Raw genomic sequence first — 92,358 nt, 5'->3', positions numbered from 1 at the left:
GTGAGCTGGAGGATGCCGGCAGCCACCGTCGCACCCCCCAGGGCCACGCCAACGAGGACCAGCACCAGGGCGATCACGGCGAGGCGAGCGACCGCCGCACCGGCGACGGAAGGCCCGCCCCACAGCGAGGCGACCTCCCCCTCGTCGAACGGCAGGCTCGAGCCGACGAGCAGCGTCCCCACGACGACGGCGTTGAGCACGGCAGGCCCCGCGGAGTCGCGCATCTCAGACGAACCCGAGAAGGGTCTTCAACGCCTCGTTCGACCAGGAGTCCGTCTGCTGGAACAGCTGGTGCGCCGCGATCAGGTCGTCGCGGCCGTCCGTCAGGTCGTTGCCGATCTGGCGCAGCCTCGTGATCACCAGCTCCTGCCCCTCGCGCAGGGTGTCGAAGGGGTTCGTCAGGGTGCTCGACCGGGCGAACAGCCCGCTGTGGAGCGCGATGTCGGGGATCGGTGCCTTGGCGTGCCGGGACAGGTCGAGCAGCGCGCTCTTGGTCTCCTCGATCTCCTGGTCGCTGATCGAGACCATCCCGACCGCGTCGCCCTCGACCGCCGGGGACAACGCGGAGCGGGTGTCATCCTCCAGCGAGGTCGTGATGTCGGCGCACACCCGCACCAGCTCGCCCATGCCCTCGTTGAAGTCGTCGGTGAACTCCTCGAGACCACCGTGCCCACCGACCCAGCTGTTGTGGACGTCGACCGGCCGCTCACCGGAGAACGAGTACGACGTGCCGCTCGACGAGCCGTAGGCCTCCTTCGCGCCGCCGATGGCGCCCTTGACGACATCGACGACACCGCCCCCGGGCAGCACGCTGGTGACGAGTCCGAGCGTGTCCCACGCCGCCGAACCCGAGCCACTGCCCCCCGGCTTGGCGCCACGGAGAGTGTCGCGCAGGGCCTTGACCAGGTCGAGGATGCTGGCCTTCGCACGGTTGATGGCATTGGCGTCCGCGGCCCCGACGCCGGCGACGTCGATCAACCGGTGGCGGAGGTTGTGGCTGAGGATCTCCCGCGTGGCGCCGTACTTGTCATAGAAGGCGTTGAACGTGCGGCCGTAGTTGGAGCCGGTGTCGTCCCGCTCGACGTCCTTGAGCCAGGTGTCGAGATCGGGCACCACGTCGAGATCGGGGTCCTCCCAGTTGATCTGCCAGGCGCTCTCGAGCATCGTCTCGCACGCGAGGACGAGGTCACCCTCCTCCGGCAGCGAGCGCCACGGCGCCAGCCAGTCGCGGAGGATCTTGCCGTAGTTCTCGTACTCCTGCTCCGCCTCGTCGATCGTCCAGTCGCTGACCTGCGCGCCATAGAGCGGATCGGGCGCATTGCCCGTCGTCGGCGAACGCCACTTGACGTGCGTCCCGGCGATGACGTCGCGCATGCACCAGCCGCCGTCGATGTCGCCGTAGCGGTCGATGTTGACGAGGATGCCGCTGAGCCAGTCGGCTCCCCAGTCCTCCATGCGCCAATGCACCCAGGCGTCGACATAGGCCTGGACGGCTTCTTCGGTGTAGGTCTCCAGCTGTGCGAGGTAGTCAGTCATCTGTGGTCCCGAGATCGATGATGGATGGCTCTTGACCTATTGCCGGACTCGGCCGTCCGGAAACCCGCGCAGTGACGGTGTCCGCTCACCCGCCGGCGGTCATGATGGCGTCATGGCACTTCCCCGGCACCGGACCCGTGCTGCCGTCATCGCCCTGGTGGGCACCGGCGCTCTCGCTGCCTGCGGTCCGGACGCCGGACTCCGGTCGGCCGAGCCGAGTCCACGCCCCGAGCCGACCGTCACCAGCACGCCGTCGGCCCACCCGCTTCCCGGTCCGTACGGCGTCGCCCGCAACGACCTGCGCGAGGACTCGGTCTATCCCGCCATCGGCGAGCCGGTCGTCGACGCGCTGCACTACGACCTCGACCTCACGTGGGTCCCCGACCGCGACCTGCTGATCGGGAGGGAGACCATCCTCTTCCGGGCCGCCGCGACGTCGACGACGATCCCCCTCGACCTCAGCAGCGAGCTCGAGGTCGCACGGGTCCGGCTGGACGGACGGCCGGTCGACTTCGAGCACACCGGGACGACTCTCGTCATCGAGCAGCCGGTGACCGCCGACGACGAACACCAGCTCACCCTGGCCTACGAGGGCACTCCGGCCCCGACGCCGGCGCCCAGCGAGCGCAGCGACTTCGAGCAGGGACTCGGCTGGAGCATCACCGACGAGCACGAGACCTGGACCCTGCAGGAGCCCTACGGCGCCTTCACCTGGTACGCCGTCAACGACCACCCCTCCGACAAGGCGCTCTATGACTTCGCCCTGACCGTCGACGAGCCGTGGTCGGGCGTCGCCAACGGCCAACTGGTCGACACCGTCCGCCGCGCAGGCAGCACGACCAGCCACTGGCACCTCGCGGAGCCCGCGGCGTCGTACCTCGTCACCGTGGCGTTCGGCGACTTCCAGCACACCGATCTGACCTCGGCGAGCGGCGTGCCGCTCCAGGTGTGGACCGATGTCGATGGCGAGGCACTGCCCGGCGAGACGGCCTATCTGCCGGAGGCGGTGGACTGGGTGGAAGGCATCCTCGGCCCCTATCCGTTCGACAGCCTCGGGATCCTCGTCGTCGACAACACCAGCGGCATGGAGACCCAGACCATGATCACGCTGGGCGACACGGCCTACAGCCTGTCGGCGGCCACGATCGTCCACGAGGTCGTGCACCAGTGGTACGGCGACACGGTCACCCCCGACGACTGGTCCGACGTGTGGATGAACGAGGGCATGGCGATGTATCTCCAGGGCGTCTGGGAGGCCGAGCAGGAGGGCACGAGCGTCGAGGAGAAGATGGACGGCTGGGCGGAGTTCGAGCCCGACCTGCGCGCCGATGCGGGTCCGCCCGGTGCCTACGACCCGGAGAAGTTCGGCTCCAGCAACGTCTACTACGGCCCGGCGCTGATGTGGCAGTCGTTGCGTGAGCGGATCGGCGACGACGCCTTCTTCGAGGTGCTGCGCGAGTGGCCTGCCGCGCGGGCCAACGGCACGGCCGACCGCACGGACCTCCGCGACTGGATCGAGGACACGACGGGCGAGGAACTGTCGGCGTTCTTCGACGACTGGCTGCTCTCCGAGGAGTCGCCAGCGGACGACTGATGCCTACTCGGCGGCGGAGGACTGCTCGTAGAGGCAGGTGAAGGTGATCGTGAACAGGTCGGCGAGCACCGTGGCGTCGGGGTTGCCCCCACCGCTCTCGTTGAACTCCAGGTCGTCGTCGAGCAGGCCGGCATCCTGCAGCCCGTCGATGCCGTGCTTCTCGACCAGGCCGCGGGCGGTGCAGTCCGCGCCCGCTGCGTCGAGCTCGCCGTCGGCCTCGAGCGCTGCCGCGATGTTGGCGATCGCGGTCTCCTCCTCCTCGGAGCCGGTGAACCCCCGGGGACTGGTCTGCCCACTCGGGGAGGCCGAGCCGGACTCCTGACCGGAGCCGCTGCTCGACGGCACCGGGTCGCTTCCGGCCTCCGGATCGTCGTCGCCGCGGCCGATCAGCACGACGGCCAGGACCGTCAGGACGACGAGAGCGACCACCACCGACAGGACAGCGGCGACGACGCCGGCGCGCCACCGGCCGGGCGATCCGGACATCGCGAGGACGGAGCGGAGGTCGTCGCGCACCGCGGCCGCCGTCGGATAGCGCTGGCCGGGGTTCTTCGCCAAGGCCGTCGCCAGCACCCGGTTGAGCTCGCGATCGGCGGCCGTGCGAGCCGGCAACTGCGGGATCGGGCCGTGCACGTGGGCATCGACCACCTGGAAGTCCGAGGTCCCGGAGTACGGCGCCTGGCCGGTCAGGGTCGCCCAGAGCAGGCAGCCGAGCGAGTAGACGTCGCTCGCCGGCCCTGCGGGCGCGCCCTGGTGCAGCTCGGGCGCCATGTAGGTCGGCGTACCGGCGACGACGGGACCCGAGGCGCTGATGATCGTGTGCGGGCCGCCGACCTGCCGCGCGATACCGAAGTCGGCGAGATAGGCCACGGTGTCGGTGCCACGTTGGCGCAGCAGCACGTTGGCTGGCTTGATGTCGCGGTGGACCAGACCCACGCGATGCGCCTCGGACAGGCCGTCGGCCACCTGGGCGATCAGCTCGACCGCCATGGCGGTCGGCGGCGGGCCGTGCCGCCGCAGCATCGTCCCCAGGTCGCCGTCGGGGATCAGCTGGCTGGCGATGTAGAGCCGGCCGTCGGCCTGCCCGTGGGAGAAGACCTGCACCACGTGCGGCGAGTCGAGGGAGGCCTGCGCCTGGGCCTCGCGGACGAACCGCGACCGGAACTCGGGGTCGCCGGCGAGCGGGATCGCGATGACCTTGAGCGCCACGTTGCGGTGCAGCGTCGTGTCGACGGCCTCATAGACGGTGCCCATGCCGCCGCGCCCGAGCTCACGCACGATCCGGTAGGGACCGATCTGGTCGCCCGGGGCCGGGGCGCCGAGATGTGGGGGCTGGGACACGGGACCGTTTCTACCCCGATCCGCTCCCCCGACGCGAACCGTCCTCCACCGATGTCGCCGGCACGTCAGAAGAGCAGGGCCGTGCCCGGGTCCTGGAGGATGCCGGCGACGTCGGCGAGGAACCGCGAGCCCGTCGCACCGTCGATGTGCCGGTGGTCGAAGGACAGCGACAACGTCATCACCTGCCGTGGCACCACCTGGTCGCCCACCACCCACGGCTGGGGCTTGATGGCGCCCAGGCACAGGATCGCGGACTCGCCGGGGTTGATGATCGGTGTGCCGCCGTCGACGCCGAACACGCCGACGTTGGTGATCGTGAAGGTGCCACCGGCGAGGTCCGCCGGCGGAGTGCGCCCCTCACGCGCGAGCGCCGTGAGCGACTCGAGGGCCGCGGCGAGCTCGACGAGGGAGAGCCCGTCGGCGTCCTTGACGTTGGGCACGACCAGACCGCGCGGGGTGGCGGCAGCGAAGCCGAGGTGGACGTAGTCCTTGACCACGACCTGCTGGGCCGCCTCGTCCCAGCTGGAGTTGATCAGTGGGGTGCGGCGCATCGCGAGCACGCAGGCGCGCGCAGCCACCAGCAGGGGGCTGACCTTGATGTCGGCGAACTCCCGCCGACCGCGCAGGCGCTCGACGAGCTCGACGGTCGCGGTCGCGTCGAAGGTCAGCCACTCGGTGACGTGCGGCGCCGTGAACGCCGAGGCGACCATCGCGGCTGCCATCTGCTTGCGGACGCCCTTGACCGGCTCGCGGGTCTCCCTGGTTGCCCCGACACCGGTGGTTTCGAGGCTCGTCGCTGGGGCTCCTCGCACCTCGACCGCCGGAGGGCCTGCCGGAGCGACCGACGTGGAGCCGGCGGCGGCGAGGACGTCCTCCTTGCTGACGGTGCCCCGCGGACCGGTCGGGACGACGCTGGCGAGGTTGATGCCGAGGTCACGCGCGAGCCGGCGTACGAGAGGCTTGGCGAGGGCACGGGCGACATGGGCGGGGGGTGCGGTGGTTTCGAGGCCACTCGCTGGCGCTCGCGGCACCTCAACCACCGACGTTTCCTTGCGGGGGCGGCGCTTCAACGCCCGCTGCTTCGGGCCGTAGCCGACGAGCGTCGCCTGGCCGACGGGCGGGACGTTGGTGTCGATGATCTCCGGGCCCGGCCGCTGATCGGACCCCGCGCCCTCCGTCCCACCTCGCCCAGCCTCTTCTCCCACTTCGCGGTCGCCGATGCGGATGATCGGGGTGCCGACCTCGACGGTCTCGCCCTCGGCGACGAGGAGCGCGAGCACCTCGCCGGCGTACGGCGAGGGCAGCTCGACGATCGACTTGGCGGTCTCGATCTCCACCACCACGTCGTTGATGGCGACGGTGTCGCCGACCTTGACCCGCCACACCACGATCTCTGCCTCGGTGAGGCCTTCGCCGACGTCGGGCAGCTTGAACTCGGAGGCCACTGCTTGCGGCATCACACTCGTCATCGTTCCTCCTCAGAACCCGAAGGTCCGGTCGACGGCGTCGAGCACCCGGTCCAGGTCGGGCAACCAGGCCTCCTCGATGCGGGCCGGCGGATAGGGCGTGTCATAGCCGCCCACCCGCAGGACCGGGGCCTCCAGGGCGTGGAAGCACTCCTCGGTGACCCGGGCGGCGATCTCCGCGCCGAGGCCGAGGGTCAGGTGCGCCTCGTGGACGACCACGAGACGGCCGGTGCGCCGGACCGACTCGATGACCGGGACCAGGTCGAGCGGCGAGAGGGTGCGCAGGTCGATGACCTCCAGCGACCGGCCCTCCTCGGCGGCGACGGGGGCGGCGTCGAGGCACGTCGAGACCGTCGGTCCGTAGGCGACCAGGGTGGCGTCGGAGCCGGGGCGGACGACCCGCGACTGCCACAGCGGCGCCGGGTCGGCGTCGGTGTCCACGTCGGCCTTCGTCGAGTGGTAGAGCCGCTTCGGCTCGAGGAAGACCACCGGGTCGTCGGAGCGGATCGCCTGCTGGATCATCGCGTAGGCGTCGGCCGGGTTCGAGCACGCCACGACCTTCAGCCCCGGCGTGTGGACGAACTGCGCCTCGGGCGACTCCGAGTGGTGCTCGACGGCCCCGATGCCGCCGCCGAACGGGATCCGGATCACCATCGGGATCCGGATCCGGCCCTGGCTGCGGAAGTGGAGCTTGGCGACCTGGCACACGATCTGGTCGTAGGCGGGGTAGACGAAGCCGTCGAATTGGATCTCCACGACCGGGCGGTAGCCGCGCATCGCCAGGCCCACCGCGGTGCCGACGATGCCGGACTCGGCCAGCGGCGTGTCGATGACCCGGTCGTCGCCGAAGTCCTTCTTGAGCCCGTCGGTGATCCGGAAGACGCCGCCGAGGGTGCCGACGTCCTCCCCCATCACGACGACCTTCTCGTCGTCCTCCATCGACCGGCGCAGTCCGGCGTTGAGAGCCTTGGCCAGCGACATCGTGGTGATGCTCATGCCGTCACCTCCTCGAAGGACGCAACGTGGGCGTCGTACGACGCCTGCTGGGCCGCGAGCTCGGCCGTCTGCTCGGCGTGGACGGCGTCGAACACGTCGTGGAGCGAGGGGTCCGGGAGCGCATGGCACTCGCGGCGCATGCGCTCACCCAGCTCGTCGGCGTCGGCCGCGACCTGCTCGACGAAGCCGTCGTCGGCGAGGCCGTTGCGGCGCAGGTAGGCCTCGACCCGCGCGATCGGGTCCTTGAGCTTCCAGCGCTCGACGTCGTCGGTCAGCCGGTAGCGCGTGGGGTCGTCGGTCGTGGTGTGGGCGCCCATCCGGTAGGTGTAGGCCTCGATCAGGGTCGGGCCCTGACCGTCGCGCGCGCGCTGGAGGGCGGCCCGGGTGACGGCGTAGGTCGCCAGCACGTCGTTGCCGTCGACCCGGACACCGGGGAAGCCGAAGCCCTGGGCACGGCGATAGAGCGGGATCCGCGACTGCCGCTCGAACGGCTCGGAGATGGCCCACTGGTTGTTCTGGCAGAAGAACACCACCGGGGCGTTGTAGGAGGCCGCGAACACGAAGGCCTCGTTGACGTCGCCCTGTGAGGAGGCGCCGTCGCCGAAGTGGGCGACGACGGCCGTGTCGCGATCGGGATCTCCGGTGCCGACGGCGCCGTCGCGCTGGACGCCCATGGCATAGCCGGTCGCGTGGAGGGTCTGGGCCCCGATCACGATCGTGTAGAGCCCGAAGTTGTGCTCGGCGGGGTCCCAGCTGCCCTGGTCGACACCGCGGAAGAGGGCGAGGAGGCGGACCGGGTCGACGCCGCGGCACCACGCGACGCCGTGCTCGCGATAGGTCGGGAAGACGAAGTCCTGGGGACGCAGGGCGCGCCCGGCGCCGATCTGGGCGGCCTCCTGGCCGAGCAGCTGCGCCCAGAGGCCGAGCTCACCGTGGCGCTGCAGCGCGGTCGCCTCGATGTCGAGCCGGCGGACCAGCACCATGTCGCGATAGAACGCGCGCACCTGGTCGGCGCTGAAGTCGAGGTCGAAGGTGGGGTGGTGGACCCGCTCCCCCTCCGGCGTCAGGAGCTGGACGAGCTCAGGGTCGGTGTCCTGCGCGGGCGCAGGTCCGAAGACGGGGTCGGTCATGGCCACTCCTCACACCCTCGCCGGCGGGGTCTCCGCGGCTCGGCTGAATCGGTCGTCGGTCCGGATCTCCCCCCAGGGATGGCGGAGGGATGTGACCCGGACCACAGTCAGGTTCACGATACCCGCCGCCGGGGCGTGAGGAGCAAATGGCGCTCGTCACGCCCCGGTGCTGGAGCTGCGTCCAGCGGGTGCTTCGGTCGTTCAGTTGGTCGATCAGTTGGTCGATCAGTTGTAGGAGAACTCGTTGACGAGCCAGTAGCCCGACGTGCCGTCGAGGTTCCACGTGCAGGTGTAGGTCTCGCCGGAGTCGGCGATGTAGAGCTCACCGGTCAGCACGGCGGTGGTGCCGATGATCGTCGGGTCGTCGAAGGTGTATTCCGCGCTCGACATGTCGGGGGCGTCCGGCAGCGTCTCGCAGCCCGACCCGTACTCGTTCTGGTACCAGGTCGTGGTCGAGTAGCTCTCCATCAGGCTGCAGTTGCCCTCGATGTAGGCGTCGGTGAACTCCTCGGCCGTGGTCGTCGGCTCACCGAAGACCTCGCTGCCGGGGTCGGTCACGTCGGAGGTCTCGAAGGAGGGATCGTCCGACGGCTCGTCCGAGGCATCGCTCGAGCCACCCTCGGACGGGTCGTCGCTGCTGCTCGTCTCCGAGGAGTCGTCGCTCGCCCTGTTGTCGTCGTCTCCGTCGTCGTCACGGAGGATGAAGAACAGCGAGATGCCCGCGATCAGCACCAGGACGGCGACCGCGGCGATGATCCCGATGACGAGGCCCTTCTTGCTGCCACCACCACCAGCCGGGGGTGCGGGGAAGCCGGGCCCACCCGGCCCGCCGGGGCCGCCGGGGTAGCCGCCCCCGGGATAGCCGCCGCCGTAGCCGCCCTGGGCGGGCGGGGGCGCCACCGGGTAGCCGCCGGAGGGCTGCTGGGGTTGGGGCGGATAGCCGCCTCCACCGTACGGCGCCGGGGGCGGTCCCGCCCCCGGCGCGACCTGCGTCGCAGGCTGCTCGCCCGGCTGGCCCGGGCCCGGAAAGTTGCTCACAGGCGCAGCCTAGAGACCGGATCCGCTGGAGGTGTCACGTTCACGCAAACACGCCGTGACACCCCAGCGCCGATCCTTGCTCAGAAGTCGTAGTAGTCGCCGTAGTTGCCGCAGTCGTAGTCGGAGTCCTTGTCGTACCCCTCGATCGCGACCTTCCAGTCACCGTCCTCCTTGCACAGGAGCAGGTCACCGTCCTCCTCGCTGGTGAGGTCGTCCTTGTCGGCGCCGCAGTCCTCGGCCTTGTCCTCGTCGCCGGTGTACTCGAACGTCGCCTCGTACTCGACGATCGCCTCGTCGCCGTCCTCCTCGACGTCACCGATCTCCACGTCGTACTTGATGTCGTCGTAGTACTGCTCGAACGTGACCTCGCAGTCGTCGTCGTCCGAGACCTCGTCGTCCTTGGAGTCCTCGAACTCGTCCTCGGCCTCCTCGGCGTACTCGTCACAGTCCTTGACGTCGTAGCTCTCGAGCAGCTGCTCCTGGTAGTCCTCGGCACGGAGCTCGCACTCGGCCTTGGGGTCCTCGCCGGGCTTCTGCGCCTTGAGGTAGTCCTCGGCAACGCTTCCGGGGCCCCCGCCGAGCACCTTGAACAGCACGAAGAGGAGCAGGATCACCAGCAGCAGGGCGCCCGCGGCGCCGCCGATGATGGCGAAGAGCTTGCCCTTGCCCCCACCTGAGCCACCGGTCCCGCCGGCGCCGGGCTGCGCCCACGACGGCTGTCCCGGCTGTCCCGGCTGGCCGTAGCCCGGCTGGCCGTAGCCCGCGCCCGCCGGCTGGCCGTAGGGAGCGCCGGCCGGCTGGCCGGCAGCCGGGGCGCCGTAGCCGCCCTGGGCCGGCTGGCCGGCGGCCGGGTCGAAGTTCGCCGCACGGTTGGGCGCGAAGACGGTGGCGTCCCCGGCCGAGGGACCGGGGTCGGCGGGCGCCGACGGGGTCGACGGGGCCGCACCTCCGGCGTCACCAGGTCCGGGCTGGACGTGGTCGGTCCACTGCGTGCCGTCCCACCAGCGCTGGCCGCCCTGGCCGTCGGGATACCAACCGGGAGGGGTCGAGGGCTGGTTCGGGTCAGACATGCGTGCTCCTTGGATCGGTTCTCGAGCGGCGGAGGGCCACTCCCGGCTGGTGAGCCTAGATGAGTGCGGCGCTGCGGATCAGTAGATCCCGTCGGAGTAGTCGTCGCCGTCGTCGTTGCCGTCGGCCGACTCCCCGTCGCAGTTCTCGCTGTAGTCCTCGTCGTAGTACGGGTCCTTGACGAACCACTCGTCGTCGGCGCGGCACAGCAGCATCGTGCCGTCGGACTCATAGGTCGTGTCGCCGTCGAACGCCTCCTCGAGGAAGGTGTCGTTGTCGCCGGAGTACTCGTAGGTCTCCTGCCAGTCGACGGTGGCGGAGTCGCCGTCCTCGACCGCGTCCTCCACCGTCACGGAGTAGTCGATGTCGTCGAGGATGTCGTCGTAGGACTCGTCGTACTCCTCGATGTAGTCGTCGTTGCGCTCGTCGACGTCCTCCTGGATGTTGTCCTGGTATTCGTCGCAGTCGTCGGCGTCCGCGTCCTCGAGCTCCTCGGAGCGCTCACTCTCCTCGGCGAGCTCGCAGATGGTGCCGTAGTCGCCCTCGAAGTTGGCGTTGAGGTAGGCCTCGGCGACCTCGACGGGGCTGCGCGGGCCGTCGGCGGCGTCCTTGTCCTTGGAGCCGCCGTCGCCGTCACCGCCCAGCAGCAACGCCAGGGCGACACCGCCCCCGACGAGCAGGACCACGACCGCCACGACGATGCCGATGATCAGGCCGGTGCGCTTCTTCTTCGGCGGCGTGCCGTAGCCGCCCCCGAAGCCGCCACCCGGACCACCCGGACCACCCGGACCAGCGAAGCCACCGCCTCCGCCGTAGGGCTGCGGGGCCGGTTGCTGGGGCGGCTGGGCGGGCTGGGTGTGGGACGTCCACTGGCTGCCGTCCCACCAGCGCTGGCCGCCCTGGCCGTCGGGATACCAGCCGGGCGGCGTCGATCCGGGGTTGTCATGGGACATGGTCACTCCTGGAAGTGCTCGGGCGGCCAACCGGCCGGGTGCGCGTGGTGCGCAGGGTGATCGTGCGGGTGGTGCTGGTGGCGGTCTCGCCGGGGCCACAGCGAGAGTCCGATGAGCACCATGCCCACGGGCAGGGCCCACAGAAACCCTCGGACGTACGACGGCAGCGAGGCCCCGAGCGCGTCGAGCATCACGCGTGCCAGCTCCTGCTGCCCCGTCGCGAGGCCGTCGACGACCCGGTCCTGCACCGGATCGGCCAGCACGAGCACGAGGCCGGCAGCCGCCGCGACGCCGACGAAGCCGAACCCCAGGGTCCGCAGTCGGCCGCGCCAGCCCGTGGCGACGAGAAGGGCGAGCGCGACCAACACCGCCCAGACGACGGGCGTCCAGCTCGCCACCGCGTGCGCGGTGCGATAGGTGGGGCCGGCGTCCGCGACCTTCGCACGCGCGACCACCGGCACCTCGAGCTGGATCTCGGGCACCAGGGTCGCCGGGAGGTTGAAGTCCTCGACGACCAGCAGCAGGACCTGGGCGACGAGGGGGCTGGCGTCGACGGTCAACGATCCGTCGACGGAGGCGTCCTCGTCCTCGAGCAGACCGATCACATCGCGGTGGAGGTCCTCGTTGGCCTGCCGCCAGAAGTCCGGGAAGCCGGGGCTCTCGACGACCTCGCGGGCCGCCGTCCGGGTCAGCTCGGCGAGCGCGTCGGGGATCAGCGCGGCCGGGACGTACTGCTCGAGCGCCGCCATCGCCGAGGACGCCGAGGCGTCCGCGAGCACTCGCCGGACATCGGGGTCGTCAGCGAGCGGCGCGACCGTGTCGACGTACTCCTGCCGGTCGTCGACACGGGTGGTGAGCCAGCTCGACCCGAGCGCCACCGGCGCGAGCAGGGTGGCGAGCACGACGAGGACGAACGCCGTCAGGTTCCGCACCGGATCAGCCCTCCCGGACCCTCAGTAGATCCCGTCCTCGTAACCACCGTCGGGCGAGTCGCCGTCGCAGTTCTCGCTGTAGTCCTCGTCGTAGTAGGCGTCGTGGACCTTCCAGTCCCCGTCCTCCTTGCAGAGAAGGACCGACGACTCCTCGTCCCAGGTCTCGTCGCCCTCGAGTGCCTCGTCGAGGAAGTCGTCGTTGTCGCCGGTGTATTCGTAGGACGTCTCGTACTCGACGATGGCCTCGTCGTCGCCGTTCTCGTCGACATCCTTGATCTCGAGCTCGCGGTCGATGTCGCCCATGAGGTCGTCGTACGTCAGGTCGTACTCGTCCTCGTACTCCTCGCTGTAGTCCTCGTCCTGCTGCGCGCGGTAGTCGGCGTACTCGTCGCAGTCGTCGAACTCGTCGCCGTCCTCGTCGCCGCTCTCGAAGACGTCGTCCTGCGCGTCCTCGGTCATGAGCTCGCAGACCTTGGCGTAGTCGCTCTCCCACTCGGCGTCGAGGTAGCTCTTGGCGACCGACTCGGGGTTGTTGCCGCCGAGCACCTTGAGCAGCACGACGAGCAGGATGACCACGAGCAGGACGGCCGCGATCGAGCCACCGATGATGGCGATCAGCTTGCCGTTGCCGCCCGACCCACCCTGGCCGCCCGCTGGCTGACCGTAGCCGGGCTGGCCGTAGCCCTGCTGCCCGTAGCCGGGCTGGCCGTAGCCGGGCTGGCCGTAGCCCTGCTGCCCGTAGCCCTGCTGGCCGTAGCCGCCCTGTCCGCCCTGTCCGCCCTGTCCGCCCTGGGCGAAGACGGTGGAGTCACCAGCGGCAGGAGCGCCGCCCGCGGCCGGCTGCGTGTGCTCGGTCCACTGCGTGCCGTCCCACCAGCGCTGGCCACCCTGGCCGTCGGGGTACCAACCGGGAGGAGTGGTGGGCTGGTTGGGGTCGGACATGGAGTTCTCCTCGAGCAGGACGCGCCGAAATGAGCGCGTGGATGGGCCGCATCATGCCACGCCCGACGCTCGCACCCGGACGCCTGGTGACGGCCACCACCTCGACGGGCTCGGCGTCGATCCGGCCCGGATCAGTGGCGCGAGGCCAGTCCCGCCACGAAGTCCAGCTTGTCGAGGACCGGGTCGGGGATGACGAACGGGTAGAGGTCGTCCTTGCCCATCGACCGGTTGATCTGGTTGAGCGCCACCGACAGCGGCACCCACACCGCACGCACCAGGTCGTGGAAGAGACTGAAGGCCTGCACGTCGACGGTGACCAGACCGTGGGCCGCCGCCGTCTCGCACGTGTCGCTGATGTGCAGGTAGTGGGCGAACGTCTCGGCGAAGTCCTCGAAGGGATGCATCGTCGCGTACGTCGTGATGTGGGACGACGCCCAGTCCGGAGGCGGCCCCTCGGAGTAGTGGCGGTCGATCGCGGCCTGGTAGTCGGCCTGCTCGTCACCGAAGAGCTCACGACAGCGGGCCAGCACCTCGGGACGGTCCGGGGTGACCAGCTGCGCCTGCAGGTAGTGGCCGACCTCGTGCCGGAGATGGCCCAGCAGAGTCCGGTAGGGCTCGCCCAGCTCCTGACGGATCCGCTCCCGGCGGGCGTCGTCGGACTCGGCAAGGTCGATCGTGATCACCCCGTCCGCGTGCCCGATCACCACGTCCTCGCCGGCCGCGCCGCTGCTCGACAGCATGTCGAAGACCAGCCCCGAGACGTCGAAGCCGAAGTGGTCGAGCTCGACCACCAGGTGCCTCTTGGCCGCCTCCGCGGCCGGGAACTGCGAGGTCCCCTCGAGATCGTCGTCCGCCGGTCGGGTGCGGGTCAGGTCGCAGGCCTCGCACTGGCCGCCGTCGATCGGCGCCAGCCAGGTGCACCCCGAGAGGTTGAGGTTGCGGCACACGTGCCAGACCAGCCCCGCCGCATCGACGTAGGAGCCCTGGTCGTCGACGGGCACGATGTCGCGCTCACCGCGCGAGAAGCCGAGGGCCGTGCCGCACGCGACGCACACGGAGTTCTCGAAGAACAGCGGATTGCCGCAGGCACGGCAGGAGAAGGAACGCACGGCCCGAGACCAGGTCGCGTCGCCGTCAGAGGGTGACCAGGAGGACGAGCACGGCGAACGCGACGAGCGCGAACGTCGTGATCAAGCCCATCACCAGGCCGATGGTCCGCGGCTGGGTCGCCGGCGGAGGCGGCAGCCCGGGCCCGCCGAAGCCCTGCGGCGCGCCGTAGCCCTGCGGGGCACCGTAGGGCGCGGGAGCGCCGGCGGGGGCGGGCGCTCCGCCGCCGAGATAGGCCGGCGGCGGGGCCTGTCCGGGCTGGCCGTAGCCCGGTTGCGGCTGGCCGGGATAGCCCTGCTGGGGCGGGACACCGTACGGCGGCTGGCTCATGCAAACCACCCTAGGAGGGAACGGGAGCGACGTCGACCGAAACGGCGAGGGTCGAGGTGGTGGCCTCGGTGAAGATGACGCCCTTGAGCGGCGGTACGTCGCCGTAGTCGCGGCCCCAGGCGAGCGTCACGTAGCGCTCGTTCTGCCACTGGTCGTTGGTCGGGTCGAGCGCCAGCCAGTCGTCGCCACCCAGCCACACCTGGACCCACGCGTGCGACGCGTCCGCGCCGACGACCCGCTCCTTGCCCGGCGGCGGCTCGGTGGCGAGGTAGCCGCTGACGTAGCGCGCCGCGAGCCCGTGGCTGCGCAGCGCCGCGAGGGTGAGGTGCGCGAAGTCCTGGCAGACGCCGGCCCGCTTGGCCAGGATCTCGGCGACGGTCGACGTGACGGTGGTGGCCGTGGCGTCGTAGTCGAACTCCGCGTGGATGCGGTGCATCAGGTCGGTGACGGCCTCGCCGATCGGGCGACCGGGCACGAGCGAGGCGGCGGCGTAGTCCCGCACGCCGACGTGGAGCGGCACCCCGGCGCTCGGCAGCGCGAAGTCGGCCGCCTGCCAGGCGCCCGGGAGGTCGCGCCGGACGAGCGGGCGGAGCTCCTCCCAGGGCCGCGCGAGGGCCGCTTCGTCAACGACCGGCACCGACACCGTCACGTCCCCGCCGCCGACGACGAGGAGCTCGGTGTGTGGGGAGGTCACCTGGAAGTAGAGGACGCTGTTGCCGTAGTAGTCCGTGTCGCTGTTGACGTCGCTGGGCGCGGGCGTGACGGTGACGTCGTAGGACCCGACCTGCTGCCAGGGCAGGCTGCGCGGGAGCAGGTGGCCGACCCCGAGGCTGTCGGTGACGTCGTCGTCGTAGGTGTAGGTCGTGCGGTGCTCGACCCGGTAGCGCGTGCTGGCCGTCTCCGTCACACCGTCACCTCCTCGCGCACGGGGAGCGCGCCGAAGCTGCGCGGGCGCGGGCCGGTGGCGAAGTGCAGCTCGCCGACGGCGACGGCGAGCCGCTCCAGCTGGACCTGGACGCTGTCGAGGAAGGCCGCCAGGTGCGGGCGCCGGACGCCGCCGATCGCCACGAGCGCCGACACGTCGATCCCGGACAGCTCGGCCACCAGATCGTCCAGCAGGCGCTCGGGGCGGGTCGACCCGGTCGACGCCGGCAGTGCCGCGAGGTGGTCGCGGAGCTGGTCGAGGCTGAAGGCCAGCGAGCGCGGGTTCTCCGGGTCGCGGAGCAGCAGGTCCAGGACGCCGGCCGGACGGACGTAGTCGCGGTAGCGCCGGCGATGGGTCACCGAGCTCTCGGCTGCCGTCAGCACGGCGGACAGCACCTCCCGATCGACGTCGATCCCGCGCCGCTCGACGGTGAGGCGCAGCAGGTGGGTGATCTGCAGGCCCCGCTCGAGATGGCGGCCCACGACGCCGATGTGCCACCCCGCATCCCGGATCATGCTGGCGGTGACGCCCTGCAGCGCGAGCACACCCGTGAGCATCCGGCCGGCGGACTCGGCGATCTGGTGGCTGTGGCGGGAGCCCTCCAGCACGGCGGTCGCGCGCTCGACGCTGCCCATGGCGCGCCAGGCGTCCAGCGACATCTGGTCCCGCACGCCGGTGAGCGCGTCACGCAGCGAGGCGAGGGCGTGGGCGGCCGAGCCGACCCGGTCCTCGTCGAGGAGGATCGAGCGCAGGTCCTCGTCATCGTCGTCGTGCTGCCGGCCGGTGAGCCGGTGCACCGCGTCCATCATCACCTCGAGGCTGACGCCTCCCGTCGTGCGCGGTCGGGTGCGGTAGTCGGCGACGAGCACGTGGACCACGAGCACCAGTCGCAGCAGGTCCTCGGCGCGCTCGGCGTAGCGGCCCATCCAGAACATGTCGTCGAGGACGCGCGGCACGGTCGCCGGCAGCGACCGGACAGCGGTCATCGGCATCACGTCGGCCAGCCCCTGGTCGGCCTCGGCGGTCTCCTCCTTGAGGACCCACACGTCCTTGCTGGCCACCGAGCGGCCGCCGTCGCGGACGCTGGCCAGCCCGCCCATCAGCGGCCGATAGGCCGAGCCGTAGCGCAGGGTGAAGGTGCGCACCGCGATCGCGGACGCCCGTGCGGACGCGCCACCCCACGACGGCGCCTGCGACAGCGCCAGCGGCGCCTGCCCCACGAACAGCCACGGGCGCGCGAGCACCGTCAGCCGGATCCGCTCCGGGGAGGCCCCGGCGAGGGTCAGGTCGGAGCCGTCGATGGTGCGCACGGTCAGCTCGTCGAGATGGGAGAGGACGTGGTCGAGCCCGTCGGGGTCGCCGCACCACCACGTCGACTGCGAGGGCAGCCGCAGCGCCTCACCGAGCAGGTGCTCGCTGGCGGCGGGCAGGTAGGGCAGCAGTCCCGGGTTCTCCAGGACACCCGCACCGAGACCGTTGACGACCCTGACCCGCCCCCGCCGCACGGCCTCCGCGATCCCGGCGACGCCGAGCTGGGAGTCGCCGCGCAGCTCGAGCGGATCGCTCCAGTCGGCATCGAGGCGGCGCAGGATGACGTCGACCCGCTCGAGACGCCGCGGCGTGCGCATCAGCACCCAGCCGTCACGCACGGTCAGGTCGCTGCCCTGGACGAGCGGGAAGCCGAGGTTCGTGGCGATCGCGGCCTGGTCGTAGTAGGTCTCGGAGTGCGATCCCGGGCTCAGCACCACGACCCGTGGGTCGGGCAGGTCGCCGGTCGCCGACTGCAGGAGCGCGGACCGCAGCGCCCAGAGGTACGGCGCCATCCGGTGCAGGTCGGCCTCGCGATGGAGCTCGGGCATCACGCGACTGAGAACCCGCCGGTTCTCCAGCGCATAGCCCAGTCCGGACGGCGCCTGCGTGCGGTCACCGAGGACGTGCCACGCCCCGTCGGCGTCCCGGCCCAGATCGGTCGCGGACAGCACCAGCGGCCGGGGATCGGTGACGGACGGGCGCGCCACGATCCGGGTGAAGCCACGATGTGCCAGCACTACGGGCGCGGGGATGATGCCCTCGGCCAGCAGGGTCTGGTCGCCGTACAGATCGGCGAGGACGGCGTTGAGCAGCTCCGCCCGCTGCGCCAGGCCGACCTCGAGCTGCTTCCACGACGCTGCGTCGACGAGCACCGGCACCGGATCGAGCCGCCAGCGGGTCGGCCGCTCCCCCGGGCGGGAGATCGTGACGCCGTCGTCCTCGAGGAAGCGGTCGATCTCCGCCGCGACCCGGCGCATGTCGTCGGCGTCGATGTTGGCGACGACCTCCGCCAGCCGCTTCCACGGCGCACGCAGTGACCCGTCCGGCCCGATCACCTCGTCGAAGCGCGGCGGTCCGTCGGGCGTCAGCTGCGACAGGGTCGGCTGGTTGAGGCCCGCGGCGTAGTCGCGGAGCAGGGTCACGGAAGAGCGCTCCGCGGAGGACGAGCGACCCGACGCAGGTCCAGGGTGTGCGGGTATTCGTCGGACGCGACCTGGCGTGCCTGTCGGCGCAGCGCGGCGGTGTCGAAACGGCCCGCCGTGTGACGACCGGTCTCGAAGCGGGCGGCGCGGCGGGCCTCGGCCTCGTTGGCGTTGACCGGCGGGTGGTCGTAGTTGCGGCCGCCCGGGTGCACCACGTGATAGGTCGCGCCACCGAGGCTGGTCCCGGCGTCGAGGTCGACGACGTCGAAGGTCAGCGGCGAGTCGACCGGGATCGACGGATGGAGCGCCGACCACGGCTGCCAGGCCTTGTAGCGGACCCCGCCGTAGAACGCGTCGCCCGGCAGGCCCGCGGCGACGACCCGGCCACCGGGGACACCGGTCGCCTGCGCGTCGATGCGGGTCAGGGGCACGGGGACACCCTGACACGTGAGGAGGTGACGGCCCGGGTCGATCCCACGGACGGTCACCTGGATGCGCTCGACCGACGAGTCGACGTAGCGCGCGGTGCCGCCGCCGGTCGCCTCCTCCCCGAGGACGTGCCACGGCTCGACGCCCTGACGCAGCTCGAGGTGGATCGGCGCGCCCGCGGCGGCGGTGAGGTCGGCGAACCCGATGCGGGGGAAGCGGAACTCGGTGAACGGCGCGAGCCAGGCCGGGTCGAAGTCGATCCCGGCATCGGCGAGGTCGGTGACGACCTGGTTGATGTCGGCGACCGCACCGTGGGGCAGGAGGAAGTCCTCGTGCAGCCGGGTGCCCCAGCGCACGAGCGGCGCCGTCGTCGGGTCGATCGGACGGTCCCAGAACATCGCGACGAGGCTGCGGACCAACAGCGCCTGCACCAGCGCCATCTGCGGGTGGGGCGGCATCTCGAAGCCACGCAGCTCGAGCAGGCCGAGGCGGCCGCGCGTCGAGTCGGGGCTGTAGAGCTTGTCGATACAGAACTCCGCCCGGTGGGTGTTGCCGGTGAGATCGGTGAGGAGGTGCCGCAGCGCCCGGTCGACCAGCCACGGCCGGGGCTCGTGGCCGTCGGTCTCCGCGTCGGCGACCAACCGGAGCACCTCGGCGCAGGCGATCTCCATCTCATAGACCGCCTCGGGCCGCCCCTCGTCGAAGCGCGGCGCCTGGCTGGTCGGCCCGATGAAGCGTCCGGAGAAGAGGTAGGACAGCGAGGGATGCCGCTGCCAGTAGGTGATCAGGCTGACGAGCAGGTCCGGACGGCGCAGCAGCGGGCTGTCGACCGGCTGGTGCCCCCCGAGGGTGAGGTGGTTGCCGCCGCCGGTGCCGGTGTGCAGGCCGTCGAGGTCGAACTTCTCGGTCGTGAGCTGGGCGAGCCGGGCCTGCGAGTAGAGCGTCTGCGTCAGGTCCCGCTGCTCGGCCCAGGTGCGGGTCGGCTGCACGTTGACCTCGATGACCCCGGGGTCGGGCGTCACGGAGAGCTGGACCAGGCGGGGGTCCGGCGGCGGCTGGTAGCCCTCGAGCACGACCGGCACGCCGACAGCGGAGGCCGCGGTCTCCACGAGGTGGACGAGGTCCGCGTAGTCCTCGAGCCGGGTGGTCGGCGGCAGGAACACGTGGACGTGCCCGTCGCGGCTCTCGAAGGCGAGCGCGGTCCGGTCGGCTCCCTCGGGCGCGGTCAGCGCCACCGAGGGCAGGCCCGGCTCGAGGGGTGCGCCCGCCTCGAGGTACGACGGCTGCGCCGGCGACTCGGGATCGACCCAGTCGACCGAGGACAGCGGCAGCCGCAGGCCGACCGCGCTCGTGCCGGGCGTCAGCACCAGCCGGCCGCGCCGGAACTGCCACACCGGACTGGTCCAGCCCGTCTCGCCGGTCGTCAGTGGCAGCACCCATCCGGTGGGCTCGACGACGTCGGCGTCGAGCCTGGCGACGAGGTCCTCGGTCGCGTCGTCCTCGCGGGCGGTCGGACGGTCGCCGTAGGGCTGCGCGACGTGGTCGGCGAGCGCGGCGAACGGGTCCTCGAAGGCGGGGCGCAGCTGCTGGGCGGAGAGCCGCAGCAGCCGGACGACCTCGAGGCCGAGGCGCTCGGCGTCGCGTCGGGTGGCCGTGCCCGGCGACCACGGGTCGGCGAACAGCGCGGGATCGGTCCACAGCGGCTCGCCGTCGGCTCGCCGCTGCAGCGCGATCGACCAGCGCGGCAGCGGCTCGCCGGGATACCACTTGCCCTGACCGCGGTGCACGACGCCGCCGTGCGCGTGGAGCTCCTGGAGACGAGCGGCGAGATCGCCCGCCAGCTGCCGCTTGACCGGCCCGTCGGCGTCGGTGCTCCACTCCGGCGTCGAGGCGTCGGCCATCGCGACGAAGGTCGGCTCGCCGCCCATCGTCAGCCGCACGTCGCCGGCGTCCAGGCGCCGGTCGACCGCGGCGCCGAGGGCATCGATCCGCGCCCACTGCTCGGGCGTGTAGGGCGCGGTGACCCGCGGGTCCTCGTGCACCCGCGTGACGGTGTTGCTGTAGGAGAACGTGACCTCGACCGGGTCCGTGGCGCCCTCGATCGGCGCCGCGGAGCTCGGGTGCGGGGTCGCCGACAGCGGGATGTGCCCTTCCCCCGCGAAGAGGGCGCTGGTCGGGTCCATGCCGACCCAGCCGGCACCGGGCAGGAACACCTCGGTCCAGGCATGGAGGTCGGTGAAGTCCTCCTTCGGTCCCGGCGGGCCGTCCAGCCCCTCGGTCGCGTAGGCGTCGGGAGCGAGCTGCACGAGGTAGCCGGAGACGAACCGGGCGGCCAGACCGTACTGCCGCAGCAGGCTGACCAGCAGCCAGGCCGAGTCGCGGCACGAGCCGATGCCGATCTCCAGCGTCTGGTCCGGCGACTGCACGCCGGGCTCCATCCGCACCGAGTAGGCGACGTCGCGGTGGACGGCGGCGTTGAGGTCGGCCAGGAACTGGACCGTCGGCACCCCGTCGTCCGGCAGCTCCGGGAGGGCGTCCTTCCATGCGGTCGCCCGGGCCGAGTCCGGCACGTCACGCAGGTACGGCGCCAGGTCGGCCGCCACGTCGGGCGCGTAGTCGAACGGGTACCGCTCGGCCTGCTCCTCGATGAAGAAGTCGAACGGGTTGATCACCATCATGTCGGCGACGAGACCGACGGTGATGTCGAGCGTGCTCACCTTCTCCGGGAAGACCAGGCGGGCCAGCCAGTTGCCGAACGGGTCCTGCTGCCAGTTCACGAAGTGTCCGGCCGGCTCCACCTTCAGCGAGTAGGCCTCGATCGGTGTGCGGCAGTGGGGCGCGGGCCGCAACCGCACGACGTGCGGCCCGACCGCGACCGGGTGCGCGAAGTCGTACGTCGTGCGGTGCTCGAGTGCGACCTTGATCGACATGGTCGCCAGCCTAGGCAGCAGGGACAGCCTTCGTGTTTCGGCGAGGTGACGGCGGTGCTCGGTTGCCTACATCTCACCGTCGACGGCGTCGACCAACCAGCGCCCGTCGACCTGGATGAGCGTGAAGGTGGTCGGGACCGTGGTGCCCATGAAACCGAGATCGACCGGCACGGTGGCCTCGTCCCGCGCCGCGTTGTAGACCGGCTCCCCCGCTTCGATGGTGAAGTCGGAGGGGTCGAAGCCCTCGGTCGGGGCGTCGGTGGGGTCGCACTCGCCCTCACGCGCCTTGAACTCCTCGGTCACCAGGTCGTTGGCGGTGGCACAGTCGCTGTTGAGGGTCGACTGGTAGAGGGCCTCGGCGACCGACGCAGGGTCGTTGGGCACGCTGGCAGCGGTGCTGCCACCGCTCGGCGCGCCCGTGGAGCCACCGGTCGGGTCGTCCGTGGTGGAGGAGGACGGAGGCGGCGGGAGGTCCAGGCTCGGGGTCCAGTCGGCCACCAGCCACTCACCGTCGACGGCCTCGAGGGTGAAGTCGTAGCTCTGGGTGACGGCGGACTCGGTGAAGTCGACCGGCACGGTCGCGGTGTCGCCGTCGACCTCCGCGTCCCCGACCTCGGTCTCGACGTCGCCGGACGAGAGGAACTCGAACTCCTCGGAGGAGCAGGGATCCCCCGCCTGCGCGTCCGTGGTCAGGTAGGCCTGCGCAGCGTCGCAGTCGCCCGCCTCGGCCTCGTCGAGGAGCGCCTCGACGACGTCGGCGGGATCGCCCGCAGCGCCACCACTGCCGCTGGCGCTGGGCTCGGCGCTCGAGCTGCCCTTGTCGCGGCCGTCCTTGTCGTTCTTGTCGTCGTCACCGGTCAGGAGCAGCACCAGGCCGACCGCGAGGCCCACCAGCAGCACCACACCCACGACGGCCAGCGTGATCCACAGGCCCTTGCGCGAGCCACCGGAGCCCGACGGCCCGCCCGGGGGCGGGAAGCCGGGAGGGGCGCCCGGCGGCGGGAAGCCAGGAGGGCCGCCCGGGGGCGGGAAGGCCGGCGGCGGGCCCGACGGAGGGCCGGACGGAGGGCCGGACGGGGGAACGGCGCCGTAGCTGGGCGGGTCGAAGTTGCTCATGGCCTCATCTGCTCCAGTTGGTCCTCAGCCCACTCGTCCCAGCCGGCCGAGTCGGTCGGGAACTGCGCGGGGAAATTGTCGGTCGGAAAGCCGGTCGGCAGGCCCGCCTCCTCCGTCACCGTCGGGAAGTCCGAGGAGTCGATGGTGGGCAGGTCCGCCAGCTCGTCGCTGGCGTCGCCGCTGGCGCCGGTGGACGGGGTCGGCGCGTCGTTGATCGATGCCTGGTCCGACGGGGACGAGGTCTCACCGTTGTCCGGGCCCGCCGTCCGGTCACTGGCCCGCTGCGCGAGCAGGATCGCGCCCGCGACCACGGCGGCCACGAGGACGAGGACGCCGAGCACGGCAAGGATCGAGCGCGGCTGGCTCTGGGGGGTGTCGGACACCGATGGCTCCTCAGCGCGGACGGGGGACGTGGCTCAACCTATCCCGCCGCACCGCGCCCCAATCCTGGGCGGTCGCCGTCGTCGGGCCGCGAGGTGGCGGCGGCCCACCCGTCAACCGATGGGACGGCCCGCCGTCGCCGCGACCGCGCGGCACAATGAGCACATGTCGGCAACGCTAGCGCCGGGCAACCACCCGCGGTTCGCCTCCGTCGCCGTCGAGCACGCGTCGACCGCGAGCAGGGTGGCCGCCGAGCTGCGGCGCGCAGTCTTCGAGGGCGAGCTGGAGAGCGGCACCCCGCTGCGCGAGATCGCGCTGGCCGAGTCGCTCGGCGTCTCGCGCCCGACCGTCCGCGAGGCGCTGACCGTGCTGGTGGCGGAGGGCCTGGCCACCCGTGAGCCCCACCGCGGCGTGAGCGTCGCGACCCCGCGGGCCGACTCGGTCCGCGACGTGTGCCGCGCGCGCTGGGTCCTCGAGGGGGCCGGCGTTCGGGCCTGGACCACCGCTGACGACGTACGACGACAGCGGGTGCGCGACACCCTCGACGCCTACACCGGTGCGGTCCGCGGTGGCACCGCGTCCTACGAGGAGCTGAACGAGCGCCACCTCGCCTTCCACGTCTCCCTCGTCGAGCTCACCGGCAGCGTCCGCCTGACCCAGATGGCCGAGGCACTGATGGACGAGCTCAAGCTCGCCCTCGCCCAGGTCGACCGGCTCAACCGCAACGCGCACGACGAGGCCGAGTCGCACGAGGGCCTGGTCGCCCTGCTGGAGGCCGGACGTCTCGACGGCCCCGGTGGCGCTCACGACTTCCTGCGCGGGCACATCGCCGACGCCGAGATCGAGATCATCGAGGCCCTGCAGCTCGAGTGACACACTGACGCCATGCTGGCCTTCGTCTCCCGTTGGGGCATCACCGCCGCCGCCCTCGCCGTCGCCGCCTGGATCATGGACGGCATCTGGTTCGAGGGCGCCCGCCACGGGCGTGCGGAGATCGAGGACAAGATCGTGCCGCTGCTGATCGTCGCGCTGATCTCCTGCGCGATCACGGCGTTCGTCAAGCCGGTGCTCACGATCCTGTCGATCCCGTTCATCCTCCTCACCCTCGGGCTCTTCCTGATCGTGCTCAACGCGCTGCTGCTCCAGCTGACGGCCTGGCTGGCCGACCTCGTCGACCTCGGCTTCCACGTCACCGGCTTCTGGCCTGCGGTCGGCGGGGCGATCATCATCAGCGTCACGACGTGGTTCCTCGACGCGTTCGTCGGCGTCGAGGAGGACTGAGGATGACGGAGGCGCCACCTCCGCTGGAGGCCGGGCGCTACCGCGTGGCGCTGATCTGTCTCGGCAACATCTGCCGCTCCCCCACCGCCGACGTCGTCCTCACCGACCGTCTCGCGGCTGCCGGTCTGGGTGAGGTCGTGGAGGTCGTCAGTGCCGGCACCGGCGACTGGCACGTCGGCGAGGCGATGGACCGGCGCTCCGCCGCACTGCTGACGCGAGAGGGCTACGACCCCACCCGCCACCGGGCCCAGCAGGTGCGCACCGACTGGTTGGCGAACGTCGACCTGCTCCTGGAGATGGACCGCCAGAACCTCGCCGACCTCCAGGCGCTCGGTCCCGCGACGCCCGAGCGCCTCCGGCTCTTCCGCGACTTCGACCCTGAGGGGACGGGCGAGGACGTGCCCGACCCCTGGCACGGCGGCGAGTCCGGCTTCGTCGACGTCCTGACGATGGTCGAGCGCACCGCCGACCAGCTCGTCGAGCGACTCCGGTCCGTCGTCGGAACCTGACAAGGATCCGCTGCGGACTTTGGTGTCACCGGGATGGAACTCAGTCTCATTTGCGCCTAGATTGACCGCGGGCCGCCCCCATCGGGCCCATCCGAGCCGGACGAGACGAGGGAGCAGGACATGACGGACATCCAGCGGGTCGGCGTGATCGGCGGCGGACTGATGGGCTCGGGCATCGCCGAGGTCAGCGCGCGGGCAGGCAAGGACGTCATCGTGGTCGAGTCGTCCGCGGCCGCCGTCGACGCGGCCCGCAACCGCCTGGAGGCCTCGCTCAAGCGAGCCGAGAGCCGCGGCAAGATCGAGTCCGCGGACGCCGTACTCGAGCGCATCCAGGTGGTCGTCGACCTCGATGTCCTCGCCGACCGACAGCTGGTCATCGAGGCCATCATCGAGGACGAGGCCGCGAAGACCGAGCTCTTCCGCCGCCTCGACGCCATCGTGACCGACCCCGACGCGATCCTCGCGTCCAACACCTCCTCGATCCCGATCATGAAGCTCGCGGTCGCCACCCAGCGGCCTACCCACGTGCTCGGCGTGCACTTCTTCAACCCGGTGCCCGTGCTCAAGCTGGTCGAGCTGGTCCCGTCCCTGATGACCGCCGAGTCCACCACCGAGCGCGCGCGGACGTTCGTGCAGGACGACCTCGGCAAGAACGCGATCGACTGCCAGGACCGCGCCGGCTTCGTCGTCAACGCGCTGCTGATCCCCTTCATCCTCTCGGCGATCCGGATGCTCGAGTCGGGCTTCGCCACGGCCGAGGACATCGACCAGGGCTTCGTGCTCGGAGCCGCCCACCCGCAGGGCCCGCTCGCACTGGCCGACCTGATCGGCCTCGACACCACCCGCGCGATCGCCGAGTCGCTCTACGAGGAGTTCAAGGAGCCGCTCTACACCGCGCCGCCGCTGCTCAACCGCATGGTCGAGGCCGGCCTGCTCGGCCGCAAGACCGGGCGCGGCTTCTACACCTACTGATCACCGCCCCGCCCGTTCGTCGAGGGCTTGCGCAGCAAGCGTCTCGAGACGCCGGTACGTGATGCAGGGTCCGTCCGGTCGGGTGGGTGGCGGGTCGGCGCCTGCGGCGCCTCCCGGGTCAACCCCCGGCGGCGCAGAGCGGGGACCCCGCCCTCGGCCACTGTCCCGGGCCCCTGATCCAGCTTCCCGCCGAGGGCACCCCGATGCGCCGGCGGGGGTTGTCCCGTCCGGCACCGCAGGCGCCGACCCACTCCAGTCCCGCCCGTCAGGCACAGCGGTCTCGAGACGGCCGTGGCCGGCCTCCTCGACCAACGGGAGCACGCCGGCCTTCTCGACCCACGGGCGGACGGCTACTCGGCGAAGTCGCCCGAGGCCTTCCGCAGGCGACGGAGCAGCTGGTAGGCGTCCTCCTGCTGGCGGTCGGTGAGGCCGGTGACGGCGAAGTCGATCTGCTCGACGGCGTCGGTGGCCGCGGTGACGGCGGCGAGGCCGGCCGGGGTGAGCTGGGCGAGCGTACGGCGACGGTCGGCCCCGTCGGGCACGCGTTCGACGTACCCCTGCGCCTCGAGCCGGTCGATCGCGCTCGTGACCGACGTCGGGTGCACCATCAGGCGCTCGCCGATCTTGCTGAGCGGCAGCGAGGCGCGTTGGCTGAACTTGAGCAGCACGAGCACCTCATAGCGGGAGAACGTCAACCCGAAGGGCTTGAGGGCCGCGTCGAGCGAGCCGAGCATCAGCTGCTGCACGCGCATCACCGAGGTCGCGAGCCGCATGGCGGTGGCGGGACCGAAGTGCTCCTCCCACGACTGGCCCGCGCGGTCGATCGGGTCGAACGGGAGCCGGGGCGCGGACATGCGCCGAACCCTACACCGGGAGCTCGGCCGGAATTCGTAGGACGTCCTAGCGTTTTTTAGTAGGACGTCCTACTATCGGATCACCGATCAATCGCGAGGAGACCCGCACCCGATGGCCACGACCGACCTGCACGTCCCGACCCACCCCGTCCGGCTGGTGACCGCCTCCAGCCTGTTCGACGGGCACGACGCGTCGATCAACATCATGCGGCGGATCTTCCAGGGCCAGGGCTGCGAGGTCATCCACCTGGGCCACAACCGCTCGGTGGCGGAGGTCGTCGAGGCCGCGATCGAGGAGGACGTGCAGGGCATCGCGGTGTCGTCCTACCAGGGCGGCCACGTGGAGTACTTCGAATACCTCACCCAGCTGCTGGCCGAGCGCGGAGCCGGGCACATCCGCGTGGTCGGCGGCGGCGGCGGCGTCATCGTGCACGACGAGATCGACCGGCTGCGCACCTCGGGCGTCACCATCTTCTCCCCCGAGGACGGGCAGCGGCTCGGCCTCCCGGGCATGGTCAACACCGTCGTCGCCGACTGCGACACCGACCTCTGGGAGGTCGGCGCGGTGACGGCGGAGCAGGTGGTCAGCGGTGAGCGCACGGCCCTCGCCCGGGCGATCACCGGCGCTGAGCTCGGGCGGCTCGACGAGGCGTTCCTCGGCCGGATCCGCACGGCTGCGGCCGGTCGCCACGTGCCCGTCCTCGGCATCACCGGCACGGGCGGCTCCGGCAAGTCCAGCCTGACCGACGAGCTCGTACGACGCCTGCGGGTCGACCAGCAGGACAAGGTCCGCGTCGCCGTGATCGCCGTCGACCCCACCCGCCGCAAGGGCGGCGGCGCGCTGCTCGGCGACCGGATCCGGATGAACAGCCTCGACCTGACCGGCCTCGACCGCGACCGTGTCTACTTCCGCAGCCTCGCGACCCGCGGCGCGCACGAGGTCCCCGAGCACCTGACCGACGTGCTCGACGTCGTGAAGGCTGCCGGCTTCGACCTGGTGATCGTCGAGACCCCGGGCATCGGCCAGGGCGACGCGGCGATCGTGCCGTTCGTCGACACCTCGCTCTATGTCATGACACCGGAGTTCGGCGCCGCCTCGCAGCTCGAGAAGATCGACATGCTCGACTTCGCCGACGTCGTCGCGATCAACAAGTTCGAGCGGCGTGGCGCGGCCGACGCCCTGCGCGACGTGGGCCGCCAGATGGTCCGCAACCGTGAGGCGTTCGGGCAACAGCCCTCCGACATGCCCGTCTACGGCACGTCGGCGGCCACGTTCGACGACGACGGCGTCACCGCGCTCTACCAGCACCTGCGCGACCTCCTCGTCGACAAGGGTCTCGACGCCGCCGACGGGCAGCTCGCGCCGGTCGCGGGCAAGCACTCGACGCGCATCCAGCAGGTGCTGCCGGCCGACCGGGTGCGCTACCTGGCGGAGATCACCGAGACCGTCCGCGGCTACCACGCCGAGACGGAGGCGCTCGTCGAGAAGGTCCGCCGCGCCCAGCGCTTCACCGCCGTGGCCGCCGAGCTGGCCGAGCTCGAGGACCTGCAGGCGGCCGCTGCCCGAGCCAACGACGACCTGCCGCTGGAGGTGCGCGACCAGCTCGACGCGTGGCCCGGTGTCGTGGCGTCGTACGACGAGGACACAGCGAGCAATGGGCGCGAGTCCCTCGCCGGCAACCGCGTGCCGCGCGTCGCGGTCCCGCGCTTCGACGACCAGGGCGAGCTGGTGCGCTTCTGGCGCCGGGAGAACCTGCCGGGCCACTTCCCCTTCACCGCCGGGGTCTTCCCGTTCAAGCGCGCCGACGAGGACCCGGCGCGGATGTTCGCGGGCGAGGGCGACCCGTTCCGCACCAACAAGCGCTTCAAGCTGCTCTCCGAGGGCCAGCCCGCCACCCGCCTGTCCACGGCGTTCGACTCGGTCACGCTCTATGGCCGCGACCCCGACGAGCGGCCCGACATCTACGGCAAGGTCGGCACCTCCGGCGTCTCCGTCGCGACGCTCGAGGACATGAAGGCGCTCTATGACGGCTTCGACCTGCTCGACCCGACGACGTCGGTGTCGATGACGATCAACGGGCCCGCCCCGACCGTGCTGGCGTTCTTCCTCAACACCGTGATGGACCAGGCGCTCGAGCGCGGCATCGATCCCTACGAGGCGATCAAGTCGGTGCGCGGCACCGTCCAGGCCGACATCCTCAAGGAGGACCAGGGCCAGAACACCTGCCTGTTCTCCACGGAGTTCTCGCTGCGCTGCATGGCGGACATCCAGGAGTGGTTCATCCAGCAGCAGGTGCGCAACTTCTACTCGGTCTCCATCTCCGGCTATCACATCGCCGAGGCCGGGGCGAACCCCATCAGCCAGCTGGCCTTCACGCTCGCCAACGGTTTCACGTACGTCGAGTCGTACCTCGCGCGCGGCATGGACATCGACGACTTCGCGCCCAACCTGTCGTTCTTCTTCTCCAACGGCATGGACCCGGAATACTCCGTCATCGGTCGCGTCGCACGTCGGATCTGGGCGGTGGCGATGAAGGAGCGCTACGGCGCCAACGAGCGGTCGCAGAAGCTGAAGTACCACGTGCAGACGTCGGGTCGCTCGTTGCACGCGCAGGAGATGGACTTCAACGACATCCGCACCACGCTGCAGGCACTCATCGCGATCTATGACAACGCCAACTCGCTGCACACCAACGCCTACGACGAGGCGGTCACCACGCCGTCGACCGAGTCGGTCCGCCGCGCCCTGGCGATCCAGCTGATCATCAACCGCGAGTGGGGCCTGGCGATGAACGAGAACCCGCTCCAGGGCTCCTACGTCATCGACGAGCTGACCGATCTCGTCGAGGCCGCGGTGCTGACCGAGTTCGACCGGATCTCCGAGCGCGGCGGCGTGCTCGGCGCGATGGAGACCGGCTACCAGCGCGGCCGGATCCAGGACGAGTCGATGCTCTATGAGCACAAGAAGCACGACGGCAGCCTCCCGATCATCGGCGTCAACACCTTCCGCGCCCCGGAGGCCGGCGACGGCACCCCCGACCACATCGAGCTCGCCCGCGCGACGACCACCGAGAAGGAGTCGCAGCTCGCCCGGGTCCGCGACTTCCAGGCCCGCCACGCCACCGACGGCGCCGCGGCCATCGCCCGGCTCAAGGAGGCCGCGACGAGCGGCGAGAACGTGTTCGCCGTACTCATGGACGCGGCGCGGGTCTGCACCCTGGGCCAGGTCACCGAGGCCTTCTTCGAGGTGGGCGGCCAGTACCGGAGAAATGTCTGAGGTCGATGTCGAAAGCGCCCGCGGTCGTACGACGTAGGTTCGGAACCACTCACCTACGAAGACGAGAAGGACTGATCGAGATGCCGCGTTTCATGGGATTCGTTCGGATGGAAGAGGGACAGGGCAACCCGCCGCAGGCGCTGTTCGACGCGATGGACACCTACATCGGCGAGCAGGCGCAGCAGGGCCACTTCCTCGACGGCGGCGGACTCTTCGGGCTCGAGGACGCCGTGAACTTCGTCGTCCGCAAGGGCGAGGTCACGCGCGTGGACGGCCCCTACGCCGAGGCGAAGGAGGCCGTCGGTGGCTGGGCCCTCCTGCAGTACGACACCCTGGAGGAGGCCATCGCGGGCCAGCAGGACTTCGCCGACCTGCACGCGAAGCACTGGCCCGAGTGCTCGATGGTGGCCACCCTGCGCCAGGTGCCCGACGAGGAGCCTGCCTCCGCCTGACCACGAAGTCTGGTGGTTTCTCACCCGAAGTACGGCGCTTTCTCGCGCGACGTACGGCGGTTTCTCGCCGTCGGGTGAGAAACCTCCACGCCTCGGGTGAGAAACCCGCGCACCTCGGGTGAGAAACCCACGCACCTCGGGTGAGAAACCAGCGCACCTCGTGCCTAGGCTGGCGCCCATGCCGGAGGTGCCGACCACGACCACCACCACCGACACCGTGACCGCCGTCTGGCGCGAGGAGTCGGCGCGGCTGGTCGGGGCACTGACCCGGATGACGCGCGACGTCGACATGGCCGAGGATCTCGCGCAGGACGCCCTGGTGGCCGCGCTGGAGGCGTGGCCGGCCAGCGGCGTACCCGACAATCCCGCGGCGTGGTTGATGACGACCGCCAAGCGGCGGGCCGTCGACACGTTCCGGCGGGCCGACACGCTGCGCCGCAAGACCGCCGAGCTGGAGCATGCAGCCGGGGAGGTGAGTGCGATGCCGGACCTGGACGACCAGATCGACCACATCGAGGACGACGTCCTGCGGCTCGTCCTCCTCTGCTGCCATCCGGCGCTCACGCCCGAGTCGCGCGCGGCGCTCACCCTGCGGCTGGTCGGCGGCCTGACCACCGTCGAGATCGCCCGCGGGTTCCTGGTCCCCGACGCGACGATGGGCCAGCGCATCTCGCGTGCCAAGAAGACGCTCGCCCGTGCTGGCGCGGACTTCGAGCTGCCGACCGGGCAGGAGCGGATCGACCGGCTCGACGACGTGATGGCGGTCGTCTACCTGATCTTCAACGAGGGGTACGCCGCCACGGCCGGCGAGGACTGGACGCGTCCCGACCTGGCCCACGAGGCGATCCGGCTGGCCCGGCTGGTGGCCGAGGTGGCGCCCGAGGAGCCCGAGGTCCACGGCCTGCAGGCGCTGCTGGAGCTGCAGGCCTCCCGCTTCCCCGCGCGCAGCGATCGTGACGGCAGGGCCGTGCTGCTCGACGACCAGGACCGCAGTCTCTGGGACGAGCTGCTGATCCGGCGTGGGCTCGCGGCCCTGGCACGCGCCGAGGCATTGGCCGGACGGGGTGTCCCCATCGGTCGCTACGTCCTGCAGGCCGCGATCGCCGCCGTCCATGCCCGGGCGCAGACGGCCGAGGCGACGGACTGGCCGCGCATCGCCCGGCTCTATGACGTGCTGGCCGACGCGGCGCCCGGTCCGGTCGTCGAGGTCAACCGCGCCGTCGCCCACGGCCGGGCCCACGGACCGGCAGCCGGGCTGGCGGTGCTGGATGCCGTACCTGCCGACGCACTGGGCGACTCCCCGCTCGTCCCGAGCGTCCGGGGCGACCTGCTCACCCGCGCGGGCGAGCACGCCGCGGCGGCGCTGTCGTTCGACGAGGCCGCGTCACGCACCCGCAACGCCGACGAGCGTCTGCTCCTCGAGCGCCGCGCCGCGGAGTGCCGGCGCCACGGGTGAGAGCACCCAATTGACGAGGCCGGCGACCATCACGACGCTCGCCGCTCCCAGGGGTACGACGAGCGCCGCTCCCGTCCCGAGCCGATCGGCGAGCTGCCCGGTCACCGCCGAGGCGGTGGCCTGGCCAACGATGACCGCCGAGCCGAGCATCGTCATCACGGTGGCGGAGCGACCGACCGGGCTGCGCAGCGCGCCCAGGCTGTATTGCGTGACCATCGTCGGGCCGACACCGATGCCGATCACCAGCAGCAGGACGCAGAGCCCCGTCACGGACTCGACGAACGGCAGGACCGCCGTACCGGCGACGAGGACGCCGGCGAACGTCAGCCAGCGGGCGCGCAGCGAGAAGGCAGCCGGGAAGAGGGCGACGCCCAGCGCGAAGACGGCCGAGCCGATGCCCATGACGCCGTAGACCAGGCCCGCTCCCTCGGCGTTGCCGCGGTCGTCCATGAAGGCGGTGAGCGAGGTCAGCATCGAACCGAAGAACAGGCCGACACCGAGGATGCCGGCGATCACGACCAGCAGGGCGGGCCGCGCGAGCTCGGCCGCCCGCGCGATCTCGACCTCGCCCCCACGGGCCGCGCGCGTGACCTGGGCCGTGGGGTGCAGCGCGAAGGCGGTGACGAAGACGAGGGTGACGACCGCGGCCCCGGCGACCGGCGCCCACGGGTCGAGGGCGGTGCCGAGGATGCCGACGAGGAACGGTCCGATGATGAAGACCATCTCGTCGGCGGCCGACTCGTAGGCCATCGTGGTGTCGAACGTGCGCTCGCGCCGCGCGGGAGCCAGCCGGGAGGCGATGAGCTGCACCAAGCGGCTGCGCGACATCGGGGCGATCTGCGGAGCGGAGGCACCGACGACGAAGGCGACGGCGAGCACGGCTGCGCCGGGCAGCGGGCTGTAGACGACCCACGCCATCGCGCCGAGGGCCGTCGTCGAGGCGATGCCGGCGACCAGCAGGACCGGCCGCTGACCGAACCTGTCGGCAGCGGCGCCCAGGAGCGGGCCGAAGCAGGCGGCGCCCAGGCCCACCATCGCGGAGCTGAGGCCACCGAAGGCGAGGGAGTCGCGACCGGCGACGACGAGCGTGAGCACGCCGACGACCATCATCGCGTAGGGGAGCCGCGCCACGAGGGCGATCGGGAAGTACGTCGGGCCGGTCGCGCGAAGCAGCGACGGGGAGTGAGCGCTCATGTCCTCGAGGTCCGTTGCGGTCAGGTGCCGCCTTGGACCGCCGGTCGAGCCGGCGCGAGGTAGATACACGAGTGGATCTGTTGACCCCATGGTACGCCCGGGTGTCGAGCGCGAGGGAATCCGGGACGCCGGTGGTGCACTAGGGTCCGAGCATGAGCACGCAGCCGACGTACGACCAGCTCGTCACCCTGCCCGCCTACGCCGTGCAGCCGGTCCCCAGCGCCTTCGAGGACAGCAACGGCTTCCTCAACGTGCGTCACTACCTCGGCATCGGCAGCGAGGGGCTCGACGAGTCGCTCCACCAGATCGGCATCCCGTTCAACTGGCCGATGCTCAGCGGCCATGCGTGCCTGTCGGCCGAGCACCACGTGACCTACCTGCACGAGCTGAGGACCGGCGACGAGATGTCGGTGCGGGTGCGGATCCTCGGACGCTCCGAGCGGGCCGCGCACGCGATCGTCTACGTCCTCGACGACACCAACCAGCGGGTCGCCTGCGTGTTCGAGGAGATCTTCCTGTGCGTGCGGATCGCCGACCGCAAGACCGCGCCGTGGCCGTCCGACATCGCCTCCGGGCTCGACCGGCTGGTCGCCGAGCACGCCGCGATCGGCTGGGAGCCCGCGGTGTCCGGGAGCCTCGCGCTGCGCTGAGCGATGCCGCTCGATGACACTCGATGACCTCGGCGACGCCGTCGCCCTGGCTGCCCCGCCGCGCCGGATCGTCTCGCTCGTTCCGTCGATCACCGAGGCGTTGGCCACCGACGTCCCGGAGCGGCTGGTGGGCGCGACCGACTGGTGCACCCACCCGACTGACCTCGCCGTGACCCGGGTGCGCGGCACGAAGAACCCCGACCTGGCGGCCATCCGCGCGCTCTTCCCCGATCTGGTGGTGGCCAACAAGGAGGAGAACCGGGCGCTCGACGTACGACGGCTGCGGGAGTCGGGCATCCCCGTCTGGGTGACCGACATCGAGACCGTCGGCGACGCCCTCGACTCCCTGCAACGGCTCTATGCCGACGCCCTCGCGGCCGCCGTGCCGACCTGGCTGGCGGAGGCGAGGACCCGGTGGGACGCGCCGGCCCCGGCTCCCCGCGGTCGCGTCGCGGTGCCGATCTGGCGGGACCCCTGGATGGCAGTCGGAGCGCGGACCTATGCCGGCGACCTGCTCGGCCGACTGGGCTGGACCAATGCGTTCGCCGGCGGCGACGACCGCTATCCCCACGTCGAGCTGGCCGACCTCGACCGTGCCGACATCGACCTGGTGCTGCTGCCCGACGAGCCCTACGTCTTCACGACCGACGACGGCCCGGAGGCCTTCGCGCGGGTCCCGACGCAGCTGGTGTCGGGCCGGTTGCTCACCTGGTACGGGCCGGCGATGGTCGAGGCCCACGACGTGCTGGCCGCCCTCGGCGCCTGACCGTTCGCGCTGGTGGGGACCTGAGCGGTTCCGGCCGTGAGCACGCTCACAGGCGCAGACACCCTCCCGTAACCGCGACGCCGAGTTGCGGAAACCTCACGGGATCACAGTGAACGCATGAACAAGACGACCACTGCTGAGACCCAGACCGCGGGACGTCACCTCGAGTCCGTTGCGACCGACCCGGTCGCGGACCAGATGGCCCGCCGTGCCGCCCTGCGCAGCCGCCACGCCCAGGGACTGACCAGACTCATGGAGCAGCGCACCGACCTGCGCGGCGTCCACGACCTCGCCGACTTCGTCGACGACGCCATCCGCTGGACGGCCTAACGCCTCCGGCGTGCCGTCCCGAACATCCCGCGGGCGATCTCGGCGGCGGCGGTGCGCATGAACTGCTTGAACGCCGAGGACTTCACGACGTCCTTGACGATCTCGCCGGCGCCACCGCCGTCGTCCTTCTTCCGCTTCAAGCTGCCCTGCGGGATCGACCGCGGACCGTCGCCGGCCTTCGCGTCGCCGGCGGCCGCGGACTCGGCCGCCTCCGCCTTCGCGCCCTCCTCGAGCTTCTTGGCGAGGATCTCGTGCGCGGACTCGCGGTCGACGACCGCGCCGTAGGTCGCCATCCGCGGGCTCGCCTTGACCGTCGCCTCCATCGACTCCTTCGTGCTGGGCGCCATCAGCGACTCCGGCGCACGCAGACGGGTCCACGCAACCGGCGTGGGCGCGCCCTTCTCGCCCATCACGGTCACGATCGCCTCACCGATCCCGAGCGTGGTGAGCACCTCGCCGAGGTCGTCGTACGCGCTGTGCGGATAGGTGTTGACGGTCGCCTTGAGCGCCTTGGCGTCGTTGGGCGTGTGGGCCCGCAGCTGGTGCTGGACCCGGGAGCCGAGCTGGGCCAGCACCTCGTCCGGTACGTCGGTGGGTGACTGCGTCACGAAGAAGACGCCGACGCCCTTGGACCGGATCAGCCGCACCGTCTGGGCGATCTGCTCCAGGAACGGCTTGGATGCGTCCCTGAAGAGCAGGTGCGCCTCGTCGAAGAAGAACACCAGATTGGGCTGGTCGATGTCGCCGACCTCGGGGAGGTCGTGGAAGAGGTCGGCCAGCAGCCACATCAGGAAGGTCGAGAAGACGGCTGGGCGGTCCTGCAGGTCCGGCAGCTCGACGAGGCTGATCAGCCCGCGGCCGTCCGGCACCTGCTGGAGCAGGTCGGCGGAGTCGAACTCGGGCTCGCCGAAGAACGCCTCGGCGCCCTGGTCGGCGAAGGCGATGAGCTCACGCAGGATGACGCCGGCGGTCGCGGACGACAGGCCGCCGAGGGCCTTCAGCTCGGGCTTCCCCTCGTCGCTGGTCAGGTGCTGCACGACAGCGCGCAGGTCGGCCAGGTCGAGCAGCGGCAGCCCCTGCTTGTCGGCGTAGTGGAACACCAGGCCGAGGCTGGACTCCTGGGTGTCGTTGAGTCCGAGGACGCGGCTGAGCAGGATCGGGCCGAAAGCGGCGATGGTGACCCGGATCGGGATGCCGATCCCCTGACCGCCCAGGGCGTAGTACTCGACCGGGAAGGCGGTCGCCTCCCACTTCTGGCCGACGGACTCCGTGCGGGCGAGCAGCTTCTCGCCTGCCTCGCCGGCAGTGGCGAGTCCGGACAGGTCGCCCTTGATGTCGGCGGCGAACACCGGCACGCCGGCGGCGCTGAGCTGCTCGGCGAGCAGCTGCAGGGTCTTGGTCTTGCCGGTGCCGGTGGCGCCGGCGACGAGCCCGTGCCGGTTGAGCATCGCCAACGGGATCCGGATGGCGCTGCCGGTGAGGGCGTCGGGGCCGGTCATCAGGCCGCCGAGCTCGAGCGCGGGGCCCTCGAAGGCATAGCCGGGAGCGACCGCGGCCTCGATCGGGTCGGCTGCCGGTGCGGCGTTCTCGGGCGCGGGCGTCGGCTCCTGGGTCATGGCACCACACCCTAGGGCGTGGCGCGGCAGCGCCCGTAGACTCCGAACTCGTGATCTTCAAGCGCGGGGGGGTCGGGCGTCCCTATCCCGACCACGGGCTCACCTCCCGGGGGGGGGCGGCCGTGCCGCCACGCCAGGTGCGGCTCGACGACCTCGTCACCACGAAGGACACCCTGCAGCTGTCGTCGCTCCTCGACGAGGACTCGACCTTCTACGGCGACCTCTTCGCCCACGTCGTGCTGTGGCGCGACGAGTACTACCTCGAGGACGGGCTGCACCGGGCCCTCCGGGCCGCGCTCCAGCAGCGAGGGGTGCTGCACGCCCGGGTGATCAGGATGGAAGGCTAGTGGTCATGGACCTCGACCTGAAGGCAGGCAATCGCTCGGCGATGACGCTGGTGATCCTGGCCGTGGTCTTCCTGGCCAGCATCACGTGGGCGTGGTCGAGTGTCACGGAGCCGTTCCCCGAGCGGGCCGAGGCCGCGCCCTGCACCGACACGCTGATCCGCGCCGGCGAGGAGGTGACGCCCCCGCAGGTGATGGTCACCGTGCTCAACGCCGGCGGCGGCAACGGGCTCGCGGGCGACACGATGGACCGCCTCGTCGGCGCCGGCTTCGGCGAGGGCGACATCGGCAACGCGCCGGCCGACACCGGGACCGTGGCGGCGCAGGTGTGGTCGAGCGACCCCGGCGATCCCGCGGCGATCCTGCTGGCGTCGTACCTCGGCGAGGACGTGGAGATCGTCGACCAGCCGTCCGGCTACCCGGGCGTCACGATCGTCGTCGGCCAGCAGTTCGGGCGCGTCACCAAGGGCCGCGCGGCGGTCACGGCACAGAGCGACAGCTATGTCTGCACGCCGCCGCTCAGCACCAGCCCCGACGACGTGGAGTGATCTGGAGCGGTCAGGACCGCTGCGGCGGCTCGTCACCGAGCCACTGGGCCAGCCGGCCTCCGGAGCTGACCTGCCGCAGCCGCTGCTCCGTGGCCTCACGCAGCTTGCGCGGCGTCACGACGATGAGGTCGTCGCCGTGCCTCAGGACCGTACGGCGCTCCGGCACCAGCGTCCGCCCGTCGCGGACGACCATCGACACGCTCGCCCCCACCGGCAGGCGCAGCTCGCCGACCTCGACGCCGTGCAGCCGCGAGGAGGAGCTGATGGTGATCTGGAGCAGGTCGGCCGCTACCCGGTCCAGCGGCGCTGCCTCGACCTCGATGCTGCGCGGCTCGGAACGGCGCGCGACCCGCAGCGCCTTCGCCATCCACGGCAGGGTCGGACCGGTCACGCACGTGTAGACGACGACCAGGACGAAGACGATGTCGAAGAGCTTCTCGGCTCCGTCGACCTCGTCGGCCAGCGGGATCGTGGCGAAGACGATCGGCACCGCCCCGCGAAGTCCGGCCCAGGACAGGAAGGCGAGCTCACGCCACGGTCGCCACCCGACGACGGCGCTCACGACGATCGACAGCGGCCGGGCCACGAAGGTGAGGATCAGACCGGCGAGGACGGCGGTGACGATCGTGTGCCAGGTGATCCGGTCGGGCGAGAGGAGCAGTCCGAGCATCACGAAGAGCCCGATCTGCGCGATCCAGGCGAGCCCCTCGATGAAGGATCGGGTCGCGACCCGGTGCGGGAGGTCGGTGTTGCCGAGCACCAGCGCGGCGACGTAGACCGCGGCGAAGCCGCTGGCGTGCAGGGCCGGTCCGGCGCCGTAGGCGAGGAGCGCCAGACAGGTGACCGCGATCGGGTAGAGCCCGGACGACGGCAGGGCCGCGCGGCGCATCAGCCAGGCGCCGCCGAAGCCGACCGCCAGGCCCAGGGCGACGCCGGCCGCGAGCTCGTAGACGACGATCCCGGCGATGACGGCGGGGTGGTGGTCGGCGACGGCGCCGCTGGAGACGAGGGTCACGAGGACGACGGTCGGGGCGTCGTTGAGGCCCGACTCGGACTCGAGGACGCCGGTGATCCGCTTCGGCAGTGGCACGGCGCGCAGCACCGAGAAGACGGCAGCGGCGTCGGTCGCCGAGGTGATCGCGCCCAGCAGCACGGCCAGCTCCCAGGAGAGCCCGAGGAGGTAGTGCGCACCGCAGGCGACGACACCGACGGAGACGACCATGCCGATGGTGGCCAGCGAGGCACCCAGGCGCATCGACGGCTTCACCTCGCGCCAGTTCGTCGTCAGCCCTCCCTCGGCGAGGATGATCGCGAGCGCGCCGAAGCCGATGGCGTGGGCGACCTGCGCGTCGTCGAAGCGGATCCCGCCGACGGACTCGCCGAGCAGCACTCCGATCAGCAGGTAGATCAGGAGGCTCGGCATCCCGACGCCCGACGACAGCCGCACCGCGAGCACCGCCATCAGGAGGACCGCGGAGCCCACCAGGACGAAGGTGTCGAGCTGGTGGACGTCGAAGGACAAAGGTCACTCGGCTTTCGTCGGGTGGCGGGTACGTAGTCTATCGGTAGAACATGTTCTAAATTGTCCCTCGTGACGACCACCAGCAGCAACATCCCGGCCGGCCTCGCCATTCCCGCCGTCCTCCCGACCACCGCCCTCGACGCCGACGGCGAGTCCTTCGACGTCGTCGTCGTCGGCTTCGGCATCGCCGGCGGGTGCGCCGCCCTGGAGGCCGCCCGCGCGGGCGCCCGGGTGCTCCTGTTGGAGAAGGCCGCCGTGCATGGCGGCACGTCCTCGATGTCGGGCGGGCACTTCTACCTCGGCGGCGGTACGGCGGTCCAGCAGGCCACCGGCCACGACGACTCCGTCGAGGCGATGATCGGCTACCTGATGGCGTCCACGAAGGACCCCGACAAGGAGAAGATCACCGCCTACTGCGAGAGCTCCGTCGAGCACTTCGACTGGCTGGAGGACCTCGGCTTCGAGTTCGAGCGCAGCTACTTCCCCGGCAAGGCGGTCATCCAGCCCGGCACCGAGGGCCTGATGTTCACGGGCAACGAGAAGGTGTGGCCGTTCCGCCAGGACGTCGCGCCGGCGCCGCGCGGCCACAAGGTCCCCGTCCCCGGCGACACCGAGGGCACCCGGATCGTGATGGACCTGCTGCGCACCAAGATCGAGGAGGCCGGGGTCGAGGTCCGCTACGAGACCGGTGCGACCAACCTCGTCACCAGCGACGGCACCGCCACGGGCGACGTCGTCGGGATCGCGTGGAAGTCGTTCGAGAAGACCGGAACCGTCCGGGCCGGCGCGGTGATCATCGCCGCGGGCGGCTTCGTCATGAACGCCGACATGGTGGCCCGCTACACCCCCGCACTGGGCTCCAAGCTCTTCACCCTCGGGTCGACGTACGACGACGGACTGGGCATCCGCCTCGGGGAGTCGGTCGGCGCGGCATTGGAGAACATGGACGAGCCGTTCATCACCGCGCCTTTCTACCCGCCGTCCTCGCGGGTCAAGGGGATCATCGTCAACAAGGACGGCAAGCGCTTCGTCCCGGAGGACAGCTACCCCGCGCGGACGTCGTACCACGTGCTGCAGCAGCCCGACCAGGTCGCCTACCTGATCGTCGACAGCGCCCACCTCGGCGAGGACCACATGCCGCTGGTGCCACTCAAGGACGGCTTCGAGACGCTCGAGGAGATGGAGGCCGGCCTCGGCATGCCCGAGGGCGTGCTGGTCGAGACGGTCAACCGCTACAACGAGCACGCCGCCCGGGGCGAGGACCCCGACCTCCACAAGCACCCCGACTGGCTGGCCCCGCAGGTCGAGGGGCCGTGGGCCGTGCTCGACCTGTCCCTCGGTGTGGCGCTCTATGCCGGCTTCACCATCGGCGGCATGGCCACCACCGTCGACGGGCAGGTGCGCCGTGAGGACGGCACGGTCGTGGCCGGCCTCTATGCCGCCGGAGCCTGCGCCTCCAACATCGCCCAGGACGGCAACGGCTACTGCTCGGGCACCCAGCTCGGTGAGGGCTCGTTCTTCGGCCGGCGTGCGGGCAAGGCCGCCGCCGCGCTGCGCGCGGGCTGACGTCCCGTCACCCCGTTGGTCGAGGAGGCCGGCCACGGCCGTCTCGAGACCGCTGTGCCTGCTGGGCGGACTGTGGCTTTCTGGGTGGGCCGGTGCCTGCGGCGCCTCCCGGGCCGACCCCCGGCCGCGCAGAGCGGGGACCCCGCCCTCGGCCACCGTCGTGCGGGGTTGACTGTTGCTTCCAGCCGAGGGCACCCCGATGCGCCGGCGGGGGTCGTCCCGTCCGGTCGCCACCGGCACCGGTCCACCTGGTCGTCGAGGAGCCCGTCCCGCTCCGTTGGTCGAGGAGGCCGGCCACGGCCGTCTCGAGACCTCCGCAGCCTCTACGCCGGACCGGGCCAGGACCGGCACCACGGCCAGACGTCTCGAGACGCTTGCTGCGCAAGCTCCTCGACGGACGGTGTCACAGACTCCCGTCGAGGCGGTCCAGCGCGGTCTCGATCTCGCCGCTGGTGCCGGCGAAGCTGAACCGCAGGAAGTGGTCGCCCTCGCGGGTGTCGAAGTCGATGCCCGTGGCGACCGCGACACCGGTGCGGGCGAGCAGCGATCGTGCGTAGGCCATCGAGTCGTCCGTGAGGTGGGCGACGTCGGCGTAGACGTAGAACGCACCGTCGGCCGGCGCGAGCCGGTCGATCCCGAGCCGACGCAGTCCGTCGAGCAGCAGCCCCCGGTTGTGGGCGTAGCGGGCGACGTGGGCGTCGAGCTCGGCGTAGGAGGCGTCGTCGAACGCCGCGACGGCCGCGTGCTGGGCGAGGACCGGCGGACAGATGCTGAAGTTGCCGGTCAGCACGTCGACGGGCCGGCGCAGCCGGGACGGGGCGAGCATCCATCCGAGCCGCCAGCCGGTCATCGAGAAGTACTTCGAGAACGAGCCGAAGACCACCGCCTCCCGGGAGGTCTCCCACGCGCACGCGGCGCGGGAGACGTCGTACTGGATGCCGTGGTAGATCTCGTCCGAGACCAGCTGGACACCGTGCTCCTCGCACCACCGCGCGATCGCAGCCAGCTCCTCGGGCAGCAGCATGGTGCCGGTGGGGTTGGCCGGGCTCGCGACGATCAGCCCGTCGATCGGCGAGGCGGCGTGCAGGTCGTCGAGCTGCTCAACCGTCGGCTGGAAGCGGGTGTCAGGTCCCGTGGCGATCTCCACGACCTCGCAGCCGAGCGCGGAGAGGACGTTGCGGTAGCAGGGATAGCCCGGCCGGGCGATCGCCACGCGAGCGCCGGCATCGAACGCGGCGAGGAAGGCCAGCAGGAAGCCGCCGCTGGAGCCGGTCGTCAGCACGACCTCGTCGGGATCGACGCCGATGCCGTAGCTGCGCCGGTAGTGCCCGGCGACCGCCGTCCGCAGCTCCTCGATGCCCGTCGCCGTCGTGTAGCCCAGCGGCGCTCCACTGGTGAGCAGTCGGACCGCCTCGGCGCTGACCGGTGCCGGCGCGCCCGTGCTCGGCTGGCCGGCGACCAGGTTGACGAGGTCGCCGTGGGTCCGCTGCCGCTCCGCCGCCCCGGCCAGCAGGTCCATCACGTGGAACGGCGGGACATCGGCACGCTGGGCGGCCACGAGACGGTCGATCACGTGTCTCAGTTGCCCTGGATGTCCGCCGGGCAGCCGGCGGGCGGCGTGCTGTTGTAGGCACACGCGTCCCAGCTCGGCAGCGGCGGCAGCTCCTCGGGCAGTGGCGGGCGCAGCCGCTCGTCGTCGAGGGCGGCGATCAGCGTGTCGAGATCGAGCACGGACGCGCCCGCCATGAAGTCGTCGGCGTCCTGTCCGGCGGTCTGGTTGTCGACGTTCTCGCTGATCGTGATCTCGGGGATGCCCGCCGCCGCGTCGCCGGGGACGACGATGTCGCGGTAGTAGGTGGCAACGCCCTCCCGCTCGCCCTCATCGCGGATCACGAGGGCGTCGAGACCACCCTCGGAGGTCACCTCGTCGCAGTAGGTGAACGTGGCGCAGTCCCACTCGTAGGTCGAGTCGCGGGCGAGGTAGCGCACGAAGACATAGAAGCGCTGGTCGCCCTCGACGCGGCGCGCATACCACTCGGTCGCGCCGTCGAGCTCGGACTGGCTCAGCCGACGGGTCTCGCCGTTGACCAGGTTGCTGGTCTCGGTGCTCCAGCTGGACGCATAGCTGTTGTCAGGGGTCGACGAGCTGGGGAAGAGCTCGGCCGCCAGCTCCTCGATGCCGGCCAGGCTCTGCAGCGGGTCGCGGGGCGTCTCGGTCTCCGACGGCGACGCGCTGGAGCTCTTGGAGGTCGTCGGCGCCGGGTCGTCGTCGCCGCCGGTGAAGGCGATGACGGCAGCGACGGCGCCGCCGATCACGACGAGCACGGCCAGGACCGTCCCGACGATCAGACCGGTGTTGCGCCGCTGGTGCGTCGGCGGGTTCGGCGTACCGCCGGACCAGGGGGCGTGGGGAGCGCCCTGCCCGTAGCCGCCATAGGTCCCCCCGGAGGGCTGGGAGGCGAACGGCTGGACCCCCGGCTGGGACGGGTACGGCGCCGGGGGCGCCTGGTGGGCGGGCGAGACGTGGGGAGCGGGCGTGGGCGGGGTCGCCGGTGGCTGCGTCGGTCCCCACTGCTGGGCCGGTGAGGAGGGCAGCGGCGGCGCGGGCGGGGAGACCACGGGACCCCCGGGCGGCGGCGCGGCCGGGACGCCGCCGCTGGCGGAGCCCAGGCCCGTGGAGGTGACCCGGCGGGCGACGACCTCGCCCTCGGGCACGACGCCGAGCGCGAAGCCGAGAGCCGCGACGGCCCAGCGGGCGTTGCGGGACTCGCCGGTGCCCCGGTCCCGGGCGAGGAGGTCGCCCTGGGTGTCCACGACGATCGCCGGCAGGGCCCCGTTGGCGAGCTGGTCGCGAGCCCGGTCGAGGGCTCCGAGGCGGACCGCGTCGACGAGCAGGTTCAGCTCGCCGGAGGTGGCGGCGCGCTCGTCCAGGAAGTCGTCGAGTGCGGCACGGAAGGTGTGGGGGTCGCCGATGACGTCGGCGCCGACCTGGTCGACGAGCTCGCGCAGCTGGCGGTGGAGGTCGCTGCCTCCCGCCCCGGGATGGGGGGTCTGGGACATCCGTGCGCCTCCGGCGTTCGTGTCGATCCGCCCGGTGGTGACGCCGGGCGCGCCCACCCTCGGGGCGCAGCGTCGATCATTCCACCTCCGCCGCCACCCCGACGGCCGATCCCAGCGCCACGTCCGCAGCGCGATCCCTCGGAAACGCTCGTCGGCTGGGGTTTTGCGGGCATCCGCACGGGGAAGGGCGGTCGCATGTACGGCGACAGCGAACTCGTCCGGCGTCGGGCCGCCGCGCTGCGCGACCAGGGCGCGGACGTCCGGGCCCTCGCCGACGAGCTGGTCGCCCGGCTCGACGACCTGGGCTGGTCGGGACGGACCGCCGATGCCTTCCGCGGCCGGGTACTGGACCGCTCACGACATCTGCGCGTGGCTGCCGACCGGCACCAGACGGCGGCCGATGCGCTCGCTGCCCATGCCGTCGGGGCGGACCGGGCGCTCGAGGAGATCGCGACGCGGGAGCGGCGAGCGAACGGGCTCGTCGAGGCGGCGAGATCCCGACGTGCTGCGAGTGACGCGGGGAGCGGGTCCGTCGAGCCCGGCGACGCCGAGCTGTTGTCGTTCACCCCGCCGCCGCGCGGTCACCGCGACTGGCTGGCCGTGGAGCTGCCCGGGCTGGACCGCTGAGACCGGCCACCGGAGATGAGCAGTGAGGGGCGGACGTGCCGACCATCGACCTGACCGGGACCGATCTCCGGGACCCACGGGCCACCGGGGGCTCTGGCGACTCGCCGCGACGCCTGGGCCTCACCCTTCCGGAGCTGCGAGCCGCGGCGGCACTCGCCGGCGATGCGCCACTGCCTTTCGACGTCGCGGACCCGGTCGTCGCCGACGGCCTGCAGGCTCGCCTCGGCTCGAGTCCGGCAACGACCGACGACCAGGCCTACCGGGCCGTCCTGGCCGCGCTGCACGATCCGGCGGGCTCGCTCGAGCGGCGCGGGCTGGTGATCGAGGGCGGGCTCGACCCGGGTCTCGCCGGCGCCCTGGGCCTGCTCGCGACTCCCCGGATCGCGCTCGACCTGGACGTCCGGATCGTCGACGCGCAGGCGCGTTCGTGGCACCGGTCCCGCGACGGCGCCGCTGCCGCGCTGTCGACAGCCGACGGCATCGTGTTCGAGATCGCGTGGTTCGCCACCTCGGCCTGGGCGGACGAGCTGGCACGGGTCGGAGCGCTGCCGGACGGGATCGTCTGCCACCCCTCCGGCGTGCCACCGCTGGTCGACCTGCCGTTCGAGCTGGCCGACGCCGCCGCTGAGGCTGTCCAGACCGGCCGGACCGACCTGCTTCCCGCGCTGGCTGCGCGCCACACCGGCGCCGTACGCCGCGACGGGCGTCCGTTGTCCGACCAGGAGGTGGTCCGGCTCCTGGTGGCGCTGTCGGGCGAGGCACGCGGCCGACTGCGTGCCCTGGTCGCCGATGTCGCGGCCGACGGAGCCGGCCCAGCCGCCGGAACCCGCGTGGACGCGGTGGGGGTGGTGTCGTGGACCCTGCTGGCCGACGGATGGCATGCGCTGAGCCCGCACCGCGTCGACGGCGAGTCCCACCTCCAGGTGGCCGCCGTCGAGCCGGGCGATCTCGCCGCGGCCATCGCTCCCGCCCTCGCGCCGCTCGTCGGACCGGGGCTGCTGGGGCCACCGACGGAGCGGCCTCGATGAGCGGCCGTCGTGACGATGGCGGCGACGGGGCCGTGGTCCTGCGGCTGGCCGCCGCGGAGGGCCGGGCCGTCGCCATCGATGCGGTGGACGCCGCCGACCTGGCCGACCGGCACGACCAGATGTTGCGCCTGGCCGAGGCCTTCGAGGAGTCGGGGGCGCAGCTGCGGGAGTGGGCGGCGCTGGCCCGGGAGGTGGTGGTCCACCCCGACGTCAGCAGCACCGCTCCCCTGTCGCCGGCGACCTGGGCACGCGCCGAGGAGGAGGTCCGGGCGTTGACGACCGGGCCGCAGGGACTGCTGGACCGCTCGATCGAGCTCGCGGCCGACGCCGTCGTGCTCCGGGCGACCGTGGAGACCTATCGCTGGATCGACGACCTGCAGGCGACCGCCCATCGGACCCTCGGTTCGATCTCCGAGCGCGCCGAGGGCTACGTCGCACCGCACGTCAGTCTCGGCGGCGCCCTGGTCGCAGCCGGTCTGATCGAGACCGACGCGCTCGAGCGTGACGATGTCGCCACCTATCTCCACGAGCTCGCTGCCGAGATCCCCGAGCTGATGGACCACGTCGCGACCGGCGGTGGGCTCGTCGACAGCCTGCAGGTGCGCGGGCTGCTGACCGTCGGCCTGCTCGGCGGCGAGACCGGCCGGTCAGCCGGCACGGGCGGGCTGCGTGCCGCGGGGATCGCGCCGTTCGACGGCGGGTGGGGCTCGGCCCTGCGCGACGTCGCGCTCGACCTCGACACGACCATCACCCGTCGGTCCCCGACCGGTCCGGACGAGCCGTCCCGCGACAGGCCGTCCGCCACGGCCGCGCCCGACGGTCTGGCCGCCCTGCTGGCGCTGCAGCTCGACGACGCCGCCGACCCGGTGCGCACGGTGCAGGTGGGAGCCGGACGCCTGCTGGCGCTGGTCGGGCGCGCGGCGCCGGCCGGGCGATCACGACGCGCCGGTCGCCTGCAGCTGGTGTCGGGCGATCACTCCGCGCCAGCAGAGCTCGTCGCCGCCACCGTCGCAGCCGCAGCCCGAGCACTGGGCCAGGAGGGCGGCGAGGGCGGGGAGGGCGAGGTCCGCGTCCTGCTCGTCGGCCACGGCACCGGTGGCGCGACAGCCATCGAGGCGGCGGCCCACCTCGCCGACGACGACCGGGTCGTGGTCGACCACGTCGTCACGGCCAACGCGCGGGCCACCCACCTCGCGGCAGCGCACGGCGCTGCACCCGTCCTGTCGCTGGAGGACCACAGCGACCCGGTCGCGCTGCTCGGGTCACTGCTCAGCGCCTCCGACGAGCACCGCCTGACCGTCGTCTACGACGCCTCGGCGGCACCCGACCTGCCGCCGCCGGTCGCGGGCGGCACGGCCGCCGACCGCTCCAGCCACCCGGCCCTGCTCGCGCTGCTCGGGCACTGGCGAGCTCTCGGCTTCCTGCGCGCGCACTGAGCCCACCGTCGAGCGACGCACGTCACATCGCGCCGGGCGGCAGGCGTGGCACGACGTACCTCACGAAGGGCTCCGTCCCGACGACGGGGGAAATGCTTGACAAAACCGGGGGCAATGTATGCAACATGGTGTTGCGCTAACTGACCTCAGGCACCGATTTCGACGATGAGAACGGAACCAGACGATGACTTCGACGACCGACCACCGCACCGACCTCACCAGCAGCAATGAGGAGCTCGACTACGAGCAGACCCTGCGGCTGCTCTCCGAGGCGTCGGTCGAGCAGCACTTCGACGCCTTCGTCGACATCGACTGGGACAACCCCGACTACGCGATCCGGCTGGACGACCCGCGGTGGGTCCTGCCGTCGGTCGACGTGCTCGGCAGGACCGAGTGGTACCGCTCGCTGCCGCTCGAGGAGCAGATCCGGATCGGGATCTACCGCCAGGCGAACATCTGCAAGGTCGGCCTGCAGTTCGAGCAGATCCTCATCGGCGGCCTGATGGCCTATGCCGCCACCCTCAGGAACGGCAATCCGGAGTTCCGCTACGTCACCCACGAGGCGACCGAGGAGTGCCACCACACCCAGATGTTCCAGGAGTTCGTCAACCGCTCCGGCGCCGACGCGGCCGGCGGCTCCCGCTTCTTCCGCGGCATCGGCCCGATCCTGCCGCTCGCCGCCAAGATCGTCCCCTTCGGCTTCTTCTACGGCGTGCTGGCCGGCGAGGAGCCGATCGACCACGTGCAGAAGTCGATCCTGCGGGCCGGCGACGAGATGCACCCGCTCATCCAGCGGATCATGCAGATCCACGTCGCCGAGGAGGCCCGTCACATCGGCTTCGCGCACCGCTACATCGAGCACACCGCGCCGAAGCTCGGACGGTTCGAGCGCAGCCTGCTCTCGGTCGCCGTACCCGTGATCCTCAAGTGGCTCTGCAACGAGATCCTCGTGCCGACCAAGCAGATGCAGCGGGACCTCGACATCCCCCGAGAGGTCATTGACGAGCTCTTCTGGGGAGCCCCGGAGTCGAAGAAGTTCCTCCGCGACCTGTTCGGCGACGTGCGGATGCTCACCGAGAACGCCGGTCTGATGAACCCGGTCTCACGCCGCATCTGGCGCGCGATGGGCATCGACGGCCGCGCCTCCCGCTTCCGCAGCGAGCCCAGCTCCGCGGCCGCCTGACCCGCCTGACCCGCCTGACTCGGCTGAATCGCCGAGCCTGATCCCCCTGGAACAGCCATGCCCTACGTCGTCACGCAGTCCTGCTGCGCCGATGCCTCGTGCGTCGTCGCCTGCCCGGTCAACTGCATCCACCCGGCCCCCGGCGAGCCCGGCTTCGCCGAGGCCGAGATGGTCCACATCGACCCGGCCTCGTGCGTCGGCTGCGGGGCCTGCGTCACCGCGTGCCCGGTGGGGGCGATCGTGCCCGACCGTCTGCTGAGCCCGTCGCAGGCACCGTTCCAGGCCCTCAACGCCGACTACTACGCGACCTTCCCGCACGCCGACCGGCGCCCCGTCGCGGTCGTCCCGCCGCAGCGCCGGTTGCTCGGCAGCGGACCGTTCCGCGTCGCCGTCGTCGGCGCCGGACCGGCCGGCCTCTACACCGCCGACGAGCTGCTCAAGCACCCCGAGGTCGAGGCCGTCGACGTCTTCGACCGGCTCCGGACGCCCCACGGCCTGGTGCGCCACGGCGTCGCGCCCGACCACGCCTCGACCAAGCTCGTCACCACCCTCTTCGCGGCCATCGAGGACGACGAGCGCTTCCGCTACTTCCTCGACGTCGAGGTCGGCGGCGACGGCGCCGACGGTACCGACGGCCTCACGCTGGCCGACCTGCGCGCCCACTACGACGCAGTCGTCTATGCCGTCGGCGCCGCCCAAGACCGCCCCCTCGGCGTCCCGGGCGAGGACCTCGTCGGCTCCGTGCCCGCGAGCGCGGTGGTCGGCTGGTACAACGGACACCCGGACCACCGCGACCTCGAGGTGCCGCTGGACTCCGAGCGCGCCGTCGTCGTCGGCAACGGCAACGTCGCCCTCGACGTCGCCCGCATCCTGACCCGCCCCCACGACGTGCTGGCGGCCACCGACCTCGCCCCCGCACCGCTGGAGCAGCTGCGGGACAGCAACGTCCGCGAGGTCGTCGTCCTCGGCCGGCGCGGACCCGCCGAGGCGGCCTTCACCGTCCCCGAGCTCATCGGCCTGGCCGCGCTCACCGACGTCGACGTCATCGTCGACGCCGACCCCGCCCTGTTGACGGGCGACGACCAGCGCTCCCAGCTGCTGCGCGACATCGCCGAGCGGCCGGTCGACCCGGCCAGCACCCGCCGCCGCATCGTCCTCACCTTCACCACCTCCCCCGTCGAGATCCTCGGCGAGGACGGCCACGTCACCGGTGTCCGCGTCGTGCGCAACCGCCTGGTGACCGACCCCGACGGCACGGTGCGCGCGGAGGCCGGTGACGAGTCGACCGTCCTCGAGGCCGGCCTGGTCATCCGCTCGGTCGGCTTCCGCGCCGAGCCCGTGCGCGACCTGCCCTTCGACGCAGCGACCGGCACGGTGCCCAACCACCAGGGTCGTGTCGAGCCGGGCGTCTATGTCGTCGGCTGGATCAAGCGCGGTCCGTCGGGCTTCATCGGCACCAACAAGTCCTGCGCGCAGGAGACCGTCACGACGCTGCTCGACGACCTCGACGGCGGGCTCCCCCAGCCGACCGGCACCGACGCCGCGATCAGCGACCTCATCCGCACCAGGCACCCCCACGTCGCCGGGCTCGCCGACTGGCGCCTGCTCGACGCCACCGAGCGGGCGGCCGGCAACGCCGCCGGCCGGGTCCGCGTCAAGATCACCGATCCGACCGCGCAACGGGCCGCGACCCCACCGAACCGACCGACCACCCACGGCGGCCGCTCCGTCCGACGGATCATGTCCCGTCGTACGGTGTCCTGACGGCACAGGTCGTGAAGATCGCAGGAGGTGTCATGGCGGGCTCCAGCCGTGACGGGACGACGGACGGACGCAAACGTCGCTGGCAGCAGCACAACGCCGAGCGGCGGGCGGCCGTGATCGACGCCGCCCTCACGGTGCTGTCGAGGGAGAGCGAGCCCGGCGCCGACATCAGCGTCCAGCAGATCGCGGACGAGTCCGGCGTCCACCGGACGGTGCTCTATCGCTACTTCGAGGACCGCACGGACCTCGACCTCGCCATCCAGCGCGAGATCTGCCGCCGGGCCGGAGACGTGCTGCTCTCGACGACCACGCTCGAGGGCACGGTCAAGGAGATCATCCACCGGGTCATCGGCTCCTACGTGACCTGGGGCAGCGACAACATCGCGCTCCTGCGCTTCGCCGAGAAACAGGTCAACGGCACCACCGAACGGCCGCTCGACGACGCGATCGGACAGTTCGCCGAGCAGGTCGAGCTCCTCATCGGCGGCATCATCGCCCTGCTCGACGTCGAGATCACCGACAACGACCAGGACGCCCTCGCACCGTGGGTGTTCCTGCTCGTGGGCGGTGTGATGGCCGCCGTCCGGAGCTGGACCTCCCGTGACGAGCTCCGGCCCGACACGTCCACCTTCATCGATCTGCTCGCGGAGGTCACCTGGCTGCAGATCGACGGCCTCGTCACCAGCCGCAACATCGTGCTGCCCGACCTGCCGATCGAGCAGCTCCTCACCTTCACCGACGCCAAGGAATCCTGATCATGAGCACCCCAGACCACGTCGACGTCCTCATCATCGGAGCCGGCCTCTCCGGCATCGATGCCGCCTATCACGTCGGCCGGTCCGGCAAGTCCTACGCCGTCCTGGAGATGCGCGACTCCCTCGGCGGCACCTGGGACCTCTTCCGCTATCCGGGGATCCGGTCCGACTCCGACATGCACACCCTCGGCTTCAGCTGGAAGCCGTGGAAGGGAACGAAGGCCATCGTCGACGGCCCCGACATCCTCGGCTACCTCAAGGATGCGGCCGCCGAGAACGGCATCGACGAGCACATCCGCTATCACCACAAGGTGCTGAACGCCGACTTCTCCACCGACGACGCCCGCTGGACGGTGACCGTCGAGCGCACCGACACCGGCGAGACCGCCCAGCTCACCTCGAGCTTCCTGTTCGCCGCGTCCGGCTACTACCGCTATGACGAGGGCTTCACCCCCGCGTTCCCCGGCATCGAGGACTACGAGGGCCAGGTCGTCCACCCGCAGCACTGGCCCGAGGACCTCGACTACGAGGGCAAGCGGATCGTCGTGATCGGCTCCGGCGCCACCGCGGTGACGCTGATCCCCGCCCTCGCCAACTCCGGCGCCGGGCACGTCACGATGCTGCAGCGCACGCCGACCTACATCATCAGCCAGCCGACCAACGACAAGGTGTCGGCGCAGATGTATCGCCTCCTGCCCGACGCCGTCGCGCAGCGCCTCGTCCGCACCCGCTACCTCACCAGCCGGATCGCGTTCTACGAGTTCTGCCAGGCACGGCCCAAGGAGTCGCGCGCCCTGCTGCGCAAGCTGCTCGAGCGCCAGCTGCCGAAGGACGTCGACTTCGACCAGCACTTCAAGCCGCCCTACGACCCGTGGGACCAGCGGCTGTGCGCCGTCCCCGGCGGCGACCTCTTCAAGGCCCTGCGCCAGCACACCGTCGACATCGTCACGGACCGCATCGACCGGTTCACCCCCAAGGGCATCCTGCTCGAGTCCGGCGAGACGCTCGAGGCCGACATCGTCATCACCGCGACCGGCCTCAACCTGCAGATCTTCGGCGGCGCGTCGCTGGCCGTCGACGGCGAGGTCGTCGAGCCGTCGTCGACGATGGCCTACAAGGGCCTGATGTTGAGCGGCATCCCGAACTTCGCGTTCATCATCGGCTACACCAACGCGTCGTGGACGTTGAAGGCCGACCTGGTCTGCGAGTACGTCGCCAAGCTGCTCACCCACATGGACAAGGTCGGTGCCCGCACCGTCGTCCCCCGCCGCGACCCGTCCGTGGCGGAGGAGCCCTTCCTCGACTTCGAGGCCGGCTACGTCATGCGCTCCATCAACGCGCTGCCCAAGCAGGGCGCGACCTTCCCGTGGCGGCTGAAGATGAACTACTTCAAGGACGTGCTCGTCTTCCGCAAGCCGGTGGTGGACGAGACGCTGGAGTTCAGCGCCTGAGCTCGCGGGAGTTTCACCGGCCGGCCGGCGAAACTCATTTCGCCCTCACCAAGCGAGGTCGTGAACAAACTCGCTCAGCTGAGTCAGGTTGCGGCACTCGATCATCGGGACGATGTCGGCGTACGTCGGGGCCGCGGAGTCGCCCGTGCCCCAGTTGCGCTGGTGCTCGGGGTTGAGCCAGAAGGACCGCTTCACCGAGCCGGCGAGCTGGCGCAGGGCGTCCTCGTGCAGGTCGCTGTAGTTGGAGCGGGCGTCACCGAGGATCAGCAGTGTGGTCTTCGGTGTGAGCGCGTCGGCGAAGTTCTCGTTGAACTTGGCGAAGGCCCGGCCGTAGTTGGTGCGCCCCCACAGGGCGGCGTGGCTGGCGGACGCGGCGAGGTCGGCCATCACGTCGGCCGGGTCGGCGCCGGGACGGAAGTGGTCGGTCACCTCATGGACGTGGTCGATGAACGTGAAGGCGCGCATCGACTGGAACACCTCGCGCAGCGCGAACACGAACAGCAGGGTGAACTGGGAGAAGTTGGCGACCGAGCCGCTGATGTCGGTGAGGACGACGAGGTCGGTGCGGTGCGGCCGCTTGGGTCGGTGGTGCGTGGTGATCGGGACGCCACCGGTGGCGATGGAGGCACGCACCGTGCGCCGGAAGTCGAGCGGCGCGGTGCGGGCGTGGCGTGAGTGCTGCTCCTTGGCGAGCCGCGTCGCGAGCCGCCGGGCGAGGGGGAAGATCTCCTTGCGCATCTCGTCGAGGTCGACGCGACGGGCCGACATGAAGGCGAGCTTGTCGATGCTGGGGCGGATCGCGACGTCGGCGATGTGCTCGGGCCCCTTCTCCTCCGCGATGCGGCGCCGTGCGTCGTCCTCGACCGTGGCGGCGAAGGCCCCGATCCGGCGGTTGGCCTGCCGCCGGGCATCGTCCTCGTCGGCGCCGGCGGCCATCAGGGCCTGCATGATCTGGTCCACCAGCTCCTGGGGCGAGACCCGCTGGAGCGCCGTGTACGCCGACCAGGACGACAGTCCCGGGCCGCGACCCGGCATGGAGCCGAACCGGCCGACCATCTCCGCCGCCATCCGACGCATCTCCGCGGGGTCGAGCTGGGCTGCCTCCAGGACCTCGCCGAGCCGTTCGCGGAAGTCGAGCAGCGCGGTGGCGTTGTCGCGGACCGCACCCTGGTCGCCCTCGGCGTCGGGCGCGCCCTCCCGGGCCACGCCGTCGCCGACCATCGCGGGGAAGTAGACGTCGAAGAGCGCGTCGAAGGTGACCCGCTGCGCCTGCTTCTTGACCATCGTGGCGGCGAAGGCGTCACGCACGGTCTCACGGTCGTCCCAGCGGACCGCGCCGAGGGCGAGGAGTGCGTCGAGATCCTCGGCCAGGGAGACCGACAGTCCGGCGCCGCGCAGGGCCTCCACGAACGCCAGGTGGCGGTCGAGGAGACCTGACTGGTCGCGGCGTTCACGGGTCGGCTCGGTGCTCACGGTCGTCTCCGTCTGCCTCAGGCTCGGTTGAGCTTGAGCTCCTTGACGGCCCGCTCGTGGTCGGACTTGTGCTTGAGCACGGCGCTGAGCGTGTCGCGGATGGCGGTGCTGTCGAGGTCGCGGATCTCGAGCGCGATGAGGGTGCGCGCCCAGTCGACCGACTCCGCGATCGACGGCGCCTTCTTGAGCTCGAGCTCGCGCAGCCGCGCGACGGTGGCCACGACCTGCTCGGCGATCCGGTCGTCGAGGTCGGGCACCTGCTGCTGCAGGATCTCGTGCTCGCGCGCGGCGTCGGGATAGTCGAGGTGGAGGTAGAGGCAGCGTCGCTTGACGGCCTCGGAGAGCTCACGGCTGGCGTTGGACGTCAGGACGACGAACGGGCGGCGGGTGGCGGTGACCGTGCCGAGCTCCGGGATCGTGACCTGGAAGTCGCTGAGCACCTCGAGGAGCAGGCCCTCGACCTCGATGTCGGTCTTGTCGACCTCGTCGATCAGCAGCACCGTCGGCTCCTCGCGCCGGATGGCGGTGAGCAGCGGACGGGTCAGCAGGAACTCGTCGGAGAAGATGTCGTCGTGGGTGGCGTCCCAGTCGACGCCGCCGCCCTCGGGGCCACCGCCGGCGTTGGCAGCCTGGATGCGCAGCAGCTGCTTCTTGTAGTTCCACTCATAGAGCGCCCGCGCCTCGTCGAGACCCTCGTAGCACTGCAGCCGCACGAGGTCGGCACCCGTGGCCCGGGCGACCGCCTTGGCCAGCTCGGTCTTGCCCACGCCGGCGGGGCCCTCGAGCAGCAGCGGCTTCTCCAGCGCTCCGGCGAGGTACGCCGTGGTGGCGGTCGCCGCGTCGGCGAGATAGCCGGACTCGCCCAGCCGGGCGGCGGCGTCGGCCGGGGATGCGAACCAGGTCGGCGGGGTGCTCATGGCCCCATCCTGCCGCGCGAGCCGCGGCCCGGCGTACCCGGCTCGGTGAGAGGGACCGTGACGGGGGCGGCGGCAGGCACGGCCGCTGGTCACCGTGACGCCGCTCACACAGGGAGTTCTCAGCCGCGGACTCGTAGCCCCGGCGGGTCCAGGTCGTTGAGACCCACAGCAGGGGAACGGCAGACCGTCGGCCCCGCTGAGCTCCGATCACCAGTCGGAAAGGGGGATTCGATGTCGTACGAGCGCGCGATCCCCCCGTGGCTCCAGGCCACCGTCCGGTCGATCAAGGTCGGCACGACCGTCGGAGCGCTGACGCTGCTGGCCGGCTTCGGGGCGCTCAACATGCTCGCCGAGCCACAGCCCGCTCCGTCGGACCGGCTCGACATGTCCTCGGGCCCGCTCGACGAGATGATGCAGCAGAACCGCTGCTCCTTCACCGGGTTCGACCGCTCGATCATCCCCAGCAAGGCGATCGTCCGCACCCCCGAGGGGGCGACCGAGGTGGTCTCCTTCGACCGGGGCTGGGCCGTGTTCAGCGGCGAGGTCGCCGGTCAGCTCGTTGCGGTCTGCCTGGGCCCGGAGGCTGAGCACGCCGAGGTCGACCTCGGCCAGGACGGCCTCGAGGCCGTGCCTGCCGCCCAGGACTGACGAGACCCTCGGTCGGCGCCCGCCGCCTCAGCCCGCGAGCGCCTCCCCCACGAACTGCAACACGTCGGGCGCCATCCGTCGCCAGTAGCCGCGATCGTGGTCGCCGAGTTGGAATCCTCCGGCCGGTCGGTGGTCGAACCCGTCCACGTAGTCGCGGCCGGCGGCACAGAACGGGTCTCCCTGGCCGCAGTCGACCCTGACCGCGATGCCGTCGAGATCGGCCTGACGGTCCATCACGCTGACCCGGTCGAAGTCGTCGGCGTCGTCGTAGGCGCCGGGTGCCGTGTCGTCGTAGTCGTGCCACAGCGCGGGCGACAGGGCTGCGACCGCGGCGACCCGCTCCGGACCGAGGACCGCGCCGAGGTGGAGGGCGCCGAAGCCACCCATGGACCAACCGGCGAGGGCGATCCTGCTGGTGTCCAGCCCCTGGTCGGCCAGGAGGGGAAGGAACTCGTCGAGCACCATGGTCTGCGCGCGGTCCCCATCGGCGCGGTCGTGCCAGTAGGCCTCGCCACCGTCGACGCTTGCCAGCGCAAAGGGCGGTAGACCGTCATCGACGGCCCGCGCGAGGAAGCGGTCGAGGCCGAGTCCGTCTCGCTGGAAGGGCATGCGGTGGTCGTTGCCCCGGCCGTGCAGCACGAGCACGACCGGCAGGGGCGCCGCGGCGCCGGACCGGGGCGGCCGGGCGACCGCCCATCCCACCTCCCGGCCCCGGGCTCGCGACGCGAAGGCTCCCGAGTCGAGCCGGCCCGGCTCGACGGACGGTACGACGCCGTCCTCCCCGTCGTGGCCCAGGCGGTGATAGAGCGTCGACTTGCCCGGAAGCACCTCGAGCTCCACGCCGGCCAGCGCCGCGGCTCCCGCCGTGACCACGGCGGCACTGCCACCCAGCAGCCGGCGGCGGGTGACCCGACGCGGACGACCTGCCGACTTCGGCTCCGCCATGCCACCTCCTCCTTCTCCCCCTACCGACGCCCCAGTCTGCCGGGCGGTTGACCCTGCTGGGCACCGCATGGCAAAGCGTCCGCCCCAAGCACGGTTGGTGCGCGCCGGCGCGGAGCTGGGCGGCCACCTGTCGACGTGGCGCAAGCTCCAGGCCGGCGACCTCGGCGTGAGTGTCGGCGCCTACCTCAACGTGCTGCGCGCCCTCGGTCAGCTCGAGCGCGCGATCGACGCCACCGATCCCTACGAGACCGATCTCGGTCGCGCCCGGGCCGACGAGATCCTGCCGCAGCGGGTCCGGGGACCGTCGCGATGAGCCTCCCGCGCCCGACCGCGCTCGAGGTCACATCGATGTGGCCGGCGAGACGGTGCACGCCGGGACGGCGACATGGTGGGGTCGCCGGCTCGTGCAGAAGAAGCTGCGACTCGACGCAGCCGCCGCCGGCCAGGCACCTCCCCCGGTGACGGACGTGGACTTCCTCGTCGGCGTCAGCGACCACTCCCGCCAGGGCAACCTCGGGTACGCCGAGCCCGGGACCGGCGAGTTCCTCGTGTCCGGCGCGACGGTCCCGAAGCTCGTCGCCCTTCCGGACCTGCTGGCTGCCGCGGACCGGGTGGCGGCCGACGACGACCCCGAGACGGCAGCGGCACTCAAGACCCTCCTCGACGCCGGCAGCACAACGCTCGGCGGCGCTCGCCCCAAGGCATCGGTCGAGGACGAGGGCCGGCTCCTCATCGCGAAGTTCCCCCACCAGGACGACGAGTGGGACGTCATGGCGTGGGAGAAGACCGCCCTCGACCTGGCCGAGCGATGCGGCATCGAAGTCCCCGAGAGACGCCTGGTCGACGTCGGTGGCCGCCACGTCCTGATGCTCACCAGGTTCGACCGAGCGGCGGAGCGCCTCGGCTACATCAGCGTCCGCACCCTGAGCGAGGCCCGGAGCAGCGCCGGCAACGACTATCTGGACATGGTCGCCGCGATCGAGGACCACTCGGCCAACGCCGTGTCCGACCTGCGCGCCACGTGGCACCGGATCGCATTCACCGTCGCGGCCAACAACACCGACGACCACTTCCGCAACCACGGGTTCCTGCGAACCCGCGGTGGATGGACGCTGGCCCCGGCCTTCGACATCAACATCGATCCGCGCCTCGAGCGAGGGCGCGCCACCAGCCTGGCCGGGGCCGATCGTCGCGAGGCCTCGCTGCGCGCGCTGGTCCATGGGGCGGCGTACTTCGGGATGGCCGAGGACGAGGCGACCGCGGGGCTGCATCGCATCGCCGAGGTGCTCGAGGACTGGCGGGCCGTCGCCCGGTCCAACGACGTGCCGGATCGCGAGCTCGACCACGTCGGCCTGGTCCTGGACGACTACCGCGCCCGTGTCGGCGCCGCCGGCCACGGATGACCGGTTGAGGCGGCTGCGGAGACTCTCAGGTGCCGCAGAAGGTGCGGTAGCGCCCGAAGTCGGCGGGCGCCGGCTCGGCGTACCGCTCGAGACCCGGGACCGGGTCGAAGGGCGAGCGCACCGCCTCGAGGAGCCGCTCCAGCGGCGCGAGGTCCCCGGCCGTGGCGGCGTCGAGGGCCTCCTCGACGAGGTGGTTGCGGGGGATGTGCACGGGGTTGACCCGGTCCATCGCGTCGGCGTCGGGGCACAGCGCACGCCAGTCCTCGAGCCACGCGTCGATCCCGGCGAGGTCGAGGAACACGCCACGCACCGGCTCGCTGTCGCCGCGCGCAGCGGTGGCGAGGTGGCGCCAGAACGAGGTGTGGTCGACGTGGCTGGCCTGCAGCAGCTCGAACACGGACGTGCCCAGCCGCTCGATCGCCTCGAGGTCGTCACAGGCGGTCAGGCCGAGCTTGGCCCGCAGCCCGGCGGCGTACGACGCGGCGTACTCCTCGCGGAACGAGCCGAGCGCCTCCGTCGCGATCTCCACGGCCCGGTCCTGCTCGTCGGCGAGGAGCGGCAGCAGGGCCTCGCCGAGCCGGGCGAGGTTCCACTCCGCGATCGGCGGCTGGTTGCCGTAGGCGTAGCGCCCGCCCTCGTCGATCGAGCTGAAGACCGTGTGCGGGTCGAAGGCGTCGAGGAAGGCGCACGGGCCGTAGTCGATCGTCTCGCCCGACAGGGTCACGTTGTCGGTGTTCATGACGCCGTGCACGAAGCCCACGAGCATCCAGCGTGCGACCAGCCCGGCCTGCGCCGCGATGACGGCGCGATAGAGCGCGAGACAGGGGTTCGGCTCGGCCGCGGCCTCCGGGTGGTGGCGCTCGATGGCGTGGTCGGCGACCCGCCACAGCAGGTCGACGTCGTCGGTCGCCCGCGCGAGCTGCACGGTGCCGACGCGCAGGTGGCTGCTCGCCACGCGGGCCAGCACGGCCCCCGGGAGCACGGTCTCGCGGTGGACGCCGCGGCCCGTGGTGACCACCGCCAGCGAGCGGGTCGTGGGGATGCCGAGAGCGTGCATGGCCTCGCTGACGACGTATTCCCGCAGCATCGGCCCGAGCGCCGCGAGCCCGTCACCCCCGCGGGCGAAACGGGTCCGGCCCGAGCCCTTGAGGTGGAGGTCGCGCAGCCGACCGTCGGCATCGACCAGCTCCCCCATCAGCAGCGCCCGCCCGTCACCGAGCTGGGCGAACCCGCCGAACTGGTGGCCGGCATAGGCCTGCGCCACCGGCGTCGCCCCCTCCGGGACGACGGTGCCGGTCAGCAGTCCCAGCCCCTCCGGGCTCCGCAGCCGGTCCGGGTCGAGTCCCAGCTCGCGCGCGAGCGGCTCGTTCAGGACCACGAGCCGCGGGTCAGGCGCCTCGGCCGCCTGTGCGGGAAGGGCGAGCTCGGGCAGGGCGGTCGCGAACCGGTGCTGGAGCGTCGCCGCCCCGGTCGCCTGCGTCGTCATGGTTCGAGCGTACGGCGACGGCGGGCACCCACTCCCGGCGGACGCGAGAAGCCCCCGCCGGGCTGTCGCTCGACGGGGGCTTCTCGTGCTGCTGGCGGTGGCGGAGGGATTTGACCCCTCGGTGGACTTGCGCCCACAAACGCTTTCGAGGCGTTCTCCTTAGGCCGCTCGGACACGCCACCGCGGGGAACATTACCGGAGCCCGAACCGGCGCTGAAATCGCGCCCGGCGACACCGGGTCCGGGTGCGAGGCGACCTAGGGAAGCACTGATCAATGGCGCCGTCGCGAGCGTCGCGAGGCGAGTGCGCTGGCAAGCCAGGGGCGCGAAGACAGGCTGGGCGCCTTTCGAGCGTCCCTGGCGCCGCCAGCGTGCCGCATCGCGGCGCGCAGTAGGCGGGATTGATCAGTGGTTCCCTAGAGTTCGGGCATGCGCAGCGAGGTGAGCGGAGACCTGGTCGTCGGGTTCGACCTCGACATGACACTCATCGACACGACCCTCGGCTTCCAGGCCGTGCTGCGCGCGCTCGGCACCGAGCTCGAGGTCGACTTCCCGGTCGAGCTGATGACCGCCGTGCTCGGCCCGCCGCTGTCGATGATGCTCGAGCCGCACTTGGCCGAGGAGGCCATCCAGCCCGCGGTCGACCGCTTCCGCGTGCTCTACCCCGACCACGCCGTCCCCGCCGTCGGCGCGTTCCCGGGCGCGCACGAGTCCCTGGCCGCCGTACGACGACACGGCGGGCGGATCGTCGTGATCAGCGGCAAGTTCACGCCCAACGTGCAGCGGCACGTCGACCACCTGGGCTTCGACGTCGACCTCATCGAGGGCGAGGTGTGGGGCATCGGCAAGGCGGCGGCGCTGCAGCGGGAGGGTGCGCAGATCTACGTCGGCGACCACGTCCACGACGTCGAGGGCGCGCTCGCAGCCGGTGTCACCAGTGTCTCGGTGCTGACGGGCGGGTGCAGTCGCGAGGAGCTGATGGACGCCGGCACGCACGTCGTGCTCGACGACCTGACCGCGTTCCCCGGCTGGCTGGACCGGCACCTGGCCGGCCGCTGACCCTGACCGGCGCGCTGCTCAGGAGAGCGGCAGCAGCAGGTCGGTGCGCTGCTGCTCCACCGGGGTGACCGACGGATCGGTCACGTAGATCTCGATCGCCCGCAGGCTCTGCGGCGCCTTCTCGTGGGCGACGAACCGCTCCCACGCCGGCATCAGGTCCTCGAAGGACCCGAGGTGGGAGACGAGCAGGACGGAGCCGCCCGGGAAGGTCGACGCCTCGACGCCGTCGGGCAGCTGCGCCGGCACCTGCGCCACCGGGAAGCCGAGGGTGACGTCGAACGGCTTGTCCATGTCGCCGTCGTAGATCGCGTAGCCGGGTCCGATCGGACCGAGCTGGGCGAGGACGGAGTAGCCGGAGTCGAAGATGCTGCCGAGGTCGTCGAACGTGACGGCGGTGTGGCGCAGCTGGACGACCGGGATGTCGCCGGCCACCTCCACCACGGTGGGCTCGGCGGCGGGAACGTCGGTGAGGATGAGGGGGGCGGGGGTCATGTCGGCCATGCTCGCTCAGACCACCGACAGCCGCCGTACTCATCGCCTCGTCGCATCTCGACCGAGAAAAGCCCGCACCTCGACCGAGAAAGCCCCACACTTCGCGCGAGAGACCGGCGCACCTCGGCGGGGCGTGCAACGTCGATGCAACGTTGCGGGCGGATCGTGGGCCCGAGGCAGACGGGACGAGACGCTGGTCACACGGGGGACGACGATGTCTACTGGACTCATGAGCAGGAGCGACGCACCCGGCATGCGCGCCGAGGTCGCCGCCTCCTGGGAGCGCTCCGCCGCTGCCGGGGTCGAGGTCACCCAGGCCGAGGCGCCGATCGCGCTCGAGACCCCCGACCTGCGCGGCCAGCGCGAGGCCCATCCCCTCGCCCGCGTGTTCCCGCTCCTCGACGACGTCCTCGGCCGCGAGGTTCGCGACTGCGGTGCCGTGATGGCCCTCGCCGACGCCGACGGCACCTTGCTGTGGGTCTGCGGCAACCCCGACAAGCTGCGCCAGGCCGAGCGGATCGGCTTCGTCGAGGGCAGCAACTGGGACGAGCGGCTCGCCGGCACCAACGCACCCGGCCTCGCCCTGGCCACCGGACGCGAGGCCTTCATCACCCGTGAGGAGCACTTCCGCTCCTCCGTGCGCTCCTGGAGCTGTGCGGCCACACCGATCCACGACCCCGCCAGCAGCCAGCTGCTCGGCGTGCTCGACGTGACGGGCGGCGATGCGATCGTCGTGCCGCAGACCATGGCGATGGTGCGCGCGGCCGCCCGGCTCGCCGAGGCCGAGCTCGCCCGTGTCGCGCCTCCCCGGCCGCCCACGGACGGGCGCGCAGGGCTGCGCCTGCTGCTCGAGCTGCTCGGCCACGACGAGGCCCTGGTGACTGTCGACGACGGCCGCGGCAAGCTCACCCGCCTCCGCCTCTCCCGTCGCCACAGCGAGATCGTCGCGCTGCTCGCCTCCTCCCCCACGGGCCTGACCGGGGACGAGCTGGGCGTGCTGCTCTACGAGGAGGACGGCGGTAGGTCGACCCTGCGCGCCGAGCTCAACCGGCTCCGTGGCCTGCTGGGGGACGAGCTGCTCGCCAGCCGCCCCTACCGGCTCGCCGCCCCCGTCACCGGTGACTGGCTCGCCATCGAGGCCCAGCTGGCGGCCGGCGACCTCCGCGCGGCGATGAAGGCCTACGCCGGGCCGATCCTGCCCCGCTCGACCGCACCCGGCATCGTGCGGATCCGGGAGGGGCTCGCCGCCTCGCTGCGCCAGTCCCTGCTCCGCTCCCGGGCCCCGGAGCTGATGTCGGCGTGGACCCGGTCCGGCTGGGGTCGCGACGACTACGAGATGTGGCTCGCCCAGCAGGCCGCCCTAGGGTCGAGCTCGCCGATGCGCGCCCTCGTCGACGGCCAGATCGCCCGCCTGGACCGCGAACTGCGCTAGGTCATCGAGGAGCGAGCGCCAGCGAGCGTCACGAGATGTCCGCAGCCACCTCCGCGAGGTGACCACAGCGGTCTCGTGACGCCCCGCTCGTTCCTCGCGGGGCTCCTCGACCACCGGGGCCTGCGGACTCGCAACGAAGCTGCAACGTGCCGACTCCTAGCGTCGTGATCGCCGTCACACGGGCGGCCCACCACGACCACTACGGAGCACACCATGACCGTCTATGCAGCACCCGGACAGCCCGACTCCCTCGTCACCGTCGCCCCGCGCTACGGCCACTACATCGGTGGCCAGTGGGTCGACCCGATCAAGGGCGCCTACTTCGAGAACATCTCGCCGGTCAACGGCAAGCCGTTCACGGAGATCGCCCGCGGCACGGAGGAGGACATCGAGGCCGCCCTCGACGCCGCCCACGCTGCCGCTCCCTCGTGGGGGAAGACCTCCACGACGGAGCGGGCCAACATCCTGCTGAAGATCGCGGACGTCATGGAGGCCAACCTCGCCTCCATCGCGGTCGCCGAGACCTGGGAGAACGGCAAGCCGGTCCGCGAGACCCTCGCCGCCGACATCCCGCTCGCGATCGACCACTTCCGCTACTTCGCGGGCGCCCTGCGTGCCCAGGAGGGCTCGATCGGCGAGATCGACGAGAACCTGATCGCCTACCACTTCCACGAGCCGCTGGGCGTCGTCGGGCAGATCATCCCGTGGAACTTCCCGATCCTCATGGCCGTCTGGAAGCTCGCCCCGGCCCTGGCCGCCGGCAACGCGGTGGTCCTCAAGCCCGCCGAGCAGACCCCGTGGTCGATCCTCAAGCTCGTCGAGCTGATCGGCGACCTGCTCCCGGCGGGCGTCCTCAACGTCGTCAACGGGTTCGGCGTCGAGGCGGGCAAGCCGCTGGCGTCGTCCTCGAGGGTCGCGAAGGTCGCCTTCACCGGCGAGACCACGACCGGCCGGCTGATCATGCAGTACGCCAGCCAGAACATCATCCCGGTGACCCTGGAGCTCGGCGGCAAGAGCCCCAACATCTTCTTCGAGTCCGTGGCCAACGAGCGCGACGCCTTCTACGACAAGTCGCTCGAGGGCTTCGCGATGTTCGCCCTCAACCAGGGCGAGGTCTGCACCTGCCCGTCGCGCGCCCTCGTGCAGCGCAGCATCTACTCCGACTTCGTCCACGACGCCGTCGCCCGGGTCGAGAAGATCAAGCAGGGCAACCCGCTCGACGACACCACGATGATCGGCGCCCAGGCCTCGAACGACCAGCTCGAGAAGATCCTGTCGTACATCGAGATCGGCAAGGAGGAGGGCGCGAAGCTCCTCACCGGCGGCGAGCGCAACGTCCTCGAGGGCGACCTCGCCGGCGGCTACTACGTCACGCCGACCATCTTCGAGGGCGACAACTCGATGCGGATCTTCCAGGAGGAGATCTTCGGCCCGGTCGTCTCGCTGACCGGCTTCGACGACGAGGCCGACGCCCTCAAGATCGCCAACGACACGCTCTACGGCCTCGGCGCCGGTGTCTGGTCGCGCGACGGGGCGCAGGCCTTCCGCGCGGGCAAGGAGATCAAGGCCGGCCGGGTGTGGACGAACAACTACCACGCCTACCCCGCGCACGCCGCGTTCGGCGGCTACAAGCAGTCGGGCATCGGCCGCGAGAACCACAAGATGATGCTCGACCACTACCAGCAGACGAAGAACCTGCTGGTGTCGTACAGCCCCGACGCGCTCGGCTTCTTCTGAGCCGACCGTCAATCCGGTGCGGGGGACGGATGCCGTCCCCCGCATCGGGGACCACTGCACCACCGACACCACCAGCCCAGGAGGATCCCGTGCCCAGCAGGGTCGATGTCACCGAACCCGCGGCGGAGCTGCTCCGCACCCTCACCGAAGCGCACGGGCCGGTGATGTTCCACCAGTCCGGCGGCTGTTGCGACGGGTCGGCGCCGATGTGCTATCCGGACGGCGACTTCCTCGTCGGCGACGCCGACGTCCACCTCGGCGACCTCGACGTCGGCCTGGACCGCGCGGTCCCGGTGTGGATGTCGAAGGCGCAGTTCGAGTACTGGTCGCACACCCACCTGACGATCGACGTCGTCAAGGGCCGCGGCGCCGGCTTCTCGCTCGAGGCGCCGCACGGCGTGCGCTTCCTGATTCGGTCGCGGCTGCTGACCGACGCGGAGCACGCGGAGCTCGCCGAGGCGACGGCATGATCGCCCGCGAGGTCGCACTGCTGGCCCGGGACCTGCTGCTGTGGGCGATGCGGTCGCGGGCTGGCGGCGTACGGATGTGACACGCCGCCCCGCCGACGGGGGCGAGCGGATCCCGCCAGCAACGAGCGTCAGCGCTGGCCGATCCGGTGGATCCAGAGCGCGTTGGTGGAGCCGGGGACGCCGGGCGGGCTGCCCGCGACGATCACGACGAGGTCGCCCTCGAGGACCCGACCGGTGCGCAGCAGCTCGTGGTCGACCTGGGTGACCATGTCGTCGGTGTCGAGCGGAGGCGCAGTCAGGTAGGTCTCGACGCCCCAGCTGAGGGCGAGCTGCGCCCGCACCTTCGGGTCGGGCGTGAAGGCGAGGACGGGGATCCGGCTGCGGAGACGGGCCACGCGACGCGCCGAGTCGCCGGACTGCGTGAACGCGACGACGTACGACGCGCCGGTCCGCTCGGCCACCTCCTCGGCAGCCTTGGTGATCACGCCGCCCCGCGTGTGCGGGTCGAACTCGATCCGGTCGAACCGCCCGAACTGCTGGTCGTCGAGCGCGCTGCGCTCGGTGGACGCGACGATCCGCGCCATCGTCTCGACCGTGGTGATCGGGTGCGCGCCGACGCTCGTCTCGCCGGACAGCATCACCGCGTCGGCACCGTCGAGGACGGCGTTGGCGACGTCGCTGGTCTCCGCCCGGGTGGGGGCGGGGTTGGTGATCATCGACTCGAGCATCTGGGTCGCGACGATCACGGGGCGGGCGTTGCGGCGGGCCGCGACGATGACCTGCTTCTGCAGGAACGGCACCTCCTCGAGCGGGCACTCGACCCCGAGGTCGCCACGGGCGACCATGACGCCGTCGAAGGCGCGCACGATCTCGTCGAGGTTCTCGATGGCCTGGGGCTTCTCGATCTTCGCGATGACCGGGACCTCGATGCCCTCCTCGGCCATGATCGCGCGCACGTCGGCGGCGTCGGAGGCGTTGCGCACGAAGCTCAGCGCGACCACGTCGGCGCCCAGCCGCAGCGCGAAGCGCAGGTCGGCGGCGTCCTTCTCCGACAGCGCCGGCACGGAGACCGCGACGCCCGGGAGGTTGATGCCCTTGTGGTCGCTGACCGGGCCACCGACGAGCACCTCGGTCACGACGTCGGTCTCGCTGACCTCCACCACCCGCAGCCGGATCTTGCCGTCGTCGACCAGGATCGGGTCACCGGGGCGGACGTCGCCCGGCAGCCCGTCGTACGACGTCGCGCAGATCTCGCCGTTGCCGTCGACGTCGCGCGTGGTGATCGTCCAGCGCTGGCCGCGGCGCAGCACGGTGGCGGAGGCGAACCGGCGCAGGCGGATCTTCGGCCCCTGCAGGTCCGCGAGCACGGCGACCGCGTGGCCGCTGGCCTCCGACGCCTCGCGCACCCGGCGGTAGACCTCGGAGTGGTCGGCGTGCGTCCCGTGGCTCATGTTCAGCCGCGCGACGTCCATGCCGGCGTCGACGAGCGCACGGATCCGCCGCTCGGACGCGGTGGCCGGGCCGAGCGTGCAGACGATCTTGGCGCGGCGACCGCGCGGCAGGGCGGGGACCCGCTCGGCGGCGTCCTGGACGTCGGCGTCGATGACGGGGTCGGGACGATCGAGCAGGCCGGTCACGGCAGGTCTCCTGGAGGGAAGGGGTGGAATGCACCGGGGGCCGCCGGCTGGCGGGCTGAGCGACCCCCGGTGAGTCTATTGGATCGATCCAATCAATCGATCAGAGGCCTTCGGCGAGGCGGTGGTACGCCGCACTCCAGCGCAGCTCCCGCTGGAAGCCGCGCGGGGTCGTGTCGGCGTCGATCACCGCGACCTCGACCCCGGTCATCTCGGCGAAGTCGGCGAGCACCTCGACGCCGACCGCCTTCGACAGCACGGTGTGGTGCGGCGCGCCGGCCATCAGCCACGCCTCGGCCGAGGTGGCCAGCGACGGGCGGGGCTCCCAGACCGCGCAGGCCACCGGCAGCTGCGGCAGCGCCTCGTCGGGCTCGACGACGTCGACCTCGTTGACGGTCAGCCGGAACCGGTCGCCCAGGTCGGAGAGGCCGGCGACGACGGCGGCGCCGGGGTCGGCGGTGAACCGCAGCCGGACCGGGTCCTCGCGGCCGCCGATCGAGAGCGGGTGCACCTCGAGCGAGGCGCGGTCGTCGGTGAGGGTGGGGCAGACCTCCAGCATGTGCGCGCCGAGGATCTTCTCCTCGCCGGGAACCAGGTGGTAGGTGTAGTCCTCCATGAAGGACGTGCCGCCCGGCAGGCCCTCGGCCATCACCTTCGTGGCGCGCAGCAGGACCGAGGTCTTCCAGTCGCCCTCGCCGCCGAAGCCGTAGCCGTCCGCCATCAGCCGCTGCACGGCCAGGCCGGGGAGCTGGCGCAGGCCGCCGAGGTCCTCGAAGTTGGTGGTGAACGCGCCGAAGCCGCCGTCCTCGAGGAAGGTCCGCAGGCCCGCCTCGATGCGGGCGCCGTAACGCAGCGACTCGTGGCGCTCGCCGCCGGGCAGGAGCTCGGGCGCGATGGCGTAGAGGTCGGCGTACTCCGTCACGAGCTTGTCGATGTCGGCGTCGGCAACCTGGTCGACGACGGCGACGAGGTCGTTGACGCCGTAGGTGTTGACCGAGACTCCGAAGCGCAGCTGGGCCTCGACCTTGTCGCCCTCGGTGACGGCGACGTCACGCATGTTGTCGCCGAAACGGGCGAGCTTGAGCTGGCGGAGCTCGGCGCGACCGCGGGCGGCGCGGGCCCACTCCTCGATCCGCCGGCGCACGACGGGGTTGTCGACGTGGCCCGCGACCGTCTTGCGCGGCACGCCCAGCCGGGTCTGGATGTAGCCGAACTCCCGGTCGCCGTGGGCGGCCTGGTTGAGGTTCATGAAGTCCATGTCGATCGTCGACCACGGCAGCGCCATGCCGGCTTGCGTGTGCAGGTGCAGCAGCGGCTTCTGCAGGGCGTCGAGGCCGCCGATCCACATCTTGGCCGGCGAGAACGTGTGCATCCACGTGATCAGGCCGACGCAGGCCGGGTCGAGGTTGGCCTCGAGGACCTGGCGGTGGATCGCGGCCGCGTCGAGCAGGACGGGCTTCCACACGACCCGCACCGGCAGGTCCGACAGCTCGGCGAGCCGGTCGGCGATGGCGCGCGACTGGTCGGCGACCTGCTGCAGCGTCTCCGGTCCGTAGAGGGACTGGCTCCCGGTGAGGAACCAGATCTCCTGCTCGGGGGTGGGGTTGGTGGTCACGTGATCTCCTGCTGGTCAGGCGCCCGATCCAGGTCGCGGCGGGCGTCGTGGTGGTGTCTCAGTGGCTCGGTCAGCGGATCAGCGCTGGCCGTAGACGTTCTGGTAGCGGTCATGGAGGGCGTCGATGCTCGGCTGCGCGATCGGGATCGGCTGCCCGAGCTGGCGGGACAGGTGCACCGAACGGGCGACGTCCTCGCACATCACGGCCGCCTTGACGGCCGACTTCGCGTTGGGGCCGACGGTGAAGACGCCGTGGTTCTGCATGAGGACGGCGGGCGAGCGGCTCTCGCGCAGGGTCTCGACGATCCCGCGTCCGATCGAGTCGTCGCCGATGATCGCGAACGGTCCGACCGGGATCTCGCCCCCGAACTCGTCGGCGCACATGGTGGTGACGCACGGGATCGCCTCACCGCGGGCGGCCCACGCGACGGCGTACGGCGAGTGCGTGTGGACCACGCCGCCGACCTGCGGCAGGTGCCGGTAGACGTAGGCCTGCGCCTCGGTGTCCGACGACGGCGCGTGCTCGCCCTCGACGACCTTGCCGTCGAGGTCGCAGACGACCATGTTCTCGGGGGTCAGGTCGTCGTAGGAGACGCCGCTGGGCTTGATGACGAGCAGGTCGTGGCCGGGGACGCGCGCGGACACGTTGCCCGCGGTCCACACGACGAGGCCGTACTTCGGCAGCTCGGCGTGCAGCGTCGCGACCTCGCGGCGGACCTGGCGGATCGTCTGGTCGACGTCGGTGACGACGCTCATCGTGCGCTCTCCTTGCCGGCCACGGCCTCGCGCCGGATCGCCTTGAGGCGCCGCATGGCGGTGACGCCGCGGCCGAAGTGGTCGTGCAGCTCTCGATATTCCGCGAACAGCCGGTCGTAGGCCTGGGCGCGCGTCTCGTCGGGGACATAGACGGCCTTGCGGACCTTGCCCATCGCCTTCGCGGCGGTCGGTACGTCGGGGTAGGAGCCGGCCGCGACGGCGGCATGGATCGCCGAGCCCAGCGCCGGGCCCTGGTCGGAGTCGATGACCGACAGCGGAAGGCGGGTGACGTCGGAGTAGATCTGCATGAGCAGCGCGTTCTTCTGCAGACCACCGGCGACGACGAACTCCTCCACCGGCACACCGCTGTCGCGGAAGGTCTCGACGATCACGCGGGTGCCGAACGCGGTCGCCTCGAGCAGGGCGCGGTAGACGTCCTCCGGCTTCGTGGCGAGGGTCAGGCCGACCACGAGACCCGAGAGCTCGTGGTCGACGAGGACCGACCGGTTGCCGCTGTGCCAGTCGAGTGCGACCAGGCCGTGCTCGCCGATCGCCTGCTGCGCGGCCAGGCGGGTGAGGTGCTCGTGGACCGACTCCCCCGCGGCGGCGGCACTCTCGGCGTACGACGCCGGGACGGCGTTGTCGACGAACCACCCGAAGATGTCGCCCACACCGCTCTGGCCGGCCTCGTAGCCCCAGCGGCCCGCGATGATGCCGCCGTCGACGACGCCACACATGCCGGGGACCTCGCGGAGCACGTCGGCGCTCATCACGTGGCACGTCGACGTGCCCATGATCGCGACCATCTGGCCGGGATCGACGGCCTGCGCGGCCGGGGCGGTGACGTGTGCGTCGACGTTGCCGACCGCGACGGCGATGCCCTCGGGCAGGCCGGTCCAGGCGGCCGCCTCGGCGGTCAGCCGGCCGGCGGTCGCGCCGAGCTCGCAGATCGGGTGCTCGACCTTGTCGGCGACGAAGCCGCCGAAGCCGGGCGCGAGGGCCTCGAGGAAGTCGGTCGACGGATAGGCGCCGTCCTGCAGGATGCCCTTGTAGCCGGCGGAGCAGGCGTTGCGGACGTAGGCCCCACACAGCTCCCAGACGATCCAGTCGGCGGCCTCGACCCACCGCTCCATCCGGTCGTAGACCTCGCGGTCCTCCTCGAACATCTGGAGGCCCTTGGCGAACTCCCACTCCGAGGAGATCAGGCCGCCGTAGCGCGGCAGCCAGGCCTCGCCACGCTCCTCGGCCAACCGGTTGATCCGGTCGGCGTGCGGCTGCGCGGCGTGGTGCTTCCAGAGCTTGACGTAGGCGTGCGGACGGCCGGCCAGGTCGGGCACCTCGCACAGCGGGGTGCCGTCGGCCAGGGTCGGCACCATGGTGCAGGCGGTGAAGTCGGTCGCGATGCCGACCACGTCGGCCGGGTCGATGCCGGCGGCCGAGACCGCCGCAGGGACGGCGATCCGGAGCACCTGGCGGTAGTCCTCGGGCACCTGCAGCGCCCACTCCGGCCGCAACGCCTCACCCGTGCCGGGCAGCGTCGCGTCGACGACGGCGTGCTCGTAGGCGTGCACGGCGGAGCCGAGCTCGGCCCCGTCGGACACCCGGACCACGACGGCGCGGCCCGAGAGGGTGCCGTAGTCGACGCCGATCGTGTAGTGCTCCTGGCCCGCGCTCATCAGGCTCGCGCTCCTTCTCGTTGGTCTCGTGCTCGGGGGGATGCGGTGCTGGCCCGGACGACCAGCTCCGGCTCGATGAGCCGCTCGGGTGCGGCCTCGTCGGTCAGTGCGGACCGCAGGATCTGGATCGCGCGCCGGCCGACGGCGTCGAAGTCCTGGCGGACCGTGGTCAGTGGCGGGATGAGGTACGTCGCCTCGGGGATGTCGTCGAAGCCGACCACGCTGAGGTCGTCGGGGACCGACCGACCGGCCTCGCTCAGCGAGCGCAGCAGGCCCAGGGCGGTCTGGTCGTTGGCGCAGAAGACCGCGGTGACGTCGTCGCGCTCGGCGATCAGGCGTCCGGCCTCGTAGCCGCTCCGGGCCGACCAGTCACCCTCGACGTGCAGCAGCGGCGGCAGTCCGGCGGCATACATGGCGTTGCGGTAGCCCGCGAGCCGGGCGCGGGCCTCGGTCCAGGCCGAGGGGCCGGAGACGTGGAGGATCCGCTCGTGGCCGAGCTCGATGAGATGACGGGTCGCGATCTCGGCGCCGGCGAGCTGGTCGACGCCGACGGTCCACTCCGTCTTGGCCTGGTCTCCCTCGACGACGACGACGGGGACGCCGCGACCCGCGTGGGCCCGCGCCGCGTCGACGGCGTCGTCGTTGGCGGCGATGAGGACGATGCCCTCGACGTGCTGGTCACGCAGGTGGTCGATCGCGTCGACGTACTCGTTGCGGGTGAGCAGCTGCACGTTGACCGAGCTGACGAAGTAGCCCGCGTCGCGACCGGCGGCCTGGATCGCGCGATGCACGGTGCTCGGACCCCAGAAGCCGCTGCGCGAGCCGATCACGCCGATCGTCCCGGACCGTCGGGTCACCAGGCTGCGCGCGGCCGTGTTGGGCCGGTAGCCCAGCTGGTCGATCGCCCGCAGCACCCGCTCCCGGGTCTCCGGGCGGAGGTTGGTCTGGCCGTTGACCACCCGCGAGACGGTCTGGTGGGAGACCCCGGCGAGCCGGGCCACGTCCGCCATCACGGGGATGCGGCGAGGCGCCTCACTCATCTCGGGGCCCCGCGGGAAGTCCATGGGGTGAGGTCATGTCTGCCGCCGGGTCATCAGGCGCTGGATGACGACGAACACCAGCAGCAGCACGCCGATGGCGATGCGGGTCCACCACGAGGTGAGGGTGCCGTCGAAGATGATGAAGGTCTGGATGACGCCGAGGACGAGGACACCGACGAGCGCGCCGACCACGTAGCCCCGACCGCCGGTCAGCAGGATGCCGCCGATGACCGCCGCCGCGATGGCGTCGAGCTCCATCCCGACTGCGTGCAGGCTGTTGCCCGACGGGGTGTTGAGGGCGAAGAGCAGTCCGCCGAGACCCGCGCAGAACCCGCTGACGGCATAGACGCCGACCTTGACCACGCCCACCCGCAGGCCCATCAGCATGGCCGACGACTCGTTGCCGCCGATGGCGTAGACGGTGCGGCCGAAGCGGGTGAAGGCGAGGACGTAGGCCGCCACGGCGACCGCGATCAGGGCGACGACGACCGACCAGCGGATCCAGTAGGTCGACCAGAGCGTGATCGGCTCGTAGGCCCACTTCATGAAGGTCTCGTTGGCGATCGGGATCGACTCGATGCTGATGAGGTAGGCGACGCCGCGAGCCAGGAAGAGGCCCGCCAGGGTGGCGATGAAGGGCTGGATGTCGAAGTAGTGGATCAGCAGACCCATCACGGTGCCGAGGAGTGTGGCGATCAGCAGGACGGTCACGATCGCGACCGGCAGCGACCAGCCCTTCTCCAGCGTCTTGGCCAGGATCATGGTCGACATCGCGACCACGGAGCCCACCGACAGGTCGATGCCACCGGTGAGGATGACGAAGGTCATCCCGACCGCGAGCACGATCAGGTGAGCGTTGTTGATCATCAGGCTGAGGAAGACCTGCGGGTCGCCGAAGTTCTCGTAGCGCACGCTGCCGGCGCCGAACATGCCGGCGAACAGGGCGATCGTGACGATCAGCGGCAGGAAGCGCGGCGGCGGGGAGTAGGTGCGGACCTTGTCCCACAGCGACGTGGTGCCGAGGGTGGCGGTGGCGGCGCTCATCGGGGTCCCCTCAAGGTTGTGAGCCGGCGGAGCGAAGCGGGGGAGGCGAAGAACCTTGTGGGGTGGTTCATGAGTGGGCTCCCTTCGGGACGGGGCGGCGTCGGACCCGCAGGGCGGCACGCGCCCGGGGCGACTGGAGGAGGCACACCGCGACGACCACGACCGCCTTGAACAGGTAGTTGGCCTCGGACGGGATGCCGACGTTGGGGATGGTGCGGGCCAGCGTGGTGATGAACAGCGCACCGACAAGGGTGCCGGCCAACGAGAACCGGCCGCCGGTGAGGGCGGTGCCGCCGATGACGACGGCGAGGATCGCGTCGAGCTCGATCCAGAGGCCCAGGCTGTTGGCGTTCACGGAGTTCGTGTTGGCGGCGATGATCAGGCCCGCCAGCCCGGCGCAGAAGGCGCCGAACACATAGACCGTCCAGATGATCGTGCGCGCGCGCACGCCGGCCAGCCGGCTGGCCTCGGGGTTGATGCCGACGGCCTCGATGAGCATGCCCAGCGCCGTACGACGGGTGAGGACCGCCGCGACGACGACCATGCCGACCGCGATCAGCGAGGCGACCGGGAGTCCGAGCACGAAGCCGGTGGCCAGGTCGCTGAAGGTGTCGTTGTGGACCGTGGTGATCTGGCCGTCGGTCACCAGCATGGCGAGGCCACGGCCGGCCACCATCAGCACGAGTGTCGCGAGGATCGGCTGGATCCCCAGCACGGCGACGAGGAATCCGTTCCACAGGCCGAGGAGGACGCAGACCGCGAGGGCCCAGGTGCACGCCATGATCGCGGCCGTGACGGCGCCCTCGTCGGCCGCGCCGACGAGCCGGGTGCAGGCGACGGCGCCGGCGATGGCGGCGATCGCGCCGACCGAGAGGTCGATGCCACGGGTGGCGATGATCAGCGTCATGCCGAGCGCGACCAGCAGGACCGGTGCGCTGTTGCGGGCGATGTCGATGATGTTGCCGTAGAGGTGGCCGTCCTGGATCCGGACGTTGAGGAAGAAGGAGGTCTCGCCGCGCCCGGCGAAGTCGAAGGCCAGCGCCAGCGTGTTGATGACGACGAGCAGCAACAGGGCCACGACGGGCCACAGCAGCGGGCTCGCCAGGATCCTCGCCCCGGGGCCGGGACGTGCGGCACGCTCGGCGGCGGGCGGGGTCAGGGTGTCAGTCACGGGAGGTCTCCTCCTCGGTGCGGGAGCCGGCGGCGTCGCCCTGGCCGGCGATGATCTCGAGGACGTCGCTGACCGTGACGTCGTGGTTGCGGCGCTCGTCGATCTTGCGGCGGTCGCGCATCACGACCAGGCGGTCGCTGAGGCGCAGCACCTCTTCGAGCTCGGCGGAGATGAAGACGACGGACATGCCCTTGCCGGCGAGCTCTGCGACCTTGGCCTGGATCTGCGCCTTGGCGCCGATGTCGATGCCGCGGGTGGGCTCGTCGAGGATCAGCAGCTCGGGCTCGGTGATCAGCCAGCGGGCGAGCAGCACCTTCTGCTGGTTGCCACCGGAGAGATTGCGCATGAGCGCGTTCGGGTCGGCGGGCCGGATGTCGAGGGCCTCGATGTAGTCCGCGACGAGCCGGTTGCGGGTGGCCTGCGGGATCGGGCGGAGCCAGCCACGGGAGGCCTGCAGCGCCAGCAGCATGTTGTCGGCGACGGTGAGGTCGGCGATCACGCCCTCGGCCTTGCGGTCCTCGCTCGAGAAGGCGACCTTGCGGTCGATCGCGTGGCGCGGGCTGCGCAGTCGGCGGCGAGCCGAGCGGATCTCGAGCGTGCCGTTGTCGGCGGTGTCGGCGCCGAAGAGCAGGCGCGCCAGCTCGGTGCGGCCGGAGCCGAGGAGCCCGGCCACGCCGACGACCTCACCGTCATAGAGGCAGAGGTCGGTGGCCTCGAGGGAGCCCTTGCGGCTCAACCCCACGGCCTTGAGGACGGGCTCGGTGGTGGTGACCTGGTGGGTGGCGGCGCGGTCGAGGCGCTCGAGGGCCTCGAGCTCGCGACCGATCATCAGCTGCACCAGCTGGAGCTGGGTGGTGTCGGCGACCATGCGCTCCTCGACCAGGCGGCCGTTGCGCAGGATGGTCATCCGGTCGGCGATCTCGTAGATCTGGTCGAGGAAGTGGGACACGAAGACGATGGCGACGCCGTCGGCACGCAGGCGGCGCATCACCTCGAACAGCTTCTCGACCTCGTCGGCGTCGAGACTGGAGGTCGGCTCGTCGAGGATCACGACCCGCGCCTCGACGTCGACCGCGCGGGCGATCGCGACGAGCTGCTGGATCGCGATCGGGTGGTCGCCCAGCATCGAGCGGGGGTCGATGTCGAGGCCGAGCCGCTCGAGGGTGGCGGCGGCCCGGCGGTTCATCGCGCGGACGTTGATGCCGCCGAGGAAGCGGGGCTCGCGGCCGAGCAGCATGTTCTCGGCGACGGTGAGGTTCGGGACCAGGTTGACCTCCTGGTAGACCGTGCTGATGCCCGCGGCCTGGGCGGCGGCCGGGGTGGAGAACTGGTGCTCCTCACCGCCGACGACGATCGTGCCGGAGTCGATCGTGTAGACGCCGGTGAGCGCCTTGATCAGCGTCGACTTGCCAGCGCCGTTCTCGCCCATCAGGGCGTGCACCTCGCCGGGAAGGAGCCGCAGCGAGACGCCGTCGAGCGCCCGCACGTTGCCGAAGGTGATGGAGATGTCGCGCATCTCGATCACCGGCTCGGGGGTCTGCGCCGCCGGAACGCCGCCAGCGTTCTGCGTCGTCGTTGTCACCGGTCGCTCCTCGTGCGTCGTCGTCATCGTTCTTCTCTCCGGTCGATCTCTCAGGAGCCGTGCTCCGCGGGTCTCCCCGGTCCCGGCGGGTCCGTCACGGTGGTGACGGACCCGCCGGAAGGGTGGGCGCGCGCAGCCTCGGAGGGCGGCGCGGGCCGGGCCTGCTCAGTACTTGCGGTCGGCGAGCACCTCGGTGGCCTGCTCCTGGGTGAAGGTGGTCTCCTCGGTGACGACCCGCTCCGGGACCTCCTCGCCGGCGACGACCTTCTTCGCCAGCTCCATCAACTGGTCACCGAGGAGCGGGTTGCACTCGACGATGAAGTTGATCTTGCCCTCGGAGAGGGCGGTCATCCCGTCCTTGACGGCGTCGACCGTGATGATCTTGATGTCCTTGCCCGGCTCGAGACCCGCGGCCTCGATCGCCTCGATCGCGCCCAGGCCCATGTCGTCGTTGTGGGCGAAGACCACGTCGATGCTCTTGTCGGCGTTGAGGAAGGACTCCATGACCTGCTTGCCGCCGTCCCGGGTGAAGTCACCCGTCTGCGACGCGCTGACCGAGATCGACGAGTCGGCCTCGATGGCGGAGGCGAAGCCCTCGGCCCGGTCGATGGCCGGCGCGGCGCCGGTCGTGCCCTCGAGCTGGACGACGTTGATGTCGCCGTCACCGTCGACGTCGGAGTCGGCGGCGTTCTCGACCAGCCATTCGCCGGCCTTCTCGCCCTCGAGGACGAAGTCGGAGCCGAGGAAGGTCTCGTAGAGCGAGGTGTCCTCGCTGTCCACGGCGCGGTCGGTCAGGATGACGGGGATGTTGGCGGCCTTGGCCTCCTGCAGGACGGCGTCCCAGCCGGTCTCGACGACAGGGCTGAACGCGATGACGTCGACCTTCTGCTGGATGTAGGACCGGATCGCCTGGATCTGGTTCTCCTGCTTCTGCTGGGCGTCGGAGAACTTGAGCTCGATGCCCGCGGCCTCGGCCGAGGCCTTGATCGAGTCGGTGTTGGCGGTGCGCCAACCACTCTCGGCGCCGACCTGGGCGAAGCCCATGACGATCTCGCCGTCCTTGCCGCTCGAGCCGTCGTCGCTGCCACACGCGGAGAACGCTGCTGCACACATGAGGACCGCGCTTGCGGCGGTCACGGTCTTCTTCACCACTGGGTATTCCTCCACAGTCCGTCGGGCTTGTCCGCCCTGTGACCGGTGTCACTGAGGACGAGTGTGAGCGCTAACATTCGGTGCCGTCAAGGGGTTCAGGACCACGAATCCCAACAAATGTGAGCGTTCACCCTGAATCTGGCTGGATCCGGCCGGGATCCGGGGTGGCGCCCCGGCGAAAGGCCGCCACCGTGACCACGCTGCTGCGATCCGAACGCACCCGCCGCGGCCTCCGCGCCGCCGACCTCGCCCAGGAGATCGGCGTCCACCCGATGTCCATCCTGCGCTGGGAACGACGCGAACGGCTCCCCGGACCCGCCCACATCCACGCCCTCGCGCGAGTGCTCGAGCTCGATCCGTCCCACGTCGCCCGCTTCTTCGACGACGCTCGGTCCCCCGCCGCTGCGCCGGCCTCCTCGGACGGGCACCGGGGCCAGGCGCTGCGGGACCTGCGCTGGCGTTGCTCGGTGTCCGTCGCCTCGATCGCCGGCCGGGTCGGTGTGCCGGCCTCGACCGTCTACAACTGGGAGGCCGGCCGCGCCCGGATCCCGGCGGAGCGGATCCCCGCGCTCGCCGATGCCCTGGACCTCTCCCCCGACCTGCTCGTCGGCCACCTCGCCGTCCCCGCACCCGTGCGCGACCGACCCAGCCCACCGATGAGCCCACTGCGCCGCCTGCGCCACCGAGCGCGGCTCAGCCAGACGCGGGCTGCCGCGGTCGCGGGAGTGGATCGTCATGCCCTCGGCGGCTGGGAGCGCGGAGCCGGCGTGCCGCCGCTCGCCGCGATCCGCCGCCTCGCCGCCGCCTACGGCGCGCCCGTCGCCCACGTCGCACGAGCCGCTGGGGTCGAGCCGCCGCAGCTGCTCGACCGCGCCCGGTGGCGTCCAGGGGACCTCCCGGGCGTGGTCCGGGCCCTGCGCGAGTGGGCGGGTCTCTCCCAGTCGGAGCTCGCCGGCCGATGCCACTGCAGCACGGCCGCCGTCCGGACCTGGGAGTCCGCGCGCGTCGTACCGAGTGGGCGGATGGTCACGCGGCTCGAGCGCGCCTTCGGGCTGCCCGCCGGCGCGCTCGCCGCAGCGCTCTGACCCGGATCCGGGGAGCGTCCGGCCCGACGGGCGGGAGACGAAAACCCCCACCAGTGCGGGCGATCAGGCCAGGGACGAGAAGAGCCACGCCATCCGGTTGACGTAGGTCTCACCGGGTCGAAGGACGGCGGAGGGCCAGTCGGGATCCATCGTCCCGTCTGCAGATCCACGGTTCGGGGCGTCGGGGGCGAGCTGCGGCTCAAGGCAGAGGCCATCGCCCTGCCGGAGCATCCGGCCGGCATGGTCGGTCGCGGTGCCGGCGAGGAAGTTGCCGGTGTAGACCTGCAGGCCGGGCTGGTTCGACCAGAGCTCCATCCGGGTCCGGGTGATCGGCCCGTCGAGGACCGCGACGGTCCGCCAGCCGGTGCCGTCGAGGACGAGGTTGTGGTCGATGCCGCGGGAGTCACGCACCTGTGGGTGGTCCGCGCGTACGACGTCGCCGAGCCGGGTGGGGGCGCGCAGGTCGAAGGGCGTGCCCTCGACGCGCGCGTGGCCACCGGTGGGGATCGACTCCTCGTCGACCGGTGTGTAGCGGGAGGCATCCACGCGCAGCCGGTGATCGTCGATGGTGCCGGCGCCGTGGAGGTTGAAGTAGGCGTGGCTGGTCAGGTTCACGATCGTGGGCGCCGTGGTGGTGGCGGCGATGTCGAGGTGGACGATGTCGCCCTCGACCCGGTAGGTCGCCCGCACCGTCAGCTGGCCCGGGTAGCCCGCATCGCCGTCCGGGCTGACCAGCTCGAGGGCGAGCTCGTCGGCCGTGTGCTCGACGACGTCCCAGGTGCGGGTGTGGAAGCCGTCGGGACCGCCGTGCAGGTGGTGGCCACGGTCGTTGACGGGCAGCTCGTGCTGCGCGCCGTCGAGGACGAAGCGCCCGTGGGCGATGCGGTTGGCATAGCGACCCACGATGCTGCCGACGTAGTCGGTGCCGGACCGCACGGCGTCGCCGTCGGCGAGACCGAGGACCAGGTCGCGGCGCACGCCGTCGCCGCAGGTCACCAGGAGTCTCTGCACGGTCGCGCCGACCGGGAGCACGTGCAGCTCGGGGCCGGGCGCACGGCCGATGACGATCGCGCCGAGGGGGGTCTGATTCACGATGTTAACGTTAACATCACGTTCGCCTCAGCCGGCCGGAGCGGGCCCGGTCGATGAGCGGACCAGCAGGACCGGCTCGGCGAGCTCGACGGTGGGCCGCTCCTCGCCACTGAGCGCCCGGACGGTCAGCTCGACCGCCCGACGGCCCAGGTCCAGGAAGTCCTGCGCGACCGTCGTCAGCGACGGGAAGTAGAAGTCCGACTCAGGGATGTCGTCGAAGCCGACCACGCTCACGTCGCCCGGCACGTCCCGGCCGGCCTCGTGCAACGCCTTGAGCACGCCGAGCGCCATCGCGTCGTTGGCGACGAACACTGCCGTGACCGACAGATCCTGCGCGATGCGGCGGCCCGCGTCGTAGCCGCTGCTCGCCGACCAGTCGCCCGGCACCTCGGGGCCGGGCAGCAGGCCACGCGCCTCGTGGGCCCGGCGCCAGCCCTCGCACCGCTGAGCGGCCTCGGTCCAGTCCGTGGGCCCACTGACATGCGCGACCGAGCGGTGTCCGGCGTCGAGCAGGTGATCGGTCGCCAGACGAGCGCCCGCGACCTGGTCGATGCCGGCGGCCATGGCCTCCCCGGGCTCCACACCCTGGGCCAGCACCACGGGGATCGGCAACGACAGCGACCGCACCAGGTGGTGGGCGTCGCGATGGGCCACCGCGACGACGATCGCCTCGACCGCCTGGTCCAGGAGCCGGTCCACGGCGTTGCGCAGCGCCTCCTCGGACAGCTGCAGGACGCCGACCACGGACACGTCGTAGCCCGCCTCCCGGCCGGCCTCCTGCACCGCACCGGCGATCATGCTCGGGCCGTGGAGCGCCAGGTGGGCCGACACCATGCCGATGCGTCCCGACCGGTTCGTCGCCAGCAGCCGTGCGGCGGCATTGCGCCGGTAGCCGAGCTCGACGATCGCGGCATGCACGCGCTCACGGGTGTCCTCGCGGACGAGCGGTGAGTCGTTGAGGACCCGCGACACCGTCTGGTGGGAGACACCGGCCAGCGCCGCGACGTCCGCCATGCTCGGCGAACGACGCCTGCCGTTCCCGCTCCCGCTCCCGCCCGCCATGGCGGCCACCCTAGTGGGGGAGGGAGGCCGCCACGGCGGATTGTTGGAGAGCGCTCACATGTGCGAGGTGGGGGGTGTCAGCGGACCGTCAGGCTCCTCACCGCCGCCGAGCCGGAGGCGACGACGGACGACGCCACCACCGCCTGCACCGACCAGCGGCCGTCGCGCAGCCGCGGCAGTCGCCAGGTGACGCGCCCCGAGATCGGGACGCTCACGGTCGTGCGGCGCACTGCCGTGCCGCCGCGCCGCAGGACGAGGGTCAGCTTCCCGACGGCCACTCCCGAGGGGCTGGTGGTGACCTTCGCGGTGGCGACCGCGCCCCGTCCCGTGCGGCCCGGCGCCTTCACCGACAGCGCCGTGGCGGAGCGGGCCCGGGTCAGGGTGAGCTGGACCTGGTCCTCGCCGGCGCGGTGGGTGGCGTCGCCGTCGTAGCGGATGACGAGATCGTGCTTGCCGAGGCCGGACAGCCTCCCGGTGTCGACCACGATCCTTGCGCGGCCGTCAGCGAGGTTGGCCGAGGCAAGGACCTGGCCACCCGCGATCGCACGGACGCTGCCGGTCGCGGCGCCGTCGGGGCTGCTGACCCGCACCGTGATCGGCACGTCCGTGCCGAAGCGGACGACGTCCGAGGAGGCGACGGCGACCACGGCCGTCGGCGTCAGGTCGTCGCCCGCCGCCGGCACCACGAGGGTGTTCGCGGCCTCGGCCGTGCCAGCGCGGTCGATCGCCCTGTATTCGACGTCGACGGCGTCGTCGCCCACCTCGAACGCTCCCGTGTACGACGTCCAGGCGCCGCCGTCGAGGCGGTACTCGATCGCGTCGACACCGGAGGTGGCGTCGGCGGCGCGGACGGTGACGCTGCGGCCGGACCGCGACGCACGGCTGACCGGCGCCTCGGTGTCCACCAAGACCTCGCCGGTGACGACGGCGGAGCTGTTGCCGGTGACGTCGTGGGCCCGGGCGCGGACCTCGTGGACACCGTCGCCGAGGACCTCGAGGGAAGCCGTGTCGCCGGAGACCGGCACCCAGGCGCCGCCGTCGAGGGAGTGCTCGACGGACGCGACGCCCGTGTCGTCGGTGGCGGAGACGACCGCCGTCGCCGGCGAGGTGACCCACCAGCCGTCGGCACCGTCGGCCTCCGAGCCCACGGCGACCACCGGGTCCGCCGCGTCGGTGACGGTCACGGTCGCGACCGGGTGGTCCGCCGACCCGCTCTCGACGGTGCCGGTGACGGTGAACGTCCCCGCCTCGTCGTACGACGACGGGTCGATCGCGTCCCACTCGACGGCCACCTCACCGGTGCTGCCGTCACCGAAGGTCGCGGCGACCTTCGCCGGCAGCGTCGGGGCAGTGCCGACCCGCGTCGAGACCGCGACATCGGCGACGGACTCTACGACGAGCTCCGGCTGGAAGCCGGCGCGCAGCGTGTCCAGCTCGGCCTGGGTCACCGGGATCACCGTGCCGTGACGCGGGCTGCTCGGCAGGTCGGCCGTGGGGACGGACGTCCAGTTGCCGGAGCCGATGTCCTCGGTGGTGAAGGCGAGGTAGCCCTGGCCGCCGTGATAGCTCGGCTGGTCGATGAAGAGGTACCAGCGGTCGGGATCCTCGTTGTCGCGGAAGACCGTCGGACCCTCACCGTTGGTGAAGGTGCCGCCCCACGGGTTGGGCTGGCCGACGCCGATCCGCTCCTTGATGAGCTGCCAGCCGGGCGTGGAGGTGGTGGTCGGCAGCGAGCCGCTCACCGTGGCGCGCAGGTCGGTCGACCTCTCCTGGCGGGGCGTCATCGACGCCTCGTCCTTGACGACGCGATAGAACGTGTCGCCGTCCTTGACCACCGTCGCGTCGATCATGCCGCGGCCGGTGCCGCGCTTGACGTCGATCCACGGCTGCGGGTCAGAGAAGGTCACGAAGTCGCGGGTCGTCGAATACATCATCCGCTGGTACTGCGTGTTGATGTCGCGGCCGGCCGTGTCGGTGGTCGGATAGAGCGCCGAGGCCCAGTAGACGACGTACTCGCCGGCCTCCTCGTCATAGAACGCCTCGGGTGCCCACGTGTTGCCGGCGAAGTCCGAGGAGACCTTGACGTGGCGCTGGTTGCTCCAGTGCACGAGGTCGGTGGACTCCCAGATCTCCATGTAGTTGCTGCCGGTCTCCTGCGCCTGGCCGAAGTCGACGGCCGGGTAGGCCTTGAGGTCGGTCGCGAGCAGGTAGAACCGGTCGCCCTCGTGGGAGCGGATGATGAACGGGTCGCGCAGGCCCTTCTCCCCGAAGGTCGACTCCAGCACGGGCTTGCCGTCGTTGAGCTGGTCGTAGTCGAGCGGGTCGTTGCCGCGGCTGGCACCGAGGTAGATCTTCTCGCCGTCGTCGGTGCTCTCACCGGCGAAGTACGCGAACGCGTAGCCCTCGTAGTCCGGCGCCTCCGGGGCCGGCTGCACGCGCACGACGAGGTCGCGGGTCGCGGTGCCACTGCCCGTGGTCGCGGTGACGGTCAGCGTGACGTCGACCGCCTCCTCGCCGTACGACGGCCGGGTGACCTCGCCCGTGGCGGTGACCACGTCGGGCGAGCCCGACGACCACTCGAGCGTCGTGTCGTGGAGGCCGGACGTGGGCAGTGTCAGGTTGCCGCGCACGTCGTCGGGGTGGACGAGCTCGACGGCGGCGACGGCCTCCTGGGCCTTGCCGGTGTCGTCGAGCTCCTCGGGCAGCACCGTCACGTCGAAGGTGCGGGGCCGGGTCTCGGTGCCGCGGGTGAGGGTGGCGGTCAGGGTGACCGTCGCCGAGGACGATCCGTGCGGCGGGCGGGCGACCACGCCCGCGTTGCTGACCCGCGAGGGGTCGCTGCTGCTCCACGCGACGGACGTCGTCGTGGACGCACCGGTCGCCGGCAGGCTCAGGTTGCCGACCACTCCGCTGGTGTCGCCGAGGGTGAGCGCTGTCGCGTCGGCGTCGATCACCGGCGTCACCACGTCGTCGGCGAGATCGGCCGACTCCGCAGCCGTGAGCGCCCGGTCATAGATCCGGAAGTCGCGCAGCTTGCCCTTGAACGACGCGTCGCCGGAGTAGGCCGAGCGACCGAGCTGGTTGAGCGTGGTCGTGCCGTCAGGGGTGCCCAGCAGCGACGGCTTGGTGGTGAGGTTGTCGTTCGACGCCACCAGGACGCCGTCCTCATAGAGCTTCGCCGACCCGGGTGCGCCGACGGCGCCCCCGGTGATCGTGTAGGTGACGTGCTTCCAGACCCCGGCCTGCAGCTTGCCGGCCCGGGACGCGCTCTGCTCCGTCGCGAAGCCCGCCTCGGCGACGGTGGCGCGGTAGCGGCTGCTGGAGTCGTTGGTGGTGAACAGGTAGCCGGTGCCGTTGGGATAGGTGGCGCTGTTGCCGAGGTTGTACATGAACCAGTTGCCGGACAGCGTCGGGTCGACGAGCACGTCGAAGTCGACGGTCATGTCGTCCACGCCGGCGAGCAGGTTGTCCGGCAGCTTGATGTAGTTGCCGGAGCTGCTGGAGCCGCCGCTGAAGGTGAAGCCGTCGCCGGCGTTCCAGCTCGCGGTGCCGTTGACCGTGGCGTCGCGGCCGTTGCCGGACGAGTCGGCGGCGACCGTGCCGGTGGTCTCGTCGAGCTTCCACCAGCCGATCAGGCCGGTGTCGACGTCGGCCTCGTCGGCCTGGGCGACCGGGGTCGGCCCGGTGGCCGCGGCCGCGAGGCCCACGGCGGCGACGAGCCCGGCGGCGAGGAACCGCCGGAGGGGGTGGGTTGTCGTCACGTGCTGTCTCCTGGTCATCCGAGGGGTCGTCCGAGGGGTCGTCCGAGGGGGCATCGGGTGTGTCCTCACCGGATCCGCACCGAGGTGCGCGTCGTGGACGGGTCGACGGTCGTCGAGCCGGCGTAGCGGGCGACCACGACGTGGCTGCCCCGGGGAAGCCGCGGCAGGCGGACCTGGCCGCGACCGCTGGTCAGCCGCACGGTCCGGGTGAGGACGGTCCGGCCATCGCGCACGACCGACACCTTGACCGAGCCGGAGACGGCGACCGCGGCGGCGACCCGCACGGTGACGAGCGGCATCCGGGTGGAGGTCCGCGAGAGCGCGAGCGTCGTCCGCGACGACGCCTTCACGACCTTCACGGCGACCGTGTCGGACGAGGCGCCGTGCGCGGCGTCGCCGGCGTAGTCGACGCTCAGCGTGTGGCTGCCGATGCCGAGCCTGGCCGAGGTGACCTCGAGGGTCGCCCTCCCGGTCGTCAGGTCGGCGGAGGCCAGCACCGTGCTGCCCCTGCGCAGGACCACCGGACCGGTGGGGGTCTCGCCCGCGCCACTGACGGTGACCCGCACCGACAGCAGACTTCCGAGGCGGACCGTCGAGGCCGGCGCGACCGCGGCCGTGGTGGACGCGGGCAGCGCGCCGACCGCGGGGACCGCCAGGCGCCCGGCCTCCTCGGCGTTGCCGAACACGTCGGTGGAGCGGAAGTCCACCACGTGCGCGGCGTCGTCGAGACCGACCGGTCCGTCGTACGACGTCCACGGGCCGGCGTCGATCCGGTACTCCGTGCCGCCCTCGCCGATGCCGGCGCCGGTGTCCGCGGCGGTCAAGGTGACCGTGCGGGCTGCCGAGTCCAGCGTCGCCTTCGTGACGGGCGCTGCTGCGTCGATGCCGACCGCGAGCGGCCGCACCTCGCCGACGTTGCCGGCCTTGTCGACCGCGCGGACGGCGAGCTCGTGGATGCCGTCGCCGGCGACCTCGATGTCCGCCTCGGCGCCGTCGACCTCGTGCCATGTTCCGCCGTCGAGCGACCACTCGACGTGGTCGACCGCACGGTTGTCGCTGGCGGCGACGTGCACGGTCGCGGGGTCGCGATACCAGCCGCGCACGCCGTCGCCCGTCACCGACAGGTCGTCGACCACCGGCGCCTCGGCGTCGGTCGTGTGCATCCGGAGGAAGGTCACCGACGAGGCCGGGAACTCGTACTCGAAGTCGTTCGAGAGACCCGAGACCGCCACCTCCTTGGGCCAGATCAGCTGCGGGCTGGCCTTGGTGTTCATCGCGCTGCGCGACGGCGCGGTCAGTGAGGTCACCGTGCCGCTCGGCTCGATGCCGGCGTCGGCGACGTGGACCTGGGTGCGGACCGGGCTGGTCGCGGTGTTGACGACCTTGGCGACGAGGTCGCCCGTGGCGTCGTCCTTCGTGACGACCTGGAACAGCTGCTCGCTCGCGTCGACCTGGTCGTAGGTCAGCTTGAGGACGCCGTCCTGGAAGAGCCGGATCGTGGTGCCGTCGACCTCGATCTTGAGGCGGTAGGTCGTGCCGGTGGTGACACTGTCGCCCTCGAGAGCCACGACCTCGCTGGCGCTGCCGCCGTTGGCACGCTGCAGCACCGAGCGGCTGTTGTTCCAGCCGCCGATGTTCCACCAGTAGTAGTTGTTGGCGCCGGTGGCACCGAAGCCGACGAGGAAGCCCTCGGCTCCGGACAGCTTGGTGGCGTCGAGCTCGAGCGTGTAGTTGCTCCAGTCCTGGGTGTAGGCGTCGGTGATGATCGAGCGGGCGTCGGTGGTGCTGGTCGAGGACTGCACGTATCGGCCGCCGGTCGCGGACCAGGAGCCCGTCTGGGAGGCCCACTTCGACGCGTCGGCGAAGTCGTCGCTGAAGACGGTCTCGCCCGTGTCGTTGTTGGTCACCGTGACGTTGTCGTAGGCCGCGCTGGTGTTCCACGTGGAGAGGAACACCCCGCCCTTCACGTCCTGCGGGTCGTTGACGGAGCCGTCGAAGGTGCTCGGCACCACCCGGTCGCCGACGTTGTTGCCGAACATCTTCTGGACCTGCCAGTCGGCCGACTCCCACGACTCGTCGTTGTCGAACCAGATCGCGTCCGGGGACCACTGCACGTGGTTCTCGTTGGCCAGGAGCGGCGCGTACGACGCCAGTCGCACCACGTCGCCGTTGCGCTGCAGGCCGGTCATGAAGGCCGCCTCGACCAGCGCGTTGTTGAAGGTGTTGCCGCGGCTCGCGTACTCACCGAGGAACACCTGCGGACCCTCGCGGTCGTAGCTGTCGTAGCGGTGGTTGTTGTCGAGGAACCAGTCCGGGTCGTTGTAGTAGTGCTCGTCGACCATGTCGACGCCCTGCGCCCGGTTGAAGCTCCACAGCGTGTCGAAGCGGGTGCCGGCGTCGTCGGGGCCCGAGTTCGAGATGATCGCGATGTCCGGGTACGCCGCCTCGACGGCGGCCTTGAACTGCGGGAAGTTCGCCTCGAAGGTGGTGGTGTTCTCCTCGTTGCCGAGGCCGATCATCTCCAGGCCGAACGGCTCGGGGTGCCCGAGCTCCGCGCGCACCGCGCCCCACTCGGTGTCGACACCGCCGTTGGCGAACTCGATGAGGTCCACGGTGTCCTGGACCCAGCGGTCGATGCTCGCCTGGTCCTTCATCTCCGGGATCGTGCTGCCACAGCCGTTGGCGCCCACCGAGAGGACGGGGAGCGGCTCGGCACCGAGGTCCTCCGCGAGCTCGAAGTACTCCAGGTAGCCGATGCCGTAGGTCTGGTTGTAGCCCCAGAAGTTCTTGTTGGTGGGCCGCTCCTCGACCGCGCCGATGGTCTCCTTCCACTGGTAGGTGCGCTGCCGGTCGACGTAGCCGCTCTCCTCGTAGGTCTTGAAGGTGCCGGCGTTGGTGACGCAGCCGCCGGGGAAGCGGACGAACCCGGGGTCCATCGCGGCGACGCGCTCGGCGAGGTCCTTGCGCAGCACGGAGCGGCCGTTGACCGGGCCGACCCAGGTGTCGCGCGGCATGACGGAGACCATGTCGACGGCCAGCGTCGACGGAGCCCCGGCCAGGACGGCGATCCGGGCGTTGTTGCTGGTCGCGGTCGCTGTGATCGCGACGTCCAGCTCGTGCCAGGTGTCGTCGCCGGCGACCTGGACGGACCCGCTGCCGAGGACGGTCGCACCGTCGGCACTCTCGAGCCGCAGCGTGAGCGACTGCGCTGTCGTCGTACGGACCCAGACGGACGCGTCGTAGACGTCGCCGCTCTTCAGCGCGACGCCGTCGAAGCCGGTGTTGACGACGCCGTCGCCGGCAGCCGCGGCGACCAGCTGGAGGTAGTTGCGGTTCATGTCGTTGAGCCGGCCGGCGTCGTTGACGACGTTCGCGCTCGAGGCGCCGCCACTGCGGTTCGCCAGGCTCCAGGCGGTCATCGCGTTGAACGAGGCGTTGTCGGTGGTGTTGAACTCGAAGGACCGGTTGCGGACGAGCTCGGCATAGATGCCGCCGTCGACCGCGTAGTTGATGTCCTCGAAGAAGATGCCGAACATGTCGCGGTTGAGCTCGGCTCCCTCACCGTCGGCATCGATGTCGAGGGTCGCGGTGCTGTCCTCGACCTCGGTGAGGAAGAAGCGCACGGCGTCGTCCGCAACGCCCGCGACGAGATGGCCCTGGCCGTCGACACCGACGTGGTCGGCGCCGGTCGCCGCGCCGCCGATCCGCAGCACGACCTTGCCGCCGCCGGCGTCGGTGATCCGCAGCGGGGTCGGCTCGACCGCACCGTCACCGACGGTGAGAGCACCACCGTCGACGACGACCGGGCCGGCGCCGGTGGTGATGCCGACCGCGCCCCCACCGAGGTCCGTCGCCTGAAGGCGCAGGCTCGACGTGGGCTGGTCGGCGGTGAGGGAGAGCGCGTCGCCGTCGCGCACGAGGTGCGCGGCATCGCCGTCGGCCTGGAGCGTGAAGCTGCCGGCCGGCACCGTGTCGGCGCCCTGCGCGTGGGTGATCTCGAACGACTCGAAGGTCGCCTCGGTGACGGTGCCGTCCTGTGCGGCGAGCGCATAGAGGCCGACCTGCGTGGTGTCGAAGGGCACCGTCGTGGTGGCCGCGGTGACCCACTCGTCCGTGCCCTCGTCGAGGTAGCTGGTGGTGATCGTGTCGCCGGTCCGCTGCAGCCGCAGGGGCTCGCCGGTCGACGCCGGACGGTCGGCGAAAGCGACCGCGCTTAACGTGGCGGCCGCCTCACGGTCGGTCTCGACCGAGATCCCCGACGGGGACAGGGATCCGACGTAGGTCAGGCCGGCCCGGACGTAGTTGTCCATGTCCTGCCAGGCGATCAACCCGGCGCCCTGATAGACCTTCGTGACCGGGGCGGCAACCTCGGCGGTGGCGGTGAAGTCACCCGCCGGTACGTCGAGCATCACCAGGTTCTTCGCGGTGTTGTTGGTCTGCCAGGTGTCCCCCGGCTGGCCGCTCAGGTGCAGGGCACCGTCGCTGACCTCGAGCGCCGAGGGCTCAGGGTTGACGACGTCCCAGCGCCCACCGAGGGCGCTGCCGTCGAAGGCGTCGGCCCAGGTGACGGCGTCCGCGGCGGTGGCCGGGGCGGCGGTCAGGCCGAGGCCGGTGGCACCGGCGAGCGCACCGGCGAGCAGGGAGAGCGAGGCCGCGGTCCCTCGAAGCACTCCACGCCGTCGCGAGCGGCGCGATGTGCGTGCGATGGCAAGGCGCCGGAGCGCGGCCAGACTGGTGGTCTCGCGAGCGACGGCAACGCCGCCAGCGTGCGTGCAGCGCGCCGCGCAGCAGGCGGGGAGTGCTTCGAGGGGGCGCTGGACGGCGGTCCTGCGACGGCGGCCGAGACGAACGGGGGGCGATGTGACGGGGGACACAGGACGATTGTTAGCGCTAACAATCATCTCGCGTCAAGGGTTCCGAGCCGACTTTCCCAACTTGCGGAGCGCCGTTCAGGACGGGGTTGACGTCTCGGGTGATCGGGGTCACACTCCGTTGTTAGCGCTCACACTCGGAGGAACGATGTCGCATCTCTCGACGGCCCTGCGCCGTCTCCCCGCCCTGCTGGCCCTGGCCCTCGTCGGCGCCCTGCTGCTGCTGGTCCCGACAGCTCGCCCGGCGCTGGCCGCCGACGTCACCGAGGGGCTGGTGCTGCGCTACGACCTCGACCAGACCTCCGGCACGACCGTCGCGGACACCTCCGGCAACGGCCGCGACGGCACCCTCGTCGGCGGCAGCTGGGACGGTGACGGCCTCGCCCTGGACGGGGTCGACGACCACGTGCAGCTGCCCGCCAACATCACCGCCGGCCTCGACGCGATCACCGTGCACGTCGACGTGTTCGTCGAGGCGAGCCAGGCGACGCCGTTCTTCCTCTGGGGGCTGGGCAATCCCGCGACCTCCGGGGCCGGCACCGGCTACCTCTTCGCCAGCGGCAATGCGTTCCGCGCGGGCATCACCACCGGCAACTGGTCCGGTGAGAAGGTCACCGCCCGCACCAGTGGCGGCAACCTCGCCCGCGGTGTGTGGAAGTCGGTGACCTACACGCAGACCGGCACCACCGGCACCCTCTTCGAGGACGGTGCGCAGGTGGGGCAGAACACCGCGGTCACCGTGCTCCCGAGCGCGATCGGCGGCGGCACGACCACCAACAACGTCCTCGGCGAGTCCAACTACGCCACCGACAACAGCCTCGAGGGCAGGATCCGCAATTTCCGGATCTATGACCGGGCGCTCGACGCGAGCGAGGTCGCCCAGCTCGCCGAGCTCGACACGCCCGTCGAGCTCGGCGACCAGGAGAAGGCCGACGCCGATGCCGACGCGATCGAGCTCGTCCACCCCGACGACGTCCGCGGCAGCCTGACCCTCCCGGTGAGCGGCAGCAACGGCTCCACGATCGACTGGGCCAGCGACGACCCCGCCGTGGTGGCCTCCGACGGCGTGGTGGTCCGCCCGGCCCACGGCGCGGGTGACGCCACCGTGACCCTCACCGCCACCGTGACCGTGGGATCCGCAACGGCCACCCGCGAGATCGAGCTGACCGTACGGGAGTCGCCCGCGCCGGCGCCGTACGCGGGCTATGCGTTCAGCTACTTCACCAACAACTCGATCGCCGGCGAGAAGATCTACTTCGCCGCGAGCCGCGGCAACGACGCCCTCCAGTGGGACGAGCTCAACGACGGCCAGCCCGTGCTTGAGTCGACCATGGGCGAGATGGGCCTGCGCGACCCGTTCCTGATCCGCTCCCCCGAGGGCGACCGGTTCTTCCTCATCGCCACCGACCTCTCGATCGGCCGCAACGGCGACTGGGACCGCTCGCAGCGCACCGGCTCGCGTCACCTCGAGGTCTGGGAGTCGACCGACCTGAAGAACTGGTCCGCACAGCGGCACGTGCTCGTCTCGCCCGAGACGGCCGGCAACACCTGGGCGCCGGAGGCCTACTGGGACGAGGACCTGCAGCAGTTCGTGGTGTTCTGGGCCTCGAAGATCTATGCCGAGGACGACCCGAACCACACCGGCAGCACCTACAACCGGATGCTCTATGCCACCACCCGCGACTTCGTGACCTTCAGCGAGGCGAAGGTCTGGCAGGACATCGGCTCGTCCCGGATCGACTCGACGGTCATCAAGGACAACGGCACCTACTACCGCTTCACCAAGGACGAGGGCGCCGGCACCACCGGCTGCTCCGACATCATCCAGGAGAAGAACGACTCCCTGACCGAGCCGGACCTGGTGGGCAGCAAGGCGTGGTCCTTCCAGGAGGGTTGCATCGGCAAGAACGCCGGCACGTCGGCCGTCGAGGGCCCGACCGTCTTCGAGGCCAACCCCGGCGACGACTCGGGCAGCAACTTCTATCTCTTCGTCGACGAATACGGCGGCCGCGGCTACATCCCGCTCGGCACCGACGACCTGGAGAACCCCGACTGGCAGGTGGCCCCGGCCTACGACCTGCCCGCCAGCCCGCGCCACGGCACGGTCATCCCGGTCACCCAGGCCGAGCTCGACAGCCTGCGCGAGGGCATCGTCGTGCCCGAGCCGCCGACGCCGGTCGAGGCCGACGAGGACGGGTTGGTCGCACACTACGAGCTCGACGAGACCACCGGCTCGGTGGCGGCGGACTCCTCCGGCCACGGCTACGACGGCACCGTCTCCGGCGACACGACCTGGGCCGACGGCGGGCTGACCCTCGGCGGCACCAACGGCCACGTGAAGCTGCCCGACGACATGATGGCCGGCCTGGAGGCGATCACCGTGTCGACGGAGGTCTGGGTCGACACGACCCAGCCGACGCCGTACTTCATCTGGGGCCTGGGCAACACCGACAACGGCGGGACCGGCAACGGCTATCTGTTCACGACCGGCAACGGTGCCTACCGCACGTCGATCGCGAGCGGGAACTGGACGACGGAGCAGACCGCCACCAGTGGTGCCGCTCTCGGGCGCGGTGCGTGGAAGACGCTGATCTACACGCTGCAGGACGGCACCGCGACGATCTACCTCGACGGCGTGAAGGTCGGTGAGAAGACAGGCGTCACCATCGAGCCCGGCGACATCGGCAACGGGCGCACGAGCGCCAACTACATCGGCCGCTCGGTCTACACCGGCGACAAGTACCTCAAGGGCAAGGTGCGGGACTTCCGGCTCTGGAACCGGGCCCTGACCGGCACCGAGGTGCGCGACCTGGCAGCCGACCCGACCGCGATCCTCGGCGTCGAGCTCTCGTCGCTGAAGGTCCCCGCCGTCATCGACAGTGCCTCCTCGACCATCACCCTGCCGGTCGAGCCGGGCACCGACCTGACCGCCCTCGCTCCGTCGTACGACGTCAAGGCGGGCTCGATCCTCGACGTCGACGGTGCTGCTGACCACTCGTCACCGAGGACCGTCACGGTGACGGCCCCGGACGGCGCGACGCGGGCGTGGACCGTGCGCGCGGTCGAGATGAGGTCCCCGGTCCTGCCGGGCCTCTACGCCGACCCGAACATCGCGGTCTTCGACGGCGTGTTCTACCTCTACGCGACGACCGACGGCCTCGCCGGCTGGGGCGGCAAGGACTTCTACGTCTGGAAGTCCACGAACCTCGTCGACTGGGAGCGCTCCGAGCAGCCCTTCCTCACCCTCGACGGCGCGAACGGCAACGTGCCGTGGGCGAGCGGCAATGCGTGGGCGCCGACGATCATCGAGCGCGGCCAGAAGTTCTACTTCTACTTCTCGGGCCACAACCCGACCTACAACCGCAAGACCATCGGTGTCGCCGTCGCCGACAGCCCGGAGGGACCGTTCACGGCCCAGCCGGAGGCGATGATCCTCAACAACGAGGCAGTGACGTCGGGCCAGGCGATCGACCCGGCGGCCTTCCAGGACCCGGCGACGGGCAAGTACTACCTGTTCTGGGGCAACGGCTCGCCGGTCTACGCCGAGCTGTCCGACGACATGCTGTCGATCAAGGCGGAGACCCTGGCGCCGATCACCGGACTGACCAGCTTCCGCGAGGGGGCGTTCGTCAACCACCGCGACGGGATCTACCACCTGACCTACGCGATCGACGACACCGGATCGCCCGACTACCGGGTCGGCTACGCGACGGCGACGAGCATCGACGGCCCGTGGACCTACCGCGGCGTCATCCTCCAGAAGGACGCGTCACAGGGCATCCTCGGCACCGGCCACAGCTCGATCGTCAACGCGCCCGGCACCGACGACTGGTACATCGCCTACCACCGCTTCGCCATGCCCGGCGGCGACGGGACCCACCGGGAGACCACGATCGACCGGCTCACCTTCGGCGAGGACGGGCTGATGCAGGTCGTCACCCCGACGCTCACCAGCGTCGACCCGCTGGAGGAGCCGGAGCCGGAGGCGCCCGTCAACGAGGCCAGGCCGGCCGTCACCGGGTCCGCCCAGGTCGGACGCAGGCTGACGGCCGGCACCGGGACCTGGGACCAGTCCGACCTGGACCACTCGTTCCAGTGGCTGCGCGACGGCTCGCCGATCAGCGGCGCCACCTCGGCGTCCTACACGGTGCGCGGCGGCGACGTCGGCCACCGACTGTCGGTCCGGGTCACGGCGACTCCCGCCGCCGGCCCCTCGGGCACGGCGACCTCGCTGGCGACGGCGGCCGTCCGCAAGGCCGGCGCCACCGTCCGGCTGCGGCTCTCCGACACCACGCCCCGCGCCCGGCAGCGGCTGACCCTGCGGATCACCGTGGGCACGACGCCCGCCGGTGTGACCGCCGCCGGACGGGTCGTCGTGAGGGTCGACGGCCGCCAGGTCGCCGTCCGCGTGCTGCGGTCCGGAGTCGCGACCGTCACCCTGCGCCTGCCGCGCGGGCGGCACACGATCACCGCTGCCTACGCGGGATCGAGCAGTGTCGCCCGCGACGGGGCGGTGCTGCGCGTACGGGTCCGCTAGCCGCTTCGCGGCCATCCACCCGCGCTGGGGTCACCAGCGCGGGTGGATGGCCTCGCGGAGGTCGCGGTCATAGATCGCCCGGACGCCGTCGAGGAAGGCGTCCGGGAGCGGGCCGACGAGGCCGGCGGCGGCGTTGGCGCTCGCCTGGGCCGTGCTCCGGGCTCCGGGGATCACGGTGGTGACGCCGGGCTGCTGCCAGCACCAGGCGATGGCGGCCTGGGCCGGGGTGACGTCCGGACCGAGGGTCGAGCGGACGAGCGCGGTGAACTCCGCGGCGGCCGCGATGCCAGTGCGGTAGTCGACGCCGGAGAAGGTCTCGCCGACGTCGAAGGCGCTGCCGTCGCGGTTGTAGGTGCGGTGGTCGGCGGCCGCGAACACGGTCGAGTCGTCGTAGCGCCCCGAGAGCAGGCCCGAGGCCAGCGGGACGCGCGCGATGATCGCGACGTCGGCGGCCGCGGCGGCCGGGAGCACCTCGTCGAGCGGCTTGAGCCGGAAGGCGTTGAGGATGATCTGCACCGACTGGACGCCCGGGCGGCGGATCGCCGACAGGGCCTGCGCGCAGGTCTCGACGCTGACGCCGTAGGCGGCGATCACGCCGTCGGTCACCAGCTCGTCGAGGGCGTCGTAGGTCGCGTCGTCGTCGATGACCTCCGACGGCGGACAGTGCAGCTGCACCAGGTCGATGGTGTCGACACCGAGGTTGCGGCGCGAGCGGTCGAGCCAGGCACGGAAATTGGTCATCACGTAGTTGGCGGGGACCTGATCCATCCGGCGGCCCATCTTGGTCACGGCGGTGAAGCCGGCGCCGCCATCGTCGGCGTGGTCGGCGAGGAAGCGGCCGACGATCTGCTCGCTGCGACCGTCGCCATAGACGTCGGCGGTGTCATAGAAGGTGACGCCGGCCTCCGCCG

At 71.5% G+C, this 92,358-nt stretch carries 73 protein-coding genes and 1 tRNA gene; 30 read left to right on the top strand and 44 right to left on the bottom strand.

The genetic code is table 11. From position 1 onward, the window contains the following. Nucleotides 1-224 (bottom strand): hypothetical protein (locus E9934_RS19710; protein ID WP_158295040.1); only part of this gene is annotated, 224 nt, incomplete at its 3' end. Nucleotide 225: 1 nt separating this feature from the next. Next, a complete protein-coding gene (locus E9934_RS16570; protein ID WP_136564010.1) occupies nucleotides 226-1,536 on the bottom strand; it encodes a hypothetical protein in 1,311 nt (436 codons plus the stop codon). Between the two features lie 112 nt (nucleotides 1,537-1,648). Here E9934_RS16570 and E9934_RS16565 point away from each other — a divergent pair, with 112 nt between their 5' ends. Beyond that, nucleotides 1,649-3,130, top strand: coding sequence for a M1 family metallopeptidase (locus E9934_RS16565; protein ID WP_136564009.1), 1,482 nt, complete (start codon nucleotides 1,649-1,651; stop codon nucleotides 3,128-3,130). Nucleotides 3,131-3,133: 3 nt separating this feature from the next. Here the strand turns inward: E9934_RS16565 and E9934_RS16560 are convergent, their stop codons facing one another. The 16 genes from E9934_RS16560 to E9934_RS16485 all read right to left on the bottom strand — a co-directional run bounded on the left by E9934_RS16560 (nucleotide 3,134) and on the right by E9934_RS16485 (nucleotide 22,669). Further along, nucleotides 3,134-4,471, bottom strand: coding sequence for a serine/threonine-protein kinase (locus E9934_RS16560; protein WP_136564008.1), 1,338 nt, complete (start codon nucleotides 4,469-4,471; stop codon nucleotides 3,134-3,136). Nucleotides 4,472-4,536: 65 nt separating this feature from the next. Beyond that, nucleotides 4,537-5,940, bottom strand: coding sequence for a dihydrolipoamide acetyltransferase family protein (locus E9934_RS16555; RefSeq protein ID WP_238695017.1), 1,404 nt, complete (start codon nucleotides 5,938-5,940; stop codon nucleotides 4,537-4,539). A 9-nt stretch (nucleotides 5,941-5,949) separates the two neighbouring features. Next, nucleotides 5,950-6,933 (bottom strand): alpha-ketoacid dehydrogenase subunit beta, encoded by a 984-nt coding sequence (locus E9934_RS16550; protein ID WP_136564007.1) that lies wholly within the window; start codon nucleotides 6,931-6,933, stop codon nucleotides 5,950-5,952. Then, nucleotides 6,930-8,063 (bottom strand): pyruvate dehydrogenase (acetyl-transferring) E1 component subunit alpha, encoded by a 1,134-nt coding sequence (pdhA, locus tag E9934_RS16545; protein WP_136564006.1) that lies wholly within the window; start codon nucleotides 8,061-8,063, stop codon nucleotides 6,930-6,932. Before pdhA ends, E9934_RS16550 begins: the two co-directional genes overlap by 4 nt. 225 nt (nucleotides 8,064-8,288) lie before the next feature. Continuing rightward, nucleotides 8,289-9,101: a hypothetical protein gene (locus E9934_RS16540; RefSeq protein ID WP_136564005.1), complete on the bottom strand. Its 813-nt coding sequence runs from the start codon at nucleotides 9,099-9,101 to the stop codon at nucleotides 8,289-8,291. An 80-nt stretch (nucleotides 9,102-9,181) separates the two neighbouring features. Further along, nucleotides 9,182-10,171, bottom strand: a complete 990-nt coding sequence (locus tag E9934_RS20075) for a DUF2510 domain-containing protein (RefSeq protein WP_202977360.1) — start codon at nucleotides 10,169-10,171, stop codon at nucleotides 9,182-9,184. A 78-nt stretch (nucleotides 10,172-10,249) separates the two neighbouring features. Then, nucleotides 10,250-11,122, bottom strand: a complete 873-nt coding sequence (locus E9934_RS16530; protein WP_136564004.1) for a DUF2510 domain-containing protein — start codon at nucleotides 11,120-11,122, stop codon at nucleotides 10,250-10,252. Between the two features lie 2 nt (nucleotides 11,123-11,124). Beyond that, nucleotides 11,125-12,054 carry a hypothetical protein gene (locus tag E9934_RS16525; protein WP_136564003.1) on the bottom strand — a complete coding sequence of 310 codons (930 nt, stop codon included), beginning with the start codon at nucleotides 12,052-12,054 and terminating at the stop codon, nucleotides 11,125-11,127. 21 nt (nucleotides 12,055-12,075) lie between these two features. Further along, nucleotides 12,076-12,996 (bottom strand): DUF2510 domain-containing protein, encoded by a 921-nt coding sequence (locus tag E9934_RS16520; protein WP_136564002.1) that lies wholly within the window; start codon nucleotides 12,994-12,996, stop codon nucleotides 12,076-12,078. 131 nt (nucleotides 12,997-13,127) lie between these two features. Next, on the bottom strand, nucleotides 13,128-14,105 hold the full coding sequence (locus E9934_RS16515; protein WP_136564001.1) for a zinc-binding metallopeptidase family protein: 978 nt from the start codon (nucleotides 14,103-14,105) through the stop codon (nucleotides 13,128-13,130). A gap of 25 nt (nucleotides 14,106-14,130) precedes the next feature. Further along, nucleotides 14,131-14,433: a hypothetical protein gene (locus tag E9934_RS19935; RefSeq protein WP_193556918.1), complete on the bottom strand. Its 303-nt coding sequence runs from the start codon at nucleotides 14,431-14,433 to the stop codon at nucleotides 14,131-14,133. 10 nt (nucleotides 14,434-14,443) lie between these two features. Beyond that, nucleotides 14,444-15,340, bottom strand: coding sequence for a transglutaminase family protein (locus tag E9934_RS16505; RefSeq protein WP_136564000.1), 897 nt, complete (start codon nucleotides 15,338-15,340; stop codon nucleotides 14,444-14,446). Further along, on the bottom strand, nucleotides 15,337-17,811 hold the full coding sequence (locus E9934_RS16500) for a circularly permuted type 2 ATP-grasp protein (RefSeq protein WP_136563999.1): 2,475 nt from the start codon (nucleotides 17,809-17,811) through the stop codon (nucleotides 15,337-15,339). The genes E9934_RS16505 and E9934_RS16500 overlap by 4 nt, the downstream gene beginning before the upstream one ends. After that, nucleotides 17,808-21,170: a transglutaminase family protein gene (locus tag E9934_RS16495; RefSeq protein WP_136563998.1), complete on the bottom strand. Its 3,363-nt coding sequence runs from the start codon at nucleotides 21,168-21,170 to the stop codon at nucleotides 17,808-17,810. The genes E9934_RS16500 and E9934_RS16495 overlap by 4 nt, the downstream gene beginning before the upstream one ends. Nucleotides 21,171-21,236: 66 nt before the next feature. Next, entirely contained in the window at nucleotides 21,237-22,286 is a 1,050-nt protein-coding gene (locus E9934_RS16490; RefSeq protein ID WP_158295039.1) for a nuclear transport factor 2 family protein, read from the bottom strand. Then, nucleotides 22,283-22,669, bottom strand: coding sequence for a hypothetical protein (locus tag E9934_RS16485; protein ID WP_136563996.1), 387 nt, complete (start codon nucleotides 22,667-22,669; stop codon nucleotides 22,283-22,285). Before E9934_RS16485 ends, E9934_RS16490 begins: the two co-directional genes overlap by 4 nt. A 163-nt stretch (nucleotides 22,670-22,832) precedes the next feature. Between E9934_RS16485 and E9934_RS16480 the strand changes: the two genes are divergently transcribed. The 4 genes from E9934_RS16480 (at nucleotide 22,833) to E9934_RS16465 (ending at nucleotide 25,429) form a co-directional block, all read left to right on the top strand. Next, entirely contained in the window at nucleotides 22,833-23,540 is a 708-nt protein-coding gene (locus E9934_RS16480) for a GntR family transcriptional regulator (protein WP_136563995.1), read from the top strand. Nucleotides 23,541-23,552: 12 nt separating this feature from the next. Then, entirely contained in the window at nucleotides 23,553-23,948 is a 396-nt protein-coding gene (locus E9934_RS16475; protein WP_136563994.1) for a phage holin family protein, read from the top strand. A gap of 2 nt (nucleotides 23,949-23,950) precedes the next feature. After that, nucleotides 23,951-24,457 carry a low molecular weight protein-tyrosine-phosphatase gene (locus E9934_RS16470; protein WP_136563993.1) on the top strand — a complete coding sequence of 169 codons (507 nt, stop codon included), beginning with the start codon at nucleotides 23,951-23,953 and terminating at the stop codon, nucleotides 24,455-24,457. Between the two features lie 129 nt (nucleotides 24,458-24,586). Further along, on the top strand, nucleotides 24,587-25,429 hold the full coding sequence (locus E9934_RS16465) for a 3-hydroxybutyryl-CoA dehydrogenase (protein WP_275106644.1): 843 nt from the start codon (nucleotides 24,587-24,589) through the stop codon (nucleotides 25,427-25,429). A 350-nt stretch (nucleotides 25,430-25,779) separates the two neighbouring features. Here E9934_RS16465 and E9934_RS16460 read toward each other — a convergent pair whose 3' ends face one another. Next, nucleotides 25,780-26,283 carry a MarR family winged helix-turn-helix transcriptional regulator gene (locus tag E9934_RS16460; RefSeq protein WP_136563991.1) on the bottom strand — a complete coding sequence of 168 codons (504 nt, stop codon included), beginning with the start codon at nucleotides 26,281-26,283 and terminating at the stop codon, nucleotides 25,780-25,782. A 112-nt stretch (nucleotides 26,284-26,395) separates the two neighbouring features. Here E9934_RS16460 and icmF point away from each other — a divergent pair, with 112 nt between their 5' ends. From icmF to E9934_RS16445, 3 genes are all read left to right on the top strand, one after another. Beyond that, complete coding sequence (gene icmF, locus E9934_RS16455; RefSeq protein ID WP_136563990.1) at nucleotides 26,396-29,560, top strand: fused isobutyryl-CoA mutase/GTPase IcmF; 3,165 nt, start codon at nucleotides 26,396-26,398, stop codon at nucleotides 29,558-29,560. 107 nt (nucleotides 29,561-29,667) lie between these two features. Then, nucleotides 29,668-30,012 (top strand): YciI family protein, encoded by a 345-nt coding sequence (locus tag E9934_RS16450; protein WP_238695016.1) that lies wholly within the window; start codon nucleotides 29,668-29,670, stop codon nucleotides 30,010-30,012. A gap of 178 nt (nucleotides 30,013-30,190) precedes the next feature. Then, complete coding sequence (locus E9934_RS16445) at nucleotides 30,191-31,468, top strand: RNA polymerase sigma factor (protein ID WP_136563988.1); 1,278 nt, start codon at nucleotides 30,191-30,193, stop codon at nucleotides 31,466-31,468. On the opposite strand, the gene E9934_RS16440 is transcribed toward E9934_RS16445, so the two are convergent. Further along, complete coding sequence (locus E9934_RS16440; RefSeq protein ID WP_136563987.1) at nucleotides 31,397-32,662, bottom strand: MFS transporter; 1,266 nt, start codon at nucleotides 32,660-32,662, stop codon at nucleotides 31,397-31,399. The two genes, E9934_RS16445 and E9934_RS16440, sit on opposite strands and share 72 nt — an antisense overlap. A 152-nt stretch (nucleotides 32,663-32,814) precedes the next feature. On the opposite strand from E9934_RS16440, the gene E9934_RS16435 reads away from it, so the two are divergent. The 3 genes from E9934_RS16435 (at nucleotide 32,815) to E9934_RS16425 (ending at nucleotide 34,408) form a co-directional block, all read left to right on the top strand. Continuing rightward, the gene (locus E9934_RS16435) at nucleotides 32,815-33,312 is read left to right on the top strand and encodes a thioesterase family protein (RefSeq protein ID WP_136563986.1); all 498 of its coding nucleotides are present in this window, start codon (nucleotides 32,815-32,817) and stop codon (nucleotides 33,310-33,312) included. 13 nt (nucleotides 33,313-33,325) lie between these two features. After that, nucleotides 33,326-34,078 (top strand): helical backbone metal receptor, encoded by a 753-nt coding sequence (locus E9934_RS16430; protein WP_136563985.1) that lies wholly within the window; start codon nucleotides 33,326-33,328, stop codon nucleotides 34,076-34,078. A gap of 117 nt (nucleotides 34,079-34,195) precedes the next feature. After that, a complete protein-coding gene (locus E9934_RS16425) occupies nucleotides 34,196-34,408 on the top strand; it encodes a hypothetical protein (RefSeq protein ID WP_136563984.1) in 213 nt (70 codons plus the stop codon). Here the strand turns inward: E9934_RS16425 and E9934_RS16420 are convergent. Continuing rightward, entirely contained in the window at nucleotides 34,405-36,024 is a 1,620-nt protein-coding gene (locus tag E9934_RS16420) for a helicase HerA-like domain-containing protein (RefSeq protein ID WP_136563983.1), read from the bottom strand. The genes E9934_RS16425 and E9934_RS16420 overlap by 4 nt on opposite strands. Nucleotides 36,025-36,074: 50 nt before the next feature. Here E9934_RS16420 and E9934_RS16415 point away from each other — a divergent pair, with 50 nt between their 5' ends. After that, nucleotides 36,075-36,371: a type II toxin-antitoxin system VapB family antitoxin gene (locus tag E9934_RS16415; protein WP_136563982.1), complete on the top strand. Its 297-nt coding sequence runs from the start codon at nucleotides 36,075-36,077 to the stop codon at nucleotides 36,369-36,371. Between the two features lie 5 nt (nucleotides 36,372-36,376). Next, nucleotides 36,377-36,916 carry a LytR C-terminal domain-containing protein gene (locus tag E9934_RS16410; protein ID WP_136563981.1) on the top strand — a complete coding sequence of 180 codons (540 nt, stop codon included), beginning with the start codon at nucleotides 36,377-36,379 and terminating at the stop codon, nucleotides 36,914-36,916. 10 nt (nucleotides 36,917-36,926) lie between these two features. Here the strand turns inward: E9934_RS16410 and E9934_RS16405 are convergent, their stop codons facing one another. After that, the gene (locus E9934_RS16405; RefSeq protein ID WP_136563980.1) at nucleotides 36,927-38,438 is read right to left on the bottom strand and encodes a potassium/proton antiporter; all 1,512 of its coding nucleotides are present in this window, start codon (nucleotides 38,436-38,438) and stop codon (nucleotides 36,927-36,929) included. Nucleotides 38,439-38,507: 69 nt separating this feature from the next. On the opposite strand from E9934_RS16405, the gene E9934_RS16400 reads away from it, so the two are divergent. Then, the gene (locus tag E9934_RS16400; RefSeq protein WP_238695015.1) at nucleotides 38,508-40,004 is read left to right on the top strand and encodes an FAD-binding protein; all 1,497 of its coding nucleotides are present in this window, start codon (nucleotides 38,508-38,510) and stop codon (nucleotides 40,002-40,004) included. Between the two features lie 403 nt (nucleotides 40,005-40,407). Here the strand turns inward: E9934_RS16400 and E9934_RS16395 are convergent, their stop codons facing one another. Both E9934_RS16395 and E9934_RS16390 read right to left on the bottom strand, forming a co-directional pair. Further along, nucleotides 40,408-41,577 carry an aminotransferase class I/II-fold pyridoxal phosphate-dependent enzyme gene (locus E9934_RS16395; protein ID WP_238695014.1) on the bottom strand — a complete coding sequence of 390 codons (1,170 nt, stop codon included), beginning with the start codon at nucleotides 41,575-41,577 and terminating at the stop codon, nucleotides 40,408-40,410. A gap of 5 nt (nucleotides 41,578-41,582) precedes the next feature. Next, nucleotides 41,583-43,064 carry a hypothetical protein gene (locus tag E9934_RS16390; protein ID WP_136563979.1) on the bottom strand — a complete coding sequence of 494 codons (1,482 nt, stop codon included), beginning with the start codon at nucleotides 43,062-43,064 and terminating at the stop codon, nucleotides 41,583-41,585. Nucleotides 43,065-43,259: 195 nt separating this feature from the next. Between E9934_RS16390 and E9934_RS16385 the strand changes: the two genes are divergently transcribed. From E9934_RS16385 to E9934_RS16355, 7 genes are all read left to right on the top strand, one after another. After that, nucleotides 43,260-43,691, top strand: coding sequence for a hypothetical protein (locus E9934_RS16385; protein ID WP_136563978.1), 432 nt, complete (start codon nucleotides 43,260-43,262; stop codon nucleotides 43,689-43,691). A gap of 35 nt (nucleotides 43,692-43,726) precedes the next feature. Then, entirely contained in the window at nucleotides 43,727-44,719 is a 993-nt protein-coding gene (locus E9934_RS16380) for a hypothetical protein (RefSeq protein ID WP_136563977.1), read from the top strand. Beyond that, on the top strand, nucleotides 44,716-46,155 hold the full coding sequence (locus E9934_RS16375) for a hypothetical protein (protein ID WP_136563976.1): 1,440 nt from the start codon (nucleotides 44,716-44,718) through the stop codon (nucleotides 46,153-46,155). The genes E9934_RS16380 and E9934_RS16375 overlap by 4 nt, the downstream gene beginning before the upstream one ends. Nucleotides 46,156-46,339: 184 nt before the next feature. Then, a complete protein-coding gene (locus E9934_RS16370; RefSeq protein WP_136563975.1) occupies nucleotides 46,340-47,338 on the top strand; it encodes an AurF N-oxygenase family protein in 999 nt (332 codons plus the stop codon). A gap of 57 nt (nucleotides 47,339-47,395) precedes the next feature. Next, a complete protein-coding gene (locus tag E9934_RS16365) occupies nucleotides 47,396-49,102 on the top strand; it encodes an FAD-dependent oxidoreductase (protein WP_136563974.1) in 1,707 nt (568 codons plus the stop codon). Between the two features lie 32 nt (nucleotides 49,103-49,134). Continuing rightward, on the top strand, nucleotides 49,135-49,857 hold the full coding sequence (locus tag E9934_RS16360) for a TetR/AcrR family transcriptional regulator (protein ID WP_136563973.1): 723 nt from the start codon (nucleotides 49,135-49,137) through the stop codon (nucleotides 49,855-49,857). 2 nt (nucleotides 49,858-49,859) lie between these two features. Further along, nucleotides 49,860-51,308, top strand: coding sequence for a flavin-containing monooxygenase (locus E9934_RS16355; protein ID WP_136563972.1), 1,449 nt, complete (start codon nucleotides 49,860-49,862; stop codon nucleotides 51,306-51,308). 45 nt (nucleotides 51,309-51,353) lie between these two features. On the opposite strand, the gene E9934_RS16350 is transcribed toward E9934_RS16355, so the two are convergent. Then, nucleotides 51,354-52,781 carry a VWA domain-containing protein gene (locus tag E9934_RS16350; RefSeq protein ID WP_136563971.1) on the bottom strand — a complete coding sequence of 476 codons (1,428 nt, stop codon included), beginning with the start codon at nucleotides 52,779-52,781 and terminating at the stop codon, nucleotides 51,354-51,356. A gap of 17 nt (nucleotides 52,782-52,798) precedes the next feature. Continuing rightward, nucleotides 52,799-53,698, bottom strand: coding sequence for an AAA family ATPase (locus E9934_RS16345; RefSeq protein ID WP_136563970.1), 900 nt, complete (start codon nucleotides 53,696-53,698; stop codon nucleotides 52,799-52,801). A gap of 231 nt (nucleotides 53,699-53,929) precedes the next feature. On the opposite strand from E9934_RS16345, the gene E9934_RS16340 reads away from it, so the two are divergent. Next, a complete protein-coding gene (locus E9934_RS16340) occupies nucleotides 53,930-54,346 on the top strand; it encodes a hypothetical protein (protein ID WP_136563969.1) in 417 nt (138 codons plus the stop codon). Between the two features lie 27 nt (nucleotides 54,347-54,373). Here E9934_RS16340 and E9934_RS16335 read toward each other — a convergent pair whose 3' ends face one another. Continuing rightward, nucleotides 54,374-55,291, bottom strand: a complete 918-nt coding sequence (locus E9934_RS16335) for an alpha/beta hydrolase (protein WP_136563968.1) — start codon at nucleotides 55,289-55,291, stop codon at nucleotides 54,374-54,376. 67 nt (nucleotides 55,292-55,358) lie between these two features. Here E9934_RS16335 and E9934_RS16330 point away from each other — a divergent pair, with 67 nt between their 5' ends. Together E9934_RS16330 and E9934_RS16325 are read left to right on the top strand one after the other, a co-directional pair. Further along, complete coding sequence (locus E9934_RS16330; RefSeq protein ID WP_136563967.1) at nucleotides 55,359-55,604, top strand: transcriptional regulator; 246 nt, start codon at nucleotides 55,359-55,361, stop codon at nucleotides 55,602-55,604. Nucleotides 55,605-55,641: 37 nt separating this feature from the next. Continuing rightward, nucleotides 55,642-56,694 carry a type II toxin-antitoxin system HipA family toxin gene (locus E9934_RS16325; protein WP_158295038.1) on the top strand — a complete coding sequence of 351 codons (1,053 nt, stop codon included), beginning with the start codon at nucleotides 55,642-55,644 and terminating at the stop codon, nucleotides 56,692-56,694. Nucleotides 56,695-56,719: 25 nt separating this feature from the next. Here E9934_RS16325 and E9934_RS16320 read toward each other — a convergent pair whose 3' ends face one another. After that, the gene (locus tag E9934_RS16320; protein WP_136563965.1) at nucleotides 56,720-58,180 is read right to left on the bottom strand and encodes a protein adenylyltransferase SelO; all 1,461 of its coding nucleotides are present in this window, start codon (nucleotides 58,178-58,180) and stop codon (nucleotides 56,720-56,722) included. Nucleotides 58,181-58,272: 92 nt separating this feature from the next. Then, nucleotides 58,273-58,362, bottom strand: a tRNA-Ser gene (locus tag E9934_RS16315). Between the two features lie 246 nt (nucleotides 58,363-58,608). Between E9934_RS16315 and E9934_RS16310 the strand changes: the two genes are divergently transcribed. Next, nucleotides 58,609-59,238, top strand: a complete 630-nt coding sequence (locus E9934_RS16310; protein ID WP_136563964.1) for an HAD family hydrolase — start codon at nucleotides 58,609-58,611, stop codon at nucleotides 59,236-59,238. 18 nt (nucleotides 59,239-59,256) lie between these two features. Here E9934_RS16310 and E9934_RS16305 read toward each other — a convergent pair whose 3' ends face one another. Further along, nucleotides 59,257-59,730 (bottom strand): GyrI-like domain-containing protein, encoded by a 474-nt coding sequence (locus E9934_RS16305; protein WP_158295037.1) that lies wholly within the window; start codon nucleotides 59,728-59,730, stop codon nucleotides 59,257-59,259. A 229-nt stretch (nucleotides 59,731-59,959) separates the two neighbouring features. On the opposite strand from E9934_RS16305, the gene E9934_RS16300 reads away from it, so the two are divergent. The 3 genes from E9934_RS16300 (at nucleotide 59,960) to E9934_RS16290 (ending at nucleotide 63,369) form a co-directional block, all read left to right on the top strand. Next, nucleotides 59,960-61,162, top strand: coding sequence for a GAF domain-containing protein (locus E9934_RS16300; RefSeq protein ID WP_136563962.1), 1,203 nt, complete (start codon nucleotides 59,960-59,962; stop codon nucleotides 61,160-61,162). Between the two features lie 213 nt (nucleotides 61,163-61,375). Then, nucleotides 61,376-62,899 (top strand): acetaldehyde dehydrogenase ExaC, encoded by a 1,524-nt coding sequence (exaC, locus tag E9934_RS16295; RefSeq protein WP_136563961.1) that lies wholly within the window; start codon nucleotides 61,376-61,378, stop codon nucleotides 62,897-62,899. Between the two features lie 89 nt (nucleotides 62,900-62,988). Beyond that, nucleotides 62,989-63,369, top strand: coding sequence for a DUF779 domain-containing protein (locus tag E9934_RS16290; RefSeq protein ID WP_202977359.1), 381 nt, complete (start codon nucleotides 62,989-62,991; stop codon nucleotides 63,367-63,369). Between the two features lie 128 nt (nucleotides 63,370-63,497). On the opposite strand, the gene pyk is transcribed toward E9934_RS16290, so the two are convergent. From pyk to E9934_RS16245, 9 genes are all read right to left on the bottom strand, one after another. Then, entirely contained in the window at nucleotides 63,498-64,931 is a 1,434-nt protein-coding gene (pyk, locus tag E9934_RS16285) for a pyruvate kinase (protein ID WP_136564020.1), read from the bottom strand. Nucleotides 64,932-65,106: 175 nt separating this feature from the next. Continuing rightward, nucleotides 65,107-66,618 (bottom strand): L-arabinose isomerase, encoded by a 1,512-nt coding sequence (araA, locus tag E9934_RS16280; RefSeq protein ID WP_136563959.1) that lies wholly within the window; start codon nucleotides 66,616-66,618, stop codon nucleotides 65,107-65,109. A gap of 78 nt (nucleotides 66,619-66,696) precedes the next feature. After that, nucleotides 66,697-67,374 carry an L-ribulose-5-phosphate 4-epimerase gene (locus tag E9934_RS16275; protein WP_136563958.1) on the bottom strand — a complete coding sequence of 226 codons (678 nt, stop codon included), beginning with the start codon at nucleotides 67,372-67,374 and terminating at the stop codon, nucleotides 66,697-66,699. Beyond that, on the bottom strand, nucleotides 67,371-69,050 hold the full coding sequence (araB, locus tag E9934_RS16270; RefSeq protein ID WP_136563957.1) for a ribulokinase: 1,680 nt from the start codon (nucleotides 69,048-69,050) through the stop codon (nucleotides 67,371-67,373). Before araB ends, E9934_RS16275 begins: the two co-directional genes overlap by 4 nt. Beyond that, on the bottom strand, nucleotides 69,050-70,114 hold the full coding sequence (locus E9934_RS16265) for a LacI family DNA-binding transcriptional regulator (RefSeq protein ID WP_202977358.1): 1,065 nt from the start codon (nucleotides 70,112-70,114) through the stop codon (nucleotides 69,050-69,052). The genes araB and E9934_RS16265 overlap by 1 nt, the downstream gene beginning before the upstream one ends. Before the next feature lie 9 nt (nucleotides 70,115-70,123). Beyond that, on the bottom strand, nucleotides 70,124-71,134 hold the full coding sequence (gene yjfF / locus E9934_RS16260; RefSeq protein WP_136563956.1) for a galactofuranose ABC transporter, permease protein YjfF: 1,011 nt from the start codon (nucleotides 71,132-71,134) through the stop codon (nucleotides 70,124-70,126). 67 nt (nucleotides 71,135-71,201) lie between these two features. Further along, on the bottom strand, nucleotides 71,202-72,305 hold the full coding sequence (locus E9934_RS16255) for an ABC transporter permease (protein WP_238695013.1): 1,104 nt from the start codon (nucleotides 72,303-72,305) through the stop codon (nucleotides 71,202-71,204). Continuing rightward, nucleotides 72,298-73,914 (bottom strand): sugar ABC transporter ATP-binding protein, encoded by a 1,617-nt coding sequence (locus E9934_RS16250; protein ID WP_136563955.1) that lies wholly within the window; start codon nucleotides 73,912-73,914, stop codon nucleotides 72,298-72,300. Before E9934_RS16250 ends, E9934_RS16255 begins: the two co-directional genes overlap by 8 nt. Nucleotides 73,915-74,052: 138 nt before the next feature. Further along, nucleotides 74,053-75,039, bottom strand: a complete 987-nt coding sequence (locus E9934_RS16245) for an ABC transporter substrate-binding protein (protein ID WP_136563954.1) — start codon at nucleotides 75,037-75,039, stop codon at nucleotides 74,053-74,055. Nucleotides 75,040-75,230: 191 nt separating this feature from the next. On the opposite strand from E9934_RS16245, the gene E9934_RS16240 reads away from it, so the two are divergent. Further along, nucleotides 75,231-76,124 (top strand): helix-turn-helix domain-containing protein, encoded by an 894-nt coding sequence (locus E9934_RS16240; RefSeq protein ID WP_158295036.1) that lies wholly within the window; start codon nucleotides 75,231-75,233, stop codon nucleotides 76,122-76,124. Nucleotides 76,125-76,187: 63 nt separating this feature from the next. On the opposite strand, the gene E9934_RS16235 is transcribed toward E9934_RS16240, so the two are convergent. The 4 genes from E9934_RS16235 to E9934_RS16220 form a co-directional block, all read right to left on the bottom strand. Further along, complete coding sequence (locus E9934_RS16235; protein WP_158295035.1) at nucleotides 76,188-77,216, bottom strand: aldose epimerase family protein; 1,029 nt, start codon at nucleotides 77,214-77,216, stop codon at nucleotides 76,188-76,190. A 27-nt stretch (nucleotides 77,217-77,243) separates the two neighbouring features. Continuing rightward, nucleotides 77,244-78,230, bottom strand: a complete 987-nt coding sequence (locus tag E9934_RS16230) for a LacI family DNA-binding transcriptional regulator (RefSeq protein ID WP_202977357.1) — start codon at nucleotides 78,228-78,230, stop codon at nucleotides 77,244-77,246. A gap of 125 nt (nucleotides 78,231-78,355) precedes the next feature. After that, nucleotides 78,356-82,039, bottom strand: a complete 3,684-nt coding sequence (locus E9934_RS16225) for an immunoglobulin-like domain-containing protein (RefSeq protein WP_136563950.1) — start codon at nucleotides 82,037-82,039, stop codon at nucleotides 78,356-78,358. Between the two features lie 65 nt (nucleotides 82,040-82,104). Further along, nucleotides 82,105-86,709, bottom strand: coding sequence for an alpha-L-arabinofuranosidase C-terminal domain-containing protein (locus E9934_RS16220; RefSeq protein ID WP_158295034.1), 4,605 nt, complete (start codon nucleotides 86,707-86,709; stop codon nucleotides 82,105-82,107). 349 nt (nucleotides 86,710-87,058) lie between these two features. Between E9934_RS16220 and E9934_RS16215 the strand changes: the two genes are divergently transcribed. Continuing rightward, nucleotides 87,059-91,447: a family 43 glycosylhydrolase gene (locus E9934_RS16215; RefSeq protein WP_136563948.1), complete on the top strand. Its 4,389-nt coding sequence runs from the start codon at nucleotides 87,059-87,061 to the stop codon at nucleotides 91,445-91,447. A 30-nt stretch (nucleotides 91,448-91,477) separates the two neighbouring features. Here the strand turns inward: E9934_RS16215 and E9934_RS16210 are convergent. Further along, nucleotides 91,478-92,358 (bottom strand): aldo/keto reductase (locus E9934_RS16210; protein ID WP_136563947.1); only part of this gene is annotated, 881 nt, incomplete at its 5' end.

Source organism: Nocardioides caeni (assembly GCF_004912195.1).
Lineage (GTDB): Bacteria > Actinomycetota > Actinomycetes > Propionibacteriales > Nocardioidaceae > Nocardioides > Nocardioides caeni.
Note: the sequence above shows the minus strand (reverse complement) of the source record. Positions and strands in the feature narration are given on the sequence as shown.

Excerpts from the sequence above, each read along its gene's own strand:
- E9934_RS16570 (WP_136564010.1), bottom strand. The coding sequence starts at position 1,536 with ATGACTGACTACCTCGCACAGCTGGAGACCTACACCGAAGAAGCCGTC.
- E9934_RS16475 (WP_136563994.1), top strand. The coding sequence starts at position 23,553 with ATGCTGGCCTTCGTCTCCCGTTGGGGCATCACCGCCGCCGCCCTCGCC.
- E9934_RS16445 (WP_136563988.1), top strand. The coding sequence starts at position 30,191 with ATGCCGGAGGTGCCGACCACGACCACCACCACCGACACCGTGACCGCC.
- E9934_RS16430 (WP_136563985.1), top strand. The coding sequence starts at position 33,326 with ATGACACTCGATGACCTCGGCGACGCCGTCGCCCTGGCTGCCCCGCCG.
- E9934_RS16305 (WP_158295037.1), bottom strand. The coding sequence starts at position 59,730 with ATGACCCCCGCCCCCCTCATCCTCACCGACGTTCCCGCCGCCGAGCCC.
- E9934_RS20075 (WP_202977360.1), bottom strand. The coding sequence starts at position 10,171 with ATGTCTGACCCGAACCAGCCCTCGACCCCTCCCGGTTGGTATCCCGAC.
- E9934_RS16365 (WP_136563974.1), top strand. The coding sequence starts at position 47,396 with ATGCCCTACGTCGTCACGCAGTCCTGCTGCGCCGATGCCTCGTGCGTC.
- pdhA (WP_136564006.1), bottom strand. The coding sequence starts at position 8,063 with ATGACCGACCCCGTCTTCGGACCTGCGCCCGCGCAGGACACCGACCCT.
- E9934_RS16275 (WP_136563958.1), bottom strand. The coding sequence starts at position 67,374 with ATGAGCGTCGTCACCGACGTCGACCAGACGATCCGCCAGGTCCGCCGC.
- E9934_RS16345 (WP_136563970.1), bottom strand. The coding sequence starts at position 53,698 with ATGAGCACCCCGCCGACCTGGTTCGCATCCCCGGCCGACGCCGCCGCC.
- E9934_RS16420 (WP_136563983.1), bottom strand. The coding sequence starts at position 36,024 with ATGACCCAGGAGCCGACGCCCGCGCCCGAGAACGCCGCACCGGCAGCC.
- E9934_RS16360 (WP_136563973.1), top strand. The coding sequence starts at position 49,135 with ATGGCGGGCTCCAGCCGTGACGGGACGACGGACGGACGCAAACGTCGC.
- E9934_RS16425 (WP_136563984.1), top strand. The coding sequence starts at position 34,196 with ATGAACAAGACGACCACTGCTGAGACCCAGACCGCGGGACGTCACCTC.
- E9934_RS16265 (WP_202977358.1), bottom strand. The coding sequence starts at position 70,114 with ATGGACTTCCCGCGGGGCCCCGAGATGAGTGAGGCGCCTCGCCGCATC.
- araB (WP_136563957.1), bottom strand. The coding sequence starts at position 69,050 with ATGAGCGCGGGCCAGGAGCACTACACGATCGGCGTCGACTACGGCACC.
- E9934_RS16550 (WP_136564007.1), bottom strand. The coding sequence starts at position 6,933 with ATGAGCATCACCACGATGTCGCTGGCCAAGGCTCTCAACGCCGGACTG.
- icmF (WP_136563990.1), top strand. The coding sequence starts at position 26,396 with ATGGCCACGACCGACCTGCACGTCCCGACCCACCCCGTCCGGCTGGTG.
- E9934_RS16530 (WP_136564004.1), bottom strand. The coding sequence starts at position 11,122 with ATGTCCCATGACAACCCCGGATCGACGCCGCCCGGCTGGTATCCCGAC.
- E9934_RS16340 (WP_136563969.1), top strand. The coding sequence starts at position 53,930 with ATGTCGTACGAGCGCGCGATCCCCCCGTGGCTCCAGGCCACCGTCCGG.
- yjfF (WP_136563956.1), bottom strand. The coding sequence starts at position 71,134 with ATGAGCGCCGCCACCGCCACCCTCGGCACCACGTCGCTGTGGGACAAG.
- E9934_RS16330 (WP_136563967.1), top strand. The coding sequence starts at position 55,359 with ATGGCAAAGCGTCCGCCCCAAGCACGGTTGGTGCGCGCCGGCGCGGAG.
- E9934_RS16480 (WP_136563995.1), top strand. The coding sequence starts at position 22,833 with ATGTCGGCAACGCTAGCGCCGGGCAACCACCCGCGGTTCGCCTCCGTC.
- E9934_RS16490 (WP_158295039.1), bottom strand. The coding sequence starts at position 22,286 with ATGAGCAACTTCGACCCGCCCAGCTACGGCGCCGTTCCCCCGTCCGGC.
- E9934_RS16555 (WP_238695017.1), bottom strand. The coding sequence starts at position 5,940 with ATGACGAGTGTGATGCCGCAAGCAGTGGCCTCCGAGTTCAAGCTGCCC.
- exaC (WP_136563961.1), top strand. The coding sequence starts at position 61,376 with ATGACCGTCTATGCAGCACCCGGACAGCCCGACTCCCTCGTCACCGTC.
- E9934_RS16300 (WP_136563962.1), top strand. The coding sequence starts at position 59,960 with ATGAGCAGGAGCGACGCACCCGGCATGCGCGCCGAGGTCGCCGCCTCC.
- E9934_RS16320 (WP_136563965.1), bottom strand. The coding sequence starts at position 58,180 with ATGACGACGCAGGCGACCGGGGCGGCGACGCTCCAGCACCGGTTCGCG.
- E9934_RS16520 (WP_136564002.1), bottom strand. The coding sequence starts at position 12,996 with ATGTCCGACCCCAACCAGCCCACCACTCCTCCCGGTTGGTACCCCGAC.
- E9934_RS16460 (WP_136563991.1), bottom strand. The coding sequence starts at position 26,283 with ATGTCCGCGCCCCGGCTCCCGTTCGACCCGATCGACCGCGCGGGCCAG.
- E9934_RS16230 (WP_202977357.1), bottom strand. The coding sequence starts at position 78,230 with ATGGCGGACGTCGCGGCGCTGGCCGGTGTCTCCCACCAGACGGTGTCG.
- E9934_RS16435 (WP_136563986.1), top strand. The coding sequence starts at position 32,815 with ATGAGCACGCAGCCGACGTACGACCAGCTCGTCACCCTGCCCGCCTAC.
- E9934_RS16250 (WP_136563955.1), bottom strand. The coding sequence starts at position 73,914 with ATGACGACGACGCACGAGGAGCGACCGGTGACAACGACGACGCAGAAC.
- E9934_RS16440 (WP_136563987.1), bottom strand. The coding sequence starts at position 32,662 with ATGAGCGCTCACTCCCCGTCGCTGCTTCGCGCGACCGGCCCGACGTAC.
- E9934_RS16215 (WP_136563948.1), top strand. The coding sequence starts at position 87,059 with ATGTCGCATCTCTCGACGGCCCTGCGCCGTCTCCCCGCCCTGCTGGCC.
- E9934_RS16310 (WP_136563964.1), top strand. The coding sequence starts at position 58,609 with ATGCGCAGCGAGGTGAGCGGAGACCTGGTCGTCGGGTTCGACCTCGAC.
- E9934_RS16495 (WP_136563998.1), bottom strand. The coding sequence starts at position 21,170 with ATGTCGATCAAGGTCGCACTCGAGCACCGCACGACGTACGACTTCGCG.
- E9934_RS16355 (WP_136563972.1), top strand. The coding sequence starts at position 49,860 with ATGAGCACCCCAGACCACGTCGACGTCCTCATCATCGGAGCCGGCCTC.
- E9934_RS16370 (WP_136563975.1), top strand. The coding sequence starts at position 46,340 with ATGACTTCGACGACCGACCACCGCACCGACCTCACCAGCAGCAATGAG.
- E9934_RS16335 (WP_136563968.1), bottom strand. The coding sequence starts at position 55,291 with ATGGCGGAGCCGAAGTCGGCAGGTCGTCCGCGTCGGGTCACCCGCCGC.
- E9934_RS16450 (WP_238695016.1), top strand. The coding sequence starts at position 29,668 with ATGGAAGAGGGACAGGGCAACCCGCCGCAGGCGCTGTTCGACGCGATG.
- E9934_RS16565 (WP_136564009.1), top strand. The coding sequence starts at position 1,649 with ATGGCACTTCCCCGGCACCGGACCCGTGCTGCCGTCATCGCCCTGGTG.
- E9934_RS16375 (WP_136563976.1), top strand. The coding sequence starts at position 44,716 with ATGAGCGGCCGTCGTGACGATGGCGGCGACGGGGCCGTGGTCCTGCGG.
- E9934_RS19935 (WP_193556918.1), bottom strand. The coding sequence starts at position 14,433 with ATGAGCCAGCCGCCGTACGGTGTCCCGCCCCAGCAGGGCTATCCCGGC.
- E9934_RS16470 (WP_136563993.1), top strand. The coding sequence starts at position 23,951 with ATGACGGAGGCGCCACCTCCGCTGGAGGCCGGGCGCTACCGCGTGGCG.
- E9934_RS16410 (WP_136563981.1), top strand. The coding sequence starts at position 36,377 with ATGGACCTCGACCTGAAGGCAGGCAATCGCTCGGCGATGACGCTGGTG.
- E9934_RS16390 (WP_136563979.1), bottom strand. The coding sequence starts at position 43,064 with ATGTCCCAGACCCCCCATCCCGGGGCGGGAGGCAGCGACCTCCACCGC.
- E9934_RS16385 (WP_136563978.1), top strand. The coding sequence starts at position 43,260 with ATGTACGGCGACAGCGAACTCGTCCGGCGTCGGGCCGCCGCGCTGCGC.